Source organism: Nitrospira sp. (assembly GCA_029194665.1).
Classification (GTDB): Bacteria; Nitrospirota; Nitrospiria; order Nitrospirales; family Nitrospiraceae; genus Nitrospira_D.
In genome coordinates this window covers 607,672-721,912 of the sequence record JARFXO010000002.1, presented here as the reverse complement: position 1 = coordinate 721,912, position 114,241 = coordinate 607,672, and the positions used below count along the sequence as shown (strand labels likewise).

111 protein-coding genes and 2 tRNA genes (2 of these 113 running past the window's edge) are annotated in these 114,241 nt (G+C 57.8%); 81 read left to right on the top strand and 32 right to left on the bottom strand.

From position 1 onward, the window contains the following. The 5 genes from P0119_09005 to P0119_08985 form a co-directional block, all read right to left on the bottom strand. Window positions 1-168, bottom strand: partial view of a hypothetical protein gene (locus P0119_09005; protein ID MDF0666198.1) — the 5' portion only. Its footprint begins 141 nt before the window's first position; the window shows 168 of its 309 coding nt (coding positions 1-168); its start codon is at window positions 166-168; the stop codon falls past the left edge of the window. A 151-nt stretch (window positions 169-319) separates the two neighbouring features. Next, window positions 320-742 carry a hypothetical protein gene (locus P0119_09000; protein MDF0666197.1) on the bottom strand — a complete coding sequence of 141 codons (423 nt, stop codon included), beginning with the start codon at window positions 740-742 and terminating at the stop codon, window positions 320-322. Window positions 743-853: 111 nt separating this feature from the next. Continuing rightward, window positions 854-1,846, bottom strand: a complete 993-nt coding sequence (gene trpS, locus P0119_08995) for a tryptophan--tRNA ligase (GenBank protein ID MDF0666196.1) — start codon at window positions 1,844-1,846, stop codon at window positions 854-856. Then, window positions 1,843-2,583: a site-2 protease family protein gene (locus P0119_08990; GenBank protein MDF0666195.1), complete on the bottom strand. Its 741-nt coding sequence runs from the start codon at window positions 2,581-2,583 to the stop codon at window positions 1,843-1,845. The genes trpS and P0119_08990 overlap by 4 nt, the downstream gene beginning before the upstream one ends. 6 nt (window positions 2,584-2,589) lie before the next feature. Further along, window positions 2,590-4,515, bottom strand: coding sequence for a penicillin-binding protein activator (locus P0119_08985; GenBank protein ID MDF0666194.1), 1,926 nt, complete (start codon window positions 4,513-4,515; stop codon window positions 2,590-2,592). Window positions 4,516-4,691: 176 nt separating this feature from the next. Between P0119_08985 and xerD the strand changes: the two genes are divergently transcribed. The 19 genes from xerD to P0119_08890 all read left to right on the top strand — a co-directional run bounded on the left by xerD (window position 4,692) and on the right by P0119_08890 (window position 23,012). Continuing rightward, on the top strand, window positions 4,692-5,648 hold the full coding sequence (xerD, locus tag P0119_08980) for a site-specific tyrosine recombinase XerD (GenBank protein ID MDF0666193.1): 957 nt from the start codon (window positions 4,692-4,694) through the stop codon (window positions 5,646-5,648). 107 nt (window positions 5,649-5,755) lie between these two features. Next, window positions 5,756-5,831, top strand: a tRNA-Val gene (locus P0119_08975). 133 nt (window positions 5,832-5,964) lie between these two features. Beyond that, window positions 5,965-6,042, top strand: a tRNA-Asp gene (locus P0119_08970). Between the two features lie 73 nt (window positions 6,043-6,115). Next, window positions 6,116-6,817 (top strand): MotA/TolQ/ExbB proton channel family protein, encoded by a 702-nt coding sequence (locus P0119_08965; protein ID MDF0666192.1) that lies wholly within the window; start codon window positions 6,116-6,118, stop codon window positions 6,815-6,817. Then, window positions 6,814-7,257, top strand: coding sequence for a biopolymer transporter ExbD (locus P0119_08960; protein MDF0666191.1), 444 nt, complete (start codon window positions 6,814-6,816; stop codon window positions 7,255-7,257). Before P0119_08965 ends, P0119_08960 begins: the two co-directional genes overlap by 4 nt. A gap of 13 nt (window positions 7,258-7,270) precedes the next feature. Continuing rightward, entirely contained in the window at window positions 7,271-8,380 is a 1,110-nt protein-coding gene (locus P0119_08955) for a TonB family protein (GenBank protein ID MDF0666190.1), read from the top strand. Between the two features lie 3 nt (window positions 8,381-8,383). Beyond that, window positions 8,384-9,724: a Tol-Pal system beta propeller repeat protein TolB gene (gene tolB / locus P0119_08950; GenBank protein MDF0666189.1), complete on the top strand. Its 1,341-nt coding sequence runs from the start codon at window positions 8,384-8,386 to the stop codon at window positions 9,722-9,724. Window positions 9,725-9,802: 78 nt separating this feature from the next. Beyond that, window positions 9,803-10,528, top strand: coding sequence for a peptidoglycan-associated lipoprotein Pal (gene pal / locus P0119_08945; protein MDF0666188.1), 726 nt, complete (start codon window positions 9,803-9,805; stop codon window positions 10,526-10,528). A gap of 64 nt (window positions 10,529-10,592) precedes the next feature. Next, on the top strand, window positions 10,593-11,993 hold the full coding sequence (gene ybgF, locus P0119_08940) for a tol-pal system protein YbgF (protein MDF0666187.1): 1,401 nt from the start codon (window positions 10,593-10,595) through the stop codon (window positions 11,991-11,993). Between the two features lie 4 nt (window positions 11,994-11,997). Next, on the top strand, window positions 11,998-12,759 hold the full coding sequence (gene ybgF, locus P0119_08935) for a tol-pal system protein YbgF (GenBank protein ID MDF0666186.1): 762 nt from the start codon (window positions 11,998-12,000) through the stop codon (window positions 12,757-12,759). A 63-nt stretch (window positions 12,760-12,822) separates the two neighbouring features. Then, entirely contained in the window at window positions 12,823-14,595 is a 1,773-nt protein-coding gene (mutL, locus tag P0119_08930; protein ID MDF0666185.1) for a DNA mismatch repair endonuclease MutL, read from the top strand. 91 nt (window positions 14,596-14,686) lie between these two features. After that, a complete protein-coding gene (gene miaA / locus P0119_08925; protein MDF0666184.1) occupies window positions 14,687-15,688 on the top strand; it encodes a tRNA (adenosine(37)-N6)-dimethylallyltransferase MiaA in 1,002 nt (333 codons plus the stop codon). A gap of 12 nt (window positions 15,689-15,700) precedes the next feature. After that, window positions 15,701-16,600, top strand: coding sequence for an S-methyl-5'-thioadenosine phosphorylase (mtnP, locus tag P0119_08920; GenBank protein ID MDF0666183.1), 900 nt, complete (start codon window positions 15,701-15,703; stop codon window positions 16,598-16,600). Between the two features lie 2 nt (window positions 16,601-16,602). Continuing rightward, on the top strand, window positions 16,603-17,517 hold the full coding sequence (locus tag P0119_08915; protein MDF0666182.1) for a PfkB family carbohydrate kinase: 915 nt from the start codon (window positions 16,603-16,605) through the stop codon (window positions 17,515-17,517). Next, entirely contained in the window at window positions 17,514-18,194 is a 681-nt protein-coding gene (locus P0119_08910; GenBank protein MDF0666181.1) for a tetratricopeptide repeat protein, read from the top strand. The genes P0119_08915 and P0119_08910 overlap by 4 nt, the downstream gene beginning before the upstream one ends. A gap of 7 nt (window positions 18,195-18,201) precedes the next feature. Continuing rightward, the gene (locus P0119_08905; GenBank protein ID MDF0666180.1) at window positions 18,202-19,128 is read left to right on the top strand and encodes a DUF4115 domain-containing protein; all 927 of its coding nucleotides are present in this window, start codon (window positions 18,202-18,204) and stop codon (window positions 19,126-19,128) included. 354 nt (window positions 19,129-19,482) lie between these two features. Next, on the top strand, window positions 19,483-19,929 hold the full coding sequence (locus P0119_08900) for a c-type cytochrome (GenBank protein MDF0666179.1): 447 nt from the start codon (window positions 19,483-19,485) through the stop codon (window positions 19,927-19,929). Window positions 19,930-20,254: 325 nt separating this feature from the next. Next, window positions 20,255-22,093 carry a hypothetical protein gene (locus P0119_08895; protein MDF0666178.1) on the top strand — a complete coding sequence of 613 codons (1,839 nt, stop codon included), beginning with the start codon at window positions 20,255-20,257 and terminating at the stop codon, window positions 22,091-22,093. 325 nt (window positions 22,094-22,418) lie between these two features. Further along, window positions 22,419-23,012: a DUF2269 family protein gene (locus P0119_08890; GenBank protein MDF0666177.1), complete on the top strand. Its 594-nt coding sequence runs from the start codon at window positions 22,419-22,421 to the stop codon at window positions 23,010-23,012. A gap of 109 nt (window positions 23,013-23,121) precedes the next feature. On the opposite strand, the gene P0119_08885 is transcribed toward P0119_08890, so the two are convergent. After that, complete coding sequence (locus P0119_08885; protein ID MDF0666176.1) at window positions 23,122-23,304, bottom strand: type II toxin-antitoxin system RelE/ParE family toxin; 183 nt, start codon at window positions 23,302-23,304, stop codon at window positions 23,122-23,124. Between the two features lie 84 nt (window positions 23,305-23,388). Next, complete coding sequence (locus tag P0119_08880; protein ID MDF0666175.1) at window positions 23,389-23,643, bottom strand: type II toxin-antitoxin system Phd/YefM family antitoxin; 255 nt, start codon at window positions 23,641-23,643, stop codon at window positions 23,389-23,391. 406 nt (window positions 23,644-24,049) lie between these two features. Here P0119_08880 and P0119_08875 point away from each other — a divergent pair, with 406 nt between their 5' ends. Together P0119_08875 and P0119_08870 are read left to right on the top strand one after the other, a co-directional pair. After that, window positions 24,050-24,556, top strand: a complete 507-nt coding sequence (locus P0119_08875) for a toll/interleukin-1 receptor domain-containing protein (GenBank protein MDF0666174.1) — start codon at window positions 24,050-24,052, stop codon at window positions 24,554-24,556. 6 nt (window positions 24,557-24,562) lie between these two features. After that, window positions 24,563-25,177 (top strand): hypothetical protein, encoded by a 615-nt coding sequence (locus tag P0119_08870; protein MDF0666173.1) that lies wholly within the window; start codon window positions 24,563-24,565, stop codon window positions 25,175-25,177. Window positions 25,178-25,577: 400 nt separating this feature from the next. Here P0119_08870 and P0119_08865 read toward each other — a convergent pair whose 3' ends face one another. Further along, on the bottom strand, window positions 25,578-25,847 hold the full coding sequence (locus P0119_08865) for a hypothetical protein (GenBank protein ID MDF0666172.1): 270 nt from the start codon (window positions 25,845-25,847) through the stop codon (window positions 25,578-25,580). 56 nt (window positions 25,848-25,903) lie between these two features. Continuing rightward, window positions 25,904-27,769, bottom strand: coding sequence for a caspase family protein (locus P0119_08860; protein ID MDF0666171.1), 1,866 nt, complete (start codon window positions 27,767-27,769; stop codon window positions 25,904-25,906). Window positions 27,770-28,039: 270 nt separating this feature from the next. On the opposite strand from P0119_08860, the gene P0119_08855 reads away from it, so the two are divergent. The 12 genes from P0119_08855 to P0119_08800 all read left to right on the top strand — a co-directional run bounded on the left by P0119_08855 (window position 28,040) and on the right by P0119_08800 (window position 39,190). Beyond that, window positions 28,040-29,548 (top strand): Do family serine endopeptidase, encoded by a 1,509-nt coding sequence (locus P0119_08855; GenBank protein MDF0666170.1) that lies wholly within the window; start codon window positions 28,040-28,042, stop codon window positions 29,546-29,548. Window positions 29,549-29,622: 74 nt separating this feature from the next. Next, entirely contained in the window at window positions 29,623-30,564 is a 942-nt protein-coding gene (gene tatC, locus P0119_08850; protein MDF0666169.1) for a twin-arginine translocase subunit TatC, read from the top strand. 43 nt (window positions 30,565-30,607) lie between these two features. After that, the gene (locus P0119_08845; GenBank protein MDF0666168.1) at window positions 30,608-31,576 is read left to right on the top strand and encodes an Mrp/NBP35 family ATP-binding protein; all 969 of its coding nucleotides are present in this window, start codon (window positions 30,608-30,610) and stop codon (window positions 31,574-31,576) included. Then, window positions 31,573-32,871 carry a molybdopterin molybdotransferase MoeA gene (locus tag P0119_08840; protein ID MDF0666167.1) on the top strand — a complete coding sequence of 433 codons (1,299 nt, stop codon included), beginning with the start codon at window positions 31,573-31,575 and terminating at the stop codon, window positions 32,869-32,871. Before P0119_08845 ends, P0119_08840 begins: the two co-directional genes overlap by 4 nt. Window positions 32,872-33,023: 152 nt before the next feature. Next, window positions 33,024-33,542, top strand: a complete 519-nt coding sequence (gene mobB, locus P0119_08835; protein ID MDF0666166.1) for a molybdopterin-guanine dinucleotide biosynthesis protein B — start codon at window positions 33,024-33,026, stop codon at window positions 33,540-33,542. Next, window positions 33,526-34,236 (top strand): NapC/NirT family cytochrome c, encoded by a 711-nt coding sequence (locus tag P0119_08830; GenBank protein ID MDF0666165.1) that lies wholly within the window; start codon window positions 33,526-33,528, stop codon window positions 34,234-34,236. The genes mobB and P0119_08830 overlap by 17 nt, the downstream gene beginning before the upstream one ends. Before the next feature lie 15 nt (window positions 34,237-34,251). Continuing rightward, entirely contained in the window at window positions 34,252-34,995 is a 744-nt protein-coding gene (locus P0119_08825; protein MDF0666164.1) for an ABC transporter ATP-binding protein, read from the top strand. Further along, window positions 34,992-35,399, top strand: a complete 408-nt coding sequence (locus P0119_08820; GenBank protein ID MDF0666163.1) for a hypothetical protein — start codon at window positions 34,992-34,994, stop codon at window positions 35,397-35,399. The genes P0119_08825 and P0119_08820 overlap by 4 nt, the downstream gene beginning before the upstream one ends. 190 nt (window positions 35,400-35,589) lie before the next feature. Beyond that, on the top strand, window positions 35,590-36,381 hold the full coding sequence (locus tag P0119_08815; protein MDF0666162.1) for an ABC transporter permease: 792 nt from the start codon (window positions 35,590-35,592) through the stop codon (window positions 36,379-36,381). Window positions 36,382-36,492: 111 nt separating this feature from the next. Continuing rightward, on the top strand, window positions 36,493-37,770 hold the full coding sequence (locus tag P0119_08810) for an ISNCY family transposase (protein MDF0666161.1): 1,278 nt from the start codon (window positions 36,493-36,495) through the stop codon (window positions 37,768-37,770). 293 nt (window positions 37,771-38,063) lie between these two features. Further along, window positions 38,064-38,396: an RNA-binding protein gene (locus P0119_08805; protein ID MDF0666160.1), complete on the top strand. Its 333-nt coding sequence runs from the start codon at window positions 38,064-38,066 to the stop codon at window positions 38,394-38,396. Between the two features lie 131 nt (window positions 38,397-38,527). Next, a complete protein-coding gene (locus P0119_08800; GenBank protein ID MDF0666159.1) occupies window positions 38,528-39,190 on the top strand; it encodes a 2OG-Fe(II) oxygenase family protein in 663 nt (220 codons plus the stop codon). 15 nt (window positions 39,191-39,205) lie between these two features. Here the strand turns inward: P0119_08800 and P0119_08795 are convergent, their stop codons facing one another. Together P0119_08795 and P0119_08790 are read right to left on the bottom strand one after the other, a co-directional pair. Then, window positions 39,206-39,712 carry a response regulator gene (locus tag P0119_08795; GenBank protein MDF0666158.1) on the bottom strand — a complete coding sequence of 169 codons (507 nt, stop codon included), beginning with the start codon at window positions 39,710-39,712 and terminating at the stop codon, window positions 39,206-39,208. 88 nt (window positions 39,713-39,800) lie between these two features. Then, window positions 39,801-41,243: an NFACT family protein gene (locus P0119_08790; GenBank protein ID MDF0666157.1), complete on the bottom strand. Its 1,443-nt coding sequence runs from the start codon at window positions 41,241-41,243 to the stop codon at window positions 39,801-39,803. Between the two features lie 231 nt (window positions 41,244-41,474). Here P0119_08790 and P0119_08785 point away from each other — a divergent pair, with 231 nt between their 5' ends. The 3 genes from P0119_08785 to P0119_08775 all read left to right on the top strand — a co-directional run bounded on the left by P0119_08785 (window position 41,475) and on the right by P0119_08775 (window position 43,751). Beyond that, on the top strand, window positions 41,475-43,040 hold the full coding sequence (locus tag P0119_08785) for an HEXXH motif-containing putative peptide modification protein (GenBank protein ID MDF0666156.1): 1,566 nt from the start codon (window positions 41,475-41,477) through the stop codon (window positions 43,038-43,040). Between the two features lie 84 nt (window positions 43,041-43,124). Next, on the top strand, window positions 43,125-43,352 hold the full coding sequence (locus P0119_08780) for a hypothetical protein (protein MDF0666155.1): 228 nt from the start codon (window positions 43,125-43,127) through the stop codon (window positions 43,350-43,352). 3 nt (window positions 43,353-43,355) lie between these two features. Beyond that, complete coding sequence (locus P0119_08775; GenBank protein MDF0666154.1) at window positions 43,356-43,751, top strand: type II toxin-antitoxin system death-on-curing family toxin; 396 nt, start codon at window positions 43,356-43,358, stop codon at window positions 43,749-43,751. 156 nt (window positions 43,752-43,907) lie between these two features. Here the strand turns inward: P0119_08775 and P0119_08770 are convergent, their stop codons facing one another. Genes P0119_08770 through P0119_08760 form a run of 3 tightly spaced genes read right to left on the bottom strand, consistent with a single transcriptional unit; the run spans window position 43,908 to window position 45,895 of the window. Then, the gene (locus tag P0119_08770) at window positions 43,908-44,354 is read right to left on the bottom strand and encodes an FUN14 domain-containing protein (GenBank protein ID MDF0666153.1); all 447 of its coding nucleotides are present in this window, start codon (window positions 44,352-44,354) and stop codon (window positions 43,908-43,910) included. Further along, window positions 44,351-45,211, bottom strand: a complete 861-nt coding sequence (locus P0119_08765; protein MDF0666152.1) for a zinc metallopeptidase — start codon at window positions 45,209-45,211, stop codon at window positions 44,351-44,353. Before P0119_08765 ends, P0119_08770 begins: the two co-directional genes overlap by 4 nt. A gap of 27 nt (window positions 45,212-45,238) precedes the next feature. Beyond that, complete coding sequence (locus tag P0119_08760; protein MDF0666151.1) at window positions 45,239-45,895, bottom strand: DUF2959 domain-containing protein; 657 nt, start codon at window positions 45,893-45,895, stop codon at window positions 45,239-45,241. A 226-nt stretch (window positions 45,896-46,121) separates the two neighbouring features. Here P0119_08760 and P0119_08755 point away from each other — a divergent pair, with 226 nt between their 5' ends. The 6 genes from P0119_08755 to P0119_08730 all read left to right on the top strand — a co-directional run bounded on the left by P0119_08755 (window position 46,122) and on the right by P0119_08730 (window position 50,875). Then, window positions 46,122-46,355, top strand: coding sequence for a hypothetical protein (locus P0119_08755; protein ID MDF0666150.1), 234 nt, complete (start codon window positions 46,122-46,124; stop codon window positions 46,353-46,355). A gap of 78 nt (window positions 46,356-46,433) precedes the next feature. Continuing rightward, window positions 46,434-46,952: a signal peptidase II gene (gene lspA / locus P0119_08750; GenBank protein MDF0666149.1), complete on the top strand. Its 519-nt coding sequence runs from the start codon at window positions 46,434-46,436 to the stop codon at window positions 46,950-46,952. A gap of 226 nt (window positions 46,953-47,178) precedes the next feature. Next, the gene (locus tag P0119_08745; GenBank protein ID MDF0666148.1) at window positions 47,179-47,736 is read left to right on the top strand and encodes a DUF4136 domain-containing protein; all 558 of its coding nucleotides are present in this window, start codon (window positions 47,179-47,181) and stop codon (window positions 47,734-47,736) included. Window positions 47,737-47,940: 204 nt separating this feature from the next. Next, complete coding sequence (gene rnhA, locus P0119_08740; GenBank protein MDF0666147.1) at window positions 47,941-49,218, top strand: ribonuclease HI; 1,278 nt, start codon at window positions 47,941-47,943, stop codon at window positions 49,216-49,218. A gap of 221 nt (window positions 49,219-49,439) precedes the next feature. Continuing rightward, window positions 49,440-49,988 carry a DUF2059 domain-containing protein gene (locus P0119_08735; GenBank protein MDF0666146.1) on the top strand — a complete coding sequence of 183 codons (549 nt, stop codon included), beginning with the start codon at window positions 49,440-49,442 and terminating at the stop codon, window positions 49,986-49,988. Window positions 49,989-50,446: 458 nt separating this feature from the next. Continuing rightward, window positions 50,447-50,875 (top strand): DUF2780 domain-containing protein, encoded by a 429-nt coding sequence (locus P0119_08730; GenBank protein MDF0666145.1) that lies wholly within the window; start codon window positions 50,447-50,449, stop codon window positions 50,873-50,875. Here P0119_08730 and P0119_08725 read toward each other — a convergent pair. After that, on the bottom strand, window positions 50,872-51,171 hold the full coding sequence (locus P0119_08725) for a hypothetical protein (protein ID MDF0666144.1): 300 nt from the start codon (window positions 51,169-51,171) through the stop codon (window positions 50,872-50,874). The two genes, P0119_08730 and P0119_08725, sit on opposite strands and share 4 nt — an antisense overlap. 69 nt (window positions 51,172-51,240) lie before the next feature. Between P0119_08725 and P0119_08720 the strand changes: the two genes are divergently transcribed. Next, the gene (locus tag P0119_08720; GenBank protein MDF0666143.1) at window positions 51,241-51,735 is read left to right on the top strand and encodes an LEA type 2 family protein; all 495 of its coding nucleotides are present in this window, start codon (window positions 51,241-51,243) and stop codon (window positions 51,733-51,735) included. A 30-nt stretch (window positions 51,736-51,765) separates the two neighbouring features. Then, window positions 51,766-52,038: a hypothetical protein gene (locus tag P0119_08715; GenBank protein ID MDF0666142.1), complete on the top strand. Its 273-nt coding sequence runs from the start codon at window positions 51,766-51,768 to the stop codon at window positions 52,036-52,038. 55 nt (window positions 52,039-52,093) lie between these two features. On the opposite strand, the gene P0119_08710 is transcribed toward P0119_08715, so the two are convergent. From P0119_08710 to P0119_08700, 3 genes are read right to left on the bottom strand one after another with little or no spacing between them, the layout of a single operon-like run. After that, complete coding sequence (locus P0119_08710) at window positions 52,094-52,372, bottom strand: hypothetical protein (protein MDF0666141.1); 279 nt, start codon at window positions 52,370-52,372, stop codon at window positions 52,094-52,096. 12 nt (window positions 52,373-52,384) lie between these two features. Continuing rightward, window positions 52,385-52,834, bottom strand: coding sequence for a type II toxin-antitoxin system VapC family toxin (locus P0119_08705; protein MDF0666140.1), 450 nt, complete (start codon window positions 52,832-52,834; stop codon window positions 52,385-52,387). Next, window positions 52,831-53,097, bottom strand: a complete 267-nt coding sequence (locus tag P0119_08700) for a hypothetical protein (GenBank protein MDF0666139.1) — start codon at window positions 53,095-53,097, stop codon at window positions 52,831-52,833. The genes P0119_08705 and P0119_08700 overlap by 4 nt, the downstream gene beginning before the upstream one ends. Before the next feature lie 89 nt (window positions 53,098-53,186). Between P0119_08700 and P0119_08695 the strand changes: the two genes are divergently transcribed. The 3 genes from P0119_08695 to P0119_08685 all read left to right on the top strand — a co-directional run bounded on the left by P0119_08695 (window position 53,187) and on the right by P0119_08685 (window position 56,051). After that, window positions 53,187-53,651 (top strand): hypothetical protein, encoded by a 465-nt coding sequence (locus tag P0119_08695; GenBank protein ID MDF0666138.1) that lies wholly within the window; start codon window positions 53,187-53,189, stop codon window positions 53,649-53,651. Window positions 53,652-53,726: 75 nt separating this feature from the next. Further along, window positions 53,727-54,731, top strand: coding sequence for an HAD family hydrolase (locus P0119_08690; protein MDF0666137.1), 1,005 nt, complete (start codon window positions 53,727-53,729; stop codon window positions 54,729-54,731). Between the two features lie 9 nt (window positions 54,732-54,740). Then, entirely contained in the window at window positions 54,741-56,051 is a 1,311-nt protein-coding gene (locus tag P0119_08685; protein ID MDF0666136.1) for a hypothetical protein, read from the top strand. Window positions 56,052-56,200: 149 nt separating this feature from the next. Here P0119_08685 and P0119_08680 read toward each other — a convergent pair whose 3' ends face one another. Continuing rightward, window positions 56,201-56,626: a PIN domain-containing protein gene (locus tag P0119_08680; protein MDF0666135.1), complete on the bottom strand. Its 426-nt coding sequence runs from the start codon at window positions 56,624-56,626 to the stop codon at window positions 56,201-56,203. A 9-nt stretch (window positions 56,627-56,635) separates the two neighbouring features. After that, entirely contained in the window at window positions 56,636-56,863 is a 228-nt protein-coding gene (locus P0119_08675; protein MDF0666134.1) for a ribbon-helix-helix protein, CopG family, read from the bottom strand. Between the two features lie 513 nt (window positions 56,864-57,376). Between P0119_08675 and P0119_08670 the strand changes: the two genes are divergently transcribed. From P0119_08670 to P0119_08600, 15 genes are all read left to right on the top strand, one after another. After that, the gene (locus P0119_08670) at window positions 57,377-58,381 is read left to right on the top strand and encodes a hypothetical protein (GenBank protein ID MDF0666133.1); all 1,005 of its coding nucleotides are present in this window, start codon (window positions 57,377-57,379) and stop codon (window positions 58,379-58,381) included. A gap of 243 nt (window positions 58,382-58,624) precedes the next feature. Then, complete coding sequence (locus tag P0119_08665; protein ID MDF0666132.1) at window positions 58,625-58,900, top strand: SemiSWEET family transporter; 276 nt, start codon at window positions 58,625-58,627, stop codon at window positions 58,898-58,900. A 168-nt stretch (window positions 58,901-59,068) separates the two neighbouring features. Then, window positions 59,069-63,052 carry an AsmA family protein gene (locus P0119_08660; GenBank protein MDF0666131.1) on the top strand — a complete coding sequence of 1,328 codons (3,984 nt, stop codon included), beginning with the start codon at window positions 59,069-59,071 and terminating at the stop codon, window positions 63,050-63,052. 71 nt (window positions 63,053-63,123) lie between these two features. Then, on the top strand, window positions 63,124-64,023 hold the full coding sequence (locus tag P0119_08655; protein ID MDF0666130.1) for a hypothetical protein: 900 nt from the start codon (window positions 63,124-63,126) through the stop codon (window positions 64,021-64,023). A 203-nt stretch (window positions 64,024-64,226) separates the two neighbouring features. Continuing rightward, window positions 64,227-66,059, top strand: a complete 1,833-nt coding sequence (locus P0119_08650; GenBank protein MDF0666129.1) for a mechanosensitive ion channel family protein — start codon at window positions 64,227-64,229, stop codon at window positions 66,057-66,059. Window positions 66,060-66,312: 253 nt separating this feature from the next. Beyond that, window positions 66,313-66,903, top strand: a complete 591-nt coding sequence (locus P0119_08645; protein MDF0666128.1) for a hypothetical protein — start codon at window positions 66,313-66,315, stop codon at window positions 66,901-66,903. A 57-nt stretch (window positions 66,904-66,960) separates the two neighbouring features. Then, the gene (locus tag P0119_08640) at window positions 66,961-67,512 is read left to right on the top strand and encodes a hypothetical protein (protein ID MDF0666127.1); all 552 of its coding nucleotides are present in this window, start codon (window positions 66,961-66,963) and stop codon (window positions 67,510-67,512) included. Between the two features lie 286 nt (window positions 67,513-67,798). Then, complete coding sequence (locus P0119_08635) at window positions 67,799-68,566, top strand: lipid-binding SYLF domain-containing protein (protein ID MDF0666126.1); 768 nt, start codon at window positions 67,799-67,801, stop codon at window positions 68,564-68,566. Next, complete coding sequence (locus P0119_08630; GenBank protein ID MDF0666125.1) at window positions 68,563-69,783, top strand: endonuclease/exonuclease/phosphatase family protein; 1,221 nt, start codon at window positions 68,563-68,565, stop codon at window positions 69,781-69,783. The genes P0119_08635 and P0119_08630 overlap by 4 nt, the downstream gene beginning before the upstream one ends. 322 nt (window positions 69,784-70,105) lie before the next feature. After that, window positions 70,106-72,367, top strand: a complete 2,262-nt coding sequence (locus P0119_08625; protein ID MDF0666124.1) for a DUF3141 domain-containing protein — start codon at window positions 70,106-70,108, stop codon at window positions 72,365-72,367. A gap of 9 nt (window positions 72,368-72,376) precedes the next feature. Further along, window positions 72,377-73,345, top strand: a complete 969-nt coding sequence (locus P0119_08620; GenBank protein MDF0666123.1) for a phosphate acetyltransferase — start codon at window positions 72,377-72,379, stop codon at window positions 73,343-73,345. A gap of 5 nt (window positions 73,346-73,350) precedes the next feature. Beyond that, on the top strand, window positions 73,351-74,538 hold the full coding sequence (locus P0119_08615) for an acetate/propionate family kinase (protein MDF0666122.1): 1,188 nt from the start codon (window positions 73,351-73,353) through the stop codon (window positions 74,536-74,538). A 401-nt stretch (window positions 74,539-74,939) separates the two neighbouring features. Next, window positions 74,940-77,681 (top strand): glucosidase, encoded by a 2,742-nt coding sequence (locus P0119_08610; GenBank protein ID MDF0666121.1) that lies wholly within the window; start codon window positions 74,940-74,942, stop codon window positions 77,679-77,681. A gap of 181 nt (window positions 77,682-77,862) precedes the next feature. After that, window positions 77,863-79,842 (top strand): hypothetical protein, encoded by a 1,980-nt coding sequence (locus tag P0119_08605; GenBank protein MDF0666120.1) that lies wholly within the window; start codon window positions 77,863-77,865, stop codon window positions 79,840-79,842. Between the two features lie 23 nt (window positions 79,843-79,865). Beyond that, window positions 79,866-80,585 (top strand): tetratricopeptide repeat protein, encoded by a 720-nt coding sequence (locus P0119_08600; protein MDF0666119.1) that lies wholly within the window; start codon window positions 79,866-79,868, stop codon window positions 80,583-80,585. Between the two features lie 50 nt (window positions 80,586-80,635). Here P0119_08600 and P0119_08595 read toward each other — a convergent pair whose 3' ends face one another. After that, window positions 80,636-81,442 (bottom strand): hypothetical protein, encoded by an 807-nt coding sequence (locus P0119_08595; GenBank protein MDF0666118.1) that lies wholly within the window; start codon window positions 81,440-81,442, stop codon window positions 80,636-80,638. 312 nt (window positions 81,443-81,754) lie between these two features. Between P0119_08595 and P0119_08590 the strand changes: the two genes are divergently transcribed. Together P0119_08590 and P0119_08585 are read left to right on the top strand one after the other, a co-directional pair. Continuing rightward, on the top strand, window positions 81,755-82,543 hold the full coding sequence (locus P0119_08590) for a hypothetical protein (GenBank protein MDF0666117.1): 789 nt from the start codon (window positions 81,755-81,757) through the stop codon (window positions 82,541-82,543). A gap of 99 nt (window positions 82,544-82,642) precedes the next feature. After that, window positions 82,643-83,218, top strand: a complete 576-nt coding sequence (locus P0119_08585) for a DUF4136 domain-containing protein (GenBank protein MDF0666116.1) — start codon at window positions 82,643-82,645, stop codon at window positions 83,216-83,218. Window positions 83,219-83,328: 110 nt separating this feature from the next. Here P0119_08585 and P0119_08580 read toward each other — a convergent pair whose 3' ends face one another. After that, a complete protein-coding gene (locus P0119_08580; GenBank protein MDF0666115.1) occupies window positions 83,329-83,844 on the bottom strand; it encodes a transposase in 516 nt (171 codons plus the stop codon). A 90-nt stretch (window positions 83,845-83,934) separates the two neighbouring features. Continuing rightward, the gene (locus P0119_08575) at window positions 83,935-84,285 is read right to left on the bottom strand and encodes a transposase (GenBank protein ID MDF0666114.1); all 351 of its coding nucleotides are present in this window, start codon (window positions 84,283-84,285) and stop codon (window positions 83,935-83,937) included. 298 nt (window positions 84,286-84,583) lie between these two features. On the opposite strand from P0119_08575, the gene P0119_08570 reads away from it, so the two are divergent. The 4 genes from P0119_08570 (at window position 84,584) to P0119_08555 (ending at window position 86,805) form a co-directional block, all read left to right on the top strand. After that, a complete protein-coding gene (locus tag P0119_08570) occupies window positions 84,584-85,015 on the top strand; it encodes a hypothetical protein (GenBank protein MDF0666113.1) in 432 nt (143 codons plus the stop codon). Between the two features lie 177 nt (window positions 85,016-85,192). Then, on the top strand, window positions 85,193-86,209 hold the full coding sequence (locus P0119_08565; protein ID MDF0666112.1) for a molybdopterin-dependent oxidoreductase: 1,017 nt from the start codon (window positions 85,193-85,195) through the stop codon (window positions 86,207-86,209). 60 nt (window positions 86,210-86,269) lie between these two features. Then, a complete protein-coding gene (locus P0119_08560; GenBank protein ID MDF0666111.1) occupies window positions 86,270-86,563 on the top strand; it encodes a type II toxin-antitoxin system RelE/ParE family toxin in 294 nt (97 codons plus the stop codon). Beyond that, window positions 86,560-86,805, top strand: a complete 246-nt coding sequence (locus tag P0119_08555; protein MDF0666110.1) for a type II toxin-antitoxin system Phd/YefM family antitoxin — start codon at window positions 86,560-86,562, stop codon at window positions 86,803-86,805. The genes P0119_08560 and P0119_08555 overlap by 4 nt, the downstream gene beginning before the upstream one ends. 241 nt (window positions 86,806-87,046) lie before the next feature. Here P0119_08555 and P0119_08550 read toward each other — a convergent pair whose 3' ends face one another. Genes P0119_08550 through P0119_08535 form a run of 4 tightly spaced genes read right to left on the bottom strand, consistent with a single transcriptional unit; the run spans window position 87,047 to window position 93,854 of the window. After that, complete coding sequence (locus P0119_08550) at window positions 87,047-88,516, bottom strand: alpha-amylase family glycosyl hydrolase (protein ID MDF0666109.1); 1,470 nt, start codon at window positions 88,514-88,516, stop codon at window positions 87,047-87,049. A gap of 7 nt (window positions 88,517-88,523) precedes the next feature. Further along, window positions 88,524-91,382: a glucosidase gene (locus P0119_08545; protein MDF0666108.1), complete on the bottom strand. Its 2,859-nt coding sequence runs from the start codon at window positions 91,380-91,382 to the stop codon at window positions 88,524-88,526. 40 nt (window positions 91,383-91,422) lie between these two features. Then, complete coding sequence (locus tag P0119_08540) at window positions 91,423-92,139, bottom strand: lipid-binding SYLF domain-containing protein (GenBank protein MDF0666107.1); 717 nt, start codon at window positions 92,137-92,139, stop codon at window positions 91,423-91,425. A 26-nt stretch (window positions 92,140-92,165) separates the two neighbouring features. Next, complete coding sequence (locus P0119_08535; GenBank protein ID MDF0666106.1) at window positions 92,166-93,854, bottom strand: mechanosensitive ion channel family protein; 1,689 nt, start codon at window positions 93,852-93,854, stop codon at window positions 92,166-92,168. On the opposite strand from P0119_08535, the gene P0119_08530 reads away from it, so the two are divergent. After that, entirely contained in the window at window positions 93,849-94,232 is a 384-nt protein-coding gene (locus P0119_08530; GenBank protein MDF0666105.1) for a hypothetical protein, read from the top strand. The two genes, P0119_08535 and P0119_08530, sit on opposite strands and share 6 nt — an antisense overlap. Here the strand turns inward: P0119_08530 and P0119_08525 are convergent. Then, on the bottom strand, window positions 94,229-94,702 hold the full coding sequence (locus P0119_08525; GenBank protein ID MDF0666104.1) for a hypothetical protein: 474 nt from the start codon (window positions 94,700-94,702) through the stop codon (window positions 94,229-94,231). The two genes, P0119_08530 and P0119_08525, sit on opposite strands and share 4 nt — an antisense overlap. Window positions 94,703-94,963: 261 nt before the next feature. Next, on the bottom strand, window positions 94,964-95,836 hold the full coding sequence (locus P0119_08520; GenBank protein ID MDF0666103.1) for a universal stress protein: 873 nt from the start codon (window positions 95,834-95,836) through the stop codon (window positions 94,964-94,966). Between the two features lie 378 nt (window positions 95,837-96,214). Between P0119_08520 and P0119_08515 the strand changes: the two genes are divergently transcribed. The 4 genes from P0119_08515 to P0119_08500 all read left to right on the top strand — a co-directional run bounded on the left by P0119_08515 (window position 96,215) and on the right by P0119_08500 (window position 100,268). After that, window positions 96,215-97,648 (top strand): DUF4403 family protein, encoded by a 1,434-nt coding sequence (locus P0119_08515; protein ID MDF0666102.1) that lies wholly within the window; start codon window positions 96,215-96,217, stop codon window positions 97,646-97,648. 92 nt (window positions 97,649-97,740) lie between these two features. Beyond that, entirely contained in the window at window positions 97,741-97,992 is a 252-nt protein-coding gene (locus tag P0119_08510) for a hypothetical protein (GenBank protein MDF0666101.1), read from the top strand. Between the two features lie 41 nt (window positions 97,993-98,033). After that, the gene (locus P0119_08505) at window positions 98,034-99,449 is read left to right on the top strand and encodes a patatin-like phospholipase family protein (protein ID MDF0666100.1); all 1,416 of its coding nucleotides are present in this window, start codon (window positions 98,034-98,036) and stop codon (window positions 99,447-99,449) included. Window positions 99,450-99,641: 192 nt separating this feature from the next. Continuing rightward, window positions 99,642-100,268 (top strand): hypothetical protein, encoded by a 627-nt coding sequence (locus P0119_08500; protein MDF0666099.1) that lies wholly within the window; start codon window positions 99,642-99,644, stop codon window positions 100,266-100,268. A gap of 556 nt (window positions 100,269-100,824) precedes the next feature. Here P0119_08500 and P0119_08495 read toward each other — a convergent pair. Further along, complete coding sequence (locus P0119_08495) at window positions 100,825-102,324, bottom strand: M48 family metalloprotease (protein MDF0666098.1); 1,500 nt, start codon at window positions 102,322-102,324, stop codon at window positions 100,825-100,827. 194 nt (window positions 102,325-102,518) lie between these two features. Here P0119_08495 and P0119_08490 point away from each other — a divergent pair, with 194 nt between their 5' ends. Together P0119_08490 and P0119_08485 are read left to right on the top strand one after the other, a co-directional pair. Beyond that, window positions 102,519-102,890, top strand: coding sequence for a DUF3015 family protein (locus tag P0119_08490; protein MDF0666097.1), 372 nt, complete (start codon window positions 102,519-102,521; stop codon window positions 102,888-102,890). Between the two features lie 77 nt (window positions 102,891-102,967). After that, entirely contained in the window at window positions 102,968-103,588 is a 621-nt protein-coding gene (locus P0119_08485; protein MDF0666096.1) for a hypothetical protein, read from the top strand. A gap of 74 nt (window positions 103,589-103,662) precedes the next feature. Here P0119_08485 and P0119_08480 read toward each other — a convergent pair whose 3' ends face one another. Then, window positions 103,663-105,372 (bottom strand): mechanosensitive ion channel, encoded by a 1,710-nt coding sequence (locus P0119_08480; protein MDF0666095.1) that lies wholly within the window; start codon window positions 105,370-105,372, stop codon window positions 103,663-103,665. Between the two features lie 394 nt (window positions 105,373-105,766). Here P0119_08480 and P0119_08475 point away from each other — a divergent pair, with 394 nt between their 5' ends. Both P0119_08475 and P0119_08470 read left to right on the top strand, forming a co-directional pair. Beyond that, a complete protein-coding gene (locus tag P0119_08475) occupies window positions 105,767-106,825 on the top strand; it encodes a hypothetical protein (GenBank protein MDF0666094.1) in 1,059 nt (352 codons plus the stop codon). A gap of 266 nt (window positions 106,826-107,091) precedes the next feature. After that, a complete protein-coding gene (locus tag P0119_08470) occupies window positions 107,092-107,448 on the top strand; it encodes a hypothetical protein (GenBank protein MDF0666093.1) in 357 nt (118 codons plus the stop codon). Between the two features lie 159 nt (window positions 107,449-107,607). Here P0119_08470 and P0119_08465 read toward each other — a convergent pair whose 3' ends face one another. Next, window positions 107,608-108,615 (bottom strand): DUF4105 domain-containing protein, encoded by a 1,008-nt coding sequence (locus P0119_08465; protein ID MDF0666092.1) that lies wholly within the window; start codon window positions 108,613-108,615, stop codon window positions 107,608-107,610. Window positions 108,616-109,054: 439 nt separating this feature from the next. Between P0119_08465 and P0119_08460 the strand changes: the two genes are divergently transcribed. The 4 genes from P0119_08460 to P0119_08445 form a co-directional block, all read left to right on the top strand. Beyond that, on the top strand, window positions 109,055-110,824 hold the full coding sequence (locus tag P0119_08460) for an alpha/beta fold hydrolase (GenBank protein ID MDF0666091.1): 1,770 nt from the start codon (window positions 109,055-109,057) through the stop codon (window positions 110,822-110,824). Window positions 110,825-111,189: 365 nt separating this feature from the next. Then, window positions 111,190-111,903 carry a lipid-binding SYLF domain-containing protein gene (locus tag P0119_08455; GenBank protein ID MDF0666090.1) on the top strand — a complete coding sequence of 238 codons (714 nt, stop codon included), beginning with the start codon at window positions 111,190-111,192 and terminating at the stop codon, window positions 111,901-111,903. A 275-nt stretch (window positions 111,904-112,178) separates the two neighbouring features. Then, window positions 112,179-113,528, top strand: a complete 1,350-nt coding sequence (locus P0119_08450) for an outer membrane protein transport protein (GenBank protein ID MDF0666089.1) — start codon at window positions 112,179-112,181, stop codon at window positions 113,526-113,528. 194 nt (window positions 113,529-113,722) lie between these two features. Further along, window positions 113,723-114,241 carry the 5' portion of a lipid-binding SYLF domain-containing protein gene (locus P0119_08445; GenBank protein ID MDF0666088.1) on the top strand. The gene runs 192 nt beyond the window's last position, so the window shows 519 of its 711 coding nt (coding positions 1-519); its start codon is at window positions 113,723-113,725; the stop codon falls past the right edge of the window.

Sequence of the window (114,241 nt, the reverse complement as noted above, 5' to 3'; positions counted from 1 at the left end):
GGCGATAACCGGCCCGTCTTCCTGGTTGAGGTCTTTCCAGATCTCGGTACAGCGTGATTGCTTGGCCGGTGGATACTTGTCGCAGGGCGGATCGGCGGCCAACAAAACCGATGATGTGATGACCAGGCAGAAGACCAGAGCTGACCAGTATTGCCAAGACTGAATCATACGTCTCCACCGGAATGCCCATCTGCCGGTCGCAACACCATACCACAAGTCAAGAAATCGCGCAGACTCACCGAACCTATGAAAAACACGCACAGACCTTTCTCAAACATTGAGGGAAGCAGAAATACAGGTGACCACTTAAGTGGACTGGTTACTGATAGGGAGGCAATTTGGTGGTCTTCTGTTCCAACGTCACGTAGACCTTGTCGTCGAAGGTGTAGTAGCCACCGTCGTCTTTGTCGGTGGCAATGCAGGCCGATGAGAAAATGATGGCACAACCGAAGATATCGCCAAGGATCCACCAGGACCAGGTTCTCGTCAGAGTCATGGTCTTTGGTTCATAACCATCTTTGGTGACAACGGCTTGGTGGTCTTCTTTTCGGTTGAGAGAGACCGTGCCTGGTGCCAGCAAGTGGACGCGGTCGTCGACCACGACCTGTGCATCGAGTGGTGTCGTGAAGATCGTGACGGACTGATGATCGCCATGCCACCAGGTCCCACAGCCGGGGAGCGAGACAAGTCCCACGAGCAGAGCGATGTTCCCCAGTCGTAATTGGCCGGTCCAGTGCGTCATAGCGGCCCCTCCTCGCTGATAGCTATCCTGCGGGGCATTTTTTCACCGACCAGGTCGTTCTTCTAGCGGATTCGCAAATCTTGCAGGTGGGGCACGGGAGGCGGAATTGGGTCAGATTTTCATGGCCTCGTTCACTTCATGTAGGGTTGCACCGGCGACCGCAGCCGCTCGTTTGCTGCCGGCCTCCACGATTTCTTCAACGCGAGCCGGATGTTGAGTCAGCTTCGTGCGGGCGTCCCAGATCGGTATCAACTGCTCCACCATGCGGTCCGCCACGAGTTTTTTGCAGTCGATACAGCCGATCGCGGCGGTTCGGCAGTCCTTATTGACCTGGTCCTGAATCGCCTGTGGAGAATAGATCTTATGGAATTCGTAGACGGGACAGAGATCGGGGTTGCCCGGATCGGTCCGTCTGACGCGTGCCGGATCGGTGACCATGGTTTTGAGTTTTTGCCTGACGACCGGCTCGGTGTCCGACAGGTTGATCGTATTATTGTAACTCTTGCTCATTTTTCTGCCGTCGGTACCGACCACCTTGGGAAACTTGGTCAGATGTTCCTTCGGCTCGGGGAATACGGCTGTTTTGTAAATGTCATTGAATCGCCTGGCGAGCTCTCTCGTCAGCTCGAGATGCGGCAGTTGATCCTTTCCCACCGGAACGAAATCGGGTTTGTATAAGAGGATGTCGGACGCCTGCAGGACTGGGTATCCGAGAAACCCGTAAGTCGTGAGATCTTTCTCTTTGATTTCTTCTTGTTTCTCCTTATAGGTCGGGTTGCGTTCGAGCCACGAGATGGGAGTCATCATCGCGAGCAGGAGGTGGAGGATGGCATGTTCAGGAATGCGAGATTGGATGAAGATGGTGGATCGTTCCGGATCGATGCCGCCGGCCAGCCAATCGATCAGCATCTCACGCACGAACGTACGAATGCGGCTGGTGTCGGCATAATTCGTCGACAACGCGTGCCAATCGGCGACGAAGAAGTAGCAGTCATACTGTTCTTGCAATGTCTTCCAGTTTTCTAAGGCACCGAGGTAGTTTCCGAGATGCATGAGGCCGCTGGGTTGCATGCCGCTGAGGACTCGTCTGCGTGCTGTGGTCATTCTGCTACTCCTGGGCGAAGGCTGAGTGCGGTCGACAAGATCGTACCGGACAGACCCCTGGCGAAGGTTCCGGTGATCGTATGGATAACGCCCAGTTCTTTGTCGAACACGATGAGCCCCACCAGGATGAGCATGCCATAAGGCTCCAACCGCGCTAAGGCCATTGCTGGTTTCGGCGGCAGCACCGCCGTCAGGATTCGTCCGCCGTCGAGCGGTGGGATCGGAAGCAGGTTGAACAGTGCAAGCAACACATTGATCATCACGGAATACAGCGCCATGATGGCGATCGGGCGCAGAAACATGGCCGCAAAAAAGTCTGACGAAGCATCCGCTTCTGCAGTCTTACGGAGCGACAACGTTGGTTCGAACGTGAGGAGCAATGCCAAGAGCAAGGCACTCGCGACGGCGAGCAGTAGATTCATCCCGGGTCCGGCAGCCGCCGTGAGCGCCATGTCACGTCGAGGCTGATGCATATTCCGAGGATCAATCGGAACCGGCTTGGCCCATCCAAACAGAAAGCTCCCGGGCAACATCAAACAGATCAGCGGTAAGATGACGGTGCCGAACGGGTCGATATGGGCCAGTGGATTAATGGTGAGTCGTCCTTCACGCTTTGCGGTCGAATCGCCGCATTTCTCCGCCATCCATCCATGCGCATATTCATGGAGCACCATCGCGAACAACAAGGGAAGCCCCATATACGAGATTGTGTGCAGGATCTGTGAGAGAGAATTCATGAGTGATCAATCCAATTGCACAAACTTACCTTGTTTCACCTGCAGAAGAAAGAGCGGTCGGTGCAGGGTGCCGTCTGGTCCGAAATCGGCAGGCCCGGCGAGTGTCGGCAAGTTGTGCTGGGTCATGAGGAAGTCGTGAAGCGCTTCGCCGGAGGTTGCCCCTTGGCGGATTCCTTCGATGACGACTCTGGCTGCATCATAGCCCTGCATGGTGAAGAGCGACGGGGCTGATTGAAAGCGCTTATGGTACCGCTGCACGAACTCCTGCACGGCAGGATTCGGGCTGTCGACAAAAAAACCATCCACGAATGTTGCGCCGTCGACTGTCCGATCGGCGGTGCGGGCAAAGTCCTGAGAGTTCCAACCGTTAGTGCCCAGCAGCGGGACTTTGATGTCATGAAACGCCAGCTGTGCGGCGAGGAGACCGATCTCGTGTGAACGACTGGGGATGAAGATCGCGTCAAACCCCGGAGTATAAAGAACACGCTTTTCGTTTCGGCCGAGTGGTTTGCCGGGCTGTCGCGGCACGTCGACCGGAACCGCCAGTCCATACTTTTTCAGATCCTCTGCCTTGAGCCGTTGGATCTGCGGGCCAAAATCTGTTTCTCCTTCCTTGAACATTTCGATGGAGATGATCTCACCGTCCAGCCGGCGCACCTCCTGTGCGAAGAGTCGGGCAAGTTCTCGCCCATAGAGCGTGTCGGGGTGGAGAATGCAGAACCGTCGATAGCCCTGTTCTTTCGCTGCATAAGTCGCGATACGCTCGGCCTGCATGGCATACGTCAACGCCGTGCTGAAAAGATAGCTGCCCAACCGGCGGACATTGGGAAGTGTGGCCGTTGGTGTAATCAGCGGGATCCTGGTCTTTTGCGCCATTTCGGCCATGACGGGAAGGTTTTTTGACAGCATCGGCCCGATGACGACGAGCGGACGGTCGTCATTGAGCAGCGCCGAGAGATCGTCCAAAAAGCCCTGCCGGTCGGCATCATGATCCTTCACGACCAACCCAATGGATGGAGTTCCTGGCTGCTCGCGAGCCCGTTCCACCGCCAACTGAATTCCCTCCAGGACGTCGTTGGCGAAGCTGGACAATTGTCCCGACAACGGAAGGATGGCCGCGATAAAATACTGATTTGCCTTCAACCTCGACTTGATGAGTTCCAGCGTTTCGCTAGCCTTCGGGGCGGAGGGATGAGCGGGAAACGCAGCGAGAAAATGTCGGGTCTCCCGTTCTGCCAAGTGGTCTTCGTTTCGCCCGATGTAGTAATCGATCAGTCGAAGAGACGCGAGGTCGCCGGGATATGAACGGGGATAAGCATCCCGCATCCGGGTCAACCCTTTTTTGTCCAACTTTTCCGTGATGAATTGGCGAATCTGCTCCCGTGTCTCCGCCATCTGTGCATCGGAGCTGCCGGCCATTCCCTCCAGCAAGGTATGGATGGCCCGGACATAATCCTTTTTTTGAGCGAAGGCCTCGGCCGTCAGCTGCTGTGCCTCACGTTTGGTTGCGTCGTCCTGTGTCGTTGTCCGTACTTGCGCCAGCAACGGCAAGGCGAGGTCGATATTCCCCATAGCGGCATGGGTGCGGGCCATCATGAGCTTGCCTCGGTCCACGAGGTCGGATTCGGGAAACTCTGTCTGAAGTTGGTTCAGGTAGCGGAGCGCCTCTCCATAGTCCTTCATTCCGTAGAGCGCGGCACCCAGCAGCAGGTAGGTATCATCGAGGTGTTCAGGCGGGGGAGTGGTCGTCAGGAATCGACGCAGGATCGTGACGGCTGATTCCGGATCGCCCTTCTCGATCAGGTGTTTGGCCTGGTTCAAGACCGGCGGATTCGGAGGAAGGACTTTCGCGGGTTCTGCCGCTTCTGCCTGCTCCGATTGAGTCGGCATGAGGCCGGCACCGAGCATCAGTGCAAGAGCGATGGCGACCATCAGCGGCGACCATGGGGAGATGGAGGAAGGGTTATGAGCGTGGGCGAGCATTACGTCCGGCCGGTGGTAGGCCGTAGGCAGACTACTATCGGAAAGGATGCAACCTGTCAAGGAGAACTATGCCGGTGTCATTGTACGGATAACGGGAGTTCGCTATAGTTCCTCATCCGACGGCCATGGCTGAACCAACGGTAGCATTGCTGGACCCGCTTCTCGAACGGTATCTCAGCGAGCTGCGGATTGAAGGCGGGCTGGCGACCAATACGATCGAGTCCTATCGGCGCGACCTTTTTAGGTTGCAGCGATACTTGAGGAAGCATCAGCTCAGTATAGGAGACTCCGTTCCACCGCACACGATACGATCCTTTCTCGCATCGCTCAAGCAGGAGGCCCTCGCGGCCTCATCGATTGCCCGCCTAGTCTCGGCGATGCGAGGGTGGTATCGCTTTCTGGTTCGAGAAAACCTCCTGGAGACGAGCCCGCTCCGTGACATGACGGCGGTTCGTCGACCGGTCCGATTTCCGAAGACGCTGACGCATCAAGAAGTGACGGCGTTGCTGGAACTACCGGCTCGCGATCGCGCCGAGGATCAACGCGACCGTGTGATGCTGGAATTGCTGTATGCGGCTGGTCTTCGAGTGTCGGAGCTTGTCGGGCTTACCCTGTCGCAGATCGACGTGAATCTGGGCTGTGTACGAGTTGTGGGAAAAGGTGCCAAGGAGCGAATCGTCCCGATCGGACAGACTGCGGGCAAGATGTTGGTGGATTACTTGGAACGTGTAAGACCGACTCTACTCAAACAGCGATCATCCCGCGTCCTGTTCATCAGCCGGCGAGGACGAGGACTCACCAGACAGGGATTTTGGAAGCTGCTGCTGCACCGAGCACGACGTGCCGGTATTTCCAAGCCGATCTCGCCGCACATGTTGCGGCATTCTTTTGCCACGCATCTGCTGGAAGGCGGGGCCGATCTACGAGTCGTTCAATCCATGTTGGGGCATGCAGATATCGCGACGACTCAAATCTATACGCATGTGGAAAGCAGCCGACTGAAACAAATCCATCGCCGATATTTCCCACGGCAGCCCGGCCGGCGGCGGACCCGTGTGGAAAATTCGATGAAGCAGCCATAGCGTCCATAGTTAGGAACTGGGATATTGTGGAACCGGACGACAGCGCGCAAACACGTTGACAAGGAAGCACGGACTTGATAGGCTCCGCAGAGGTTGCTAAGAAAATCGGGCGGATAGCTCAGTTGGGAGAGCGCTGCCCTTACAAGGCAGAGGTCACAGGTTCAATCCCTGTTCCGCCTACCACTCGGAGATATTTGGTACGCAGAGACAGGAAGTGAGCTTGCCGGGCGGAGAGCCTGTTCCTACACGCGGGAATTGATCGGCGACCAACGATTTCGTCTTATCGTGCTGCTGTTCTGCCAGTGATAGGTTTTGCGGGGCCGTCGTTCAGCCTGGTTAGGACGCCAGATTGTCAATCTGGAGGTCGCGGGTTCAAATCCCGTCGGCCCCGCCATTATCTTCAGAGTTTGGTACACTCCACTTTGCCAAGAAATTATGCGCGCTGAGGAGGGAGAGTAAAGACTCGTATGTTTCAAACCGGCCCACTAGGAGTCGTTCTGTCGCTCGGGATCGTGTCCAAGGTGGTTCTCTTGCTCCTGGTCTGCTTTTCGATCACGTCATGGGCCATCATCTTCTACAAATTGGCCGTATTTCGCACCGCTGATGCAAAAGATCGTCATTTCATGACCCTGTTGCTGCGGGCCAGAGATGTGGAGGAAGTCACTCGGCATGCGCAGCAGACGATTGGGAGTCCCTGCGCGAAGATTTTTCATGCCGTGATTCAACGGATCGGCTACATTCCCACCGAGGTGAATGAAAACGGTTCCGTCGCGTATGATCGACATGTGATGGAGCGGACGGCGGCCCATCTTGCTCAAGGTCAGATCGCCAAGCTGGAATCGTTTCTCCCGTTTCTTGCGACGACCGGAAATATCTGTCCGTTCGTGGGCCTCTTGGGAACGGTGATGGGTATTATCGACTCATTCCGGGAAATCGGCACACAAGGCACAGCCAGCATTGCGGCTGTGGCTCCCGGCGTCTCCGAAGCCTTGATCGCGACCGCAGCCGGATTGTTTGCCGCGATTCCTGCCGTGGTCGCCTATAATTATTTTCTCGTACGTATCAGACGCGCCGCAATGCACATGGATTCGGTCGTGGTGGAGCTCCTCGCTTTGATTCCAGCCCAAACGAGACCTATCGCTCCGGTTCCCGTTGGAGTGAAGGGATGATCTTTGAGACGAGGCAGCGTCGATTTTTAGCGGAGATCAACGTGATTCCGCTCGTGGACGTTGTGCTGGTGCTCCTGGTGATTTTTATGGTCACGGCACCGATGCTCTATCGAGGCATGGACATCACGTTGCCGGCTTCAGCGTCGAACACGATCAAGCCCGAGATTCGGGCGGTGTTGACGATCGAAAAGGATCAACGTCTGTATCTCGACAAAGATCAGGTAAGCGTGGCTCAGCTGGAGCGAAGGCTGCGCGTGATGAAGGAAGAGCATGCCGATGTCTCATTGTATTTACGCGCCGACCGCGACGTGCCATATGGAATTGTGGTTCAGGTGATGGATGGAGTCAAAAAGGCAGGCATCGAAAAACTCGGTATGGTGACTGATCCCACCGGACCTGAACGCGTCAGTGAGGATACGCCATCCCAACCCAACCAGTAGGATAAGGTCCACAGTGCAGGCTTGGGCATCGGCCGGCATGGTCTCGGATGATGAATGGCAGGCGACGCTGACTCGCCGCTTAGGTTTTGCCGTCGTCGTCTCTCTGGTGCTGCATGTCGGCATGCTGGCGATGGTGGGCTGGGTTCGCCTGCCACGACATGGCGAACGACCCCTGGCGTCCATTGAGATTTCCCTCGCAAGTCTGCCGACGCTTCCTGAGAAGGCTGTTGAACCGCCGAAAAGTCAGACGAGTAAAAAAGAGGTTGAACCACCTAAGCCGGTACGACAGACTAAACCTAACGAGCAATCCAGAGCCGTCGCCAAAGCCATCGAGCAACCCAAGCCCATCGAGCACCCTAAACCTGTTGATAAACCCAAATCGGTTCCTCCCGTGAAAATGGCGCCTGTGTCTCCTCCTCCCGTGACGGCCGCACCCCCTCCTCCTCCGGTCGCTCCAGCAAAATCGTCGAATGATCTCATGCGCGATATCATGAAAGATATTGAGTTGCCTCCGGATGCCCCGAAGCGCGGCGACATCAGTCCGGAGGACAGGCCAAGGAAATCGCCGGTGATCAAGCTGCCCGATGTACCAGTCCTCACGGAAACCAAGGAAACACCCCCCAAGAGGCTGGTTGCCTCCGCTCAGCCCTCCTCTCTGACCGAAGATGTGGCGAAGGAACTGGATGAGGAACTGAAGAAAATCAAAAAACTTGAGGTGCCCAAAGCAGCGCCCCCGGTGGAAATATCGTCAAAACCTGCCCCTCAAGTCGAAGCAAAGGTCCAGAACGTCAAGGCCGTCGATACCACATTGAAGGTTTCAGGGATGACTCAGGGATCCAGCGCGTACCTTGCGCTTGTGCGGCAGCGAATCAGTAATTCCTGGAATGCTCCGCCGATGGATCTGACCGGCCAAGCCTACGTCGTTATCGTACAGTTCAGACTTCATAAGAACGGCTCGGTCACCGGTGTGATGATCGAGCAATCCTCAGGAAACGAGTACTATGATCTAGCCGGGAAACGAGCGGTTCTCAGTGCAAACCCATTGCCTATGTTTCCATCTGATATCGGTGATCCGTATTTGGACGCCCACTTCACTTTTACGGTCGGAGAGCCGCAAGGATAAACCATGACCTTCCGAGCTGTGGTGTTTGTGATTCTGTGTGTGTCCATCGGCGTCGCTTGGATCATTGAATCCGGTGCCGCCGACGTCTTTCTTGAAGCAACTAGACCGGATTTTCAGAAGATTCCACTAGGGATCGTCGCGATTGAAAACGTGGGTGGATTGGAATCACCCGAGGGACGTGTGAAGCTGGGTACGCGTATCGAAGAAGTACTCAAGGCGGATGTGCGACGCTCGCAGGTCTTCGCACTTGTCGATTTGCCGAGTCTTGGCGTCAAGGTCGCTCAGCTCGGGGCAGAGCCTGATGCTTCTTTCAAACAAGCCGCCGAGAACGGGGTATCAGTCATTGTCTGGGGTAAGGCGGGAATCAAGAATGGTAGCAAGGACGCCGATCTCAGTATGGATGGGTACGTGTATGATACGGGCAGCAACGAAGTCGTGGGAGGGAAGCGATATGTCGGCTCGACATCGGTGGTCCGCCTCATGGCCCATCGTTTTGCCGATGAGTTGGTCTTTCGCTATACGGGAGAACCGGGAATCGCCCGGACGAAGATCGCCTATGTCTCGGAGCTGGGAACGGCTCGCGAGTTATTCGTGATGGATTACGATGGATACGAGCCTCGTCAGTTGACTGCCGACGGGTTCTTGAACCTGATGCCTCGTTGGTCGCCGGACCGACGGTTTTTAGTTTTCACGACGTACCGTAATCGGAACACGCAGGATATCGACATGATCGAGCTTGCCACAGGAAAACGGTGGACACTCGTCGCGCAAGGAGGGTTGAACATCACTCCGGTTTTCTCTCCCGATGGGAATGCGCTGGCCTACGCCTCAAGCCATGAAGGAAACGCCGAGTTATATCGTTTGGATACCCGTACGAAAGCCGTTCAGAGACTCACCACGAATGCGGCCGGGGACTTATCTCCCTCGTGGTCTCCCTCGGGGCGCGAGATTGCATTTACGTCCGATCGAGGCGGCGGACCACAAATTTTCCTTATGAGCGCGGATGGATCCAACGTGCGTCGCTTGACGTTCGATGGAGACTACAACGCGGCGCCGGCCTGGTCTCCTCGAGGAAATTGGATCGCCTACGTGTGCAGGACTTCCAAGAAAGAGTACAAACTGTGTGTGATCACCCCCGATGGCCAGAAACATCTTCAATTAACCACAGGACTGGGAGTGGATGATTCTCCGTCCTGGTCTCCGGATGGTCGGCATCTAGTCTTCAGCTCGACGGTGGACGGGAAGAGTCAGATCTACATGATCAATGCGGACGGTAAAGATCTCGAGCGCATTACATTTATCGGAACTCACAATAGCGCACCGTCCTGGTCTCCGGCATCGTAAATATCCAGGAAGGCATTGACGGCAATCGTCCTTCGCTGTAAGAAAAAGGACGATATTTCATAGGAGGAAAGGAAGCTAATGAAAACGTCGCCAGCCAGCTGCTTGCCGTTGATTCTTGGTATCATCGTGCTGGGAATTCCAGCCTGCTCGAAGAAGGCGGTCCGATCAGGAGGAGATACCCAGGCTTTGCAGGAAGAGATGGCCAGAGGAGAGATGGCTAAGGGGGGGGCCAAAGAAGGAACCAGTTCAAGTTTTCCCGATACGTCGTTCTCTGGGCGTGAGGATGCGAATAGCCTACGAGGGTTGGATCGCAATCCTTCCGAAGAGCGGTTAGCGGGAAATGGCGGCAATGGAGGTAGTCAAGGCGGTGCCGGCCGCTCTAACGGGGTGATCGCAAAAGCAGATTCCGGCGCGGCCGCTCGCCAGTTGGCTGAAATTCGTGCGGAGCAGGTGGCGTCCGTGGCGGCTGGACTTCGGGATGTCTTTTTCGCGTACGATAGCTTTTCGATCACCGATGAGGGACGCCATGCCCTTTCCGGCAATGCGGAATGGGCCAGATCGAATCCGTACGCACAGCTGAAAATCGAAGGACATTGTGACGAGCGGGGCACCTCAGCCTATAATTTGGTGCTGGGTGAAAAGCGCGCGAAGGCTGTTCGGAATTATCTCGTTGAACTGGGGGTGGTCCCCACTCATTTGTCGGTCGTTTCCTACGGCAAAGAACGGCCGTTCTGCACGGAACATACGGAATCTTGCTACTCGCAGAATCGCCGTGGACATCTCGTTGTCAAGACAGGGAAGTAATGCGATGGCAGAGCCGTTCGCCTGAACGAGCCCCGATTGTCGGTGGTCGTTCGGAGCTCAGGACATGACGCCTCAACTACGAACAAGATATGGGATGCTTCTCGGCCTAGCTGTGGGCGGTCTCCTTTTGCCGGGGTGTGTCGCGCAGCAGTCCGATCTGAAAAAAGCCGAAAAAGATCTTCAGCAACAGCTGTCTCAGACCAGGGCCAGGCAGAACCAGGAAATTTCGACCTTACGCGAACATGAATTGCCGCAGCTGCGAGGGGAGCTCGACAAGGCTCTGCACCAGGCACGAGAGCTCCAGAGCAAACAGGAAGATTTTAAGCATCGGTCAGCCCAGTTGGAGCAGCAGACAAAAAAACTGGAACAGTTGGCAGCCAAGCTGGAATCCGACAGCAGCACGCGTTATCTGTGGATGCAGAAGAGCTTCGAGACGCAGGACGCGAAGGTATCGGCTCGGCTGGACGAGCTCTCGAAGGCCATGGAGACGTTGAAAAAAGAGGTCATTGACGTCGTCCAACGCACGAACGAGGGGTTGGCAAAACGCGTCGATGTCAAGCTGGAAGGGCACCAAAAGGAATTGACGGAGCACCAGAATAAGATCGAGCAGAGCTCCCAAAAGTTCACCCAGTTCAATCAGGCGCTGACGGGGTTTCGGGAGGCGCTGACCGGTCTGAATGATCGCGTGGGCGAGCACGAGCAAACCGCGAAGCAGCTCACATCGAGAATCGACGCCGATTCAAAAATAAGGGTGACCCATGCGGAGGAAGTCAACCGAAGCGTGATGTCCATCACGAAGGCGCTTGAAGCGGTCGGGAAAAAAGCTACGGCTCGCCTTGACGAGCAGGATAGTCGAATCGATGCCTTGGCGAAAAGTCTTGAGCAGGTATCAAATAGGTCCGCTCCTCTCCAACAGGTTCACAAACCGGTGCAACAGTCTGCTGTGGGGTCGAATGAGTCCATGCCGGATGGGGGGGAGGCCTCAAGGCTGTCCGTTGGGCCGGAGACGACGGGAGGCGCGACAACGATCGTTCCTCCCCAAGAATCACCGAAATTTGAACCGGTTCAGGCCAGTGCCGATCCGCCTGATCGGGTTCGCTATGAGCAGGTGTTAGGCTTGTTTCGAGACGGGGATTTGGAAGGCGCTCGGCAGGGATTTGCCGGATTTCTGGATGACTATCCAAACTCTACCCTCGCGCCGAATGCTCGCTTTTGGTTGGGGGAGTCGCACTTCGGTAAGAAAGAGTTCCAGAGAGCGATCGATGCCTACGATAAAGTGGAGATCGACTATCCCGGCAGCGAAAAGGTGCCTGCTGCAATCTTAAGAAAAGGATATGCGTACTTGGCGCTAAAAGATAGGAAGCGAGCGTCGTCCGCCTTTAAGCAAGTAGTCACCCTCTACCCGAAAACTGCTGAGGCAGGAAAAGCCTCGGACAAACTGGCTCAACTCAAGGAGGTGCGGTAACACTATGTGTGTCCGTACACTCGTGTCCGGTTCTGCAGTCTGGGGATTGTTGGCATCGACAATCCTGTTAGTTGGCTGTGCCAAGCATGCCGATTTTCTGGAAATGCGCCATCAGCTTTCGACTGTCTCGCGAACGCAAGACCAGGATCACCAACGGGTGGATGCCGCGATGCGACGATTGGATGCCGTAGAGCGGAGCAAGGATGCGGATTCTGCGAAACCGCGATTCGATGACCTGACGGCACGCTTTCAAAAACTTGAAAGCCGGTTGGCAAAGCTGGAAGAGGCTGCCGGTCAGGCATCCGCCAAGCCGGATTCGTCGATAGAGTCTCGTGCTTCGAGGCCTGTCAAACAGACTCAATCGGTAGAGCCGACGGTGGCGGTATCCGGGATCACGCCGACGTCCGCTTTCAATCTGGCATATAATGATTATCTCAGCGGGAAATACGAGCTTGCGGTCGCAGGGTTCCAACGGTTCATCAAGGATTTTCCCGGGACGTCTCTGACTCCGAACGCTCAATATTGGCTGGGAGAATCGTATTACAACTTGAAAGACTATGGGCGGGCCATCCAAACCTTCGACTCTCTCGTGACGGAATATCCAGGAAACGAAAAGGTCCCCGCGGCGCTGTATAAGCTTGGTCTGGCGACGGCCGAGACCGGCGATCTCGGTAGGTCGAGAAAGAATCTGAAGCGAGTGCTTGAAGAGTTCCCTTCATCGGACGAATCGAAGTTGGCAAGGTATAAGTTGGCCGAAATCCGATGATCGTCGCCTTGGCGCGACGCCCCGCCCCATCACCGCCTTCTCGCTCATGAGGAGCATCGTGCCGTGCTGAGAGCCGACGGCAGTGGCAAGATCTGTACTCTTCCGGAAGAGGTCATCGCCCGCATTGCAGCGGGAGAGGTGGTCGAACGTCCGGCGACGGTTGTCAAAGAGCTCATCGAGAACAGTCTCGATGCGGGGAGTCGGTGCATCACGATCGATGTGAGGGACGGAGGGCTTGTCTTGATTCGGGTGAGCGATGACGGGGAGGGCATGAGTCGGGAAGATGCCCCGTGCGCTTTTCAGCGGCATGCCACGAGCAAGCTCCGGTCCGATCTGGATCTCTGGTCTATCCGAACGATGGGTTTTCGTGGCGAAGCCTTGCCGAGCATCGCCGCTGTCGCCCATGTTCGGTTGATGACGGCGACTCGTTTCGCCGAAGTAGGGACCGAGCTGGAAGTCGTCGGGGGAGCGGTCGAGAGAATCGCCGAAGCTCCTCCGATCACGGGAACACGTATCGAGGTTGCAGAGCTGTTCCACAATCAGCCGGCCCGGAAGAAGTTCCTGAAGTCGACCCTCACGGAGTTCTTGCATGTCAGCCGGGTCGTACAGCAGACATCGCTCGCCTGGCCGTCAGTCCATTTTCGTTTGACGCACAATGGCGAGGAGATCTTCAATTACCCGTCTGCGCTGTCGGAGGATGATCGGATCGCCCAGGTCTATCGACGCACCTTTCTCGACCAATGTCTTCGGATCAAGGGCTCGCTCTCTGGAGCCTGTGTCAGGGGGTACATCGTCGATGCGGTTCATGCAAAATCCGCTCGCATACCGCAAGAGTTGTTCGTGAACCGTCGCCCTGTGCGCAACGCCGCAATCTCTCATGCCGTTGGGGAAGGGTATAGTTCATTCCTCGCCAAGGGGAGCCAACCGCGATTCGTGTTGTTTCTGGAAATTGATCCGGACCGCCTCGATGTCAATGTCCATCCGACCAAGCGGGAAGTGAGATTTTCGGACAATGAGCTGATCCACCAACTCGTACGGCGTGCGGTGCGCCAAGCCTTGAGTGGTGGGAAGGCGGATGAACCTGGAAAGACTCCGCTCATAGAACCTTCCGTGCAACGGACCTTGGATTCCCCCGTGACAACTCTTCCCGCGGCTGAATCCGTTGAAGCGGAATCGGCCACCCTACAGCCCGGTTCTAAAACTCAATTGCCGTTGGTGAGCGACGCGGCGGAGCCCTATGTTCAAGTGCCTTCAGCTGAGGTAACTGCGCTGGGGCAGATCAATCGGACATTCCTTATCGCTCAAGTCGGGGGAGATTTGACGGTGATTGATCAACACACGGCTCACGAGCGGGTCCTGTTTGAACGACTGTATCGAGCATGGACGACCCGTGGTATCCAGGCCCAGCCTCTGTTGATTCCCGATCCGGTGGAACTGTCGCCACCTCAGGCGGCCTTGCTTCAACGTTACCAAAATGATCTGCAGCAATTGGGGATGGAAATAGAACCATTTGGCTCCTCAACCGTCTTGATCAGAGCGATTCCGGTCGGTCTGGGCAAGATCGATCCGACCACGTTCTTGCAGGATCTCCTGGAGGACCTTACACAGTGGGACAGTGCGTCTAGTGTGGAGGCACGAGTGCGGTCGGTCCTGGCATCGTTGGCGTGTCATGGCGCGGTTCGGGCCGGCAGATCGATGAAACCGGATGAAATCAAAGCTCTGGTTGAGGAATGGCGCACCGAAGGGGAGATCACAACCTGTCCGCACGGGCGGAGAACGTCGTTCCGACTCGGCATCACAGACCTGGAGAAAATGTTCGGACGAGTCGGCTGGTAGCTGATGGTTCAGGTGGAGGCGATGGATATTCGATGGAGAGATGTGGTCTCGGCAGATAGGCAGAGTATCGGCTCGGCGGCGTTCGCGTGACATGCGATCAGATCAGTTACTCCACTACCGTCCCCTCGTCGCGCTGCTCGGTCCGACGGCCGTCGGTAAGAGTGGGATTGCAATACACGTGGCCAAATACTTTGAGACGGAGGTGCTGGCGGCGGATTCCCGTCAAGTGTATCGCGGGATGGACATTGGAACGGATAAGCCAACCACCGAGGAGCGTCAGGCGGTGCCGCACCGACTCATCGACTTGGTCGACCCCAGCGAAACGTTTAATGCGGGTTGGTATCGGCGGGTCGCGGTGGGGGAAATCGAACGCTTATACAGTGAAGGCCGGTTGCCTTTCGTGGTGGGGGGAACGGGGTTGTATATCCGAACCTTGCTGAGAGGGTTGTGTCCAGCGCCCCAGGCCGATCCCCACGTGAGGGCAGACCTCACGAAATCGAGAGACGAGTGGGGGCGAACTGGTCTCTACGCCGAGCTGATGCGCGTTGATCCTGAAACGGCAGCACGGTTACATCCGAATGATGAATCCAAGGTCATGCGGGCGTTAGAAGTCTTTCGGCTATCCGGGCGTCCACTGTCGACCATGCAAGCCGAACACGGGTTTCACGAGACTCCGTTTTCCGCTCTTCTGATAGGCCTTGAGCGAAGGAAAGAGACCCTGTATCGAAGGATTGAAGAACGAATCGATTGGCAGCTGACTCATGGGATGGTAGAAGAGACTCGATTATTGCTTGGCCGGGGATACGGGCGCGAGCTCGGTTCGATGAAAGGTCTCGGCTATCGCCAGATCGGAGCTCATTTGGCGAATGAGTGTGATTACGCCGAAATGGTGCGTCGGTTCAAGCGCGACACGAGACGTTTTGCGAAACGGCAGATGACTTGGTTTCGAAGTGAAGCGGGAGTTGTGTGGCTGTCGATCGAGGACAGCGAGCCGTACGAGCGGACGGCGGAACGAGTAATCACACTCATCGACCAATTTGTGGGGGATCTTGGACAACAGAAACAGCCTGCGGCGTTGCTGCCGGTCTCTTAGGAAAGGATCTGCATGAAGAGAAAAAGACAAGATGGGCGGGTGACCGTCGGGGTGATCGGGGGAAGCGGGCTGTATGATATTGAAGGGCTCACTTCCGCTCGGTCCATCCGAGTCCGTACACCCTTCGGGGCTCCTTCCGATGCGATCACCGTGGGCTTGCTCGATGGAATTCGAGTCGCATTTCTTTCGCGGCATGGGCGGGGGCATGGGTTGAATCCGAGCGGGATCAACTACCGCGCGAACATTTTTGCGCTCAAGTCTCTGGGAGTGTCTCATGTGATTTCGATCAGCGCGGTCGGCAGCATGAAGGAATCGATTCACCCGGGCGACGTCGTTGTCCCTGACCAGTTCATCGACCTCACAAAGCGGCGCGTCTCGACATTTTTTGACAACGGAGTCGTGGCGCATGTCGCCTTCGGCGAGCCGATTTGTGCCGAACTCGGACAGGCGCTTCTGGCGGCTGGAGAAAGGGTCGGCGCCAAATTGCATCGCAGCGGGACCTACCTCTGCATGGAGGGGCCGCAGTTTTCGACGAAAGCGGAATCACGACTCTACCGGCAATGGGGCGTCGATGTGATCGGCATGACCAACATGCCGGAAGCAAAGCTGGCGCGTGAGGCGGAGCTCTGTTACGCGACCTTGGCGCTGGTGACCGATTACGATTGCTGGCATGAAACGGAAGAGGCGGTCACGGTGGAAGCGGTATTGGGGACGCTTCATCGGAACGTGGCTCTAGCCAAACAGATACTCCGCCTGGTGGTGCCGTCCTTCGTCGATCCGAGAGACTGCCCCTGCCATCGGGCGTTGGACAATGCCATTCTGACGGTGCCGAACCGAATCCCTACAGCGGTTCGGAAGAAGCTCGCCGTGCTGATTGACCGTGCGCTGGCACTGAAGAAAGGAGTCCATTAGTCATGGGGAAACTGTTGGTCGTGGGATCGGTTGCACTCGATACGGTCAAAACTCCTTTCGGCGAAGGAACCGAGATTCTTGGAGGGTCGGCCACGTATTTCTCAACGGCGGCCAGCTTCTTCACGTCAGTCGCACTCATTGCCGTGGTTGGAGAGGATTTCCCCCACCAGCATATCGCGTTTCTCAAAAGCCGTGGGATTGATCTTACCGGTCTGGAACGCCGCCCAGGAGCGACCTTTCGCTGGAAGGGGGAATACACGCACCAGTTAAACGAAGCCCATACCTTGGATACGCAGCTCAATGTGTTCGAAACCTTTCGCCCTCAGATCCCGGAAGCCTATCGTGCCCCGGACGTGCTGTTCCTGGGCAACATCCATCCGGAGCTTCAGCTCGATGTCCTGTACAAGGTGGAACGGCCAGCATTGGTAGCCTGTGACACGATGAATTTCTGGATCAACGGCCAGCGCGAGGCGCTTTGGAAGGTGTTGGAGAAGGTGGATATTCTGATCATCAACGACGGCGAGGCGCGCGCACTCGGACAAGATTCTAATCTGGTGAAGGTGGCGAAACTCGTGCTTTCACGAGGACCCAAGCATCTCATCGTCAAGCGGGGCGAGTATGGCGTGCTCATGTTCAACGAAAAGCAGATTTTCGGCGCACCGGCTTTTCCGCTCGAAGACGTCCGCGATCCGACCGGTGCCGGAGATACTTTCGCCGGGGGATTTCTGGGCTACTTGGCGGCGACAGGTAACCGGTCTCCGGAGGCCATGAGACAGGCCATCATTTTTGGGAGCGTGATGGCGTCATTTACCGTAGAATCCTTTAGTCTTGACCGATTGCGCATCCTGGATTACAAAGAGATTCAGGCTCGGTTCGCCGAGTTTAAACGACTCACGCACTTTGAGGATGTTCAATGACCAGTCGCGATCAATGGTTCCATCGGCGGCGAGACCAGCGTCTCCTGGTGTGTTTAGGACTCATAAGTATGTTGGGAGGCTGTGCGAACGACAAGGAAGTGCTGCAAAAATCGCAAGGGCATTATCAGGAGGGTGTCGCCAGTCTCCCTGGAGATCGCCAAAAGGCTTTTGTCTCATTCCAGAAGTCAGTCCAGTTGAATCCGGCCAATAAGGAGGCACGATACGCACTGGGACATGTGTATGCGCTGCAGGGCAAGTTGTCCAGTGCAGAAGAGCAATTCCGCGCGGCGATCAAAATCGATGAAACCTATTCTGAAGCGCATACGTATTTGGGGCAAGTTCTAGCCAATCAGGATCGGTGGGACGAGGCGATCCAGTCCTATCGGCAGGCCCTGGCGAATCCCCTCTATCCGACGCCGGACTTGGCTCGATATCATCTCGGTCGCGCACTGGCACACCAGGGCGATCTTCACGGTTCCATGGAGGCGCTGGAAGATGCGGCGTCGGCAAGCCCTCCAAGTGTTCCGCCCGCAATGACTCATCTTGAGCTTGGTCGGGTGTATTATAAATTGGGTTATACGAACAGAGCGCGGGAAACGTTGAAGAAGGTGGCTACCTTGGATAAAGGTGGAGAGCTGGCGGGAGCGGCAGCGGAACTCTTGGCGCGATTGAAGTAGGAGACTTATGGAGTCGGTCGGCGAATTCTTCAGGCAAGTCCGAGAGACCAAAGGGTTGACCGTTGATGAGGTGGCGTCGAAAACCCGCATTCGCACGGATTTCGTTAAGGCGCTCGAGGATGGTAATTTTGCCAAGTTACCCGACCAAGTCTTCGCCAAGGGGTTTGTACGTTCCTATGCCCGATCGCTGGGTTTGGATGAGGAAGATGCGATTCACCGCTTTATCCAATCGGCGGGCTCCTTTTACGAGAAACAGGACGAGCGTGAACGACTCAAGGTGCGACAGATTGAAGAAGACCGCAAGCGTCAGTCCAATCGAAAAGCGGTGACGATTGCCATCAGTCTCGCCGTACTGACGCTGATCTTTCTTCTCAGTCGAGAGCAATCGTCAGTCTTTCGGCGTGGGACTCATGAACAAGGGCCTGCGACGAAACGCGCGACACAAGCGACGAAAGAGGTTCCAGCCTCGGCGGCCCGAGATCCTGAACGTACGGCAGAGGTTCCGAAGCCGACCGAAACACCCGCTGGATCGGCAAGGCCGACCGAGGCCTCACCGAGACAGGAATCTGGTACCCCTGTTGGCACAGCCTCTCGATCAGAGCCGGAAACGGTTTCTACAGCGACGCCGGCCTCTCCCGGCAGTGATGGCCCGTTAGCCGGTATCGGTCTGAACGCAACGGAGCGTTTTGGGGACGGTCAGCTGGTACTGGACTTGGAAGCGACAGAATTGAGCTGGGTCGTCGTGCAGATCGATAACGGGAGTCCTCAGGAGTCGTTGCTACGACCAGGCGAAAAAGCCCATTGGAAAGGACAGGACCAATTCATCTTAACCCTTGGAAACGCCGGAGGAGTGAAGGCCGAGTTAAACGGCAAACCTCAAAAGCCCTTCGGACCAAGTGGAAAAGTTGCCCGGGACATTGTGTTGAAACGATAGGACCACGCCCCTCCCATCACATTCGGTCAATCTGCTCGCCCCTACCTTCCGCTGCTAATCCGATCAAGCGCCGCCTCGTTGGTCCTTTGATTTTTAGATTGTATCGTTGGCAATATAAATGCCGACATTTTCTTGCGTCTTTTTGCGTCGGTGTTGGCATGAGGTTTGATCTCCATTTATTCATGTAGCAAGAAGACGAGATGAGTGATGGAGGCAGGGATGTTTTCTTGACAGGAATTCAGAGGCGTTGGTATAGTTCGTGCGTTTTACTTGGCTCTTGAAAATCATGAAGACAAGTCGGCGGCCTGGAGTGTCATTCAGGCTCAGTGTGTTCAATACAAAGGAGGATGTGTGATGGGGTATCTGTCCAAGCTTTTAGGAGTCACTGCAGCAGTTGTCTTTCTCTCGGTCGCAGTAGTTGGGGCTGAGGAAAAAGATCCTTTGAAGCCTCGTGTTCCGCCCGATCAAGCAGCGGACGCAAAAGCTCTGAAGAATCCGGTCGCTTCCAGCCCGGAGAGTATCGCCAAGGGTAAGGCGTTATACGAAGGAAAGGGCACCTGCTTCAATTGTCATGGCAAGGCCGGGGACGGCCAGGGCGAAGCCGGGAAGATCCTGAACCCAAGCCCGCGGGATTTCACCAATTGCAAGTTCCACAAGAAACGGAAGGACGGCGAGCTTTTCTGGGTTATTAAGAACGGCAGCGCCGGAACGGGCATGGTTTCCTTGATCCCCGCCGCGATCACGGAGGAAGAAGCCTGGACGATCATCAACTATGAACGGAGCTTCTGTAAGGCCGAGTAGTCTCTGAGAAGCTTTCGGTGAGCTGTAAGACAGGGTGGGGAGGCAACTCTCCACCCTCTTTTTTTTGCCGCCGGCACGTCTAGCCCTCTTGTTTGCTTGGATAACCCCGCATATTTCCTCATATCAAGGGGCAAGTGGGCTTTGGATCGCCTAATCCCCCAGTTGGGGGGATCATACAGATAATCGGCTAAATGATGCCTAGGGGGATTGCGCCACAGACATAAAAAAGGGTAGAGTCCGCGCGTCAATCGAGCGTCGCAAGGCAAACTCAAACGAGGTGGCAACCACCAAGAGCCGGCGGTTTTTATAATTAGGAGGAGTGATTATGTACAGCCTATGGCCGTGGGTGAAGTGCCGGGTAGGAGTGGCAACAGTAACGCTTGTGCTTGGGTCAACAGGAATCATTTCCAGTACTGCCACTGACAGAAGTTACGCCGGAGATACCGCCCCACCGCCAGGCGTCGCGGCAGCAGACATCGAATACAACGGTCGCATCACTGTCGGAGGGGAGCCGGTTACGGTAAAGATTGCCACTCCGAACAAGAAGGGTGTAATGACCTTTCCAGGTACGGCTGGCCAACGAATCAATCTTGGTTTCAGCGGTGTCACGCTCACACAGTTCCAGGTGTCGGTCTATGGGCCGGATGGCGGATTGATTGCCAGACAGCCTACTGCAGTCAGGAACTATTATGCGACCATGGGCAATCGGCCACTCTCCTCACAGACACAGGTCTTGACATCGATGACAGCGTACCAATTTACGGCTGATTCAGGGGCGACCATCTCTTCCAGCGAGATGAACGGCAGTAGCGTGGATCTCGTGGAATTGCCGACGACGGGGACCTACACGATTTTCTTCGACCCGCTCAGTACCTATACTGGGAGTTTCACGATCACGGTTTCAAGCGAGCTGGAGGGGAACATCGTCCCTCAGGGCTCGGCGGTGTCGATTGCCATCAGCCGAAGCGGACAGAATGCCCGTTACACGTTTTCGGGTACCAGCGGCCAAGCGGTCAGCTTACAATTGAGTGACGTGACAATCCGGAGCGGGTACGTCTCCATCCTCAAGCCGGATGGAAGTCTCTTGGGTCAGCCCACCTCCTTCGCGCACGCAGGTGCCGTGGCCGATGCGCAAGTCCTTCCGACTTCTGGAACCTATGCGATCCTGATCGATCCGGAACTGAGTTACACCGGCCATGTAAAGCTTGCGCTTTATAATGCTCCGGACCTCGCCGGCACCATCATGACCGATCAAGTGGCGGTGACGCCGACATTGACCGTACCGGGCCAGCGAGCGCTCTACACATTCAACGGGACGGCGGGTCAGTGGGTCAATCTCGGTATCACGGAAGTCTCGATTGCATCGAGCACCGTGTCGATGGTGAAACCGGATGGCAGCAAGTTGGCGTCCACGACGATTGGTCCCAGCGGCGGTAGCCTCGACCCTGCCACGGCATTGCCTGAAACTGGGACGTATACGATCGTGGTGGACCCGGTCAGCAACCACACCGGCAGCATGACACTGTCTCTGTCTTCTCCAGCCACAGGCACGATCGCGATCGATGGAGCACCAGTGCCGGTGAGTCTCAACAAGGCAGGCAAGACGGCTCGGTATACGTTCAACGGTAATGCCGGGCAATGGGTGAGTCTTGGGCTCACGTCCGTGGGGCTTACGTCGAGCTCTATTTCGCTCGTGAGTCCGGACGGCACCACTCTCACCTCCACGGCCGTGGGTACGGCGGGTGGGGCGCTCGAAATCCCAAACCCCTTGCCTACAACCGGTACCTATACCGTCCTCGTCCGTCCAGGCAGTACCTACACTGGTAACATGACGTTGACACTCTCAACGGAGGTATCAGATTCACTGAAGACGAATGCCGCCCCGAGGCAGATTATGATCAGCCGACCCGGCCAGAACGGTCGCTATACGTTTTCCGGCACGGCAAACCAACAGGTTACGATCAAGGTTACCAACAACAAGCTCGGCAACGTGACGGTGAACCTCTACACGCCGAGTGGCGTCTTGCAGGCTGGTGCAACGAGCTCAGCGGCGAGCTTCAACCTGAATTCTGTGACATTGGCCACATCGGACACCTACACGATTACCATCAATCCTGCCATGACTGATACGGGGAGTATTCATTTACAAGTAACCAACCCATAGGAGCGGCGCTTCAGCAGGGAAGAGGTATTGCCTCCGCTGAATGTGGCAGATTGAAAGAGGGTGGAGAGGCAACTCCCCACCCTCTTCTCTTGTCGAGACGCGGCGACGGTGCTGGCTTCAACGGCTTCACAGCCGTTGTTTTCTGCGTAGGGGGAATGAGGAGCGGTCAAGACGCAGGCTGTGTGAGAACCGTCTAGCAAGAAAAGCCGGAAGGCGTGGCGGCTTTTGGATGGTGGAAAGCGAGCCCCTATACGACTCTTGGGGTGCCTTCTTTTCTTGGATAGACGAGTGCATATTCTTAGGCTTGGAGAGAAGGAAGGAGCCTGTGACTTATTCGATCCTCCGGTTTGCACATTTAGTCGGCCTGATGCTCATTGGAGCAGGCCTGATTGGAGTGTGGATTGCTGATCTGCGGTCGCGGCAAATTCGAGACCTCGCGCTCTTCGCCGAGGCCGTGCGCAACATTGCCGTGTTCTATGATGGAGTTGTGGTACCCGGCGCTATCATTCTCCTGGTCTCAGGTGCGTGGATGACGGCTCAGGTCTGGGGCGGGTGGGGATTCGTGCAGCAGCCGTGGCTGGCGGGGATGATCTTTCTATTTGCGTTTGAATTCATCGAAGGCAATACGGTCACTCGACTCTATTTCATGCGGCTCCGTCGCCTGACGAATGAGGCACTAGTCCAGGGACGCGCCACGCCAGAGCTTACCCGTGCTCGGCAAGAACAGGTGCCAACCTTCACGCACTTCTTGGACATTCCCATACTGCTGGTCATCGTATCGCTTGGTGCCATTCGGCCCAACACCTGGACTCAATTCACCATCGGGACGACCGCTTCGCTTATCATCGCAATCGTCCTAACCCTATGGATTCCCCGCCTATATCCCTGGGTTCCGCCCACCGCCAGCAAAACGCGCTAGTCGGTCTGCCGCCATTCCACGGGCTGATGACAAACTCACGAGGCGGAGAGGCTGGAGGGCGTAGCATCTATTGGCGGGCGGAGGAGAAGCCTGTCCCGCCGGGCTCTTGTCAGCGGTACACTTCTTTGCGGTCGCCGATCTTGACGGCGAGGACAATGAGCTCCATGTCTTTAATCGTGTAAATGATTCGGTAATCAGCTTCTCGGGTTCGATGGAGGTCCGCTTCACCGGCCAGTTTCTTCACGCCCTGGGGTCGCGGGTTCTCACGGAGTGACTTGAGCCGTTTGACGATGCGTTTCTAAACCGAATCGGTCAGAGACGTGAGTTGCCGTTCGGCAGATGGGGTGAGGAGGATGGAGTAGGCCATTGGGAAGGACTAAAGGCCGAGGTCTTTCAGAATGACATCGAGTGATCTTGCCATCCTTTTCTTCGTCTCAGCCAGAGCGGCTCGCGCGTCGGCAAGGTCGATCCGATCTTCCAATTCTTCGAGTAACCGCAAATCATCAATTGGTACCACCGCAGCGATGTCTTTTCCCCTTCGCCGCACCACGACACGCTCTTTTCCGTATGCTGCCCGGTTGATCGTATCCGCAAATCCCTGCCTCGCTTTACTGGCAGGCAGATGAGGCATGGTTCTCTCCGTTATCAAGGGGCTCAGAAAACTCTAACTGAACAAATTGTACAAATAAGTACAGCAAACATTTTATGAGGTCAAGAGTGGGGAGGCAGGTTCCAGCTGCAGAAGAATAAGAAAGTGACCTGTCGATCGGTCAGCGGAGGACAAAGGGGAGCTGCGTCCGGAGGGACGTTGCCCTTTGCAGCTAACGCTGGATGACAAAATGGAATCGGTATTCCTGCGCCATGCACGATTCAAGATCTGACCCAAAAATGTGAATCACCGATCGATGTATTCACGTGGCCGGGTTACTCGAAGGCTCTGGGCTCACTGCGGCGCTTATTGACATCACGCACCTGGCGGCGCAGAATTTGTGCATGGGCAGTTTGAGCGCCACAAGAGTAATGTCTGAGGTTCAGTGATGAGACAAGCCAAAAAACTTTTTGTCTCCTACGCCGGGCGCGATGAGGCGGCGGCGCGGAGTTTAATTGATGCGTTGCGCCAGAATAACTTTTCAGTAGTGGGCGAATCGAAAGAATTAAAGACCGAACCGAACTGGCAAGAGGTGACAGAAGAGGCGATCCAGTCTGCAGACGCCGTGATCGTCCTGGTTGCTAGCGATGAAGCGCCAACGAAATATCAGGACCATGAGTGGAGCTACACGTTGGAGGCGTATTGGGCGGATCAAACGAAGTTGTTGATACCGGTTGTGATTGGCGACGCCGCGCTCCCGAGTTTCTTGGCTCGTTTTCACGCGCTGCGCTTGCCTGATGCGGCGAGGGGTTGGAGCGCCGTAATCCAGGCGCTTCAAAGTCAAGTCGTGACGCCTGAGACTGTAATGGCGAAGGATACGGCGAAACTGCGAGAGCGCTTGAAAACCGTCGAGGACCTCGCCCAGCGCATCAAAAAACGTGAGGCTGCCTGGTAACCTCACGTGGCGCATGCTAGTTCCCCAATCGATCCCAAGCTGTCGGTTTTCATAAACTGTCCCTACGATGCTGAATTCGCCCCTCTATTCGACGCCATCGTGTTCGCCACCGTGTGCTGCGGCTTCGTGCCGCGCAGCGCGCTTGAGTCTGGCAGTGTTGCCGAGCCGCGCATGGAAAGAATCACCAGAGCGATTTGTGCTTCCAAGTATTCCATCCATGATCTGTCGCGCTGCAAAGGCGAGGGCACCGAGCAGTTGGCGCGATTCAACATGCCGCTTGAACTGGGGATTGCGATTGCCCGCCGTTATACAGCAATCGACGAGGCGCAAAAGCATGACTGGTTGTTGCTAGTTCCGCAGGGTCATCAATACGCCAAGTTTGTTTCCGATCTCGCCGGCTTTGATCCAAAGTTCCACAACGGCACCGTCGACATGATCGTTACGCGGGTCATGTCTTGGCTCAAGACACGGCCGGACGCCGTCGACACACCGGACCCACGGGAAGTCTTGGCAGCTCTGCCAAACTTCGCACAAAAAAAGGACGCACTGGCTAAAACGTGGATTGACGACATTCCGTGGGCGGACATCTTATTGGCGGCAAAAGAGTGTGTGCCGATTTAGATTCAATTGCTCGTTAACCGCCTCATGCATTTCGCGGAATTGTTCTCGACCGTGGAGGTCGGGGCCGGATTGAGCTGGCCCGGAGTTGACAGACGCCTTGGAATGGAGACAGGATCTCCCCGAGAGGTGTTCGATGGGTGCGCGCAGGCAGTTCTCACCAGAGTTCAAACGCGAAGCCGTACAGTTGCTCGAGAGTGGCAATCGCCCCGCCTCGGAGCTCGCCCGAGAGTTGTGTATCGCACGAGAACAAAACTTTTTGTCGGATCTTGTATCGTGCATTGCGAGCCGGTTCCCGCTACTACCGGTCTAAACACGACGTGCTAAGTGTTGCCGCTTTTGCAACAGAAAAACCGCATGAATACTGTGTTTTATAGCCTATAATGCGGCGTTATTTGTGTCGCTATGTATGAGAGGAAGCCCGCCTGTTGCAGATGAGTTGTCGGCGTGCCCGCTCGACAGTCTCGCTCGTGAGTTGCTCGATCGGATGATCCGGCATCGCAATAAGAAACTGACCACGTTGCTTCAACTTGACGGGAAGCGATGCCGGTTCGATTTCAATCAGTCCTTGTCTCCAGCGGATCTCCAGCATCGCTGCCTGGATGCAGTCCTGCTTCCCGCACGACCGGCAGTATCGATGGTTGTTTTCATGGCATGAACGATACCATTGCATTTCCCGTCCTGCAAACATGACCTTGGCGGCCCGCGTATTGCCTTATTGGGAGAGGTTTAGGGCGATTCCGAAGAGGTGAGCGAAGGAAGTGCGGTCAGGACAAGCGATGCGGCAGTGTCGTCCGGTTTGAGCGGAGGAACCAACAAGGGCCGTTGTTCCTGGTTGAACTGAGACTTTGCCGCCCAGACGACTTTCTGGCGCACGTAGCCGGCGAGTTCTCCCAGCGTAACCGTTCCGCTCCGATTGGTATCGGCCTCTCCTCGGAGTCCCTTCAAGAGGTAGTAGGTGAAGAGGCCGTGGCGGTGCTGGTCGTCTTCCAGTCCCTTCATAAAGTCTTCGCCTCCGATCAGCCCGAGCGTATTTTCTCCCCCCAGGTCCCAGCGGGGTGAAGCGGTCTTGCTCTTGGCATTGTCCGGAAGTCTGGACACCAGGCCGTCAAACAAGAAGATGACATGTTTGGCCTTGAGCCTGGCGAAGGCCGACCGAAGGTCGTCGAGCGGATAAAGTCGCGCCGAGTCTGCAGCAGTGCCGTCATAGGAGGCCAGCAAGATGTCGCCGGTCGGCGTCACCATCGCCTGTCCAGAAAAATAGACGATCACGACGGCATCTATGGTCGCATGCGATGGGAGCCAGCCGAACAAGGCTTCGTTGATATCGCTATAGAGCGCCTTGTGGTTTTGTAACAGCCGCATGTTGGACGGGGGTATGCCGCCGAGCGACTGAAAATAGGCCGCGACCGTCTCTGCATCCGTCACGGCGTAGTGGCGGCGCGTGAGCTTGGAATCGCGATAGGCGCCGACCCCAATAGAGACGAGGAAGGTCTGAGGCTGGTGAAAGCCCAGCGTCGGCGCGGGAGTGGGGTTCACGTTGTCCGTACCGGTACGAGCCGGCTGAATGGTCAACGAGAGGGTTTGGGGTTGCGCTGCGGCTCCTCCAGCCTCGACCACGTTGACATGAATCTCGGCCTGTATTGCCTGGACGGTGACGGGCAACGTCGCCATGAATTCCAGAGATTTTGTTTGGCCGGGCGGCAGAGGCGGGATCTTCAAGCGGGCCGTGGGAAACCCTTCAATGACTGCGGGAGTTCCGGTGAGCGAGGCGGAAGCGTTCTCCACCAGCTGTCCTCCCGTATTGACGACATCCACACGCACCCGCACATGCTCGCCTGCTGCGAAAATCAGATCGCTGTTCTCGTCGAGGAGCGTTGCCTTGAATCGAAGGTTCGAAGCAGCTGAAGCAGGAGTAGGTGGGGTTGCTGAGGGTGCCGATTCCGAAGAGCCCACACCTACCAAGGGCAGGGGATTCGGTTCGACCGAAGATGAGGGAGACTGGCCGGCTACAACTTGCCTGGCATACAGAGAGACCTGTGTTGCAAAAACGATGGCGGCGTCGCGGATGAATGGTTCGATGATATAGTTGCAGTTCCTCGAGAGCTGTTCGAGTCGCAACCGTTCCTGACGGACAATCTTGATGTCTGTTTGACGGAGCAACGCTCTGGTCCGGTCGTGGATATGAGCGATTGCGTTGAGGTGTAGGACCGCAGGGGCTCGGTCATACAGTGCCTCCTTATTCAAGTCAAAGGACGAATCGACAAGGTCGACTTGAATGACATAATCGGGTGTGGCGGTGTCACCGGCTCCTTCGTCAAAGGTCGTCTTGAACGTTCGACGAATTCCTTCACGTAAAGCCTCCTCCAGGCGATCCCCCAGCGGAATTTCCTGGAGCTGCCCACAGGAATCGCTGTAGCGAATCGTCAGGGCTTTGATCGATGGGGGAATTTCCAGCTTGGCACTGGCGGGTAACGGCTCTCCCAGCGGGGGAAACGCAAGGTGTTTGACGCAAGCAGTCAGCAGGAGAAGCGCACATCCGATCCATGCCCCTGCCGCATGCCCACTGCGATTGATCGGGTTTCCTAGAAACAATGTCTTGCCCTGTGAAAAAGCTCCCTCGGACCGTCCGTCACCGTACTGGAAACATCAAGCGAAAGCAATCGGCCGGCAGAGGCAGAACAAGGACAAAATCGGCTGAGAGTTATTCATTGGTCTTCCTCATGGTGGAAGTCATGAGAGAGGAGGCCTTTTCCTCTTTGAAGCCTATTGAAAGAGTAGTGTAATATGGAGTGTTCGATCAGGTGAAGATGCTCGTTCCCAATAGCACTCTCGATGAGAGTCACATCCTGGAGGAATTCAGTTATGGCAAACTGGAGTCAGCAAGCGACGAAGATCCTTCTCGGCAGCGGACTAATTGTATGGGCTCTATCCGGCAGTGGATGCGTGTCATCGGCATCAGCTGCAGGGGTCCCTCCAGCATGGGCTCAAGGCTTTTCGGATATCGTGAAAAAGACCACGCCGGCCGTTGTGAATATCGCGGTGACGGGCGGAGGAGAAGGGAGCCGGAGGCGAGGAGGGGCTCCTCCCGGTCCATTCGGAGCCCCTCCCCCCGGGGATGAGCCTGGAGGAGGAGAATTGCCGACCCCTCCGCCGATTCCGCATGGTCCACCCACGCCGCACGGCCGCCCTGATCAGAGTGCGGGCTCGGGCGTTATCTTGGATTCCAACGGGTTCATCGTGACCAATAATCACGTCGTTGAGGGAGCCACTCAGATTACTGTGACCCTCAGCGATCGGCGCGAGTTTTCGGCGAAGGTGGTAGGCACAGATCCAAAGACGGATTTGGCGGTCGTCAAGATTGACGCCAAGGATCTGCCGTCGCTGCGGTGGGCTGAGTACGACAAATTACAGGTGGGGGATCTTGTGCTGGCGGTTGGAAGCCCGTTCGGCTTGAGTTCGACCGTCACGCTCGGCATCATCAGCGCCCTCGGGCGTGGGAATGTCGGAATCGCCGACTACGAAGATTTCATTCAGACCGACGCGGCGATCAATCCCGGAAATTCAGGCGGGGCTCTCGTCAACATGAATGGAGATCTCATCGGTATCAATACCGCGATCTTCTCGCGAACCGGGGGATCGGAAGGGATCGGGTTTGCGATTCCCAGCAGCATCGCGCTCGACATCGTGGAGAGTCTGCAGAAAACGGGCAAGGTCGTACGCGGATGGATGGGCGTCGCGATCCAGGAAATTACGCCGGCCTTAGCGAAATCGTTCAAGCTTCCAGAGCAGCGGAAAGGTGTGTTGATCAGTGATGTCAATGAAAACGGCCCGTCTCATGCCGCCGGCGTGAAGCGAGGCGATGTGGTCGTGGCATTTAACGGGAAGGACGTTCAAAGTGTCAGCCAGCTGCGCAACCTCGTCGCAAGAACGATGGTAGGAAAGGACGCCCAGATCAAAGTCTTGCGCGAAGGCAAGGAGCAGCTGCTCGTCGTGAAGGTGGCCGAACGCCCGTCGGATGAAATCCTGGCCAGGAAAGAACCGGCGCCGCCGAAGGAGTCGGGAGACACGATGAAGCTTCCGGACAATGTGCTCGCGTCATTGCGTGTCCAGACGCTGGACAACGCGTTGATGAGCCAGTTGAACATTTCCGCGAAGACGGCGGGAGTGGTCATCACGTCGGTCGAGTCTGGTGGACCGGCAGAGGCAGCCGGACTCCAGCGTGGTGACGTGATTCAAGAAGTCAATCACGAGTCGATCAAGACGCTCGGTGATTATCAAAAGGCCGCGGAAAAGATCAAGAAGGACGAAGTCGCCGTGCTGTTGGTCAATCGACAAGGAAACAGCCTGTTCGTGGCGATTAATCCGAGGTAGAAGGCGCAGGAGCATCTGTCGATCTGTTGATTGCCGGAAGGCCGATCGACGGATTCCGAAACGCACGAGGCTGTGTGCTGAATAAGCTGAACCGGTGGCTGCAAGATTCGGTCTTCAAGCCGCTGGAAGACAAGAAGATGCCGGTCATGGAGCACCTCGTGGAGTTCCAAGTCCGGCTCACACGTGCGGTGATCGCTCTGGCGGTCCTGTTCATGGGGACGTTTTTTTATGCCGATACATTGGTCAAGTGGTTGCGGGTTCCACTCCAGAGTATGTTCGTGCCGAGCAAATTAACCTGGGAACCGACCGATTTGCCGACGGTGCCGTTCGTGTTCCTCGCGCCGGCGGAGGCACTCTGGCAGAACGTCAAGGTAGCGGGCCTGTTCGCTATCGTGCTCGCCATGCCCTATCTTTTGTTTGAGATCTGGAGATTCGTCGTTCCGGGACTTCACGTGCAAGAGCGACGGTTTGTCGGGCCGTTCGTCTGTATAAGCGCGTTGGCGTTCTACGCGGGGGCCGGATTCTCATTTTTTTTCGTGCTTCCATTCGCGTTGAATTTTTTGATTTCGTACGGGGTGAACGCCGGATTCGTACCGCAAATCTCGATCGCCCAGTATGTCGGGTTTGCCCTGTGGTTTTTGATGGTCTTCGGGCTGATCTTTGAAGTACCGTTGGCCATCACGCTCATGGCAAAGTTGGGCTGGGTCGATGCTCCGTTTTTGATTCAGTATTGGAAGTGGGCGTTGTTGGGATCATTTGTCATTGCCGCGATCCTGACTCCGACACCGGACCCGTTCAATCAGACGCTTATGGCCGGCCCCATGTTTCTCCTGTACTGGGTCGGCATCTTCGGTGCAAAGTGCTTTGGCAAGAATACATCTGCTGAAAGTCATCAGGCCGGTATTCCGACGGTCGCCATGGCCGGCGCAGGGGTTGGAGGGACTGCTTCGGGCATGTCCACGCCGAAATCCTCCGGCGACGACTATGTCAGCGTACCCGGAGGACGACACGACTAACGACGAGAGCGATCGACGGCAATGGTCGCAGAAAAGAAACCTTATGGCACGTGAACTCAACGTTATCAATACTGGAAATGATGGAGATGCCTGCACCTATCTGTGGGCCTGCGCCATCTGCGACGAGAACGAACGGTGCCAAAAGGATAAAGAAGGCCATAGCAGATGGTTGGTCGCCAAACGGATGGAGCGCATCGAGCACAAAGTCCTCATCATGAGCAATAAAGGAGGTGTGGGGAAAACCACATGTACGACGAACATTGCGGTGAGCCTCGCCCTTAAGGGATGGCATGTCGGCATCTGCGATATGGATATTCACGGCCCCAACATTCCGAAAATGGTCGGCGCGGAAGGACAGAAGCTGAAGATCAGCACCTCCGGAGGGATTATTCCCTTTCAAGCGTACAATTTGAAGATTGCCTCGATGTCGTTTCTCCTGCAGAACTCAGACGATCCGATTATCTGGCGCGATGCCTATAAGTACGAGTTCATCAATCAGCTCCTCGGCGGTGTCGATTGGCAGGATTTGAATTTTCTCCTGATCGATCTCCCGCCGGGAACGGGGAACGAGTCGGTCACGACGATCGATCTGCTCGGCACGGTGAGCGGTGCCGTGATTATTACGACGCCACAAGAAGTGGCACTCCTTGATTCCAGAAAATCCGTCACGTTTTGCAAGGACAGCGAGGTACCGATCATCGGCATCGTGGAAAATATGAGCGGGCTCGAATGCCCGAACTGCCATACCCATATTGATGTCTTCCGGAAGGGCGGTGGTGAAGCGTCGGCGCTCGATATGGGAGTCCCGTTTTTGGGGCGGATTCCGCTCGATCCGGACGTGGTCACACAGTCGGACGCGGGTGAACCCTATGCGCTGTTCAACTCCGACCAGCCGACGGCCGAAGCCTATCATCGTATCGCCAATCAGGTTGAAGCCTTCTGTAAAAAAGGCGCATCGCTGGTGAAAATGGGGCGGACGGCCACAGGATTGCTGAAGGGGGGCAGCCAGTGAAAGCTGTGGATGCCATGACCGGATTGACCCAACTCCACGAGGCGCAACAAGTGGTGCTCGATGCTGCGCCGATGTTGGGTCTCGAAAAAATCTCGATTCTCGACGCCTTGGGCCGTGTCCTGGGTGAGGACATTGTCGCGGAGCGAGACAACCCGCCGTGGGATAACTCAGCGATGGATGGGTTTGCCGTCAGATGGGAGGATATCAAGCAGGAGCAAGCCATTCAGAAACCAGTCAGTCTCTCGGTCATTGAAGATGTCCCAGCAGGGATGATGCCGTCAAAAGCAGTTGGTTCTGGTCAGGCCATCCGGATCATGACGGGGGCCCCGATCCCCCAAGGGGCTGATACAGTCCTGAAGGTCGAAGACACGGAGCATGCAGCTGATTCGGTCCGCGTATTTAAGGTGGAACCAAAAGGAGCCAACATTAGACCGCAGGGGGAGGACGTCAAAAAAGGGGACCGCATTATCGCGAAAGGGAGCAGAATCCGTCCCAGCGAGGCAGGGATGTTGGCGATTCTTGCGAAGTCGTTCCTGTTCGCCTACCAGCGGCCGCGAGTAGCGATCCTTTCGACTGGTGACGAATTGGCTGACTTGGATGAACGGTTCAGCGAGGAGAAGATCATCAATTCCAACAGTTACGGAATGGCCGCGGCGGTGCAGGAAGCGGGGGGCATTCCGTTATTGCTCGGCATTGCGCGGGATACGCCGATGGCCCTTAAAGAAAAGATCTCACATGGGTTGAATGCCGACATGTTGGTGTTGTCCGGTGGAGTGTCGATGGGTGATTATGATTTCACCAAAGCGGTGTTCCGTGAACTCGGCGCCGAGATGAATTTTTGGAAACTCGCCATCCGACCCGGCCAGCCGTTGGCGTTCGGCAAGATTCAGGGAAAGCTTGCCTTCGGCCTTCCAGGGAATCCGGTCTCGTCGATGGTGACGTTTGAGCAATTGGTTCGGCCCGCATTACTAAAAATGAGTGGGTGTCGGAGCTATGGACGTCCGGTGGTTCAGGCCATATTCCAGGAACGATTTTCCAAGCGGACCGATCGGAGGCATTTCCTGCGAGGCATTCTCACGCAGGAAGAAGGTGTGTTCAAGGTTCGAACGACCGGAGACCAAGGATCTGGTATTCTCACATCTATGGTGAAAGCGAATTGTCTTATCGATGTGCCGGTGGCAGTTGAGCGTCTGAATCCCGGCGACGAGGTGGTCGTTCAATTATTGAGCGGTGAGGCATGGCCCGTTCATACCGAGCATGGCCATTCCGGAGGTAATCGGCTCTCCTGCTGCTAGCGTTGCGTCCCAGAAGTTCTTGTGAGGGTTCGTTCGCCCTGAGCTTGTCGAAGGGTGTGTGATATCAGGCAGTTCCGTTCATGGTTCGACAAGCTCACCACGAACGTGTTTCTGGTATGCTACACTAGGTTAAATCACGTAACGGTCACGATATGTCCATTCCAATTGTTTCCTTTATCGGCCGGTCGAACAGCGGTAAAACAACCTTGATCGAACGCCTCATCCCCGAGTTGGTCAAGGCCGGATACCGTGTGGCGACGGTGAAACATGCCGGCCACGGGTTTGATCTTGATACGGAAGGGAAGGATAGTTGGCGCCATAAGCGTGCCGGTGCCGGTACTGTTGTGGTGGTAGCGAAGGGCAGTCTCGCCTTGTTTGCCGATGTTTCCGAACAGCTGAAGGTGGAGGAAGTGCGCGATCGTTTCCTGGACGCCTCCTATGATCTCATTATCGCCGAAGGGTGGAAAAGCGAAGGGTATCCGAAGATCGTCATCGTTCGAGATCAGCCCGGTGAAATTGCGCACTCTTCCGACGGCCTTCTCGCGGTCGTCTCCGACAAGCCACTCGATCTACCAGTGCCCGTGCTGCATCTGGACGATGTGGCCGGGGTCGCCGACCTCTTGATCAAGCAGTTCCCTCGTAGACGCCGGGAGCATGAGCTGGAAGTCTAAGGCCACGCTCGTGGTGAGCCTTGGTGCCGGAGCCTTGGCTCTGGGTGGAATTGCGATTCCGCTCACGGATCAGCCGACATTCTGTGCCGGATGCCACACCATCGCCCCTGCCTATGAGAGCTGGACCAAGTCTTCCCATAAGGAAGTCACCTGTGTTGCCTGTCATGTAAGGCCTGGGATTCAAGGCTGGTTATCCGACAAGGTCTTGGCGGGAGCCAAAGATGCGACGATTTATGTACTTGGAACGCCGACCGATGCGCACAATCTCAAGGCAAGAGTGGATTCCGGAGTCTGTCTCGGTTGCCATCGTCACATCCTTCGTGTGTCTGAAACGGCGCCGCGCGATCTTCCGTCGCCGGTGAAAGAGGTGGGGTTGGTCATGAGCCATGGCCGGCATATGGAGGCTTTCGGAGCCCGTGGACAGGGTGAAGGGTGTACGACCTGTCATTCCGGTGTCGTGCATGATGAACCCATCAAGGGTTATCCCATCGTCATTCCACGCGGACATGTGTCGGCCGACAGCAAACCTTGGTATCCGCCTCATCCGGAAGGCTCTCACCTCCGCGCAAGGGCGCTCAACGACTGTTTTCGCTGCCATGATGGGAAGACACAGTATGGCGGGAAAACGTTGGACCGCAAATGCGAGACCTGCCATATTCCGGAGAAGATCAGCGGCGCTTTGCTCTTCAACTAATCGTTCGTCAACGTGATGGCTACTCCAGTATTGAAAGCGTCGGACCTGACCAAGCGGTTCGGCGATTTTACCGCGGTCGATAGAGTGTCCTTTGAGATCAGACCGGGAGAAATCCTGGGGCTGCTGGGGCCGAACGGAGCCGGGAAAACCACTACCATACAGATGTTGTTGGGACTCGTGACCCCTACGGCCGGCTCTATTCACATGTTCGATCTGGATCTCTCGACTCATCGTGAGGAGATCCTGCAGCAGGTCAACTTTTCGTCTACCTACATCTCCATGCCCCAGTCGCTTACGGTCGAAGAGAATTTATGGGTCGTGGCGCGGCTCTACGGGGTTTCGGATATCGCTCGGCGCGTCAACGACATCGTCAAGAAGCTGGAGATGGAGGAGTTCCGCGGCAAGATTACCCGCAAGTTGTCGTCTGGTCAGATGACGAGACTCACCTTGGCCAAAGCGTTTCTGACCGAACCGCGCATCCTCTTTCTTGATGAGCCGACGGCGAGTTTGGACCCCGATATCGCCGACAAGATCAGATCGTTGCTGAAAGAAGAGCGGCGATCATCCGGCTTGAGCATTCTCTACACGTCACATAACATGCGTGAAATGGAAGAAATGTCGGATCGCATCATCTTTCTTCAGCGGGGACGCATCGTGGCGGAGGGCACGGCGCAAGACATTGTCGACCGATTCGGGAAGGCGGACCTGGAAGAGGTATTCTTGAAGTTTGCACGGGAGCAAGGACAGGTCTCATCGTGACAGATGTCTTGATCGACGCGGTAGTCGGATTCCTTACGGGAGGGCTTGCACTCAGTGCAGCCTGGGGTCTCTTTTGGTCGGTGATCAGCCTGGTCGGTCTGAGCCGAGGAACTTGCGGCCGGCGTGTTCTCTTTATGAGTCTGGTGGGAGGATCTGTGCCGCTTGCCTTGGCAGTCGTTCTTGTGGCGTGGATGGGTCATCTTGAACGGATGAACGCAGTATTCGCAGTTGGACTGATGGGGATGCCGACTGTATTGGGGGTCCTTTGGTTACGCCGAATGCCCGACGGACAACGGGCAGGGACGCACCTGACTGCGGGGGTCCGGCACCTCATGGAGGACCTGCTTGGTGTCCATCGGGAATGCGGAGGCTGCCACGATGGACATGATCATATCCCGCATTAATCATGAACGCTTCTGCTGCAATCGCCGATCCGCTGTTCCGACGAGCCTGCGGCCGGCGGGCTCGCCCCTCGGACCCTCGACGTACTGCACGAGTACGCCTCAGGTCCTCCGAGCTCCGTGCGCCGGTCTCACGACGCGGCTTGGCGATTTCGCGACGAACTGTCATGAATAATGCGGGAAGGCCCTGCCGATGAAACTGCACCGCATCACGGCATTGATCGTCAGGCATTTGTACCTCTACCGACGCAGTTTGCCCCGCATCATGGAAATTTTTTACTGGCCTTTCCTGGATCTCGTGATCTGGGGGTTTATCACGCTCTATCTCGCTCGATACCAAAGCCAGGTCCCGGGATTCGTCACTTTTTTCTTGGGCGCGTTGATCCTATGGGACATGCTGTTTCGATCGCAACAGGGGATCACGATTTCCTTTCTCGAAGAGCTCTGGGCGCGTAACCTGATGAATCTGTTCGCCAGCCCGTTGAAACCGAGCGAGTTTTTGACAGCCACGATGGCGATGAGTGTGATGAAGGTGACGATCGTCTCGATTGTCATGGTGGGCTGTGCCCTCTTGTTTTATTCGTATAACATCCTGATCGTCGGGGTATGGCTAATGCCGTTCGTACTCAATTTGGTCATGACCGGCTGGATTATCGGCGTGTTTACGACTTCACTCATCATGAGGTTCGGACAAGAGGCTGAGGTGCTCGCCTGGAGCATGGTCTTTCTCTTCCAGCCGATCTCCTGTGTTTTCTATCCGATGGAAGTGTTGCCCACGTGGCTACAGATGATCGCCATGGTGAATCCAGCAGCACATGTCTTTGAGGGGATGCGGACTGTCTTAGGTGCAGGCGCACCACCAGTTGGGGACCTTGCCTGGGCGGTTTGCCTGAACGCGGCGTTGCTCGTCGGCGTCGTCGCATGGTTCTATCGGACGGTAGCCTATTGTAAGGACCAAGGGCTTCTGGTTCGAGTCGGGGAGTAACATCGGGGAGTCGGGGAGTATGGTGTAATCCCAACATGATAATGTCCGGTTTCACCACAGTAGAAATGTCCTCTTCATTGATAGACTGCCCGTTCTCACAAGGAGGACGGGATGGTCGGAGAGGACAGAGTACTTATGAGTGGGAAGGAACTGCGGCGGGTCCATGTGATCCGCCAAGCGTTGGAGAAGCAGATCACCCAGGAGAAGGCGGGGGAGCTATTGGGGCTGACGGAGCGTCAGATCCGGCGCCTCCTGCGACGAGTGGAGCAGGAAGGCGACCAGGGGCTCGTCCATCGCGGACGCGGGCAGCCGTCGAACCGGCGGATTCCCGAGCAGAGGAAGGCGAAGATCTTGAAGCTGTACGAAGAGCGGTATGGGGATTTTGGGCCGACGTTGGCGACGGAGAAGCTAGCGGAACGGCACCGACTCGAGGTCAGCGCCGAGACGCTGCGGGGCTGGCTGATGGCGAAGGGGGTGACGCACTTTCGGCGGCGGAAGCGCCCGCATCGGGCCTGGCGGGCGCGGAAGGCGCATGTTGGGGAACTGGTGCAACTGGATGGCTCCCATCATGATTGGTTGGAGGGGCGCGGCCCGCAGTGTGTCCTGATGGCGTACATCGACGATGCGAGCAGTCGCGTGTTTGCCCGGTTCTATGAGTACGAGGGCACGATCCCGGCGATGGACAGTTTTCAGCGCTACGGGCGGCGCTATGGGTTGCCACTGGCGCTCTATGCGGACAAGCATACGACCTACCAGTCGCCGGCTGAGCCCACGGTGGCGGAGCAACTGGCCGGGGAGGAACCTCTGAGTCAGTTCGGACGGGCGCTGGACGAGCTGGGGGTTGAGCTGATCGCGGCGCACTCCCCCCAGGCCAAGGGGAGGGTGGAACGGCTCTTCAAAACCTTTCAAGATCGACTGGTTAAAGAGCTGCGCCTGGCCGGGATCGCGACCATTGAGGACGCCAATCGCTTCGTGGAGGGGTATCTGCCCATCTACAACCGGCGCTTTGCCGTGGCACCGGCGCAGTCCGCCGATCTGCATCGACCGACGCCACCGGCCCGAGAGCTGGACGGGAGCGTGTGTCTCAAGACCACTCGATGTGTGCGCAAGGACTTCACGATTGCGCATGAGAGGCAACTCTATCAAATTCACGGCACGATTCGGGCGCGGCACGTCCTGGTGGAACAATGGCTCGATGGGACGATGCGGCTCACGCACCAGGGGCGGGCGCTCGATTTTCATGCGATCGCGGTGCGGCCCTCGGCCCCCGGAGTGGACGTCAACGCGGTTCGGCGACCCCGGCGCCCGGTCGCGCCGAAGCTGGACCATCCGTGGAGGAAGCGGCTGTTGCCGAAACGAGGAGAACACGCGGCGGTGGTCGGAACATAAACCGGACATTTCTACTTTGGGAAGAAGAGGACATTTCTAAATTGGGTTGACAGAGTCGGGGAGTATGGTTGTAATTGTCGAATCCCTGTGCTAGTCTAGCTTCGGCTCGTGTCGCCCTGGGTCTCGGCGATGCTGAGTTTCTATTCAGAAGAGACCCACAATGCCGATGTTGCCTTGTCCGGGAATCTTGTCGGAAGTCAGACCTAAGTCGCTGCATCGATCGCGTCTTCGGCCCGCTCCTTCCCCGTTCCTCGTGTTCAAGACAATGTCATTATCTTAAAGGAGGAACCCCGATGGGTTCGAAGATCTATGTCGGTGGGTTGCCCTATTCGGCGACCGAGCAGCAATTGAGTGACTTATTCGGAGCCCATGGCGCAGTGGCCTCGGCGCGAATCATCACGGACAAATTCACCGGCCAATCTCGTGGATTCGGCTTTGTGGAAATGTCGTCGGATTCCGAGGCGCAAGCAGCCATCACCGCCCTCAATGGGTCGGACATGGGTGGCCGGACTTTGACAGTCAATGAAGCACGTCCTCAAGAACCGCGCACAGGCGGCGGGGGGCGTGGTGGATTCGGTGGTGGTGGTGGTCGGAGCGGAGGTGGCGGGAAGCGCGATCGCTGGTAATTCTATCGACAGATGAGAAAGGGGCTGCCATTGTCATGATGGCAGCCCCTTCTTTTTTGCTCGATAGAACTGGAGGATAATAGACCGAGGCTGATAGCCGGCATGATTCATCCTAAAGATTGTGAAGAAGCATGAATGTTGCGCAAGCGGCAAGAGGACTGGCTGAATTATCCTCCTTCTCATTTCAGAGCAGCCCTGTGCTGGTCGTGGAGAACTTTTGGTCGTCAGAAGAGCGGCAATGTTTTCGATCAGCAATGAATCAGGCTGTCTGGAAAAGTCTTTCGGATCTCCCGAACGCTCGAGAAGACTTTCCGAATTCCGGGAACTGGGCAAAAGCTGAAATTAGCTCAGGTGAGGCTCAGCGATTTCTGTCGCGGCTACAGCTCTCCTGCATTCGAGACCATATCGAATCTTTTCCGGATATCATCGGGCGCCATGCGGGATTCAACTACTACTCGTATTCAGCCGGGGACTGCCTCTTGACCCATGACGACACGGACCAGGGTCGTTTCGTAAAGGGCCGTCGAGCCTTGCAGCGCCGGATTGCCGTCGTCACCTACTTTCATGAGGAATGGCAGCCCGATTGGGGTGGGGAATTGATCATCTATGAGCGGCGAGCAGATCAGGATGGAGGGCCTATTAGTCTGGCGCCGACCCACTGTATCGAACCTCGCCCTGGATCGCTGGTCATGTTTACCGTCCCTCGATACCATCGAGTCTGTCGCGTGGATCCCACGGCCGGTCAACATCGGCGGTTATCGATCGCCGGATGGTTCATGACGGAGCATGCGTAGCCTGTCGCATTGGGCTCAGCCGAACCAGTCGGTATCGTTGGCGGCGCATGGCCGCCTTTCTACTGCAAGGGTCGTCGCCGGCTGTGCGAGGACGTTGTGGACGAGGGTGATCAGGCGGTCACGCTCGAACGGCTTAGCCAAGAACGGAAGTGTTCCCCGCCTGATCCCATGACTGTTCAGCTCCTTATCAGGATTCCCCGACATTAGGATGATGTGGAGACCGCTGCGGATCATGGTCGCGCGAACCGCCAGCTCATGACCGTTGACGTGCGGGAATTGGTTGGAGGATGACGACAGTTGAAAGGCTGGAGGGGGTAAGACGAGGTCCGTCAAAAGTAAATCGATCGGCCCTTGATGCTGCGTACAGATCTTGAGAGCGTCGGAGCTGTTGTCGGCTTCGAGGACGGTAAACCCCGCTCCTTCAAGAAGAGCCTTGCAAAGTTTGATGATTGAGAGTTCGTCGTCGACGACGAGGATGGTCGGTGGAGCTTCTGGTGATGGGATATCCTGCTGACCGTGCATGGAAGTTCTCTCGCCAATCATAAGGCCGAAGCCAGTACAGGGCGAGAAAAACTTCCATTTCTACATGTCGCGTGACGATCTGGCTGCATCATGGTGCCCGGTTTTTGAGCGTCTCAAGGCGAGTCTTATCAAGACTGACGTGCAGCGATTTCTCCTGCGTCACGACAACCGCTCCATGCGCCTGGCCCTTCGCCTTTTTGACCCATTTGCGCCGCGTGTAGATCACATCGCCTTTGCCGCTTTTCTTGAGATCGCTGTAGAGAAGCGCCAACATGGCGGCGTCAATGAGAGTGTCGGGTGGGGGATCGGTTCCTTTGCTCAATCTCACGACGACGTGAGAGCCCGGCGTCCCACGGGCGTGCAGCCAGAGATCGTCGCTCTTGGCCAGACCGAACGTCAACTCGTCGTTCTCTCGGGCATTGCGTCCGACGAAGATCGGCAGTCCATCTGTCGAGGTGAAGCGGCGAAATGGGCCACGGCGTTGAGCGTCGGGCGATTGGTTCTTGTCCCTGGTTGATCGCGCGATGGTCCTCGCATTCAAAGGAGAAGGCGGGATGGCAGGCGTGATCCAGATTCCTTGCTCGATCTCCTTGATCTCTTGGCGAATTCTACACACATCCTGCTCGGCTCGCTCGATCCGTGGCGTGAGTTCACGTTCAGCGGCCAGAAATTTGCGATGCTTCCGAAAGTAGTCATCCATGTTGTCCTGGGCCGATTTCATAGGGTCGAGCGGAATCGTGATGGTGGGAAGCCTATCGTCGAAATAATCTGTCATCTCAACCTGAGTGACTCCCTTCGCGATCGCGCCGAGGTTGCTCTTGATCAATTCTCCATATCGGGCATAGTCGCGATAGGCGGTGGCTCTTGATAGGTCGTTCTGCCAGGCCTCGATCAATCGTACTTGTTTCTTGAGTGACTTCCTGAGGAATCGTATGCATAAGTCCTTAGCCTGGGCGACCTCCCGTGCCGCATCCTGGTGCTGGTAGAACGCCTCGATTTCCGCTGAAATAGGAAACAAGGAGCCGTCAATTCGCGAGAACCGAACCGGTGCTCTTTCTTGACCGATCTCACGAGTGGCCGGTGGTGCATAGAGTTGTCCGACAAGGGCTCGCTGACCGGCAAGGTCCCTCAGGACTCGTCGCTCGGCATCGAGGACCAAGACATTGGCCTTCTTTCCGGTCAGTTCACACAGGATCGTGCGCGACCCTTCCTTGCCGGTGATTTGAATTTCAACAATGCGATCATTCGCAACTTGGTGAATGTCGTCGATTCTCGCTCCCTGGAAATGGGCTCTCAGGAATTGACAGAACGGGGGAGGCGTCGGGGGATTAGGCGGTGAATGGCTCGCGATATGCAAGCGAGTGGTTTGCGGTTCGCAGGAGATCAAGAGCCGATGTGTCCGCCCCGGCACACGAACCTCGAACAACAAGGTACGGGCGGTCGGCTGATGAATTTTTTGGAACCATCCTCTACGCAGGATGGGAAAAATCTCATGAACCACCTGCATGAGTTCGTTAGCCTTCAACGCCATGGGTCAATTCCAACGTCGGTGCGACCGTCGCGACCTGCTCCGATTTTCTCCATGCGTCGCATCACGTCACAAGCTTCTTGACGCAAGGACGAGTGTTCAAGCCGCCACTCTACGATGTGCCGCAAGAACCCGCAAGCACGAGAGAGATCCGGCATCATCGTAGAGCCTGCTTGCGTCCTCTCCCCCGCTACGCTAGAGTCCTCCCGGCACTTCACGCCTAGTTGTTCCGCCATGCTCCTTCTCGATCCGCAGCGGCTCACGCAATTGCAGGATGAGTTTCGTCTCTCGATGCGGCGGTTGTTGATCGACCTGTGCCAAGAACTGCATGCCGACTATGCTGATCTGGCCAGTGAATTGGGACTCCAGACCGGATTCTTTGACAGCCTCCACTCAAACCTCAAACTGGAGGCCTATTCCAACTGGAAAGTTGTCGGATGGATCGAGACGCTGAATGACCTCGTGTATTTCTTGGATGTGCTCAGGCAGCTCAAGAAGGAACAGGATCGGCCTGAGTTTGCAGAACAGTTGTTGGACGAATGTCGGGAGAAGTTTTTTGAACATGGTTACCTGGAAGATCTTTTTCCGACGGGCCAACCTCAAGCAGGTGGATTGGAGAAGCGGCTGTTCGCGCTGTGCCGACGATTGGCGCAGGAATTGACCCAGGAGTCTCTCTGGTTTGATCCCGCGTCGTTGATCAAGAGGTGCGGTCAGAGGAAGATGAGATCATGGGATCTGTCGGGATTGCTGGTGGATAACTTCGAACGCAGCGAAGCAGCGGGAACGCTCTCCGTAGGCCTCGATGGAGCATGGTGCTCAGCGCCGCATGATGTACAGCGAGCATTGAGGCAGTCGTCAGGACGTGTCGCGTTTCGAATAGAGCCGACCGGGATCACAGCGAAGACCGGCAAGATAGTTTCCTCAATCTGGTTGAGATGGGGAGAAATGGGTCGATGGCAATGGGCCTACCATCCACCAATGGTTGCAGTTCAAACCGACAACAGTCCAATCACCGTCGGGCCGACCCTTGTCTATGGGAAGGATCGCCAGCCGAGAACGGTGAAGGCCACTGATCGGCAGCAAGTCGAACGCATTGGCCGCGCCTGGCAGACCATCCGGCTCGCATGGTCTGAAGGCCATGATGTGTTGGCACTCTTGACCTCCCGCATTGTCCCGTTGCAGGCGAAGGGGGTAGTCAGCTTCAGCTACCGGCATCGACCCGGACTCTCATTCATCAACTGTTTCGATCGTGACAATCTCGATCTGATTGATGACTTAATCCATGAAAACAGCCATCATCATTTGAACCTCTTATTAAGAAAGTATGTCATGTATCGTGGAGACCACAACCGGCAGATCTTCTACTCGCCGTGGCGGCGGAGCCTCCGGCCGTTGCGTGGCATTCTTCACGCGACCTTTACCTTCACCATGGGTGCACTCTTATTCCAGCGGCTTTCGTCCTGGGCTTCGGGACGGGACGGGTCGGCACGATGGAAGAAGGCCGGTCTTGCACAGCGAGACTTGCAGCGAGCGCGGTTTCGTTGTTTAGAGGAGGTCGCCTCCGTCCGCTACTCGCTACGAGACCTGCAGTACGCCGATCACCATCTCGGGTGGCTCACCGGTTCGGGTCGGCGCTTAGTCGGACAACTGACCGAATCGATCGAACAGGTCGAGCGTGAGAGTGAGCGATTTAAACGAGAAGTCGAACGTTCTATTTTAGGCCAGGCCCTGCGGAAGCATGTGAAAGAACTCCAACAGGCCCGTCAAACTCATGGACCGGTGAGACTGAGTGGAGCCTGACCCAGCACTGATTCCGCTTCTGTTGTCTCCATGCTGGACATCAATAATGCAGTGTATTAACATTGTAAGGACGTAAGGTAAGAAATGATCAAGAAATTGCAGAAGCATGGGAACAGCGCGGCGCTGATCATCGAAAAGCCTGTCATGCAGGCGCTTGGGATCACAGAGGAGACCCCTCTACAAGTAACCGTGAATGGGAACGCGCTCGTTGTCACGCCGGCTAATGTCGGTGTGGGTCCTGAGCGAATGAAAACGATCATCAAGGATCTTCGTAAACGGTACGGGCCGATGCTGAAGCGCCTGGCGGATTGATCCGTGCAGGATGCAGTCTTTCTCAGCGTGGCCGACGTCCTGTTGCTCCACGCAGATACCATTGAGATGGACGGCGGTTCCCATGGGGTGAGGGACCATGGCTTACTGGACGCTGCCGTCGCGATGCCTCGTCAACAGTTTGGTGGGACCTACCTTCATGAAGATCTCGCCGCGATGGCGGCGGCTTACCTGTTCCACATTGCTCAGAATCATCCTTTTCTGGACGGAAACAAACGTGCGGCAGTTCTGTCTGCTCTTGCTTTTCTCAAAGTGAACGGGTCCCAACCGCTTCCTGACCCCAAAGGCCTAGAGTTCGTTACGCTTCAGGTTGCTGCCGGTGAAATGGGGAAAGACGGCTTGATTCAGTGGATTCGGGAGCAGATCGGCCAAGGGATGTAGGTTTTCGGAAGCGTGCCAAAGAATTCGACAAACGCCCGGCAAACTCATGGACCGGGACGGTTAGGGAAGGTGTCGCATGAATGAACGAGATCAACCTCTAAGAAAGAAGCTCCATACAAAGCCCCGCATTCACATTTTTCCGAAGCCTGCTGGAAGTTACTTCTTTCGCAACCCAAAAATTGCTCCGGCGCCGGCGGCGCCGGCGGCGGGGAGGTAGCCGGCCATCACCTCCTTGAAACTCTGCGCTTTGCCTCGAGCCCAATCAAGCGTGCGAGCCGTATCCGCTTGGATCAAGGTCCAATCCAAGTGAATCCACCCGGTTGTCTTGAGGACGGCGATGAGCACCAGCAATGAGCCGGCGAGCAACAGAGCAAGTTTCACGGTTTTTCGGAATGCCCAGCCGATCAAGAATCCGCCGAGAAAGCTGGCCCCCCCACGGGCGAGGGCCGGCGACATCATGTCGGTGAGCCAAGCGCCGAGCCCGGCGGCGGTCGTCGCGCTGGCTGCGAGGAACGACTTGGCCGCCCAGGGAGGGTCGGACGCGAGTGATCCCAGAGCCTTGGCTAAGGCACCACTCTGAGTCTGAGCTGGTACGTCGCTCATAGTCGTTTCCCGTCGAATGTATTGCAGGCAGACGGATCACCGGACTCGAGCCCGCGCTTGAGCCAGGTCATCCGCTGTTCAGATGAGCCGTGGGTCCAGCTTTCCGGCTGAATATGGCCACGAGACATCTTTTGCAATCGATCATCACCAATGGCCGCTGCCGCCCGGAGTCCTTCCTCGAAATCCCCAGGTTCGATCAAATTTCGTTCACGATTGGCGTGATAGCCCCAGACACCGGCATAACAATCGGCTTGGAGTTCCATCCGGACCGAAAGCGCGTTTGCCTCCACTTCAGACACCTGCCGTCGGAGGCGATGCACTTTTTCGGCGACGCCGAGGAGATTTTGCACGTGATGGCCGACCTCATGGGCGATCACATAGGCCTGAGCAAAGTCACCCGCCGCCCCTAGACGATGCGCCATTTCGTCGAAGAACGCAAGGTCCAAATAGACCCGGTGATCGTTGGGGCAATAGAACGGTCCAACAGCCGACGACGTCGTGCCGCAGGCCGACTGCACGGCTCCTGAAAAGAGCACCATACGCGGCTCCTCGTACCGAGGACCGAGAAGACTCCGCCAGGTCGTTTCGGTGTCTGCAAGGACGACGGAGGCAAACTTGCCTAGTTGGTCTTGAGGGGCGCCGACCGGGCCGGATTCGGATGGCGCGGACAGCTCGGTCATACTCTGGACACCGCTGAGGAGATTCAGCACGGTCAGTGGATTGACGCCCGTGAAGTAACTGACTGCGAGCGCCAGCACAACGGTACCGATGCCGAGGCCGCCTCTCCCCATACGGGCCGGGCCCATGCCGCGACGATCTTCGATGTTGTCGCTTTCGCGTTGGTCGTCGATGCGCATAGGCGACCTCCCTCACGGAGTACACACTCAGTCCGCTTCCTTTTCCATTGTCTGAATGAACTTGTCGGCTTCGGCGATGGAACGGTTCATGTCCTTGACCAGCTGATCGACCTGCGCATCCACCTTGACGAGTTCTCCTTTGATGGCGGAGAGAGCGCGCGCGTTTAAATTGTGTTTCAGGTAGAGGACCTGATCGCGCAGGGGTTTGAGGACCGGTTCGATCCGCTGCTCCGCTCGCTTCATGGCCGCAAGCATCTCTCGGTAGCGGCCCTTTGTTTGAGTGAGTTTGGCCTGGCTTTTCCGGCGCAGGTCGGCGCTCGAGTATTGACCGAGCTCTTTCTCCCACTCCGAAAAGAGTGCATCGGCCACGCTTTCGACGTCCGCGATGCGCTTCCGGACCGCCTCGGCACTGTCTTCGCTTGTCTCCAGCTCACCGTTCAGTTTCTTATAGGTGGCTTCCAGATCTCCTCCTTCATAGGAGACCACCTTGCCGAATTGCTCAAGGGTGCTCTGAATCTCTTTCTTCGCGTCTTCTTGCGCATCCCTCGCCGATTTGACGCGACTGCTAAGAATGTCGCGTTTGGCATAGCCCATCTTTTCCATCGTCGCCAGATAGGCTTTGTCGCAGGAAGACAGGCTCAAGGGCATGAACATCAGCATGATGGCCAGAAAGAATCGCAACATGATCGCCTCGCTACGCGGAGTGGGGTCGAAAGGTCGGTGACCCAGGAAAGTCGCCTGGGGACTTCGCATCATACCTGATGAGCGTGCAGTGGGAAAGACCCTAGACTGGAATTCTACGGGCAAATGGCCGGACCGCAAAGTCCACTTGCGTGTATGGAATAGAGCATGATATGCAAGTATAAACAGCGAATGCGGGCATCAGCCACGTTGTGAAGGAGATGATCACATGAAACAGAAACGGCAGACCACGAAGCGAAAGGAAAGGGTCACGCTGTCTCTTTCTGCCGACATGGTCGAGCGGTTGCGAACCGTCGTCTACTGGAGCCCCAAGCTGACGCTCACCGGCGTCGTCGAGACGGCGATCCAATCCGCGCTCAAGACGCTGGAAAAAGGGAAACGGTTCAAGAAGAGAAAGGGAAAATTGCCTGTCGGCCGTCCCCGCAAGGTCGAGTCGTCTTGATGCTCGCTCGAACGGTCGGCAGTAGAGGGGAACGAGCGCTGGAGAAGAAATGGCTGAGCCACTTCCTTGAAACTTAGGATGAACGTCAGGCTCTCAACTGTGCGGTTCAAACGAGACCTGTTGATTCTTCTACTGCTCGTTGGCTGCGTCGGTTGCGACCAACTCACCAAAGATGTCGCTCAGCAATACTTAGCCCTCGAGTCCCCTCGATCATGGCTCCACGATACTGTTCGCCTGGAGTATGCCCAGAACAAGGGGGCCTTCTTGAGTCTCGGCAGCGGGTTTTCCGAGGGGCTACGAGTCATTCTCTTCCAAGTGTTCCCTGCGCTGTGTCTTGTCGGAATGGCAATCGTGCTCTTCGGCGCCAAGCAGATGTCGCCGTTCTCCGTCACTGCTTGGAGCCTCGTGCTCAGCGGAGGCATAGGCAATCTTTTGGATCGCCTGCTCCACGATGGACGCGTCATTGACTTCATGAATGTCGGCATCGGCAGCGTCCGCACCGGCATTTTCAACGTGGCCGATGTCTGCATTACGATCGGCGTATGGTTGCTTGTGCTCGAGCTGTCACGGAGTTCCCCACGGTGTGTAAGCCGCTGATAGTGGCTGACGGCCGGCTGAATTGTTCCTTGCGGAATGTCTCAAACATCTCTCCCGGCTTGCCGTTGACTCCTGAGCGATTCCAGCCTATACAGAGGGCACCATCGCGAGCGAGGGGTGCCGGAGTCGGCCTCTTCCTTGTGGCAGAGTGCGTTATAGGGTGGGGCAGGGAGCTCCCGGCACGTGCTCGACAGGAGCCATGCGAGTTCGAGAAAGGAGTTGCACTATGCAGGGATGGTGGAGCGGAGCGGCGGCTATGTTCGTGGCCTGTGCCGTAGGGTGTAGCGCGATTGATGTCAGGACCGACTTCGATTCGACCGTCGATTTCAGCCGGTTCAAGACATTTGCGTTTTCCGGAATGACGGACCTGAATCAAAGCGGGCGACTGGACAACTCCCTGGTTCGAGATCGACTCGAGAGCATGCTCGAGCGGGAACTTCGGCAGAAAGGGTTGACGCAGACCAGCCTCGATCAGCACCCGGATTTGTTGGTGCATTACTGGGTGGGTGTGAAAGACAAACAGCAAGTGCAAAGCAGGCCCAGCGCTCCGGCGTCCAGCTGGGGAGACGGATATGGCTGGGGCAGCGGCTACACCGGGGACTTGTCGTACGAGTATCGAGAAGGGACATTGATTACAGATTTGGTCGAGCCGGCCAACAAGGCACTGGTGTGGCGAGCCACCATGGTGGCCGAGCTGAGAGAAGGCGTGGAAGAGAACATCCAACTGACCGAGAAGGCGATTAAAAAAGCGTTCAAAAATTATCCGCCGCCCAGGACGAAATAGTGACGACTCTTTGCTGCCTGGGTTCAGCCACCTGCTCCTCTCGGACCTGTCGCCGGACGCGGTGAGCCTTGTCCCCTGAAAACGCGAACCCCAACTGTGGTTTACCGAATAGGGATTCTGAAACCGCTACTGCGATCATGGGGCAGGCCGTGCTGTGGGTGAGTACAATCCAGACACGAACGACGGAATCGAAAGAGGAACCGAATGATCGATATCTATACAGACGGCGCCTGCAGCGGAAACCCCGGTCCTGGAGGCTGGGGGGTCTTGGTGCGGAACGGCAATGCTGAAACGGAATTCTGCGGCGGTGAGCCAACGACCACCAACAACCGGATGGAGTTGGTCGCTGTCATTGAAGCGCTGCAGTCACTCACGCAGCCAGTGAGGGCACGAGTCTATACGGATTCGCAATATGTTCAGAAAGGCATGAGTGAATGGATTCTCGCCTGGAAGCAGCGTGGGTGGAAAACGGCAGGCAACGACCCGGTGAAAAATGAAGACTTGTGGCGGCGACTCGATGCGCTGGTTGCCAAGCATACAATCGACTGGCACTGGGTCAGAGGCCATAACGGACACCCAGAGAATGAGCGGGCGGATGTGTTGGCTCGCACTGGTCTTGAACGGGCTCGCCGTGCCGGGCAACCGGTCCGGCAACCGATCCAGAGTCCGATTGATAAAAAGTCAACCCGATCAGCCAGTTCCACCTCAATCCTTGAAATCGAACGTGCCACGGTCTATCGCGGCGACACCTGCGTCTTCTCGGATTTCTCCTTCGACCTGCGAGCGGGAGAACATGCGGCCATTCTTGGCCCCAATGGAGCGGGAAAATCGACGCTGCTCAAATTCTTGTCGGGTGAAATCCATGTGATGCCGAGAGCCGAAACGCGGATGACGCTCTTCGGTGATGAACGCTGGAATGTCTGGGATGTGCGCAAACACATCGGCATTGTGTCTCATGATCTCCAACGAGACTATCTGATCTGTGCCGAAGGGCTCAACGTGATCCTTTCCGGGTTCTATGCCAGTAACGGTACCTATGAATACCAAGAGTTCACTACAACGCAGGTGACCAGGGCGCATGAGGTGATGCGGGAATTGGGAATCGAGGCTTTGTCCGGCCGCCGCTTCGGCCATCTGTCCACCGGCGAGCAGCGACGATTTCTGCTGGGCCGAGCCTTGGTGCATGACCCGCTGGTGTTGATATTTGATGAGCCGACCAGCGGCCTCGATCCTAAGGCCTGCTTTCAGTATCTCGATTTTCTGCGCACTCAGATCAGAAAGGGGAAAACCGTTCTACTTGTGACGCATCATCTGCATGAAATTCCTCCCGAGATCGATCGAGTCGTTTTCTTGAAAGGCGGGAACGTCGTTGCCGATGGTGCCAAATCCGCGTTGATCACCAGCGATCAGCTCAGCCGGCTCTTCGACAGTCAGCTCACCCTCGTTCAGGCCAATGGCTGGTATCAGGCTTTGCCGGGGTAATCACCACCATTGCCGCGCGTGCCCGTGTGTCACCTCCGCCAAGGAGCCTTGGCCTTCTTGTCTGCGAACGACGTTGGGCTGACTACGGATCTGAGGGTTGAGTCACGCCTGGTGATCGAAGATTCTCTATTTCTTGACGATCGGTCCATACGATGTAGACTCGATCGCAAGAGGTGAGAACGATGCACAACTTGGAGAGCACACATTACAGAAGTATTGCGTTGACTGTTTTACGAGGTTGGTTCTGTTGCGTGACGCTGATTTCCGGTGTGGCTTCCGTCGAGGCGGCAACAATTGAGAACCCCAAGGCAATCAAGGTTGAGAAACTGCTTACTCTGATCCGAGTCTCAGAGCTGGAGTCGGAATACGACTCTCTTACTCAGAAATATATCAGCGAATACGAACAGCAAATAAGAAAAGCCGTAGGAAACACCTATGCCCATGTGGCTGGTGAGAAAAAGAAGGAAATCGAGCGACTTATTGAAGCATTCTTGGCGGACATCAGAAAATCGATAGGACAGGTCGAGACTCTTCATGACCATTTAAAGCACGCCTATTCGACGAGTTTCGGCGAAGACGAGCTCGATCGTCTCATTGCGCACTATTCCTCACCGCTTGGTGAAAAGGATGCGGGAATGAAGAAGAGTGCAGCGATTGAATATAACAAGATGTGGACGGCTCAATTCATGAACCAATACAAGGCTCGAGTCGAGAAACTTTTTCAGGTGATCGCCGTGGTTGCCAGAGGCAAGGGGAAGCAGGGGGCATAGCCGCAATGCGATGGTATTGATGCCGGACCCTGTCCGACATAGTCTGTACAAAATCAGAACATTGGTATCGAGGGCTGCGGGACGTTCGCCACGCGCGTGGTTTTCTACGAGGCCGGTTCCACGACTCGCCAGACGCTGTTCAGCTTGCTCCAAAACTGCGACGACCTGTTCCTCCGTGACGCCAGCAAACCGGTTCAGAAAGTCGTTCACGCGAGCCACACCCTCGGGGTTTTCAATTCACGCACCGGCACGCAGGTTCGTTAAGCAATCGACCGTTCCGGGAACGCGCTCGACTGCGCTGCCTTGACTCCAGCCCAACATTGCCGCCATCGTACTTCTCAATAACGGCCCGGCAGGCTTGGTTCAGGCCTGCCAATTTTCCCGTTCCCTAACGGTGACGAGATCGATATTATGGGGGCCGCCGCGCTCTCTCATGAAGACGAACAAGGAGGTGACGTATGTTTCGTGTATCACTCGCGTTGTTGCTGGTCGTAGCCGCATTTCTTCCCTTGGGCTGTGCGGAGATGCAATCGTCCGGTGTCACCAACGCGTTGACACAACTCGTGACCAATCAGCTCGGCGTGACGACGAATCAGGCGAACGGTGGTGTCGGATCCATTCTGAGTCTTGCGAAAGAGAAGCTTCCTTCAATGGACTTCACGACACTGGCGAAGTTCATTCCCGGCGCTGATTCTTTCATGAAGGCTGCCAAGGACCTCGGCGCTCTGACCGGCCCAATCGGGGATCAAGCTGGTTTGACTTCCGCCTTCTCCCGCCTAGGTATGGGCTCGGAGATGGTGCCGAAATTTTCCCAAACGATGTCGGACTTTGTCGGAATGGCGGGTGGGGATCAGGCGAAGAGCCTCTTGGCGAGCGTCATGAATTAGCGTAGCCGATCTACATACGTGTAATTGACGGCGAAGAGATCGGTCGTGGCCGTTGCGAAGAACCCGTCGCAGGTCGGTTCGACATCGACACTTTCGGCATCGGCGAGGACAGCGGCCAGCCGGTCACGCCCGACTATCAGCTGCCGTTCAAGTTCACGGGCAAGATCGAAAAAGTTACGATCGAGTTGATGCCGGTGAGTGCCGTCGCGCAGGCCGATGGCAATCGCGTCACTGAAAGGGTGCGGGTCATGCGCCGCGCGCGTGAGTGAAGGGGAGTGATCCGGTCGAATTGCCACGGGCCTGGAAGTCTCTGTGACCGCTCGTGTCGGTCGGATCGATCGGAGTTGAAAAGGAGGGGACTACTTATGCAAACTTTGCGGAATGCGACAAGATGTGGCGGGGTGGGGGCGGCGCTCATCCTGCTGATCATGACCGCCTGTTCCACTATGCCGCGAGACTTTGAGCAGCCGAAGGTGTCGATCACCAACATTGCGCCGAAAGACATGACGCTGATGGAACAACGCTTCGATGTGCAGCTCCGGATTCAAAACCCAAATAATTTCGACCTTGGGATCAACGGAGTCCGTTTCGACGTTGCGCTGAATGGGAAAGCATTCGGCAGCGGCATGTCAGGAGCGAAAGTCACCGTCCCACGGTTCGGCTCGGAGGTGATCAATGGGGAGGTCATTACGGGGCTGGGTAACATGCTTCGCCAGGCTCAAGGATTTACCTCGGGGGCTACCAACGTTCAGTACAGTCTCAAGGGGAAAGCCTTTGCGGAGTCTCCTTCCACCTTCACGATTCCATTCGAGGATACTGGGGAGATCGACCTGAATCTCGGACAGTCGGCTGAAAAGTAGGAGGAAACATTTACACAAGGAGGTTATGTCATGAACAAGCCATTCATCCTCGCCATCGGTTTCGGTGCGCTCTTGGGATTCGCGGATGCCTCGACGGCGGGAGAGACCTCTGCCGCGATAGAAAAGGCGAAGGGAGAAGTTAAGGCGACGACGGAAGAGGTCAAGGGGCAGGCCAAGGGGGCAGTCGAAGACGCGAAGGGTAACAAGGTCAGTGCGGAAATGGAACGAACAAAGGGGAAAGCGAAGGCTGAAATGGAGCGTGGGACCGCCAAAGTGAAGGAAATGACGGAAAAGGCGAAGTAAGCATCGACGGGCTCGTGCGTCGTTCGGCAAGATGCATCCACGTAGCGGTTGGAAATCAGTGCTTGATACCTACATCGCCGATCCGGTTCAGTGTTGAGGATCGCTCGGGGAGCATGTCGTTACACGAAGCGGTCGGTGAGCTCGCCTGCGAGGCGGATGATGCGATCGGAGGGACCTGCAAGTCCTGCAGCAACCTCGCGCGACGCAGATCCAGCAGCGGTCTGGCCCGATGGAGATACCTCGCGTTGGACCCATTGCCGGGAAATCCATCGCTCCATCCTTGCGATGGGCCGAATGCGAGGGGTCGCACGGCGGTTGCAGTAGAAACGGCCATGGTGAGCTGAACTCACGCCCGCCGGTGCGGCTTGCGGCCCATCGGATTCTCCCAGCGCAATCGCTTGAATCGGGCAAAGTCGTTGTCGCATGAGACGAGGACGGCGTCGTAACTGATGGCGAGCGCGGCCAGGTGGGCATCAGTCACCAGATTGGCGGCGGTGCCGGATTCGCTCAGTAGGGAACGAAGTATCTCCCAATGCTCGTCTTTTTCGTGCAAGAGACGAACCTGGTCGAGCGACAGCCAAGCGTGGACTTTGCCGATAGCCGTATCAGGATCCAGTGGTCGTGGAAATATGTCGCGGTTGGTTGAGATGCGGAGAAATCCGAGAAGGACGACCCAGGGCAGTCCCAAAGATTCGTCGCCATTGAGGGCTTCCTCCCACCATGCTCGTATGGTTCCGTGATGAGGAGAGTCTTCGTTGATGGCGTAGAGGAGGATGTTCAGGTCAATCAGCTTCACTTTCGGCCAAGCACTTTTCTGACAATCTCCTCATCTTCCAGTGCAGCGGCGAGAGCCAGCGCTTTGTCCAGTTTGATCCTCGGCTGACCCATGGTGTAGGTTGGCTCGCGGTGGCGTCGTTTCGGCCGAGATGGTTTGACCGACGCGCGCATGCCTGCACGGAGCGTTCGATTAAGTAGGAGGGTCAGGGGGGCGTCTTCCTTACGTGCCTGTTCCTTAAGCTTCCGGAGGAGTTCATCGTCGATGCGGATAGTGGTGCGCATAGGAGCATCATAGCATCACAGGTATTGATGTCAAGGCATCGCCGTACGATACGGGCATCGTGGCTTGCGCGGTGCAGATGGACGAGCGCATGTCGGTCTCGGGGGACGACAAGGAACGGGACCGGGGGGCAAACCACCGCTCAGTCATCGGCACAGTGGAGGCTGGCATGGATCGGACATCGGATTCCCTTGTCACCTGGACGCAGGTTGTGTACGCGCTGCACGCGTTCAGCCTACTCACCGGCATCCTCGGCACCGCGACCGTCGTCGGCGCGTTTCTCACCGGCTGGCCGTCGATCATCGCGGTCATTCTGAACTACGTCAAGCGAAGCGAGGCGCGCGGCACCTGGCTCGAATCGCATTTTCGCTGGCAGATCCGGACGTTCTGGTTCGGACTGCTCTGGATTTCGCTCTGCGTGGTCTTCATCATCGTGACCTTTGGGATCGGCATTCTCATCACGTGGCTGCCGATGATCGTGCTCGGGCTCTGGTTTGTGTACCGGATCGTGCGAGGCTGGGTCGCCCTTAGTGACAGGCGGCCGATGTACGTATAAGCCACCTGCGGATCATGAGGGGGGCGGTTGGGGGCGCCGATCCACCCCAGTGTTGAATCCAGAAAGTGAGGACGGATGAGGGCATCGCGAGGCAACAAGCTGTTCTATCTTCTTGTGCTGCTGATTGTCGTCACGCACGGCGTTGTGACGGCGGCGGACGATCCGCTTCCGTCTTGGAACGACGGGGCCGTCAAGACTCACATCGTCACGTTCGTCGAACGAGTGACCAACGAAGGTGGTCCCGATTTTGTCCCACCCACCGAGCGTATTGCGGTCTTCGATAACGACGGCACGCTGTGGGCGGAACAGCCGATGTACTTCCAGGTGCAATTTGCACTCGACCGTGTGAAGGCCCTGGCGCCACAGCATCCCGAGTGGAAGACGAAGCAGCCGTTCAAAGCGCTGCTGGAAGGCGATAAGCGAACCGTTGCCGCAGGAGGGGAGAGAGCGCTGCTGGATGTTCTGGCTGTGTCGCATAGCGGCATGACGACCGACGAGTTCGACGCCATCGTCAAGGACTGGCTGGCCACGACGAGACACCCACGCTTCAAACGGCCCTATCACGAGCTTGTGTATCAGCCGATGCTTGAATTGCTGGCGTACTTGCGCGCGAATGGATTCAAGACCTTCATCGTTTCAGGCGGTGGAGTGGAGTTCATGCGTGCCTGGGTTGAGCAGGTGTATGGCATCCCGCCGGAGCAGGTGGTCGGGAGCATGGGGAAGCAGAAGTTCGAGCTACGCGATGGTAAGCCGGTGATTGTGAAATTGCCCGCCGTCGATTTTGTGAACGACAAAGCCGGCAAGCCCGTAGGCATTCAGAAATTCATCGGCCGCCGGCCAATTTTTGCCTTCGGCAACTCCGACGGCGACCAGCAGATGTTGCAATGGACTTCCGCCGGGTCAAGGTTGCGGTTCATGGGATTGGTCCATCATACTGATGCCGAACGTGAGTGGGCCTACGACCGCACCTCCCATGTCGGAAAACTCGACAAGGCGCTCGATGAGGCGATTGCCAAAGGCTGGACCGTCGTGGATATGAAACGAGACTGGACGCGCATATTTCCGTTCGATGAGCGATGAGATCAGGTCATGCGTATTCCCTCCTGCCGACCTGCCCAAGCAACCAACGTTGACACAGGGAGACTGGCTCGGCCGACTTGCTCGACGCTCGTGATTCTCATCATTGGCCTGGTTAGTCTCACAGACTCATGGGGAGAGCCATACGAAGTGCCGGAAGAGGAACCGGCTGAACAGGTGCTGGGACCGGATCTCGTTGTGGGCCCACAGTACCGTGTCGAGGATCCGATCCTCCACGACGGGTACACAAATGTGTATTCCCTATCATCCCCGCATGGTCGGTTTGTCGCTCGCGGCAGCACCATGTTTGTTCGGTTGCGACGCGAGCTGACGGCCATTGCCGATTTGCATGAGCGCAACCTCGCCGGGCTGACGGCCGAAGCCGCGGTTCACGAATGGGTCACTCCGCTCAAAGCGCTTGGGCGCCTTGCTTCGAAGCCCAGGGAAACGCTTGTCGGAATCCCATTAGGAATCTCTCGGCTGATCGAATCATCCAAGGACAGCCTTTCGCATGAGCCGGGGCCCTATGAAGACAACACCGTTGAATCGTTTGCCCAAATGTCCGCGTATAAACGCCGTATCGCCGCCCATTACCACGTCGATCCCTACTCAACGAATCCAATCCTCCAACATGAATTGGATCGCGCCGCCTGGGCACAAGTGGCAGGCTATACGACCACCTTTGCCTTGGTGTTGGTTCCCGCACCTAACCCGCTGCCCCTGATGTTGACCTCGCTCACAACCGTACAGGTGCTGAATCAAGCTTTGGAGGAACAGGGGCCGTCGGATCTGATCAGCCTCAGCGAAAAAAAGTTGAAGGCCATGCAGATCGATGATGAACTGACCCGCCAGTTCCTGGCCCATCCGTCGTACAGCCCACGGCATAAAGCGGTTATTGCCTTCGCTCTAGAGAGCCTCGCGAAGGCGTCACACCGAGACCGCTTTCTCGGCGCGACCTTGAATGCCCTGTCGGAGGAAGAAGCATTGTTTTACCAGCAAGAGGCTGAACTTCTGCAGGCTTACAACCAGGAGAAAGCACCCATCGTGAATATCGACGTTGTCGGACGCATTCCTGTCGGCTTCACCGAAGCAGGAACGCTGTTTTGTCCACTCGCCGTGGACCATGGGATTTGGAGCGAGAGAACCGAGTCAGCCTATGCGCGTCTCGCCAAGCGGGCCGCTATGGCGGGGAATGACGCACACATCGAGATCTGGTTGAGTGGAACGTTGTCGCAAAGGGCCCGCTTTGAATTACTTCAGCGCGGTGTCACAGCTCGGGAAAATGTGGCCCGTGAGCTCCCGTTGATCGACTGGAAAGACTGATCGTCCGGCCCATTGTTCAGTTTTGGAGTAGGGCGAGCCTGCCTGGAATATCAACCGCTCGTTCTCCGCACTCGGCGGCCAAGACAGCAGGAGAGCGTCCGTGAACGAAGACCACATCGTCCGACCTTGGCCTGCGGTTGAGGCGGAGTTCAGAGCGGGTCAACGACTTCGAGAAAGGCAAAGCGATGGAAGTCTGTGTCGCGCGTGTAGATCCGGCGAATGCCATGCTCGCGCATGAGGATGGCCGTGTGCGCGTCGTGGAATAGATTGCCGGCAAGGGCCGGGAGGTCGGCGATAACCTCCTGGGCGACGTCGGCATGCTGCTGGGTCGCCACAAGAATCCCCAGGCCCGGCGAAGTGATCAGAACAGAGACAAACTCCCACGCATGCGACGCGCTCCACGGCCGGCGCATCACGCGTGGATGGGTGGTGACGCGCATAAATTCGTAGAGAATCGGCCACGTGGTGTACCACGCGTCCGGACGAGCGCGTTGCCGTTCTAGCCAGGCCCGCGCCTTGGCGTGGAACGGCGAATCCCTGTCCGCAGCGTAGACGAAAATGTTGGTATCGACCACCAACACCTGCTATCGCCCTTCCATCGCTTGGTAGAGCGCATCGCGATCCGCTACATCAACCAGTGTGCCGCCGCTTTGGAACAGGGGCAGCGGCGAAAGTTCCGCAGGTTTCTTCTGGGACCGGAACAGGTTCCGCAGCGCGGTCTCCACCAGCTCAGACATCGTCCTCCCCTGGCGTGCCGCTTCGCGCTTGAGCTGGGCCATCACTGTGTCATCAATATTGAGGGTGGTCTTCATATGGCAAACCATACCGTCAGGATGGCTGTATGTCAATTGTCGGTACATGAAGCGAGTTGGCCATGCGAAGGCAAACCGGGTTCTCCCCGTACGTGTTGACCGATGCTGGGCTGTCCGGCACCCCGACCTTTTCCCTGTTGCAGTGTCAACCCCGGCGCAAGTTTGGATCGCGGCCCTGAAGTTGTTATAGCTTCTCAATACGGCGGGGCAAGGGCTGGTTCAATCGATGAGGATCATCGAGCGTTATGGTCGTGCGTATGGGGAGATGCTGGACCACTCGCATCATGAGCATCAAGATGCCCGCACGGTGCCGGTGAGAGTAGCCGAGCACACCTGTCATGGTTGACAGTAGACGGGTCAGAGTTGGTGTTGGAAAGCCGCTTGCGCCGAAGATGTGAATAAGCTACAAAATTCTCTTTACTTCGCGTTGAGGCTTGGGCGCTTAGCCATAGAGCGACTCGGTTGGGAGTTTCTCCGGCATTTCCGATCGGTCGTTCTTCTCACATGTCTCACATGCTGAATAAGCGCCGCATATCGGGACGACTGCTCCTTCTCGTCTTGCTCCTGCTCGTGGCGGCGCCTGCGGCGCTAGCCGAGACGACGATCGAAGGACGGGCCTTCCTGTTTTACACCGACGATGTCGCGCTGTTCTCCGCCACGCGCCGTTTCAACCTCGATGGCGATCCGACCCAGCCTGCCCTGGATTCATCGTTGATCGGCAAGGGCTCGGATATGGTGTTCGAGCCGGAGATCAATGTCATGAAATCGGTGGCGTCCCGGTTGGGGCGGACCGAATTTTCGTTCCGAGGGCAGGGTTACATCTATGCTGTCGATCCGGGGTTCAATCACGGCACGTTTGGGCTGCAGATGCTCCACCACATCGACCAGAACACGAGAGTCCGCCTGCGTTATTACAGCGCACCGAACCTTCTCTTGGGTGACAATGAAAGCCGGCGATCGGACTCGATTCAAGAGGAGCGGGTGACGAGCCACATCGGATCCCTAAGGTTGGAGCATAATCTGTCCAAGGAATGGGAAGTCCGGCTGCTGGCGCGATACGGCGCCCGTCTGTACAACGACGAATGGGCGCAACGCGATACGACACTTTGGACGATCGGCTCGCACCTTGTCTGGCATTTCATGGAGCATTATGCGATTGTCGCCGGCTATCACTACGAGAGAGGGTTGGCGGATGGACGAAACCAACCGCAATTGGAGGACGACACGTCCTACGTCAATAATTACGTCACGCTCGGACTTGAAGCGGAAGTGACCGAGCGACTGTCGGCGCAAATCGGGCTGCATTTCGAGCGGAATGATTGGACCAGCGGGATCGAAGGGGACGAACGCAAGGGCGGCCATGAGACCGTCTGGCAGGGCGATTGTACGTTCCGCTACCGCGTGAGCGAGCGGGTGGGCGTCCTGGCCGGATTCCAGCGGTCACAGCGAAAGCAGAGTTTCGAGGGAGAAGTCGCGCGTGATATGAATGTCTTTCTTGGCGGGACCTATACGTTTTGACCCGAGAGCAGGCAACGTCTCGGCGCTGCCACTCAAAGCTTGCCGCAAAGTGATCGGGGTACCTTTCTGTCTTTATTCTTTGAATTCCACCCATCTATACTGGTTCGACTAGTGGTGTCCCATTCACACCGAGGAAGCATGTGGACTCCGTGACCGAGACCTCGCAGAGATTCGGGTGCATGCTGTTCGGGCTGGACGCACCTGAAAGGCGGATCGTGTCATATCGTAGAGACGGGGACCCATATGCCGCTGCATGAAATCATCGGCTTCGTGGCAGGATTCGGGACGACCTTCGCCGCCCTGCCGGACTTGATCGCGATGCTCAAGCGGCGGTCCAGTCAGGGCATGAATCCCACGATGGCCGGGATCATGGGCTCGTTTCAGGTTGTCTGGGTGTACTACGGATTCCTGATCGAGTCCAGACCGGTGATCGGATGGAACATGGTCGCGGTCATTATCAATTTCTTGATGGTGGGAGCCTACCTGCACTTCAAACGACTGGAAAGCGGCTTGCAGTAAGAATCGCGCGCGGCCGCCAGGGCTCACCGATCTCCACCAAGGTGAAGTCCTGGACGATTCTCCGACAGGCAAACAATTACAACCTGTGCCCGATCACGGTGAGGATCGGCGGCGGCATGGCGAAGCAGCGGCGACGAACGGATGGGCGAGGGTTTCCCACTGGAAGACGTGAAATCGATACGGCGGTCATCGGTTCGAATCACGCGATGGAGCGGTGCGCTTGCCCTTCTCGTAATCGTGGCAGCGGCAGCTCTGTTCTGGCTGAACGCGACGACATACGTACAGGATTGGCTGACAGAGACAGTCAGCGCGAGCATCGGCAAACGAATCACGATCAGCGGTCCGGTGACCTGGACCTTGTCGCCTGAGCCGACGATTGTCCTCAAGCAAGTCGCGGTCGCAGCTGAATCGGACAGCGGGTTCTCCGACCTCGCCACTGCGGACAGAATTGAGCTGTCGATCGATTTGCCGTTGTTGTTGCGCCGGTCGATCGTCATTCCCTCCCTCGCCGTCACCGATCTCAAGGTGGTCCTCGATAAAAACATTTTTGAACGAGAAGCAGGCGGGCGATCAACGACCTCGGACGATGCTCTGAGGTCGAGACCATCCCGCTTTGCAGTGCAGATCCACGCGATCCATCTTAGCCGTGCGACGGCCACATTCACCGGTGCATCCACTGCCGCAACGGAGCGGGTGACGCTCCATGAAGCGAATCTGGACATGGTTCCCGATCGGCCCGCACATCTTGTCGCAAGCGGAGAGTTCAGGGGGGTGCCTGTGACGATCGACGCAACAGGAGGCAGGTTCTTGGATCTGGCCAGCGGCGGGCAGGGGTGGTGGCCGTTGGCCATGGAGGCACACACCCCGGAGATGACGGTCTCGGTAAACGGTAATATCGGGCTTCCGGTGGGCTCGTCTCTGTTGGATGTTCAGCTTACCGCCGCTGGTTCTCACCTGGACGGACTCAATCAGTTACTGGCGCTGGACTGGCCTGCGCTTGGTGCCTACAGCGTTTCCGGTCGAGTGAAAGCAACCGGCGACCAGGTGACCATCGATGGTCTGAAGGCGACGTTGGGCACGAGCGATTTGGCGGCGGATGCCTCGCTCCGCTACCACCAGGGGCGGCCGCGCCTCTCCGCCACCGCTGCCTCCCGGAAAATCGATTTGAACGATTTTTCAACCGGACGCAGCGCTTCGCAGGATGCCCATTTCATCGAATGGTTGAAGGAGTGGGATATTGCTGTCGCGATGTCGTGCGATTCCGTCGTGCTCGGCGAGCGCGCATTCGGCTCGTTACAGGTCCAGGCAAATTTGGAAGCTGGCTTGCTCCAGATCAGGGTGCCGGCTGCCGACTTCTTGGGAACGATGATCGAGGGACGGACGGAGATCGATGTCCGTTCGGATGTTCCATCGCTTTCGCTCTCTGTGACCGGGCGGGGACTTGAACCGGTGAGGCTCAAGACTGAATTGTCAGGTGCTCTGATCGGCATGACCGATGTCGTGCTGAGTGCAACAGCTCGTGGAAAGACATGGGAGGCGCTCCTCAGGTCGTTGGCCGTCTCGCTTCGGACGGATCATTCGATCTTCTTGTTCCACGATCCCTTGTCGGGACGACCGATTGAGCTTTCGTTTGACAAGGGACAGGCGACCTTGGACGGGTCTGGTCCCGGGGGAATCGACCTGACCGGCCGCTACGGGCTGAAGCCATTCCGCATTCATGCGACGACCGGCTCGTTTTCCGCCTTGCTGGGCGATGGAACCTGGCCGATCAACGCGGCCCTCCAAATCGGTCAGGCCTGGTTGTTGGTGGATGCCACGGTGAGCCGGCCGATGAATCATGAGACCTGGTCCGTGCTGGTTCGAGCACAGAGCCGCAGGCTTGACGAGTTCGATTCTTCCCTGCCGGCCGGCGGCCCCTTTCGCTTGTCGTGCCATGTGGAGGGTGAGCGCGGCGGGCCCTGGAGCACCAGGTTCTCGTGGCAGATGGGAGAAAGCGATGGAGCAGGACGGCTTGATGTGGCCACGGAGAACGACCGACTGGCCGTCACGGCCGACCTCACGTCGCGCCGCCTGCGCGCAGACGATTTCATGGATCGTACGGCGGGCCATGACAAATGGGGGAACGTAATGTCCGGCCGTGGAAACCCGGTGGTGCCGGTGATTCCGTCGTGGCTTGTAGCGGACGTGAAATGGAAGATCGACCAACTCCATACCGGCCCTCTCCACCTACGCAGGTTGCTGCTGCATCTCACGGCAGATCGTGGCCGAGTGGATGTCTCTTCTTCGGCCACGCATCGATATGGAGACATGGAGGCCCTTCTTCTGTTCGACAGCGGCGAGGCCGTGCCCCGACTAAAACTTGGGGCTCGTTCGCGACAGTTCGACTATGGCGCACTGCTTCGCGAAACGAAGATGACCGATCGTGTGACGGGAACGACCGATCTCGCGCTCGACCTGACGAGCGAAGGGAACAGCGCTGAGGAGCTGGTGGACCACGTCGCGTTCAACGTGACTGCGACGCCGGGCGCCTTGCATATTGCCGAGACCGGCGGCCGTGAGGTGGGACCGGTCACGCTCTCAACGGCAGCCCTGTCTGGTCGAATCCACGCCCCGCTTATCCTCAGCCTCCAGGGTCGAGTGCGTGACGTTCCGCTCACGCTTATCGCGACGAGCGTTCCATTGAAACGGGTGCTCGATCTGCCGGCATACCTGCCCTGGACTTTGGTCCTGCGGGGACCGGATATCGAGCTGGAGTCGAAGGGGCAGGCTGGATTTCAAAGCAGGACAGGGACTGCTGATTTCCACGTCAACCTGAAGGGGAGTTCGTTGCTGCGTCTCGCTTCCTTGTTCGGGCACGACCTGCCTGAGGTGGGCTCGTATGAGCTGTCCTGTGATGTAGATTACGACGATCGGAGCGTGATTCTATCCGATCTCCAAGCGCGAGCCGGCAGGAGCGATGCCGCAGGAAGGATTGAGATCGCGTTTGGAGAATCTCAGCCACGAGTGATCGGGACATTCTGGTCCAAATTGGTCGACCTGGAGTTCCTGGGGCGACCTGCTTCGAAAGCGGTCACGATGGAGGGCGAGGAATCGTCGTCGAAAGCGACCACCGAGCCGGCCTCGGAATCGGCCGGCCTGAGAATCATCCCGGATTGGCGGCTGCCCGTTGAATCCCTCCGCTCAATGGAATTGGACTTGCTCTGGACGATCAAACGGCTTTCGGTTCAGCCGATGCAGGCGGATGAGGTCACCGCGTTGCTGACCCTGAAGGATGGCGTCTTGACCGTTGGTCCCCTGGCATTGGCCCACAATGGGTCGACGAAGACCGGGCGATTCACGATAGATAGTACCGGCAAGGTTCCGCATGTCGCGATGGAGATCACGGCAATCGATGTTGATTACGGCGGACTGTTCAAAGCGTTTAATATTACAGACAAGGCGGAAGGACGAGCCGATATCTACCTGACCGCCGAAGGACGGGGCCGAGCCTTGCGAGAGGTGATGGGAGCTGCGAACGGCCATCTTGAAATCGTCGCAGGGCCGGCGACATGGGAGAATCGGCTCATCCACCTATGGGCATCCAATCTGATGACGGCCATGCTGTCGCAAACGTGGCGCCTGGAGAGGTTCTCTCGATACAACTGCGGGGCCGCGTATTTCGACATTCGAAATGGAGAAGTGGAGACCGACGCGCTGTTGATCGACGCAAGCGACCACTCGGTCGCAGCCGCCGGGACATTGAACCTCGGCGCGGAAGACCTGGACGCGGTGCTGACACCCATGCCGAAAAGTTTGGCGCTCCTCAGTCTCGCCGTACCGGTTCGTTTGGCAGGACCTCTGGCTGCTCCCAAGGCCTCGGCCTCACCCACCTCGATTGCCGCCAGCAAGGCTTGGAAGGTTCTTGATATCGCGGTCCCCATCGGACTCACTTTGCAGGTGCCTCGTGTGATCCTTCAGGCCACGGTAGTCCGCTCTCCGCTCGAAAATCCTTGTACGGTTGCCTTGCGAAAGGGAGGCAAAGGAACACTGACGACTCGAAAGGTCGTCACCATCGGGTTTGGATGGGTGGTGGATCGCTTGCGGAGGGCCGGATCGGCAGGGGCGAGATTGTTCCGATCTCGGCCAGATGCATCCGCTGGTGAGGGGACATGAGATTCATGACCGAGTTCCTGTGCATGCTTGCTGCAGGGCCGCTTGGTTGATCGAGTAGATGGGAGGTGATCATGAGAGGATTGTTCGGACTAGCGGCACAGCGGGCGTGGGGTTCTTGGATGGCGTTGATGACGGCGATGGTGGTCGCCTTGGTGCTCTGCACACCCGGCATAATGCTGGCCGAGGAACCGAAAGAGGAACCAAAACAGGAGTTGCGCGACCGGCTCATGATCCGCGCCGGCTGGGCCTACGTCTTCGGAGTCAATGCAGACGTCACGGTTCGCGGCGAAAGAACAGGGATCGGTGCGAGCGTTGACTTTGCGAGGACCTTGGGCGGAGACGACAGCACGAGTGCGCTCAGAGTCGACAGCCTCTATCGATTCAACGAGCGCCATGCGGTTGGATTCTCGTGGTATCGGGTTGGGCTGGGGGGAGAAAATACCATTCTCGACCGGCAAATAGAGATCGGCGGCAACACCATCAGTGCCAACGCGAGCATCCAGTCGGACTTGAACGTGAATCTCTACCGGTTTCTTTATAACTGGTCGTTCTATCGCACCGACAAGGTGGAGCTGGCCCTGTCGCCTGGGTTCTATGTGGCGGCGACGAAATTCGATCTCACGGCACAGGGGAATATCCTCCTGCCCAACAACCAACCTTCCACTTCGACGAGGGTGAACGAGCATATAACTTTTCCGCTGCCGTCCTTCGGGATTCTATTGAACTACAACGTGACTCCACGCATCCAGGTGCAGGGCCGCACCGACTTTTTCTATCTCAAGATTGCCGATTACGAGGGTGTGATGTTTGAGTTCTATGCCGGCCTTGAGTACCGGCTATTCAAGAACTTTGCGGTCGGCGCCGCCTATGACCGGCTGGCCGCGGGCCTGCAAGATACCAGCAGAGGCGGGTTTGAGATCGATGTCGCCTACAATTTGGCCTACTTCTACGGCACCGTCTACGCCTTCTGACGATTCCGGGACGGGATCAAGGAGCGTACAGCTGTGATCAGTTTCGCAGCGTAACGCGCGTCGCTGGGCGCCGACAACCGAGCGACCAGCATGGGAGCTGGACCAGTTGCCCAAGTCGGACTGCTCAATGTCGATGACCTGAGCCTATCTTTCACCTTGAACACATCACCACCTCTCAGAGAGGCAGACCAGGAGGAATAACTATGCCCAGCCAACTGCTGACTCGACGGCTCGCCATGATGACCGGAACCATGATGGTCCTGCTCGGCGTGCTGTGGGCGTCACCCTCGTCGGCTAAGACCAATCCATCACAACCGTCCTTGAAAGAGCTGATCTCGAAAAGGACCAACGAAAGCCAATCCCCTGGACAAGCGCTATCCGACCGCGTGCAGCCTGGACTCTCCGATGACCGGCTGGGCAGGCAGGTTCCAAGATCCACTGTTCGTCGATTCCTGGCGGCAACGGGGGGACGCAACTATGCGCTGGCGGCCGAGTACCTGGACCTGAGCAAGCCGGCCGCCGAGGAGGCGACAACGCAAGGGCCCAAGCTCGCGCGGCAATTCAGAATCGTGCTCGACCGAGCGCTCTGGATCGACCCGGACCAATTGAGCGACGAACCGCAGGGCGACCAAGACGACCATCTTCACCCGGCCTACGACCGGATCGGAACCATCTCGGTGGGTGACAGAGTATTCGACATCTTCCTGCAGCGGGTAACGCCAGACGGCGGAGCGCCGATCTGGAAATTCGCCGGCGTGACGGTCGCGGAAATTCCCGAACTGTACCGGGAGTTCGGCTATGGATGGCTCGAGGGGATGCTTCCAACTTGGTTGTTCGATGTCTCCATCCTCGGCATTCACCTCTGGCTGTGGATCATGCTGGGTTGCCTCGGCTTGTTGCTCTATCCGGCGGCGATGTTGATCACGTGGGGCATGGCCGTCATCATCCGGCGATTCCATGGAGAGGTTGGTGGGGAGTTCGAACGATTGTTTACGGGGCCGGTGCGGCTCCTCATCTGGGCCATCCTAATACATTGGTGCACGGACCTGCTGGGGCAGTCGATCGCCTTGCACGTGCTGAGAGAGGCAAGAATCGTCCTATTCATCGCGTTGGCATGGCTTCTGGCGCGGACGGTGGATCTGGTCGCAGCGCGTGGCCAAGCGAAGCCTGATGGGCAAGGCTTTGGAGTCGGATTGTTGCACTTCAAGCCTGTGGTCAGAGTGCTCAAGATGCTGATGCTTATCATCGTGTCGTTTCTCTGGCTCGAGTACATGGGATTCAGCGTGGCCACGCTTGAGTTGGCGGGGCTCACGATCAGCGGGCTGGCGATCGCGCTGGCTTCGCAGAAGACCCTCGAAAATTTCCTTGGGGCCTTTACGCTGATGGCCACACAGCCCGTCCAGGTCGGGGATCTGTGCCGCTTCGGCACAACCGTGGGGACCGTAGAAGAGATCGGGCTTCGTGCCACCCGCATTCGCACGTTCGAACGAACCGTCCTCAAGATCGCCAATTCGGAGTTTCTCGGCATGCAGGTGCACAACCTCTCGAAACGCGACCGCTTCTGGTATCACCCGAGGCTCAGACTTCGCTATGAGACGACGCCGGACCAGATTCGGTACCTGATGGTTGAGGTTCGACGGATGCTCTACGGCCATCCGAAAGTCTTGGCCGACCCTCTGCATGTGCGGTTCAAGGGGTTTGCGGAACACTCTCTCGATCTGGAGATCTTCGCGTACGTCCAAGCGGCTGGTTACGCCGAATTTTACGACATCGCCAGCGATCTGAATCTCCGGGTCATGGAGCTCGTCGCGGCGGCTGGGACCGGATTCGGAGTCCCCACTCAAATCGAGTACGCGTTCCCGGGGAAGCCGCTCGACGAGCAGCGGGTGCAGGCGATCGAAACCGAAGTCGAGGAGTGGAAAGCGCAACGAGCTTTGTACCTTCCGGACTTTCCGGAAGAGACGATCGCCGGGCTCAAAGGATCGCTCGACTATCCTCCTGAGGGATCGCCTCACTACTCTCGTGGGAAACCATAGCCGGCAATCGAGGATTGGATCTAGGAGGAATTCCGATCAAGGAGGAATGATGGGTTGACAGGACGAGGAGGTTCCCACTATATTTCTGAGCGTTTTTGCGGTTGCGACCCTGTTCACGGGCAATGTTCTTGTGGGACTCATTAGTGGGCAAGATCACGAAAGGGCGTAGGAACGAGTCATCATTTGACCGGCCAGACCTCTCAGTTTCGATAGGTCCCCTCCGTCGTCAAATCTGATACAGCTTGTGGCGCCGATGCCGTGGGTCGGCCCGCCGTTCACCCTGCTCAACATGAGCCGGCATCGGCATCTGACCACGGGACCAACAACCTTCTCATTCTATAAGGCAAAGGAGATCGTACCCATGAAGTCATTGACGACCATCACCCTTATGGCGGCGCTAAGTCTGTTCCTTGTGGCCTCGGTCTCGCAGGCTCAAGGTACCTCGGACGCCAACCAGAAGATTCTGATGCAAAAGATCAAGGCAGACAAGAAGCTGCTGGTCGCAGAGAATATGGCGCTGACCGATGCGGAAAACAAGGTGTTCTGGCCTCAGTACGACGCCTATCAGAAGGAATTGGATCAGATCAATCATCGATTGATAAGTGTCATCAAAGAGTACGCCGATGCCTTCAATAAGGGACCGGTTCCCAACGACACGTCAACGAAACTCATGCATGACTTTCTGGCGACGGAAGAAGCGGAGGTCGATCTGAAGAGCGCCTACGCGAAGAAAATTGCGGCCGTCATGTCGCCGGCAAAAGCGGCGCGTTATATCCAGATCGAGAACAAGATCCGGGCGCTGCTCAAGGCAGAAATGGCTCAGCAGATTCCGTTGATTTACTAGCGGATAGGAAACCGTGCGGACCAGCGGAACAAGTATTGAACCATAAGGAGAATGACCATGAAATCAGCGCGACGAGTCAGTTCGATTGTCTTCGGCCTTTTCATCATGGCTGGATGCGCGTCACAGGAGACCGCTTCAAAGCCCGCCGCCGGCCCTTCCCAGGCTGCGGCCGGATCGACTTCCCGCCAGGCCCCGGCGTCGATGACGAACGAGCAGAATGCTCAGATCTTGCTGGATAAGATCAAGGCCGACAAGAAACTGCTAGTGGCCTCCAACATGGAGCTGACTGATGTGGAATCCAAGGTGTTCTGGCCTCTCTATGATTCCTATCAGGGCGAATTGATGCAGATCAACGAGCGGCTCGGAAAGACGATTACCGATTACGCGAATCTCATCAACAAGGGAGCCGTTCCGGACGATCAGGCCACGGCACTGCTCGATGAGGTGCTGGCGATCGAAAAGGGAGAAGTCGATCTGAAACATATTTATGCCGATAAGGTTGCGACAGTGTTGCCCGCCACCAAAGCGGCCAGATACATGCAGATTGAAACAAAAATCAGGTCGATCTTGAAGGGTGAGCTTGCCAAGCGGATCCCGCTGGTTTATTAAAGACACTTCGAAAAAGGTTCGTCAGGTCCCAAGAGAAGAACGTACCTCGATTGGGAGGCTGCGGAAAAATCATCCGGTCATCCTTCGAGAGCCTCAGGACGAACGGAGCGTTCGTTGAATTTGATGAGGTTTTCCGTTAATGCTGAGCATGGCGAAGCACGCAAATCGAGTTTTTCCGCAGCCTGTTGGGTGTGGCAAAGCATTTGAGCGCCGGCCGCCGATCCGGCGTCCGGCGTTGACGGACAGCCTGATGTGAAAACATGACCGGGCTAGAGACGCCTTCCGCATGATCGTCCCTCGTCTCGCCGCGCGAGCAGCGGTGCTTCGCCGCTTATCACGCAACATCCACAACAACAGATCCCGCCCGATTCTTTCGGCCTTCTTTGCTGCCATGATGTTGATGCTGTCTCCGACGACCGGGAAGGCCATGGATGTCAGCGACGCTCAGGAAATCGTCGACAATGCACGGCTGATCGTCGCGCGAATGCTCGCCCATCCGGACATGAGCTGGCTTCGACGGAATCTGCAGGAAGCCAAGGCCATCTTCATTGCTCCGGCTATCGTTCGAATCGGATACTTGGCCGGAGTGGCCAAAGGAGAGGGGATCTTGCTGGTGAAGGACGAACAGACTGGGCAATGGGGCGATCCGGCGTTCTTCAGTTTGATGGGAGTGAGCGCCGGTCTCCAAATAGGAATAGCTCGTACGGAAGTCGTCGCCCTCATTATGGGCCGCCCCGAGACCGACTCGTTCCTGCGAGGGCGGTTCGTCTTCGGACCGGGCGCGGCCTTGGCGATCGGTCCCGTGGGCGCCTCAGCAAAGGCGGCGACGACACCGACCCTGCGCCATGGAATCGTATCCTTTGCCAAGGCCGGAGGCGCCTATGCCGGCGTGACCCTCCAAGGCCTCATTGCGATGTCCGATGCATCCGCCAATGAGGCCTATTATGGCTCGGCGATGCGCTCGGATGACATTCTTGCCCATCCGCAGACCCTCCACCATTGGTATTCGGCCCGCATACGCAACACCTTGGACAGAGCGGGAGAGGATCCATGACGAGGCTGTTCCTCATGATTGCGGTCGTCGCGCTGAGCCTTGTGTCGCTGTCCTGCCGAACAGGGGGCCCTCCGGATCAGCAGTCCCCCATCGCCGAAGCCTCGGAACGGATGCCGAAGACGTTTAAGGTCCTCACCTACAACGCCTTGCACGGATTGCTGACCGGGACATTCGGAGTCGCTCCAGGAGAAACGCCGGAGCAGAACGAGACCAGATTCCGTTTGCTGATCGCTCAACTGGCCAGAGTGCAACCCGATATCGCGTTTCTGCAGGAAGTCAATCCCTTGCCCCTCCGATCGGAGGCGTACGTCGGTGCCCTCGAGGAACTGGGATTGGCCTATGATGAGGTGCACCAGGTGGATGCATGCGGAATCCGCACCGCCGAGAAACGGGCGCTGTTCGCCGATCTGAACAACGGGCTGGTCATCCTGGCAAAGAAGCCGCTCCAGCTCCGCAAACTCGCAGGGCTGAAACTAAGCGGTGAAAAAGGCGAGTGTCACACGGATCGTGGCTTCCAACTCGAAGAGTTGCGCTATGCGCTCATCGCAGAGATCACGATCCCGGGAAGCAGCCGGAGGCATCTGGTCGCCACAACCCACCTGCATTCGGGCTTTGAAACGGGCCGGTCATTTTTGGCCTATTTAGCCTCCTTGCATTCGCAAGGCAAGCTTTCCAAGTACCGGTCGTTGCGGTGGAGCGTCGAGCAGTCTCGGCTGCGGCGGATCGGAGAAATCGACCGGTTGAGCCGCACGTTGCAGAAGCTCAAGCGTGATGAGGATTACGCTGGTATTCTCTTCGGCGGAGACTTGAATTTCGAGTCGGATGACCCAGAATACGAGGAGCTTCAGCTTCTCCGGTATGTCGATACGACTCGTGTGAACGGGCAGAATGCCGGTTTTTATACCGCCGATCCCCCCAGGAACCGGCTGATACCGGACGCCATGACCTCACCGCTTCCGTCCCTTCTGACTGGTATGATCAAGGGCGAGGGCGACGACCTGCAGGCCGAGATCACTCGCGCGTACCGGACCGAGATGCAACGTCCAAGACAGATCGACTACTTGATCGAGGACTCCTTTCTCCCCGGCTACTGTCTGACACAATCGATGTTCGGGCTGGAGACGGACGAGGCCGGACTCCCAGCGTCCGATCATTACGGGCTCTTGAACTCCTACGCCGTCTCGCCCGACGGCTGTGCCAGACCGGGAACTCTGTAATATGCTTGCTGCTCGCGTGAAGCCTCGCACAAGAACGGCACAACTCCTCATCCTGCACCGGTTGTTGGCGCGAAAAAGAGAGGGCGGATCTGTCTGGACAGCCGTCCTATGTATATGATACCCCCTTACGGCTCTGCCGGATGAAACATCCTGGCTATGTGGCTTAGCAGGCTGCGGAAAAACCCTCCGTTCATCCTTCGAGAGCCTCAGGACCAACGGAGCGGTCATTGAATTTGCTGAGGTTTTTCGTTCGTGCTGAGCATGTCGAAGCGCGGAAATCTAGTTTTTCCGCAGCCTGTTAGGGAAGAAAGAGAGGACGATTATGCAGACCCAGACGCCGACAGACGGCCGCAAGCGATCCGAAGTCTCCAGTGACCGTCACCAGACAAAGACTCAGACCCAGGGCGTATCCGATCGGAAGCCGCTCGATCCTCCATTCTCGGCCATGCCCAACCCTTGGCTGACCGCCTGGGACTATTGGGTGGACGCCTGGCAGCGCACGATCCTGTTCTGGGATGTGCTGCGGCAGCGCAGCGACCAATACTATGAGCAGAAAGCGAAGGCGGTCCCGCACGTGCTCATTTTCGGCCACGAAACGGTGCTGGACGGACGGACCTTCGACCGGCCGGTCAATTATGGGCTGGTGAGGATCAAGCCGCCGGAAGGGGTAGTCATCGACCAAAAGAAACGCCCGTTCGTGGTCGTGGACCCGCGCGCCGGACATGGGCCCGGCATCGGGGGGTTCAAGGCCGAGAGCGAACTGGGCGTGGCGATGCGTGCCGGTCATCCTTGCTACTTCGTCGGCTTCTCTCCCGAGCCGATGCCGGGTCAAACCATCGAAGACATCATGCGCGCCGAAGCGATGTTCTTGGAGAAGGTGATCGCTCTCCACCCAGATGCAGACGGCAAGCCCTGCGTCATCGGCAACTGCCAGGCCGGTTGGGCGGTGATGATGCTGGCCGCGACGCGACCTGAGCTGTTCGGGCCGATCATCATCGCCGGCTCGCCTCTGTCCTACTGGGCCGGAACCGTGGGCCGGAACCCGATGCGATATACAGGCGGACTCATGGGCGGGAGCTGGCTGACCGCGCTGACCAGCGACCTCGGCGCCGGCAAATTCGACGGCGCGAATATCGTCATCAACTTCGAAAACCTCAACCCCGCCAACACTCTCTGGACGAAAAATTACAACGTCTGGGCCAAGGTCGACACAGAGGGAGCGCGCTTCTTGGAATTCGAAAAATGGTGGGGCGGCCACGTCAACCTCACCGCCGAGGAAATACAATGGATCGTCGATCAACTGTTCATTGGTAACAGGCTGGCGACCGCTGAACTCGTCACCAGTGATGGGATGAGGATCGACCTGCGGAATATCCGTTCGCCCATCGTCTGTTTCTGCTCCAAGGGGGACAACATCACTCCGCCGCCGCAGGCCCTCGGCTGGATCTGCGACCTGTATCAGAAGGACGAGGATATTCTCGCCCAGGGCCAGACCATCGTCTATGCCGTCCACGAGAGCGTCGGCCATCTCGGCATCTTCGTTTCCGGCGGCGTGGCCCGCAAGGAGCACGAAGAATTCGCTTCCAATATCGATTTGATCGACGTGCTGCCCCCCGGCCTGTACGAGGCGGTGATGACCCGCAAGACCGAGGACTCGGCCCATCCGGAACTGGTCGGGAGCGACTGGATCGTCCGTTTCGAGCGACGCAGCCTGAATGACATCCGGGCCATTGTCTCACCCGACCCAGAGGATGAGCGCCGGTTCGCGACCGTGCGGCGCCTGTCGCAGATCAATCTCGGCCTGTACCGCACCATGCTGCAACCGTTTGTTCGGACGTTCGCGAACGAGCAGACCGCCCAATGGCTCCATACACTCAATCCCTCCGAGCTGCCCTTCGAGCTGTTTTCAAATCGTAACCCTGTCATGCGTCACGTCGCCCAACTCGCCGAACAGGTCCGGAAACAACGCCGGCCGGCCTCACCCGACAATCCCTTGCTCCAGGCCCAGACCAGATTCTCAGAGGGGATCATCGCGGCGCTCGACGGCTGGCGCGATCTGCGGGATCGCAGTCTCGAACAGATGTTCCTGGCGATCTACAGCACCCCGCTGCTACAGGCCCTCGTGGGGCTGAGTGCCTCGGATGAAAGTCCTCGTCGACGGCCGGGGATCGAACCGGAACGAACGGCCTTCATCCAGGCGCGGATCGCCGAGCTCAAGGCGAGGGTTGCCGAAGGCGGGTGGCGCGAAGCGGCGTTCCGCGGCATGCTCTACATCGGTATGGCGGGACCGGGAGTAGAAGAGCGCGCGTTCAACCAGTTGCGTCAGATGCGTGCCAAACAGGGCGGCCTGACGCTGGAGGAGTTCAAACGGGTGCTGCGCGAGCAGTTCCTGGCCTTGGTGCTCGACCAGGATGGCGCGGTCGATGCGATCCCCAAGATGTTGCACGACGATCCAGACGGCAGGACAACGGCGCTGGCGGCGATCCGCGCTGTCGCGTCGGCAACCGGCGAGATGAGTGGTGAACGGGCAGCGCGACTGGCGCGGATCGAGGCGATGTTGCGGGAGCCGGCGCCGAAATCATAGGAGGAACCGATGGCGATAGGAACGACTGAGAACACCGAGCACCGGGGCACCGGCAAGTATGAAGCGCTCCTGGCTCGCTGCAAGGGCATGGCGACGGTCCCGACGGCCGTCGCCCACCCATGCGACGACGCCTCGCTCGGCGCCGTGGTCGAGGCGGCTGAGGCGGGGATCATCACTCCGATTCTCGTGGGCCCGTCCGAGAAGATCCGCCGGGTGGCGAAGGAGTCAGCGCTCGACATCACGCCCTACGAGGTTGTTGATGCTCCCCATAGCCACGCTGCTGCGGCGACGGCGGTCGAGCTGGTCCGGCTGGGCCGGGCGAAACTTCTCATGAAGGGGAGCCTTCACACCGACGAGCTGATGGGCGAGGTGGTCAAGCGTGAGACGGGCCTGCGGACCGCTCGGCGGGTCAGCCATGTCTTTGTGATGGACGTGCCTACCTACCACAAGGTGTTTGCCGTTACGGATGCCGCCATCAACATTTTCCCCAGCCTCGAGGACAAGGCGGATATCCTGCAAAATGCCATCGACTTCTTTGTCGCGTTGGGCTGGAAGCAACCCAAGGTGGCCATCCTCTCGGCCGTGGAGACCATCAATCCGAAGATCCCCTCCACCATCGAGGCGGCGGCCCTCTGCAAGATGGCCGAGCGGGGGCAGATCCACGGCGGCATCCTGGATGGCCCGCTGGCCTTCGACAACGCCATCAGCGCCGAGGCGGCCAGGATCAAGAAGATCGACTCGCCCGTAGCCGGCAACCCGGATATTATGCTGGTGCCGGACCTGGAGGCAGGGAACATGCTGGTGAAGAACCTGATGTTCCTCTCGCGGGCCGATGGGGCCGCCGTCGTGTTGGGTGCGAAGGTCCCCATTATCCTCACCAGTCGAGCTGATAACCAACGGACCAGGATGGCCTCATGCGCGGTCGCCGCGCTCTATGCGCACGCGCTGGCCGCCAGGGCCGGGGTGGGAAAAGGGTAGGGGCCATGGCCGATACGATTCTCGTCGTCAACGCCGGTTCCTCCAGCATCAAGTTCTCCGTTTACGGCATCGGAGGGCAGTCCCAACTCTCGCTGACGTTGAAGGGTCAAGTGAGCGGGGTCGGTACTCGTCCGAGTCTGCGGGCAAGAGACGCCGGCGGCAGCCCCTTGGTGGATCAGACGTTCCCGGTTGCGGAGATCCCCGACGTAGCGGTCGCAATGGGACGCGTCGGCGCTTGGCTTCGCGAGCATTTGGCCGGGGAGGTGCCGGTGGCCATCGGACATCGGGTGGCTCACGGTGGTCCAGCTTACCGTGCGCCGGTATCGGTGGACAATGATACCCTGGCGGCGCTGGAGCGGCTCATCCCGCTCGCCCCGATGCACCAACCTTACAACCTCCGCCCCATCCGCACGATCCAAGAGCGCTTCCCCGGCATGGTGCAAGTTGCCTGCTTCGACACCGGTTTCCACCAGGGGCATCCTGACGTGGCAGACCGATTTGCTATCCCAGAGGCCCTCTACCAGGAAGGGGTCCGCCGCTACGGGTTCCACGGCCTGTCCTACGAATACATCGCGCGTGCCCTGCCTCGCGTGGCTCCCGAGATCGCTCAGGGATCGGTGGTCGTCGCCCACCTGGGCAGTGGCGCCAGCATGTGCGCCATCAAGGGAGGGCGGAGTATGGACAGCACCATGGCCTTCACGGGACTGGATGGCTTGCCCATGGGCACCCGTTGCGGCCAGATCGACCCCGGTGTCCTCCTGTATCTCGTGTCCGAAAAGGGGTACGGCGCAAAGGAGCTGGAACGATTCCTCTACCATGAGACGGGACTGCGCGGGCTCTCTGGCATCAGCAACGACGTGCGCGACCTCCTGGCAAGCGAGGATCTGCAAGCCAGGCTCGCCCTGGACTACTTCGTCTACCGCGTGGAGCGTGAATTGGGTGCTCTGGCGGCCGCAATGCAGGGCTTGGATGCAGTCGTCCTCACGGCCGGCATCAGTGAGAATTCTCCTGAGATGCGAGCCCGTATCTGCATAGGCGCCGCGTGGCTGGGCCTCAAGCTGGATGAGGCAGCCAACCGAGCTGGTGGGCCGCGCATCTCGACGCGGGACTCCAAGGTCTCGGCCTGGGTTATTCCGACGGACGAGGAACGGATGATCGCCGAGCATACGTTGAAGGTCTGGCGGGAGCAGTGAACCTGCTCAGCTCCTTCTGATACTCCTTCCGTTTCAACTTAGACTGTGACCCACCTCGCTAGGTTTCACGAATTTTCGCAGACATCTCAAAATAGACAGTATCCGCGAAAGGGCTGACTGGGTTATCCTCTTCCCCGTAGAGAGAAGACTCGACAACGGAATGTGGTGTGGTATGCCGAGGAGCTGTGGGCGGGAGCGCAATTGAAGGCCTTTCTTCTCCTTCGCCCAATACCCCGTAGCTCGCTACGGGGATGAAGGCGTGGAGAACCCTCCGGTAGCCTTGGCGCAGGAGGGTCGCGGCTTCGGAGAACTTCGCAAGATACCCCGCAGCTTGCTGCGGGGAGCTTCATCGCCGTGAAAAAGAGATGGTGTGAACGATTCTGCTACATGGAGGTATGACCATGGCACAGACGTCAGAACATCGCCGGTTGGAGGAAGCCAAAGCGAAAGCCGCTGCTTGGAAAGAATGGGGTCCGTATCTGAGCGAACGGCAGTGGGGGACTGTCCGGGAAGATTACAGTACGGACGGCAATGCCTGGGACTATTTCACCCATGAGCAGTCGCGATCGCGGGCCTATCGTTGGGGAGAAGACGGATTGGCGGGGATTTCTGATGACCACCAAGTCCTCTGTTTCGCGCTGGCGCTCTGGAACGGCAAGGACCCTATCCTCAAGGAACGGGTCTTTGGCCTGACGAACAGCGAGGGCAATCATGGCGAGGACGTGAAGGACTACTATTTCTACCTCGACAGCACTCCGACGCACTCCTACATGAAGTACCTGTACAAATATCCGCAGGCAGCCTTTCCCTATGAAGACTTGGTCTCGACGAATCGGCGCAGAAATCGCCATGACATGGAGTATGAACTCCTCGATACAGGCATTTTCAACGACGACCGGTATTTCGACGTGTTTGTCGAGTATGCGAAGGCGGCGCCGAACGATATCCTCATCAAGATCACGATTCATAATCGTGGCCCGGAGAAGGCCGGCCTCCATGTCCTACCCACGCTCTGGTTTCGGAATACCTGGTCCTGGGCCTATGGAGGAAGCAAGCCGGTGCTGCGCAGGGTGAAACGAGCGAAAGGCTCCGTTGTTCATGCCCATCACACGGATCCTCTGTTCCAGGAGTCCCTCACCGACTACCATCTGTATTGCGATGGCGAGATCCCGTTGCTGTTCACGGACAACGAAACCAACCATGCCAAGCTCTTCGGCGGCTCCAACTCCGGCCCCTACGTCAAGGATGGAATCAACGACTATGTCGTGCAAGGGAAACGGGATGCGGTCAACCCTGAGGCGATAGGAACAAAAGTCTCCGCTCACCACCAACTCACCGTCAACCCACGCGGTGAACAGACGATTCGCCTTCGTCTCGCCGAGGCCGCTCCCGGTGAGTTGCGGGACCCGTTTGGAGAATTCGACGCGCAATTCAAGGTGCGACACAGGGAGGCGGATGAGTTCTATGATGCCGTGACCCCCGCCGCTGTCAAAGCCGATCCGGATCGCTCCAACGTCATGCGCCAAGGGCTCGCAGGCATGCTCTGGAGCAAGCAATACTATTATTACGACGTCGACCGCTGGCTTGAAGAACGGCAGGCTCATCCGCTCCACAAAGGAACCAATGTCGTCCGGAACCGGGAGTGGTTCCACATGGTGAACGACGACATTATTTCGATGCCGGACAAGTGGGAGTATCCCTGGTACGCCGCATGGGACTTGGCGTTCCATACGACGGCTTTATCCGTCGTCGATCCCGACTTCGCGCGGCACCAGTTGGAGCTCATGCTGACCGGCCATTACCTGCATCCGAACGGACAGGTGCCGGCCTACGAATGGAATTTCAGCGATGTGAATCCACCGGTCCATGCCTGGGCCACGCTCTTTCTTCATCGAATGGATGTCGGACGCCGCGGCGAGGCAGATATCGAGTTTCTCAAGGCGGCATTCTCCAAACTGACGCTCAATTTTACCTGGTGGGTGAACCGCAAGGACCGGAACGGCAAGAACGTGTTTGAAGGCGGCTTTCTCGGCCTCGACAACATCGGCGTGTTCGACCGTAGTGCTCCGTTGCCGACGGGCGGCTATTTGGAGCAAGCCGACGGGACGGCATGGATGGCTCTGTTCAGCCAGAATATGGCGGAGCTGGCTGTGGAGCTTGCATCTCAGGACCCCATGTACGATGACTTGGCCGCGAAGTTCTTCGAACATTTCGTATGGATCGCGGCCGGTATGAACGGCTCTGCGGCCGACGGGATCGGGATGTGGGATGAGAAAGACGGGTTCTACTATGATCTCCTCCGACTCCCGGACGGAAGCGCGACCCATCTGAAAGTCCGGTCGATGGTCGGTCTGTTACCTCTCTGTGCGACGACAGTCATTGAGCCATGGCAACGCGAACTGGTGCCGCAGGCGAAACGGGTCATTGCAGAGCGATTCACAAGGATGCCGGAGCTGTTTCATTGGATTCATGCTACCGGGGAAGGGCATCGTGGGGTAGACGAGCGCGGAATCATGGCTTTGGTCACTCAGGAGCGCCTGCGGCGCATCCTGGCGATCATGCTGAGCGAAGACGAGTTTCTCGGTCCCCACGGGCTGCGGTCGATTTCGAAGTTCCACGAGCGGAATCCCTACGTATTTTACGTGAACGGCCAGGAGTATCGGGTCGGGTATCTGCCGGCTGAATCGGACACGGGCATGTTCGGCGGTAATTCCAACTGGCGTGGACCGGTCTGGGTGCCGGTCAACGTGCTCATCATTCGAGCCCTCGTCCAGTTCTATCTCTATTATGGGGATACCTTTAAGGTCGAATGTCCGACCGGATCCGGACGGCTGATGAATCTATACGAGGTGGCCAGGGAAATTGTCGAACGGCTCACGCGGATCTTTCTGCGAGACAACAGCGGACGCCGTCCGGTATTCGGCGGGGCGGAGAAATTCCAAACCGACCGTCATTGGCGGGATAATCTGTTGTTCTATGAGTATTTTCATGGCGACAACGGGGCCGGTTTGGGCGCGAGCCATCAGACGGGATGGACCGGTTGCGTCGCGGCGCTCATCGAACTGTTCGGCAGGGTCGATCCAAAGAAGCTCTTAGAGGGAGGAAAGAAGGCGGCCCACAGTCGGGACGCCCAGACCCGCTGAAGGGATGCTGCCATGAAGAACCGGTCTCGACATCCAGGCATCTCCGAAATCAGCGTGACGGTATGGCTCGGCTGGCTGAGCCTGGACCGGATTGTGAAGAGATGAGGGTGATCTCCTTTTTATCGCGATCGAACAGCCGCTCCGCGATTGATCCTACTGGCAAGCAACTATCGACAGACCGATGATCGGGATACCTCTTGCCATCGTATCGTTGACGATCGCGTCCCTGAGCGGCTGGATCTTCGCCGCCCCGGCCTTGGCCTGGGTCTATCCGGAGCACCGCGATATCTCAATCCTGGCGGTGCAGAACCTTGACCCGGCGCGCAGAGCCATCTTCGACGACTTGTGGCGGGAGGCTCGACTGACCCATGAACCACGCCTCTGCGAGCAGGGTGCCGATGCCGAGCAAGGTCTCAAGCCGGCTTGCATCGACTGGGCCGCGCTGGCGGCGATTGCCGGAGATCACTCCTGTTCGAGTCAGGACATGACCGGCATTGTGCTCGAATCGAAATGGGTCCTCGCGGTTGCCGCCGTCGCGGCAAAGCTCAAGGTCGACCTCGCACGCATCGAAGTCCTCCCGTCCCCCGAACAGCTCCCTGGCGATCAGAGCCCGATCGTTGATTTTCACCGCCAGCTGGAAAGCGAGACCGCCAGGGCCGCTCGCATCAACTCGCTTCGCGCTGCAGACCTTGGGCTACAACGTGCCGATCGCGAGTATGCGACCAGGGCACAGTCCAACAACGCTCACTTTCTGCTTGCTCGCCCGCACAGTGATATTTCGCCGGAGGAATATGGGGAGCTGGCCTTGCGCGCCGGGTCTGATATCAACGCGATGGGAGTCTGGGAATGGTATCACTTGAGAGCGCTACAGAAGGCGACTCGCCTTGCGAAGGACAGACTGGCGCCGGAGGAGCGCCAGGCGCTCGCGCGCTCCATGCTGTTCGACGAGGGCTTTGCGCTGCATTTCTTGCAGGATATCTTTTCCGCCGGCCATATCGCCGGCACCTGGGGCAATGCCTCTCAGCGCAAGGGTACCCATGATCTCTACAACGAGGGTGGCCTCGAGGTCTTTCTCTGGCTGAAGAACAGGAAGTCGATCGTGGTGATGGGCGACGCGCACATGCGCCCGGAGGATGCCGAGCGGACTGCGGTGGCGATCCGCACCAGCCTCGAGCAAGTGCTTGACACGGCCGCCGGTCGTCCGCGGGCCGTCGATATGCCCTACACAGCGGCTGCGCCGATCGAGGCCGACGCCTTCGATGTGTGCAGAAACGACACGCTCAAGCAAGAGCCGGAAGGATTGCGCGCGCCACCCCAGGCACGGCAATTGGCAGTTGAAGTGCTGAGGTGGACCCCCATGCCGGGTCTCGGGCCGGGGCTCGGCGCGATGCCGCGATTCCGTAGCGAACTTGGACGCTTCGTCGGGCTGGCCGGCATGATCGACGGCAGATCCGTCTCCAGCGGATTCGCCGGCTCGGAAGGTGGGGGTGTCATAGGAGGACTCGATCTCTCCGCACGAGTCGGCATGGGCCTGGAAGGAGTGCTCGACGACTCGGGTGACGGGCTGATCTTCCTCGCGGTCGGACTGCGCGCCGATACTTCGTCAACGAATCGATACTCGTCGCAAGGCGGCAGCCTAACTGCTGCGATCCCATCGCACACAGGAATTTCGACCCGCCTGCGGATGCCGTTCTTCCTCATCCCGGGCGATCTCCTCCTGCTCTCGCCTCTCTACCTCTTCGCGCCGGATCGGTACATGCAAATGGCCGTGGCCGCGAGCAATGGAGGTCTCATTCCTTGGCAGTCCGGATGGGCCACCCCGATCGGCCGTTTTCAGTTCGTAGTCGGCCGGGAGCTCGGTGTGACTCTGTTCGGCCTTGACGGATCGGATCGGCTGTTCGTGCCGAGCGCGACGTCGGACGGCAGTGGCCAACTGGTCGGGTACAAGTCCTTGTATTTTGATATACCGGTCCTGGAGTACAGGCCATTCCGGAGGTTTTCCACCAACCAGAGCGCGACATTGCTGATGCAGCTGTTCACCGGCGTGACGGTTCCCTATTCCACGGCGGTTGTCCTACCTGCTGGCGGTCCCGAGGCGGATCTTAACCCGGTCTGGTCCGTGGGTCTGCGACTGATCCTTGATTGGAGATACTATCCATGAGGACATTCAGAAACGGGATGAGGATGACGACATCGATCGCGGCAAGCCTCCTCGTGGTCGTCGCCCTCATCGCATCAGATCGTGCCTCAGCGCAGCGCAACGAGATGCCGCCGGGATATCCGCAATCGCTTGAAAAGGATCTGCAGGCGCTGCTCGACCGAGTGGACGAAGGCAACCCCTCACCGGAATTGCTCGTTCAACTTGCAGAAACCTATTTCGATCTTGCCGACGACTTGCTGACCGACAAGGCAAAACGGCTGGCTGCCTACGAAGCGGGAGCGAAGGCGGCCAAACAGTCCTTCGAGCTCGACGAGACCAATGCCGACGCTCATTATTTCTATGCCCTGAATATCGGCAACGCGGCGCGCCTCCAGGGGGTCACGAACGCCGCGTTGACGGTGAGTACGATCAGACATGGCGCGATGCGCGCGATCGAATTGAACCCCAATCATTCCCTCGCGTTACAGATGATGGGCGGTCTGATGATGGAGCTCCCCCGGATCCTCGGCGGAAGCAAGAAGAAAGCCCAAGTGTACCTGGAACGGGCGATCGCCGCCGACGGGAACTATGCGAATGCGCGCATGATGCTGGCGACCGTCTACAAAAAACAGGGCAGGGTCGAAGAGGCGAGAAAACAGTTGATCGCGGTGGTCGAATTCGAACACCCGCACTATCGCTATGCCTGGGAACGGAAACACAAGCCGGAGGCCGAACGGATGTTACGAGAGCTGCGCAAACGGTGACGGTCTCGCAGCCCTCGTGCACGTCGATCCATGCCCTCACATGAATTGGGCTAGGTCGGTTTGCCGGGACTCGATTTGCCAGGCTTGGGTTCCTTCTCCGGCGGGGAGGTCTGGAGCAAATCGTCAAGCAGTTTATAGATCGGAGTGTACTTCGCGCCGGTCCTGTCGTTGACGAAATCGGTAATGATGCTTCCCAGGATGACCCGCACGATATCTTTGAAGTAGACCGGATCCTGGGATATCGCTTCACCCTGCATGGTCCCTTCGGCGATCGAGGACCAGAGCAGCGCCCCGGTTTCGGAATCCCACAATTGCAACGAGAGCCGCATGACGGTGGCGCGAGTTTGAGAGAGCCTCACGCCGAAGAGGGGTGTCGACATGCGATCGGTCATGTGTTGTGTGAACAACATCAAGCGGGGTTGAAAGATGTAGCGCGCACCCACGGCAACTCCGATTTTGTGCAGCGGCTCATGATCCAGAATATTCGCCTGCTCCGCAATGCTTCTCATCCTCGCATAGTCTCCCGTCAGGCCCTGTCTATTGATGCGCGTAAACATTTCCCTCGGCTCGACGACCATGATTTTTGGAGCAACTCTGCTCAATACGCCGACCAGAAATGTCTCCATTCCTACTTCGTTCCCCAAGATTGGTATGGGTGCCGGAGCCCCGAATATCGCGACGCGTTCTTTTTCGAGCAGGGTGTGATCAAACGACGGCAATTGCGGCGTCGAAACCGTTTGTACCTGCCAGCCATGGAGTGCACTTGTGCAGCCCGCGACCAGGCTAGGCATGAGCGCCAGAGCCGCGTATAGAGCCGTGCTTTGCAGCAACCGACGAATCGTCTCTCTGTCTTCCATTCTTCTCTCCCTCCGCTCAGGCACGCTCCGCTCATCGTGAGGTTGTGAAAACCTGCAATTGTTGGAATCGGTGAGACGCCGGCTGACTGGTTCCTGAATGTGTCGAGGCGACAGCGTATCGGTTGAATCGCTCTAAGACAAGTGACAGGTGTACTCGCCGTTGTCAATGTGTTGTCGGGCGGGAGCGTCACGGCCGAGTCACTCCGTTGAGTTCCGACGTCGATCTGGGTATAAGGAACGACAATACGCGTATGGATCATGCCTGCCTTGCATCGTCGTAGCAGCTGGTGCGCGGTTGCAGCGGAACTGTCCATGAATAATGAAGGTCGAGGGTGGGGGATTGAGATGAAGTCATGGGTTGCGGCATCCGCCCTGTGTGCAAGCGTGCTGTCGGCTTGTTTCATCCTGAGCGGCTGCGCGAGTTCGATCTATGGGTGGCAGGTGCGAACCACTTCGACTCCCTTCTCTGCATCGGGTGAGCCTGCCATCTTTCAGCAGGAACCGGTCGCGCTGCTCTCGGCCGTGACCGTCGCGGGCTTGCGGGGGAACGAGGTTGCGTTGGTCTATTATCTCCATGAGATTCTGCGCAAGGTCACGCCCGAATGGAAGGTCGTGTCTCCGCAAGAGACTGTGGCACGCATCAACGGGGCAGGGTTGGCCGCGGAGTATATGCGCATGAGAGCGGGTTATGAGGAGAGCAACATCCTTGATCGTGATTCCCTGCGCAGGATCGGTGCCGCGATCGGCGCGCGATACGTGTTCCAGCTGCGCTTGGCCTCCTTCACGCAAACCATGACCGAACGTTGGAAGGCCCTTGACGTACGGCTCACGCAGACTCGTTGGGGCGATATGCGGCTCGTGTTGCAGCTGTGGGATGCGAATATCGGGGAGTTGGTCTGGGTCTCCGCAGCTGAAACGAGCATGCAGGGCGAAGGGGTCTCCCAAGATCCGGTGTATCTGGAGGACATCGCCCGCGCCACCTTGGGCGGCATGATGGCGGATTTCCTGAACAGAAAAACGGCGTCTATGTATACGCCGGTTAATAAATTCCTCGACGATTTGATTAAGGAGGCGATGCCGCAGGAACAGAATGGAAAATAGGCCGGCAGGGACTCGGAAGTTGGTCTGCCTGTCTGCGTGGATAGGACAACCGATCGGCGGTAATTTTACGCCGGGGCCGGAAAAGGAGGAGTATCGTTCATGGACACGCGGATGAATCGACGACGATCAGTATGGCCACTCATCCTATTAATGCTCGGCCTGAGCGCCTGCACGACGTTCGACGTGAAGACCGACCATGATCCTACTGCTGATTTCACCACCTTCAGAACATTTACGTTTGTGGGACTGGCGGAGGCCGAAAAAGGTGGGATCTACGACAATTCGTTGAAGCACAAGCGGATTGAATCAGCCGTCGCACGGGAGCTGATCGAGAAAGGGCTTCAGCAAGTCGATCTGAATCAACAACCCGACCTCCTGGTCTACTATTGGTTCAGTACAAAGGAGAAGCAGCAAATCCAGAGCACCGGGCCGACCGCCGGTGCCTATCGCGGCCGATACGGATATGGGTGGGGTGCGGGCTACGGGGGCACTGTCACCACGTATGATTATACGGAAGGAACCTTGACTCTTGATCTGGTCGAACCAACCAAGAAAGAACTGGTCTGGCGTGCGACGATTGTCGGCACGTTGAAGGATACTGCGAAGGACAATATCGAGCTCGGGAATAAGGCCATCGCGAAAGCGTTTGAAAGCTATCCACCTAAAAGGAGTTAGCCTCTAACAGGCTGCGGAAAAACCCTCCATTCATCCTTCGAGAGCCTCAGGACGAACGGAGCGGTCATTGAATTTGCTGAGGCTTTTCGTTCGTGCTGAGATTCTATGGTTCATGTCAAGCATTTTGTTATTCGCTCTGGATTAAATGTTGTCCGGTAATGATGAATAGACCACGCGGTCCGGGCGATTTTGCGAGCGATGATCACCAACGAGGCGGTCGTACTCCAGCCTTGCGTGCGGTACGATTCGTAGATCGGTTTCCAGACGGTAGTTTTGACGGCCGACATCGCAGCGTTAAACAGCAAGCGGCGCAACTCGGCCGGGCCGCGTTTGGACAAGCGGCGGCGACCGGCTTTCTGTCCCGAGTCATTCGCCCGCGGATCCAACCCGGTGAAAGCGACGAAGGCATCCGCCTTGCGAAACGGTACGCGCTCCAACGTATTGGTCAAGCTGAGGCCTACCAGGGGACCGACGCCCACAATGGTTTGCAACCGATGTTGGGCCTCCTGGTGTTGGGGCGAACCAGCCGCAATCGCAGCCATGGCCGTATCAATCTTGGCAATCAACGCCTCCAATTTGCTCATCACGGCCTTGAGTTCGGCGGCAAAGCCGCCCAGATTGCGCATCGTCAGCTTGAGCGTGCCTTGGAGACGGACAATCGTGGCACGCCGTCGAATCAGCTGATCCAGCTTGCGTTGATTCGCCGTGGGAGGCGTCTAGGCACGCAAGTGCGTGTGCTCTTGCGCGATGAGTCGGGCAATCAATTCCGCATCCACCCGGTCGGTTTTGGCCCGGTTGCCCATGGCCTTGGCGTAGTGCCGAGTATCCAACGGGTTCAGCAGGAAGACGGTATACCCGTGGGCCTGCGCCAGGGCCGCCAGCAATTCATGATAGGTGCTGGTGGATTCCAAGCCGATGCGGCTGCCGGCTGGGAGAGATTTCAGCCATGTCCGCAAGGGGGCCCGCTGATTGGGAATACGCTGGACCGGAAAACTGTGCTCGGCACATGCGACCACAACGGCGTCTTTGGCCACATCCACGCCGACATTCAGAACGGGTTGCATCATCGTCGCCTCCTTGAAAGCAGAAATGAATGACGCTGGGGTGGCACACACCAACGTGAGCTTGCAGACAAATCGGCGGTCAGGGGTCCTGCCGCGAGATTCTTCATCGACGTTTGTGGTGTGGGTGGGAGAGTTCTCAGACAGTCTGTCCGCTGTGCGGCAGATGCTAGTCGATGTCCCTCCACCCCAGCTCCTCGTAGCTTCTCAAGAATGAACGGTAAAACACCATACAAGCATGTCGAAGCGCGCAAATCGAGTTTTTCCGCAGCCTGCTACCACTCAACGCTGATAGGGAGGCCACATGAGATCAACAGTCGTCACGGTTGGTATGGCTCCGATGTGCGTGCTCGCGGTCGGCTTGGTCACTGCTTGTTCCAGCGGTCCCGGTCATGGCGATCCGTCCTGGACCTCGGTTCCGCTTACCCAGGTCAGCCAGGTGGTGGGTGAATGGGAAGGCCCCGTCAAGAAGAATCGGGCCGTGATGCCGTCCGGATCAGTCCGCTTAATGATCCGGGAGAATGGATCCTACCTCTTCGTCGGAGAGACCTTTTCCAAAGTCTCGGTTGGAGCCGGCATGCTTGAGCCTGACGACGGACACCTGGTCAGTACATCGGACCGGCGGGCCGTCAGGCTGTCGCTCTACGACCACAAGGGTGTTTCGGTTCTCCTGGTGGAGGCGACCAATCACGAGACAGGGGATCGGTATCACGGCGAATTTAAGAGGGTTCCGTGATGACCTCCATACCGCTGCTCTGTGTGAGGTGAGGCCGCATCTGATCACACGACTCCGCTTCTAGTTGGTCCGTGGCTACCGAGCCCGACTTGAGCAGCATAGCCTCTCGCCGGACGCTGTCGTTGAGTTAGGTTCCGTCCTTGTATGATAATGAATCACACGATCGGAAGGAGGGAAATGCCTTTCTCACGACGAACCATCTTGAAAGCAACCGGTCTCGGAGCCCTGGCCGCCGCGACCGGTGGCTGCGATGCCGTCGGAGGCGTATTCGGACGCATGTTCGCCGTCCCTCCCCGTGACACGACCTACTTCACGCCAAACTCGAAATTCTACGTGGTCAATTATGCTGATGGAGCCGTTTCCGTATCCCGCGATTTGAACATCGAGCAGTGGAAGCTCCATGTCAAAGGCTCGGTGAACCGCCCGATGTCGCTTGGCTGGCGCGATATTCTGAACCGCGATTCCTACGATCAGATCTCCACCTTGATGTGCATCGACACGCTCCCCGGCGGCGACAGTATCGGCACGGCGACCTGGCGCGGGATCTCACTCAAGCAACTGCTCATCGACTGCGGAGCGGACAGTGAGGTCGCTCGCGACGTGGTTTTTCGCGGCATCGACGGCTATGACGACAGCATTCCCTTCACCCGCGCGATGCAGGACGACGTGATGCTCGCCTTCCTGATGAACGGCGAAAAACTTCCCAGGGAACATGGCTTCCCGCTCCGACTGTTGGTACCGGGCCTCTACGGCATCAAGAACGTCAAATGGATCGTCGAGATCGAAGTCTATCCCGGCGACTACAAGGGCTACTGGCAGCGCAAGGGCTGGACCGATGACGGCACGATCAAGATTTTCTCACGTATCGATTCGCCCGGACATTACCAACCTTTACGCGGGCCGGAACACACATTTCGAGGCATCGCCTTCGGCGGACCGAACAGCATCAGCAAAGTCGAAATAAGCTTCGATGCAGGCCGTACGTGGAACGACTGCCGGATCGAACCGCCCATGTCGCCCTATTCCTGGGTCATCTGGAGCTACACGTGGCGGCCGCCGAAGCCGGGAAAGTTTCAAACCGTCGTGCGGGCCATCGACACGAAGGGACAGCTTCAGATCGCCGAAATCGTCCGCCCCCAGCCGGCCGGCGCGAGCGGGTATCACACGATCATTTCGGAAGTGGAGAAGATTTAGCCCCTTGTTTCGAATGACCAACTTGCCTCACACAGGAATTCTGGCTAGAATCTGGCCGGAATGCGCCATGAGATTATCCTTGCGCCTGAAGCAATCGAGCAGTTTCAGCGACTACGGGCCCAGGTCCGAGCCTCGGTTCGCGACGCGATAGAAACGCACCTCCGACGTGAGCCGACAAAAGGCAGCAAGAGTCGAATCAAGAGACTCCGTGGAATGAAGCGGCCACAGTACCGACTTCGCATCGATGAAATACGAGTCTATTACGACGTCACTGAAGACACAGTTGAGGTGCTGGCGATCATCGACAAATCAGAGGCCTCATCGTGGCTCGAAGGAACAGGGAAACGGTCATGAAAAAGATTGCGCTGTCCGACGTGAAGGATGATTTATCGAAATATCTGCGGCTTGCCGCCAAGGAAGAGGTCGTGATTACTCGTCACGGCAAGCCAGCCGGGATTCTGATCGGCTTTGAGTCCGAGGACGATTGGTTCGATTTTCGACTAGAAAACGACCCCAGATTCCACGAACGAATCGCCAAGGCTCGCGAACATCTACGCGCCGGTCGAGGAATTCGTTTAGAAGATGTAAAGAAGTAACCCGCCCCGACAAATCAGCCTTGAAGCAGCAGCTGCCGGCGCGAAAGGCCTCTGATCTCACTCGCCCGACCCCGGCGCGCCAAGACGCGCCTCTCCGCAGGCAAGGCCGCAGCGAGTGAAGGGGCGAGGCGTAGTCATTTCACCCACCCCGCCCCGAGCTGCTCTGGCAGCTCCTGCCCGGCGGTACGTTGAGCCTCTGAGCGATGCGAGAACGCCGCTGGCGGACTTTTTCAGCATCCTGTTAGAATTTCAAGAGGTGATACCCCCAAGGACCGAGATCCACATAGAGACCGGCATCCCGCATCTGCGTCCCGCCGCGCTCGTAGACCTGGCCGGTGAACGCGTCGGTGAGCGTCCAGGACCGCCCTCGGACATCGTCCCAGGGGAGCCGGACCTGTGCTTGCGACTGTTTGTCGGAGAGGTTGACCACGACAAGATGACGCAGGTCATCCTTCCGCCAGCACCAGGCCGCTACATTCAGGAAGCTCTGGTTATCCGACCATCCGGTCCGTTCGCACAACTTCCACTCGCCTTCCTTAAAATCTCTCTCGCGCAGCGACTTGAGGAGAGTCTTGTAGAATTGTTGCAGCTCGGGGTCCGAACGTTCATCGGGTCGACGGCGCAAGAAGACGGGCGGTCGCACACGACGTCCCTCGAACTGTCCCTCGTGAAACAGCCTGGCGCCCAGTAGGGTGAAGGTCGTCACGGCTGCGGTGCGGGCCTTCGCCGGGTTAAATGTCGCAGCAGCCCTCGGCTCGTCATGATTTTCGATGAACCGCACCAGCTTCTCCTGGTAGGCCGGCGCGGCGCAGAGATGGAGCCTCACGCTCTCAGCCGAATCGTGTTCGAGGCGATCGTACAGCCGCTTGTCGTAGCAGTAGTCGAACCCCTGCTGTTGCAGCTCCCACTCCAGATCCCAGTAGGCCTCGGCCATGAACAGCACGTTGGGATGCCGCTTCCTGACTCCGGGGATCACTTCAGGCCAGTAGTCCATTCGAGGTCTGGTTCCCGCCCTCGACCCCCAGGTCCGTTCGAAGATGTCATTGATGAGCAGCATCGCCATATCGCAGCGCATGCCGTCGCACTGGTTTGCGATCGAGGTGACAGTCTCAATCACCGCCCGCCGCAATCCGGGATTGAAGGCATTCAGTTGGAGAACATCCTGCCAGGGAGGAAAGTAGGGATCGCGGCCGCAAGCCAACACCTTGTCGCCGGCACGGATAAAGTCCGCCGGCTTTTGCGCCAGATCTTCCTCGCTGCCCTGAATGAAGTATTCAGGATGCTCCGTCACCCAGGGATGGTCCGGTGCGACGTGATTGGGAACGAAGTCCAGCATCAGCTTCATGTCGCGGTCGGCCAGTTGCCTTCGTGCCCGAGCCAGTCCTTCCGACCCTCCCAGCTGCTCGTCCACCACATAGCGACGCACGCAATAGGGGGAGCCGACATTGTCATCCGGACCAAAATCAGGGAGCGCCCGTCGGAAATCAGTCAGGAGGCCCTCATTCTTCATCGAAATCGCGAGGCCGGCAGGGCTGCGCTCCCACACACCCATGAACCAGACTGCGTCGAACCCGTATGAGGCGATCGCGTCCCATTCCTTATCTGGCACCGTGCCGAGCGTCACCTGCTTCCGATACCGCCCGCTCAGTTCATGTAACCAGACCCAGGTGTTGATCTCATAGATCAGGGGATGCTTCGGCCATGGTTTCATGTCGACCTCACTTCTCATTCGCTCCAGACTTGAACGCGCCGCCTTTTCCCGCCTTCAGGAATTCTTGCGGATCGAGCCTGCCGTACAGCTCGATCAGCTTCGCAACCAGGCCGGTCCAGCCGGTCTGATGACTGGCCCCGAGGCCCGCCCCGTTGTCGCCATGAAAGTATTCATAGAACAGGATGTGGTCGCGCCAATGCTGGTCTTCCTGGAACTTCTTGGCGCCGCCGTACACCGGCCTACTCCCCACCTGCCCTGAGCCTGTCGAAGGGTCACGCAGAAAGATGCGCGTCAGCCGGTCGGCGATTTCCTTGCTGACTTCGAACAGGTTCATCAGCCGACCGGACCCAGTGGGGCACTCGATTTTGAAGTTGTCCCCGTAATAAAGGTAGTAGGCCAGCAGGGCCCGGATGATCAGGGCGTTCACCGGCATCCAGATCGGTCCACGCCAGTTCGAGTTCCCGCCGAACATGCCGTTGTTCGATTCAGCCGGCAGGTAATCCACCCGGTAGACCTGCTCACCGACGTGAAAGACATAGGGGTGCTCTCCGTGATATTTCGACAGAGAGCGAATACCGTAGGGGCTCAGGAATTCGTTCTCGTCCAGCATCTTGGAGAGAATCTTCCGCAGTCGTTCCTCGTTGACTAAGGCGAGAATGCCTCGATCGGCCACGCCGAAATGACCAGGCCCGGTCTTATGAACGTAGTCGAGCAACTCCGGCATCTGACGAATGCGCTCTTGAAATGACGCGGAAGTTTCAGGCACCCGGTCGCGCTGCCAAGCTTCGACGATCGTCGTCGCGCATAGCGGTAGGAGTCCCACCATGGAGCGGACCTTGAGCCTGCTCGCGCTTCCGTCCGGTAACCGAAGGACGTCGTAATAGAACCCGTCCTCCTCGTCCCACATCCCGCCTGCCCCCTGTTTGTTCATGGCAGCGGCGATATAGAGGAAATGTTCGACGAATTTTCCGACCATGTCTTCGTAGGTATGGTCGCGGGAGGTGATTTCGACCGCGAGCTCGCACATGTTCTGCGTGAACAGCGCCATCCAGGCCGTGCCGTCCGCCTGCTCCAGATGCCCGCCGGTGGGTAGGGGGGCGCTCCGATCGAACACGCCGATATTGTCGAGGCCGAGGAAGCCGCCCTCGAACACGTTTTTCCCGAACCGGTCCTTCCGATTCACCCACCAGGTGAAATTGAGCAACAGTTTGTTGAACGCCGACTTGAGAAAATCGAGGTCCCCTTCGCCGCGCATGGCCTGTTCGACACGATGGAGGAAGAGCGTCGCCCAGGCGTGGACCGGTGGGTTCACGTCGCTGAAGTTCCACTCATAGGCGGGGATCTGCCCGCTTGGGTGTAGATACACTCTCTGAAACATGAGTTGCATCTGCTTCTTAGCAAAGTCTGGATCGACGATCGAGAGCGGCAAGGTGTGGAACGCGAGATCCCAGGCTGCGTACCAGGGATATTCCCACTTGTCCGGCATCGAGATGATGTCCCGATTGACCATGTGAAACCAGTCGCGATTGCGGAAATCGCGACTCTCTGGATGAAGGGGATGGGCATGGTGTTCATCGAGCCACTGATCCGCATCCAGGAAGTAGAATTGCTTGCTCCAGAGCATGCCGGCAAGGGCCTGGCGCATGACCTTCGCCTCATCCGGGGAGATCGAGGGCGGCGTCACGGCTTGGTAGAACTCATCGGCCTCGCTCGTGCGAGCGCTCAGGATCTCATCGAAGGCCGCCCCAAACGGGGCTGCCTCGCCCTTTCCTTTCGCGCCGGTGGGGATCGACGTCTTCGCGCATAGGCGGAGATGAACGGTTTCCGACTTGCCTGGACCGACTGTGAACCGGTAATGAGGCGAGACTTTCGTTCCGGTCTTGTTCGGGTTTACGGCGTTCTGGCGTCCATGCACGACATACTCGTTAATGCCGTCTTTCACATAGGGGCTGGCGTTTGGATGGTCGGGGAATAACCGATCGTTGTTCGTATCATTTTCGGTGAAGAGAAACGGCACGTCGCCCTCGCAATACAGCACGTACTCGCCCAGTTCAGCGTGCGAGGCCTCGACCGCTCCGATCCCCTTTCCTACCTTGACCTGCTTGAGCATCGGTTTCTTCGCAGGGCTCGTGACCCAGGTGGCCCAGTCGTTCCTGAACCACAGGGTAGGCAGCAGGTGCAATTCGGCCTCTTGCGGTCCTCGGTTGGCGACTGTGATCTGGATGAGAATGTCTTCGGGCGAGGCTTTGGCGTATTCGACGAATACGTCGAAGTACCGGTCTTCGTTGAAGACACCGGTATCGAGCAGCTCATACTCTACGACCTCTCTGCTTCGGCTCCTGTTCTGGTGGACCAGGTCGTTATAGGGAAACGCCGCCTGCGGGTACTTATAGAGATACTTCATGTAGGAATGAGTCGGCGTGCTGTCGAGGTAAAAATAGTATTCTTTGACATCCTCGCCGTGGTTGCCCTCGCTGTTGGTCAGGCCGAACAATCGCTCCTTGAGGATGGGATCCTTCCCGTTCCAGAGGGCCAGCGCGAAGCAGAGCCGCTGCTGTTCATCGGAGATCCCACCCAGTCCGTCCTCGCCCCACCGGTAAGCCCGGGAGCGAGCATGGTCGTGGGTAAAATAATTCCACGCATCGCCTCCCTCGCTGTAATCCTCGCGGACCGTCCCCCACTGGCGTTCGCTCAAGTAGGGTCCCCAACGTTTCCATGCCGGTCCGTCCGTCAGCAACCTGGTCTGTTCGACCGTCGGTCCTTTTCGTTCGGCACCGATGACCTGCTCACTAACCTGCTTATTCTGTTTGGGCTTACTCGTGCGTTTCACTTTTTCACCGCTTGTTTTCGATGGGCCTGTTGCCATGCGCATCCTCTCGACCAGTGATACCACTGATCCGATGGTTCTACTTCAGTAACTTCTCCGCCGCCTCTCGAAGTTCGATCGATTTCGGGTTACCGACTTCCTTTGTCACGATGATGTCCGTCGGCCGCACGTCTTTGCCGTAGTAGGCTTTGTTGCTGTCGTTGGAGACGGTCACCATCGATCCATCCAGAGCAATCCCGGCAAAGGCCCCTTTCTTTTTCGCGTAGGACACGACATCAGCCGTAATACCTTTCGCCGATGTGCCGGCGCCGACCGGACCGACGGCCACTCCGACGTTGGCCCCCAGCTTGAAATCGTTGGTGTAGAACTGTTCCAGCCCTTTCTTGGTCCTCACCACCAGGACCATTTCGGAAACATCGGCTCCGACCTGCAGGCCAAAGCTCGCCGATCCGATGTTGTAGAAAACCGGATCGGACCAGTGCCCGGTCTTCTCATCCCGCGCGATCAGGATGCCGCTGCCGCCCGCGCCACCGAACATGAAGGCGCCACGCATGAATTGCGGGATGATGAACAGCCCTTTGGCATCTTCGCCGAGTTGTTTGAGCGATCCTTTCAACCCGGGCTCGGCCGTGAACGCCTCCAACGTCATCTTCGCCCGGTCCACCAGCTGTTGTTGCTGGGAGAAATCCTCAGAGCGGGCGGTGACGGGCATGAGCGAAACGAAGACGGTCAGGACCGCCGCTACCAACGTCCCTCCCGTTCGACTCTTCAGATGCTTGTGGATTGAAACAAACATGGAACCTCCTCTGTTAGGGTTGCGTGTTAAGGTTGCGACACACCATTGCGGTGTGTCAGCGCCTCCGGCGATCCAGCCGGTGGATATTGTAAGGTGCCCTTCAAGTCCGTGATCTTATCAGTTGGAAAATTCGGCAGATACAGCGACTGCTGAGCCCGCCATTCCTTGACCCTGTCCTCGGCCTGTCGTGTGCGGCTCTGGTCCATCGGTCGGCCTGGAAGTTCATACTGAATTTGCGACGGGAGCGCCAGTTCCGTTCCAGCCTCCGCGACGATGTCCATGATCCGTAAATTGAGATCCTCGGCGACCTCCAGCGATTCACTGTAGTCGGTGACTCCTGTGTACGCAAACACGTCGAGATTCAGAGAGGCGTCATCACCGAATTCCGTGAACCTCACCCAAAGCGGATCGGGAAGCACCTTGGGATGGGCGTAGAGCATCTTCCTGACCTCCACCAACAGGAACCGGATTTGGTCCGCAGTGGTTTCCGGGCGGAGCTTGAGACGAGGATGGTACCAGAAGCGGTCGCGCCGAGAAAGATTGTCCAGATGCATGTAGGCAAACTCGGCGTTGGGCACGCTGATGAGACTGCGGTCCAGCGTACGAATCAGCGTGGCCCGCAGACCGATCTCCTCGACCGTCCCGAGCTGGTCGCCGAACCGGCAGAAATCTCCCACGCGGACCGGCTGCGCCGTATAGAGCGTCACGGCGCCGAAGACGTTTTCCAGCGTTTTCTGGGAGGCCAGCGCGACGGCCACTCCGCTGATGCTGAGCCCTGCCAGCAGGGTGGTGACTTCATATCCGAGGTTCTCAAGCCAGAGCAGCAACGCTCCGACCAGCGTCGCGAGCTTCGCCAGTCTGCCGATCGGACGGAGGAAGAGCTTCGCGCCACCCAGTCCGGCGGTCTGAAGCCGGTCGGCGATTCGCTGCGCCGCGAGATCCAAAGTCCGGAGGACCATCCAGGCAAGCGCCACGACGAGCACCGTCTTCGCTTCCGCGAGCGCCCTGAGGATGACCGGCGTGTGGAGTGCCTGCATCAGGGAGCGGACCAACAGCGCCCACAACAACAAACGAATCGGTCCCGTGAAAAACTGTTCCAGCTCGGAAGGCGCATCGGGACGGATCCGGCGCAGCAGCCACAGCACAGCGGGCGCGAGCAGCATCGCGATCGGAAAGGCCGCGGCGCTGATGATCACCCATGCCACCCACCACAGAATTTCGATTCCTATGATCCGGTAATCGAAGAACCACGGAGGCAGGATCGTCTCCAGCCGGCCATATCCGAATTCTGCATGGAGCTTTGGAATTTGGGCTACGGTCGAAGAGGCCACTTTCCAGATGTAGGCCCCGTCTTCACGAAGGACCCGCTCCATGAGAATGTCATAAATTTTGGTCTCACCGGTGATCCGCCCGATGCGGTCGCGCCCTTCCGCCAATCCGTCGTTTGGATCGCCCTTGGGATTCACACTGAGCGATTCGAGATCCGGAAACAGCTCCCGTCCCAACACCATCCTGAATTGGCGAGCCAAGGCAGGTCCGTCCGGTCGCATCTCGGAGGGGAGATCGAGATACTGGGCTGCCCGCTCGAAATCTCGGTCCCTCGTCGCCTGGATGAATCCTATGAAGCTCGTGCGCGGCGTGCCGCGGCTCAACTCGTCTTCCGGCGCGTCGGCAATCTCCGCTGCCGGTCCGACGACCTGCGCCCTGGTTTGCAACGCCTTTTTTACCGTGGGCTCGGACTGGGCCGTTTCAGCGACTATACTGTCAGTCCATCCGAGGAAGCAGACCAGCGCGAAAAAGAGGATGGCGCCGCGCGATTTTTTAGCCGTGTGCAGGGCCTGTTCTCCTTGCGGGAGCGGTCAAAGAAGCAGCCGGCCGACCGCGCGCTGACGTTCCAGCGCGCCGAACAGCCAACCATGTTGCTGATCACCGAACATGCACCGAATGTGAGGCTGCGTATCGTCCATCGAGACGGTTCGAACGAAGGTCCAGAAGAGCTGCGATTCAACCAACAAGGAGCCGGGCGCAATCTGCCGCGCCCGGCTCTTCACCTCATGCAGTCCGGACGCGCAGGACGCCGTCCACTCTGCTAGTAAGTTAAGGGAATTGCTTTGGCCAACTCCATGTTCACGATCGACCGAACCTTGGTTTCGAGCTGAATGTAGCGTGCCGCTTTGGACCAGGACAGCACCTTGCTGACCTTGCCGGCATAGGTGCGTCTCAGTTTCACCTCGGATTCCTGGATCGTCAGGGCCTCGTTCAAGAGCTTCTTCGCCGTATTGTTCTCGACCGGACCCTTGTTGAAGGCATCTGCATATTCTTTGATCGTGTTCCCCAGCTTCTGATTGAGCTTATCGAGTTCCTTCTGGTATTGCTCGTACAGAGGCCAGAAGGCTTTCTCCTCCGCTTCGGTGAGATCCATGTTCGTAGCGACGAGCAACTTTTTGTCCGCCTTCAGCTTCTCCATCAGGATTTCCATGTTGGTGTCGGCTGCGGTTTGGGCAAACGCCGGCGTGGCAATGAAAACGGCAAGGGTCAGCACGATCGGTGTGACGACGCTCATGCGAAACTCTCCTTTGAAATAGAGGTTGTTGGGAATAATACGGGAAGGACTCCTGACAGGAATCTCTAAACCGGTCGGCTACCTAACATCGAGATGATGGTACGGAACAGCATCCAGCCGGAATCGGATATCATGGTCAGTCCCGGCCTGATGGAAGAGCCGACAGAACACTTATACTGAATGTGCGAGTGCTGGTCAACGTAGAAAAACACATGTCCATGAGTTCATGTTCGAACCGGCTGAGGGTCTGTGAGACCACGGCTACAGGACCGAGGTCATGAACCCGCTCGCCGGAATCGCGAGAACGGGGCAGCGAGACTCCCGTAACACCCGCTCGCTGTGACTTCCGCGCAACGCATCGAGAAACCCGTTGCGTCCGTCCGTGGTCATCACGATGAGATCCGCATCTGTCTCCCGCGCAGCCTGATCGATGGCCTCAATCACCTCGCCGCTCTTGGTCATTCGGTTCCAGCGCCACCCGGCAACCTCCGGACAAGTCAACTCCGGCATGGCCCCTTCCTCACCGACGTGCAGGAGGGTAAACAGGCCGGACTCGCAGTGGAGCCTGGAAACTATCCTAGCGACCGCCTGAACGGCAGGTTGCGCCGAGGGAACCGGCGCCACGGGAATCAGGATGTTCTTCAGGGTGATCGACCCGTCACCGGGGGACACGAAACCCTCCACGCCCTTGGGAATAAAGAGCGTCATCACCCGTGACTTGCGGGCGACGCCGGTCGCGACGGATCTGTTGAACCACTGGACCCCGCTTTTGCTCTGGTCGGTCGCCAGCACGACGAGATCCGTGCCATGCTGATCGAGATAGGCCGAGACGGATTCGACCGGGTCGCTGTGAACCATCTGCACCTTTTGGACCTTGATCCCCAGTTTCGACACATCCGCTCGCTCGCTGTTCTTCGGGAGCAGACCCCAACGCTCCAGAGTCTCGCGGACTCCGGGAAAGTCTGTCCACGAATCGTCTCGACGGCCCGACACATGCAGAATAGTCAGCGTGGCCTTGGCGGTCAGTGCTGCGACCAGCGCGTGGGTAAACGCCGCCTGGCCGTTTTCGGAAAGGTCGGATGGATGAACAATGCGTTGGAGAACGGGACCCTCGGGCGAATTGCTTGGAGCCATAGATCTCCTCGAACGGTTACCTAGTGGAGTGTTCCAGAAATACGTTCGTGGTGAGCCCTTCGATTGACTCAGGACAGGCTTGTCGAACCCTGTGGTGAGTCAGGTCGAACCACATGAACGAAACTGTCTAAAATCACACGCCCTTCGACGAGCTCAGGGCGAACGGGTTATGAAAAACGCTTTCGGGTCGCAATACTATAGACGATGGAATGGCGACTCTAACCGAACATCGCGCGGTTTTTCAAGGCACACAGGAGACAGCCGTCGTCCGTTGCCCGCCATGCCGTAGCCTGCAACCGTGCCGAGGCAGTCTTGAAAATCCTGCTGTTCTCCGATAGAGTCCCGCCGCCCCATCCGATGTTCCCGATGTTCCAACGTATGACTAACGGCTTACCCAAGCGCCTCGATTCGGCTCTGCGAGCGACAGGACTGATCTTCTTGATCGGCACTTCGAGCGCGTGGGGCGGCTCCAGCGTGCATATCCCGAAACCGAACGAGAGACTACTACCGCCTCCCCCGCCTCCCAGCCTGGAGCGCTCCGTGGTCAATATGGAGGTCAGTCTCTCGGCAGAGGAACTGGCTGTCCTCGTGGATCAAACGTTTCCTCCCGTCCTCGCCCGTGAAGATGGGTGGAACGATCCTGCCCTGTTGCCGGGGAGTGATGATCTACGCTTCCTCTACCGGCTGCTGCGGGGCGGCTTTCGGTATCAAATGCAGCAGGATCGGCTCGAGCTGACGTTCAACGACATCCGATACAGAATCTGGGCCCGCCGGCCCGGAGCGGAGCAGGTGGAAGAGGGGGCCTGCGGACATGGGGATGATCCGCCGAAACGCATCCAGGTCGTCGCTCATACGGCAGTCAGCTGGTCGGATGCCTGGCAACTCAACCCGCAGACGAGCTTTGATCCTCCGGTCTTTGTCGATGCCTGCCGGCTCCAACCGTTGAATATCGACGCCACCCCGATGTTGCAGTCCCTTGTGCAGTCCAGGCTGTCGGTGCTCGCAGAAAAGATCGATCGGACAATCGACGAGCACAGCGCCGGAAAACAGCGAGCATCGGTCATCTGGAAAAAACTACAAGAGCCGGTCGAACTGACGTCGAACCGATGGCTCGCGCTCAACCCTGTCGATGCGCGGGTCGGTCCGGTTGGGTCCGACGGAGGCTTGATGGTCAAGACGTCGGTCAACCTGATCATGGAACCGAAGATCCTCGACCGCAAGCCCCCCGCCGATGACCGGCCGCTTCCCTCACTGCAGTTGGCGCCCGCGATTATGGGCGGCTCTCGACTCCTGTACCCGCTGTTTGTGGATTACGCGAAAATCAACAGTCGGCTCGAGCGCATGCTCGTCGGCCAGACCATCGACAACCCGCTTGGGGAGCCGATCACGATCACCGGCGTGGAACTCTACGGCAGCGGCGGCAAATTGATCGTGGCGATCAAGGTGAAGGACGGAGTCAACGGCACACTCTATTTGACCGGCGTTCCGCGGTTCGACGAGCCAAGTCGATCGATCAAATTCAAGGACCTGGATTTCACGCTGGATACCAAGAATACGCTGGTGCGCAAAGCGGCAGGTTTCTGGCGCGATAGGCTGATTGAGAAAATGGAATCGGATATCTTCATGGATCTTGACGAGCCCCTGACGCTCATGCAGACTCGCCTCAACGAGGCGCTGACGCGGGAGCTGGCTCCCGGCGCCAGGCTGGAGGGGAGATTTACGAAGCTGCTTCCAGCCGGCATCTATCCCGTCACCGGAGGCGTTGAGGTCCGGATGATCGCTCAGGGCACAGTGCGGCTGCTGTTGCAATGAGCGGAAGGGGCGGTTGGAAACGACCGGTGGCGGGCTCGGTGAGGAACAGGCCTGACCTGGCTGTACCAACAATTCACAACAGGAGGATGATCATGCGCATGTCTCGTCTGGGGATTTTCACAGTCTGTGGATTCATGATGATCGCGGCCGGCTGCACGACCTACTATCGGGTCACCGATACCCTCACTGGAAAGGACTATTACACGACCAAAGTCGAAGACGTGGGGAAGGAGGGAACGGTCAAGATCAAGGACGACAAGAGCGGGAGCACGGTTAGGATCAAGGCTTCCGAAGTCAAAGAGATCTCAAAGGACGAGTACAAGACAGCAATCGGCAAGCAGTAATCGACGTCAGTTCGCACAGTCTCCTAGAATGTTGGACTACGATGCGTAGAGTCGTTCATCTCCTCTTTGTCACAGCTCTCTCCGTCGGCCTCCTCGGCTGCGAATACGTCCGTCCAACACTGAATGCGCCGCTGGCCCAGTGGGACCCTCACTACGGGTATCGCTTCGCCAACCTTGCCCCTCCGGAGGAAGGCAACTCCGACAGTCTGTTGGTCGTGGCGTCCTTTTCCGGGGGTGGCACGCGAGCCTCCACGCTCGCGTTCGGGGCCTTGCGCGTCCTGGCCCGGCAACCCATTACCTGGGAAGGGAAGGGCAAGCGACTGCTTGACGAACTGGACGTGATTTATGCCCTGTCCGGAGGCACCTTCACCGGCGCCTACTACGCGCTCTTCGGAGAGCGCATCTTCCATGACTTCGAATACCGGTTCTTGCGGAAGGACTGGGAGAGCGAGCTGAGACATCGCATCATGCGCTCGCCGAGTAACTGGCTTCGCCTCTGGTCCCCCTACTTCGGTCGCATCCATATCATGTCAGAATTGCTGGACGAGGCGCTCTATGACGGCAAGACCTACGGCGATCTCCTGAACCAGAAGACCAAGCCTGGCCTGCTGATCCATGCGTCCGATATGGCCACATTGTCGCGGTTTGAATTTCTCCAAACTCAGTTCGACATACTGTGCTCCGACCTCAGCCGGCTGCCGATCGCCTATGCCTCGGCCGCCTCGGCGGCGCTGCCTCTGGTGCTGAGCCCGATCACGCTCAAGAATTATGCGGGAAGCTGCGGCTACCAGCCGCCGGACTGGCTGGAAACCGCCGCTGGGTCGTCCAGACCGGCGCAGCGCCAGCGGGCGAAGGAGCTGCTCTCCTACCTGGATGTCGAGAAACGACCACAGGTCCATCTCCTCGACGGAGGCCTCTCGGACAACATGGCCCTCAGGGGCATCCTGGAGACCTCCGCGCTGGCGGGAGGGTTGGACCGCATGATCAAAAACGCCGAGGTTAATGAGAAGATCAAGAAGCTCGTCTTCATCGCGGTGAACGCCGAAACGAGTCCCGACGTGAGGGAGTACCGCAGCGATCACATCCCCAGCATCTCACGGGTGTTCAATGCCCTGGTGGACATTCCAATCAATCGCTACTCGGCGGATACGCTGATGATCATGCGACTAGGTGTGGAGAAGTGGCGAGAACAGCTGCGCGCCCGTAAGCTCGCCTCGGCCGGCGGAAGTCCCCAAGCCGACGACAGCCCGTTTGCGGAAGACGCGGATGTGTACTTCATCGATGTCAGTCTGGGCGCCGTGGCCGACGCGGATGAGCAGCAGTATCTCATGAAGATTCCCACGACCCTGTACCTGACCGACGAACAGATCGAACGTCTACTCTCCGCCGCGACAAAACTGATTTATCGCGACCCGGAATTTCAGCGGTTGATGCGTGATTTGCAACAGAAGAACTAGTGTAGTGCCCCATAAGTTCCTTAACCTTCCGTTCGTGGTGAGCCTGTCGAACCATGAACGGAATCAGTTGAAAACGCTTGCCCTTCGACAAGCTCAGGGCGAACGGTCAATGCCAATGAATTAATGAAACACTACACCAGAATAGATGGCGCCATGGACCAACCGGTCACAGGGGTCGCCAAGGAGGATACCATGATGCGGAAGATGCAATGGAAGAATAGCGTGCTGGTGACGGTTGCGACGGCGTTTAGCCTGCTCACCTTGACAGGTTTTTTGGGGGCGAAGGGAGATAGTCCGAAAGAGAAGCGCGAGAACATTCGCAGCATGCAGCGTCAGACCCTCGCCGACCTGTACAAGGAAAAGCCAAGCGTGAAGGCCAGGCTGGAGAACGCCGCCGGCTATGCGGTGTTCAGCAATATGAACGTCAAGATCTTGATGCTCGGCAGCGGCAACGGATACGGCGTGGCCGTGGACAATGCTACCAAGAAGGAAATCTTCATGAAGATGATTGAGGTAGGAGGAGGCCTGGGCTTTGGCGTCTCGGATCTTCGCGCCGTCATGATCTTTCATGAAAAGGAAGACTTTAAGAAGTTCCTCGATCAGGGAATCGAGTTCTCGGGCAAGGCCGGAGCTGAGGCTCAATCAGGCGACCAGGGGATGGCGATGCGCCAGGAGCAGAAGCTCGCGGCGGCCGGAGAAAAAGATGTGCAACTCTTCCAGGGGGTGGAAGTGTATCAGATGACCAAGAACGGCCTCATGGGACAGGCGATGCTGTATGGAACGAAGTACTGGAAGGACGACGAGCTGAACAAGCCCTGATGTCAGGTTGGGACTCAAGGTCAAAGAATGTCGAGCGTTTACCTTCCGCGAACAGACGCGCCAGTGTTGTTTTACCGCACTGGCGAGGGCCGATGAGCGATGTAATCGGAGAACGTTTAACGGCTCGGGCGAGCTGTTTGAGAAACGAAGCTCTGGTAATCATGGCGGGGATTGTACCATGAATATTCGGAATGGAAATCCGAGTATTCATTACCTTGAAATGCTCACGCATACGGTGAACGCGAGGAGAAGAACGACGAACTAGTGCGCGGTGTGAGAAACGAGATGCGAGTTCCAGGATGCGAGATGCGCAATATCTTCAATCCCGAATCAGGCATTGAAAGTCCCGCATTTCCTCCCGCAGACGCGCCTCTTTACCGATGCTCTCGCTTCAGCCAGGCTTTGAGAAATCTAAAGTGACAGTTTAGAATTCTCATGCATGCGCTACATTCGACGCAAGCTGGAAAGCCAGGTTCAAGTCACGCCGTGGCTCATTGTCAGCCCGATTCTCCAACACATTCGACGCGGGGCTCTCGCCAGTCCGATGACGAATTCTCTACTCTTTCTTTCCCTCGTACGGCTCCGATACGACGATCTTGATGACGTGGCCCTTGGGCAGCGGTTCGTAGTCGGTCAGATTGTTGGCGACCGCGACCTGTTCTGGTTTCCAGACGCTATTGGATCGAGCCGCGATGGCCCGCACGGTCTCCCCTTGCCGCGCTTTCACCAGCCTGATGCGGTCTTCGGTGATGGCGGCCCGTTCTTCCGGCGACAGAGGCCGGAAGCTCTCTGTCACTTGGCGAAAGACTGGCTCTATGCCTTGAAATTCTCTCGTGGGCGCGACTGCGGCGATCAGGTAGACCATTCCGCCATGCGCAATCCAGGTCAGATCCACGGTGAGGTTGGATTCGGTAAACCTGGTCGTAGCGGCCGGCAACCCGTTCACGTTCGTCGGACGGGTCTTGAGCTGCGTCTTGCTCGCGTTCTCCATGGCCCGCACTCCCTCGCGTGGATCGTGACCCTCAGCCACCGCCTGGAACACCACCGCTCTCTGCCCGTCCTTCGGCGCCGAGGCGATTTTGGTGGGCGTATTCTCAACGCGCCAGCCATCCGGGAATTGGATGAAGAAGTTCAGATCAGGATGACGGAAGGTAGATTCTTCGACGATGCCGTTGGCCGCCCGTTGTCCCACGACCATCCCGTCGAGTCGTTCCAGGAAAGCCTCCCGTGAGGACGAGATCGGCTCGCGAGGCGCTCGTGTGAGCTGTTTCGCATGTTCGCTGGTATTTTTTACTCGGTCGGGCGTTGCGGGATGCGAATCGAAAAAACTGGTCCGGCGCGGCTTATTACTGGAGAGATCTTCCTCCCGGCTCAACGTATTCAGAAACACGGAAAGTCCCTCCGGGTCCCAGCCGGCCTTGGCCGCCATCTCCTGTCCGATCTTATCCGCCTCGGACTCCTGCGACCGGCTGTAGGGGGAGAACACGAGACTCTGCGCCACATTGCCGACGCCCCCGATGAGATGTCCTACGAGTGGACTGACGATCCCGGTTAGCCCAGATGCAATCCCGAACAGGACCGCGAAGGGACCCTGTTTGGAAACCGTTTGGACTGAGTGTCGTGCCGCCACATGGCCGATCTCGTGGCCGACCACGCCGGCCAGTTCATCTTCCGACGTGACCAGTGCCAGCAAACCACGGGTGACATAGACATAGCCGCCGGGAAGCGCGAACGCATTGGGTTCCGGCATGTCGGCTACGTAGAAGCGATAGGTCACGTTCTGTCGGGGGGACTCCGTTGTCAGCCTCTGACCCAGTACGGTGAGATAGTCCGTGAGCGCCGGATCATCCAACAACCCCATCTGCTGTTCGACCTTCTCAGCCTCCTCTGCGCCGATCTTCTTCTCCTGCTCCACCGTCATCAAGGTCAGTTCCGGCCTGTGGCTCACGGGGTTCACCGAGCAAGCCGTCACTCCGAGGAGCAGGGGTAACAGAAACGAGAAACCGCGCAGAGTCCTTCGAACGGAAACCGGAATCATCGACAAGGTTTTCACCATGTTGCCTCACGAGCTGGTGGTTCAGGAACGGCACAGGCCCCTATCAGCGCACACTCTAGCATGGGCGGTGCTCTAAAATAGAAGGTTTATTACCAAATCCCACCCCCAGGCATTGCATGAAATGAGGGGGCTCTGATATCGTCCACATCGCTTTTCGGGAAGCCGTCTGCAACATGAGGAAGGAGGTTGGAACCATGACTATCCGTTCTGCAACCGGTTTGCTCATATTCCTTGCGTTGTGTGGCAGTTTGCTGCTCTCGACGGCCTGCACTGTAACAGACAGCATCAAGAACACCTTGTCCAGCACGACGCCGAACGATTGGTATCGCGACGATGGCTTGCTGAAGGAGGAGTATAAGGCCCTCGCGTTCGCGACCGTGAACACCGAGAACCTGCTGCAGGACATGGCCAAGGGGCGCGGTGAGTATTTGGAATCGATGGGAAAACTCCTTGGGGTGCCTCCGTCTCACGAGCAGGAGTTTTTCGAGCGCGCACAGCGCCGCATGGCCGACGGAGAGCTATCTCCCCGACCAAGACCAGAAGAGCTTGTCGCGGCCCTTCGATAGGACTCATCGGCTGCCAAGGCGGTGGGCAAGAAGGTGAGATGGAGAGGATCTGAGTGAACGGATAGAAGGTCGCCGCCGTGACCGATGATGCCCGCAATCTTCGAAAGGCAAGGCCGATGATTATGAGCGTGATCGCCGGAAAGCACCGCTGTTCGCGCAGGTCGTTCCTCTGGACGTTCTGCCTGCTGCTTCTGGTCGTCACGACGACAGGCTGTCCCCGCATCATCTCGCTGAAGTACGAACCGACCAATCCTCTGAAAGGACAGGGATCTGTCGGCACGGTGCCCTTTCGCTACCAACCGTCGGTTGAGCATCGGGTGCGTCCGCATCAGGTCGAAACCGATCCTACATCGAAAAGCAAGTTGTACCTCGCGCAGGAAATCGGCTCCTTCTTCGCAGATGCTCTCCGCAAGGAGCTGGACCGGTCGGGGTACCGAACAACGGAGCCGAGCGACCGTGTCGTGTCCGGCACCATCACACGATTCTATGTTGACTGGAAAAGCGGACAGGAACGATCGTTCGACCTGGTGGCCGACTTTACCGTCCGGTCGGGCGAGCGCACGCTTTTTACCTGGAACTGCACGTCGGCGCAGAGGGGGCCGAACATGCTGGCGCAGGATGGAATCTTGATTCGCGAGGGGATCACCGATTGCACACACAGGTTTCTAGCGGCCGCACAGGACGCGGGTGCTTTCTAACAGGCTGCGGAAAACCCCTCGGTTTATCTTTCGAAAGCCTCGGGACGAATGGAGTGGTCAGGCCGGGTGCGCGCTCATGTCGCGGGCGGCGTGGCGGGTGGCGCGAACCACTGGTCCTTCGGCACGATCTTGGGCTTTACGGGATCGTCCTGGTACGCCGGAGTCATGATCTGCACGCCGTGCTCGTTGAAGAGATCCAGGATGTTGTGGTGCAGCGCGGCATAGAGTTGGGGGCTTTCTTGGGGACGATCTGAATGGACGTTCAATTCATATTGCACCGCGAAGTCGCCCAGCGAGGGCAGCAGGACGACCGGCGGAGGGTTCTGTAACACCCCCTCCGTACGCCTTGCCGCCTCGAGCAACAGGGCTTCCACCTGTCGCCAGGAGGTTTCGTAACCGACTCCCACGATCGCATGAAGGATCAGCCCTCGCTCCTGCGCGAGCGAGCTGAAATTCGTGACGCTGCTGTTCAGAATCATGGAATTCGGGATCGTGATTTCTTCGTTCTTGAGGGAGCGCAGGTGCGTCACTTGCAGCCGCATGGCGGTCACATCTCCGACCAATTGGTCGATCATGACTCGGTCGCCGACTTTGAAGGCGCGGCGGTAAATCATTGTGTACCCCGCGATGGTGTTGGCGACGACCGAGGATGATCCGAGCGAAAAAATGACGCCCAGCAGAATCGATATCCCTTTGAACGCTTCCGAGTCGGATCCCGGCACGTACGGATACGCGACGACCAATGCGAAGGCGATGGTCACCGTTCGCAGAATGCGGTAGGTCGGCATCGCCCAGTCGGCATCGAATCCACTGAGGAAGAACGTGCCCTGTTGAATGGCGGTGAAATACATCTTCAGCAGCTTGAGCGTGTACCGAATGACGACCGCGAGGATGACGAGGAAGATCAGCCTCGGCACCGCATCGATGACGGCCAGTCCCATAGTCTGGAGTGGATCGAGCACGAGCGACAGGAGTCTCGCTGAGAGCGCTTTCGTCCAGGGAAACAGGCCGAGGACGAACTGGCTATGGATGAACAACAGAAAGAGGATGAGCATCGTGCGCACGAGCTGTCCCGACGATCGGATGCCGTTCCAGATCAGTTCTGATTCTACGAACCGGAAGATCTTGCCGCGCAGGCTCTCCACCTTCGTCTGGTATCGTTTTTCCAGCAACCGGTCAGCGCGCCTGAACCCCAGGACTAAGAGATACACGGACAGCAAGAACGCCGTGGTCGCACCCACCGCATAGATCGTATGAGTGAGGAGGATCTCCGGATTCCTGTCGTGCCGGTAGACGGCGAGCTCGGTCTTGATACGGCGTTGATAGGCCTCGGCTAGAAGATGGCGTGACACCCCTTCGATCTCCGCATCAGCATCGTAGACCGTCATCACGAGCTCGTCCGAGAACTTGAGGAGAGAGCGGTCTCTTCGTTCCTCTACATGGAGGGAGTCCAGCGGGAGGCTTTCGTTCGAGGCGATGTCGCGCAGGCGTTGTTCGGTGAGGCCGGCCCGTTGCTCAGCCGGAAAGGCGCTGACCCCGCGCACTTTGAACAGAACTCGACCATCCAGCCTTACTGGGGCCATCGGGATCAACTCCGACGCGGCGGTGGGCGTCGGGATCGCTCGCTGTTCGGCCGCGAACGACCTGTCTATTGCCGCGCCGACGAGCAACAGCACGAGGACGCAGAGGCGGAAGGGTCGGCAACCGATGGTGGAACGAGCACGGAGCCCTGAGCGAGGGAACGCTATGTGTGTAGGCGCACGAAAGGACATGCTCGACAGCATACTCCGGCTGCTCTGCTGCGGAACGGCGTGGTGCAGAAGATAGCAAAGGCCGGAGCGCCTTGCAATGTGCCGCTCGTCGGCCTGCGTCTCCGATAATTCCCAGCATCTCTCCCGCCTGCAGTTGACTCTCAGGCGATCCCACCCTATACAAATACAAAGGGTCCCTACGCGGACTGAGCGGTGCCCAAGTCGGTCCGTCGGTGTCGGCCGCGCAGAGACCAGCAGACAGTTTCGATCCCAGCGAACCAGGCGCGCAAACCCAAGTGCATAAGGACGGCTCCTTCCTCTGCACCGACCAGTATTGCGCGCGCTCTATTGCAGGCGGGCGAAGAAAAAGCGAACCGGATACAGAGACGAACCATTTGGGAATCCGATTGGTGCGTAATGTTCGGCAATGACGAATCCCCAAAGGTCGATCACGCTCGAACCCTCGACGGTGAGCGCCGAAGAGAAGCGACTGCTTCAGGCCATGGGCCGGCGGAGCAACATTTCCTGGGCGGCGCTCTCTCTGACTGCGTGGCTGGTATCGGGCTGCATATCGCCGGTATGGGGGCAAGAGCAGCCGATGGCTCAAGAGAAAGCCGATGCGAAAACAACGCCTGAGGAAAGGTCGGCATTGGACGAGTTGCACAGCACTCTGGAGACTGATCAAGGAGGGCCGCCTCGCGACCCTCGGTTCCTGCCGCCCAGGTTGAGGCCCAGGCTGTTGAGCGAGGAAGAAAGCGCGGAAGCCGAGCGTCTAAAGCGACTTGCTGCGAAATTCGGGATCGATCCGACGGCGATCGTGGGCCGAGTGCAGATGACGGCACAATATCAGAACCTGCAGCAGGGGGCCCATGCAACCGACGCCGTCTTTCGCGTGGATCTTCCATTTCGCGAGAACTGGTTGCTGCGCATGGAGCTGCCGTATCTCAAGTGGGTCGATCCGAATAGTCCCGGCGCCGCCAATCTCCGAGGCCTGTCGGACATGGTCGTCGGGGCGGGTTGGCGTGTGTACAACACTCCGGAGTACGCCGTATTCCTTGGTGCGATTTCCACGTTTCCAACGGCAGCGGAGACGGATCTGGGTTTCGGCAAATATAACGTAGGCCCGGTCCTGGCGACGGCCCGATTCCTTCCGGACTGGAATTCCTTGCTCTTTGGAACATTACAACATTTGACCACGGTGGGTGGAGATCCGGCACGGAAAGATGTTTCACTCACAAAGTATACGCTGCAGCTTGACACCCTTTTGATCGAGCGATGGTGGACGATCGTCCAGGGAGTCTGGCAGGTGGACTGGGAACGGGGAGCGAAAACCAGCATGACGCTTGAATTCGAGGTCGGCAGGAATGTCATAGGTCGATGGGGGGCATTCGTGCGCCCTGGAGTCGGTATCTGGGGACGAGATGTGCTGGGAGCGTATGATTGGCAGGTCGAAGCGGGCGTGCGGTACGTATTTCCGTCGTTCTGATCGAGACGGGACGGGAAGGTGAGTCCGCTCGTGGCACATGTGCGGTAAGGTAAAGGGGGCTGCAAGTTAAAGGGGTTTGACCCTCTTTGAAATCTCGTAGCCCACTCGCGCTCACTGACTATCGTGACGATGTATCGTTCATGTTCACGGGCAAGCTCAACGAGCTGCCCCTCAACCTCGTGTCGGTACAGTACGGGAAAGCCGATAGTCGGTAGCATTCGCTATCGCCGACCGGGTTACTCGCTTGAAAGCCTAGGGAGGTCGCGATGAAAAAGGTGCTTGTTCTTGCTGCTGCCGGCGAAGCCGTCACCGGTGTGGCATTGCTGGCGGTCCCATCGCTCGTTGGACGGTTGTTGCTCGGTCAAGAGCTGAACGGCGTGGGCATACCGGTCGCTCGCGTGACCGGCATCGCTCTGATCGCCTTAGGCGTCGCCTGTTGGCCGGACAGCGATACGAACAGCGCCTTTCAGCCGGTCCTGGGCATGCTGTGTTACAGGCTGTTCGCCACGCTGTACCTTGCCTACCTTGGCGTCGGTGGCGAATGGGTCGGGAGTCTGTTATGGCCGGCGGTGGCGGTTCACGCCATATTCACGATTCTTCTGGGCCGCATGTTGGTGCAATAAGATTTCGCGGTCGGGAGCGATTGGCACGGTTGGATATTCGCAGGATGGCGCCGGCGGTAAGGTCATGCTCATTGAAGATACGCGGGATGACCACTTCATAATAGCGATTCCCGTTCGACACTTCTCGCCTGGCTCAAAGCTGGTCCATCCGGTTCAAGGTTAGGACGGGTCCGGCAGGCCCTCGCGAATCAAGCGGGAAAAGTCGGGCGACAAGCCGGCTGCCTTCGCCTTCTCGGTGATCTCACTCCGTTTTTTCAGCTCCGGGAAGGGTAAGCTGGTATCGAGCCGTCCCCGCTCATACCCCAGCTCATCGAGCCGACCGTTCAACAATATCCGCGAGTCCCAGGGCCGCCCTTCCCCGATATGCTGACCGTGCACGCGGATCGAGGTCGTGCAGTTATGGATCAGGGCGTTGTACCACTCAGGCTGCTCCGCCAGACGATTGATCTCTTCCAGATAATCCAGCAATAGCGCTCGGGCGCGCTCCTGGGGCACCCGGAGCCGGTAGAGGTACATGCGTTCGCCCCGCTGGTTCGCCCGCACACCGATCACATCGCGCTCGTCCGCCACCACGTAGTACAGCTCGAACTGCCGGAAAAATCCACGGAGCGCGTCGTAGGACTCGCCCTTCTCCTTCCGCGTCTCAATCGAGATAGCGAGCGGCGGCGTGTCGTCGAACTCCCAGCTCGCGATCGTGTGAGCGATGAGCGTGGGCCCCCAGAACGAGAGAAACATGTCGAATCCTCGGAGTCGGTCGAGATCGTACGTGCGTGTCTCCCACTTGTCCGTAAAGTCTGTCTCGCTCCGATACTCGAAGTTGCGCACATTCTCGATCGTTACTCGGCTTCCCTCGATCGTGGCGCGGGAAAGCCGGGCTACATCGGGGGTCCAGTTTCGGTCTTGACGCGGCGCAATCTGACTCCACCAGGCGACGACCAACACCAGCCCCATCGCTGACACGAGCACCGCACGGGTGAACGGGCGGAACAGGATCAGAAGCGCGATGCAGCCGACCGCGAACGTGATGGAGAAAATCGCGCTCAGCGTGGGATTCGACGGGCCGTCGATCCACAGCGCGAGCGATGCCCAGGCGATGCCTATCAGAAGCAGCGGCCACACCAGCAGCTTGATGATCAAACTTTCGCGCCAGGTTCTCGTCTTAGTCACGGTCTCCTCTTCTCCCTCCCGCGTCCACTGCAAGCTGAGATCATTCTCAGAGCTGCCGGCCAGGATGGTTCGATCGACAGGGGATGGGAGTCTACTCGGAGGGTGTTGACTCGTCAATCAAGATCGGGCACCATGCCGCGTCTACCTAGTGTAGTGCCTCTAACGCGTATTGACTTTTCCGTTGGCCCTGAGCTTGTCGAAGGGCTCAGGACGAGCGCTGTATAAAGCAATTTTTGACGCACGACACTAATTCGCACGAGGTGCCAAAATCCTGTCCACTCGTCCTCGGTCATGCGAACTGGAGGAGTACTTACCCCTAGCGATCATGTCTCCTCCTGAACGCATGGCCGTGTCAACTCCGAGGCGTGCATCGATAGATTGCCGCAGACCACTCCTGCTCGGTGCCCTGTGTCTGCTCCTCACAGCATGCGCCGGGCAGGTGTCAGCGGTTCGCGGCGACCCCAAGGACGTCCGCTACGATCTCGCCCGAAGTGCCGTCACCACTGGCGACCCAAGCTGGCCGACGCGCAACGTGCTCTTCGAGCAGGGTCTGTTCGACAAATTCGACGAATACCCAGCCGCCTCTATCACGGCCTTGCATCGGACCATGGTGCAGGAGCGTGGAGATCCCGACCTCCTGTTTGCCTTGGCCGAGCTTTCCTTCCTGCAGGGGCAGAAGACGAAAAGGTCCGATTACAGTCTCGCGGCAGCAGTCTACGCCTACGCCTTCCTATTCCCGGAGGAGACGGGTCTGGCCCCAGGGCGTTTTGACCCGCGCCTCCGGATTGCCGCCGACCTGTACAAGTGGGCACTCACCAGCGCGTTCGCTTCGGAGGACAGGTCAGAAGTCATCCTCAAGGGAGGCAAGTTCGCCCTGCCCTTCGGAGAGATGGACGTGGCCTTCGACTCGGCCGCCCTACGCGCGGGAGATCGCGCCCTGTATCAGTTGATTCCGAGCTCCGAGCTGAAGGTTGAAGGTCTCGCGATGCGGTATCATATCCCGGGGTTGGGAGTCCCGCTTGCTGCCTCTACGCGACCCATCGATGAGTCACGGCCTGGCCGGGATATGGTGGCCCCGCGCCTGAAGGTGCCGCTGACCGTTCTGCTCCGGATTCCTCACGCGAGGCAAAATCTCGTGCAGGGACGCCCATTGACGAGTACGCTTGAAGTTCATCTCCCCTGGGACGAGGAAGCGGTCTCGATCGCCGGCGAGGAGATCCCACTCGAGAACGAACCGACAGCCGCTTTGGCGCTCACGTTTAACAATCTGCCGATCCTGAACCTCGAAGTGTCCAGGTTCTTAGGTCGGCTCACCGGAAAGGATCAGCCGCCTCCACTTGTTTCCGGCACTCCGTATCATCCCGGGCTCATCCCAGTGGTCTTCGTGCACGGCACGACGTCCAGCGCTTACCGTTGGATGGAAATGTACAACCGGCTCCTCGGCGACCACGAGATACGAAGCCGCTATCAGTGCTGGTTCTTCCAGTACGATTCCGGCAATCCCATCGCCCTGTCCGCGCTCCATCTGCGCGAGGCCCTGACCGAGGCGGTGGCGCGGCTCGACCCCGAAGGCAAAGACCAGGCTTTGCGCCGGATGGTGCTGATCGGGCACAGTCAGGGAGGCCTGTTGGTCAAAATGCAGGCGATCAGCACCGGGGATCGGCTCTGGAACGCCGTGAGTCGCAAACCGCTCCAGGAGCTGGAGCTAAAGGACTCGACCCGTGCGCTACTGCAGAAGGGGTTCTTCCTCGAACCGCAACCGGATGTGTCTCGCGTCATCTTCATCTCCACTCCGCATCGCGGCAGCTTCGTGGCGGGGAGGAAATTCATCGGCAACCTCGTTCAACGGCTCTTGACCCCGTCCCCCGTCACCACTGAGGTTTCTGAGGACGTCTTCAGGAATCGGGACGCTCTCGTGGGCCTTCCTGTCGCCCCGACTGCCGTCGACAACATGGCGCCGAGCCATCCCTTTATTCAGGGTCTTCAGAAAATTCCTGTCGCTCCGTCGATCAAGGCCCATTCGATTATTTCAGTCGAAGGGGATGGGCCGGTTGAACAGGGCAACGACGGCGTGGTGGAGTATTCGAGCGCCCACATCGACGGGGTTGAGTCCGAACTGGTTGTGCGGTCGAGCCATTCCACGCAGGGAAAGCCTGAAACCATCGAAGAGGTACGCCGGATTCTCCTGCTCCATGCCGGCACGAAGTGACAGGTGCGTGAAACACCTGCTCCGAGCCCTGTGCCCAATTCATTTGGTTGTTCAGATGGCTGATGGCTTTATGACCATCAATGACCGCTTGCAAGACAGAGGTGCACCCTGTGACCGGCCGGGAACCAGAACAACAGGGAATTCTCTCGCATCGAGGCAAGTGAACGAGAGCGTTCTGTCCAGCCCTCTTCCGGCGAATGAAGAATGGGGATCGGAAGGCGACCGGCCGGCTGTGAGGGGTAGACAACGTTCTAGCACTTTATACATTGACTCGTCTTGTATTGTTGGCTATGGTCCGTCCCGTTTTGCATAAACGAACACAACGCAAACACAACAGAGCGGACAGTCAACCACAAGGGGGTACCATGATTCGATTGTTTGATCGGCAGCAATTCGGCACGTCCATTCGACTTCTCCTCGCAGCAGTTCTTACCGGAACAGTGGCTTTGGGTGGAACCCTGTCCGCCCTAGCCGAGGATGCTGTGGAGCAGCAGCAGCTCGTGGACAAGGCCAAGATGACGCTGGAAAGCTTTTTGGCAGATCCCAGCATGGGACCGGCGCTCCGTGATCTGAAACAGGACACCAAAGCCATCTACATCGTGCCGCAAATCCTCCGTGGCGCCTTCATCTTCGGCGGGGCAGGGGGGAGCGGGGTGTTGCTCGTCCGTGACGAGGCAACGAAGAAATGGTCCGAGCCAGCTTTTTACAACATCGGGTCTGCGAGCTTCGGCCTGCAGGCCGGAGGCGACGTATCGGAGACCATCTTTATCGTGCGGAACCAGAGAGGGTTGGAACAGTTCTATCGCCATGATTTCAAGCTCGGGCTTGACGCGAGCATGGCGCTAGGCCCGGTCGGTGAAGGAGGGTCCATGAAAGGAATCACCGCGGACCTCATCGGCTATGCAAGAAAGAAAGGGGCCTTCGTCGGAATGTCGGTGAATGGCTCTATCATTGCGGTCTCCGATGATTCCAACGAAGCCTACTATGGGAAACCGGTGCGGCCGACGGACATCATCGTGAAGCACGCAGTCAGTAATCCCAAATCCGCCGACCTCCGCAACGCGGCCGCCAAGTTCTGATCGCGGCTGCGAGTCTGATTGGTCCGGTTCGGCCCCTGCGACATCGATCGGCAGGGGCCGGAGCACCAGACGGCGGTGGCGGATCCCTGTTTTCGCTTTTCTTCCGTCTGTCTAACGCGATAGCAGGCTGCGAAACCCCCTCCGTTCATCCTTCGAGAGCCTCAGGACGAACGGAGTGCTCGTTGAATTTACTGAGGTTTTCCGTTCGTGCTGAGCTCGTCGAAGCACACAAATCGAGTTTTTCCGCAGCCTGATAGCAAAATAGGAGGTGAGTCGTGACGATTCGTAAACGCCGTCTCACGATCACGGTCATGGCCGTTGCAGCGTTGCTTCCGACTTTTGCACAGGCCGGCGGTGGCCTTTCGCTCTACGAGATCGCCACCTCGGATGTCGGCCTGGCGAGCGCGGGATGGGCCGCGCGCGCGCAGGACCCGGCCACGCTCTTGAAGAACCCCGCCGGAATGAGCCGGCTGGAAGGGAACCAGTTCCAAGGCGGCGCCCAGCTCCTCTATGCCAGCATAGGATTCAGTCCAGGCCCTGGCACCACCGTGTCCGGCAACGACGGGGGCAATCCGGTCGGCCTCCTGCCAAACCTGAGCGGGTTCTACGCGCATGGACTGGGCAAGGATGTCAAAGTGGGCCTGGGCCTCTTTTCGAATTTCGGGTCCGCGCTGAACTATGACTCCGGGTGGGTCGGTCGCTACTACGCACTTGAGAACACATTGATCGGCGTCAGCGTCATGCCGGGGGCAAGCTATCGCCTCAACGAGCAATGGTCGATCGGGGCTGCGGCCAACATCATGATCGGGTACCTGAACTACAGCGCCGCCATCAATAACAATGTGCTCGCCGTCACCAATCGTCCCGATGGGGAGCTCCAAGCACGGGACACGACCGTCGGAGCAGGCGGGAATTTCGGCTTGCTCTATGAGCCGAGGCAGGGCACCAGGATCGGCGTGACCTACTACTCCCAGATCAGCCTCAATTTCGGCACCGTCCCTGCTTTCACCGGCCTGTCCAATCCGGTCTTCGCGGCCATCCAAAATCGGGGCCTGTTGGGCAACGAAATCGATCTCGGGATGACCGTCCCCCAATCCGTGGTGCTCAGCTCCTACCACGAATTCACGGACCGGTGGGCCATGATGCTGGATTTCGGATGGCAGCAATGGAGCCGGTTCGGCAAGGTGGATGTCGGGATCACCGGAGGCAATGTGAATCCGAGCCTCACGACCGACATCAACTATCAGGATACCTACCATGTCGCGTTGGGAAACCGGTATCAGCTGAATGACAAGTGGCTGGTCAACACCGGTTTTGCGTGGGACAGTTCCATGGTGAAGAATCAGGACCGCACGGTCACGCTCCCGGTGGGACAGGTCTTTCGGTTCGGGTTGGGGGCGGAATGGCAGGCCCGTCCCACCCTCAACGTCGCGTTCAGTTACGAGCTGGCCTACACCGGCGACATGCCGGCGGCTCAGAACCGAGGGCCGTTGGCCGGAGCGGTTGTCGGATCGTTCCCCGGAACCTACCTTAATTTCTTTCAGGTGAGTTTTATCTGGGGCAAGGGGGCGGGCGGATGGAGCAAGGGGGCGGATGGCGCGGGATCGGCGAAGGAGGCGAGTTGATTGATCGAGGGCCAGAACGGGAAACAGAGCGGGCCGCGTGAGATGAGTTCCAACGCGAGCGCGTAGCTACCAAGAGCTTCACCATGTCCTAACATTTTATATATTGACTCGTTTTTTATTATTGGCTATGGTCCGTCGCGTTTTGCACGAAGGAAAACAACCGAGCAGCCAGTCAACCATAAGGAGGTTCCAAGATGCGGTTTTGTGAGCAACAGCGATTCGGCATATTCACCCGAGCTCTCCTCGCAGCGGTTCTTGCCGGAACAGTGGTTGCGGGTGGCGCCGTGCCGGCCCTAGCAGAGGGCTCAGTAGAACAGCAGCAGCTCGTGGACAAATCCAAGCTGACGTTGGAAGGTCTCCTCGCAGATCCCAGCACGGGACCGGCGCTCCGTGATCTGAGAAAGGAAACCAAAGCCATCTACATCGTGCCGCAATTCGTCCGTGGCGCCTTCGTCTTCGGCGGGGCCGGGGGGAGCGGGGTGTTGCTCGTCCGTGATGAGGCTACGAAGAAATGGTCCGAGCCGGCTTTTTACAACATCGGCAGTGCCAGCTTCGGCCTGCAGGCCGGAGGCGACGTATCGGAGATGATCATTGTCGTGGTGACCCAGAGAGGGCTGGAACAGTTCTATCGCAACGAATTCAAACTCGGGCTTGACGCCGGCATGGCGATCGGCCCGGTCGGTGAAGGAGGGGGCGTCAAAGGGATCACCGCG

Excerpts from the sequence above, each read along its gene's own strand:
- P0119_08595 (MDF0666118.1), bottom strand. The coding sequence starts at position 81,442 with ATGGAAGACAGAGAGACGATTCGTCGGTTGCTGCAAAGCACGGCTCTA.
- pal (MDF0666188.1), top strand. The coding sequence starts at position 9,803 with ATGAAAACGTCGCCAGCCAGCTGCTTGCCGTTGATTCTTGGTATCATC.
- P0119_08475 (MDF0666094.1), top strand. The coding sequence starts at position 105,767 with ATGACGAATCCCCAAAGGTCGATCACGCTCGAACCCTCGACGGTGAGC.
- P0119_08690 (MDF0666137.1), top strand. The coding sequence starts at position 53,727 with ATGAGGGCATCGCGAGGCAACAAGCTGTTCTATCTTCTTGTGCTGCTG.
- P0119_08640 (MDF0666127.1), top strand. The coding sequence starts at position 66,961 with ATGAAATCAGCGCGACGAGTCAGTTCGATTGTCTTCGGCCTTTTCATC.
- P0119_08495 (MDF0666098.1), bottom strand. The coding sequence starts at position 102,324 with ATGGTGAAAACCTTGTCGATGATTCCGGTTTCCGTTCGAAGGACTCTG.
- P0119_08490 (MDF0666097.1), top strand. The coding sequence starts at position 102,519 with ATGACTATCCGTTCTGCAACCGGTTTGCTCATATTCCTTGCGTTGTGT.
- P0119_08620 (MDF0666123.1), top strand. The coding sequence starts at position 72,377 with ATGGCGATAGGAACGACTGAGAACACCGAGCACCGGGGCACCGGCAAG.
- xerD (MDF0666193.1), top strand. The coding sequence starts at position 4,692 with ATGGCTGAACCAACGGTAGCATTGCTGGACCCGCTTCTCGAACGGTAT.
- P0119_08780 (MDF0666155.1), top strand. The coding sequence starts at position 43,125 with ATGATCAAGAAATTGCAGAAGCATGGGAACAGCGCGGCGCTGATCATC.
- P0119_08550 (MDF0666109.1), bottom strand. The coding sequence starts at position 88,516 with ATGAAACCATGGCCGAAGCATCCCCTGATCTATGAGATCAACACCTGG.
- P0119_08965 (MDF0666192.1), top strand. The coding sequence starts at position 6,116 with ATGTTTCAAACCGGCCCACTAGGAGTCGTTCTGTCGCTCGGGATCGTG.
- P0119_08785 (MDF0666156.1), top strand. The coding sequence starts at position 41,475 with ATGCTCCTTCTCGATCCGCAGCGGCTCACGCAATTGCAGGATGAGTTT.
- P0119_08600 (MDF0666119.1), top strand. The coding sequence starts at position 79,866 with ATGACGACATCGATCGCGGCAAGCCTCCTCGTGGTCGTCGCCCTCATC.
- P0119_08755 (MDF0666150.1), top strand. The coding sequence starts at position 46,122 with ATGAAACAGAAACGGCAGACCACGAAGCGAAAGGAAAGGGTCACGCTG.
- mtnP (MDF0666183.1), top strand. The coding sequence starts at position 15,701 with ATGAAGAGAAAAAGACAAGATGGGCGGGTGACCGTCGGGGTGATCGGG.
- P0119_08795 (MDF0666158.1), bottom strand. The coding sequence starts at position 39,712 with ATGCACGGTCAGCAGGATATCCCATCACCAGAAGCTCCACCGACCATC.
- trpS (MDF0666196.1), bottom strand. The coding sequence starts at position 1,846 with ATGACCACAGCACGCAGACGAGTCCTCAGCGGCATGCAACCCAGCGGC.
- P0119_08880 (MDF0666175.1), bottom strand. The coding sequence starts at position 23,643 with ATGCCTCATCTGCCTGCCAGTAAAGCGAGGCAGGGATTTGCGGATACG.
- P0119_08675 (MDF0666134.1), bottom strand. The coding sequence starts at position 56,863 with ATGAAGACCACCCTCAATATTGATGACACAGTGATGGCCCAGCTCAAG.
- P0119_08685 (MDF0666136.1), top strand. The coding sequence starts at position 54,741 with ATGCGTATTCCCTCCTGCCGACCTGCCCAAGCAACCAACGTTGACACA.
- P0119_08510 (MDF0666101.1), top strand. The coding sequence starts at position 97,741 with ATGCGCATGTCTCGTCTGGGGATTTTCACAGTCTGTGGATTCATGATG.
- P0119_08765 (MDF0666152.1), bottom strand. The coding sequence starts at position 45,211 with ATGCGCATCGACGACCAACGCGAAAGCGACAACATCGAAGATCGTCGC.
- P0119_08665 (MDF0666132.1), top strand. The coding sequence starts at position 58,625 with ATGCCGCTGCATGAAATCATCGGCTTCGTGGCAGGATTCGGGACGACC.
- P0119_08895 (MDF0666178.1), top strand. The coding sequence starts at position 20,255 with ATGTACAGCCTATGGCCGTGGGTGAAGTGCCGGGTAGGAGTGGCAACA.
- P0119_08815 (MDF0666162.1), top strand. The coding sequence starts at position 35,590 with ATGAAACTGCACCGCATCACGGCATTGATCGTCAGGCATTTGTACCTC.
- P0119_08565 (MDF0666112.1), top strand. The coding sequence starts at position 85,193 with ATGCCTTTCTCACGACGAACCATCTTGAAAGCAACCGGTCTCGGAGCC.
- P0119_08770 (MDF0666153.1), bottom strand. The coding sequence starts at position 44,354 with ATGAGCGACGTACCAGCTCAGACTCAGAGTGGTGCCTTAGCCAAGGCT.
- P0119_08575 (MDF0666114.1), bottom strand. The coding sequence starts at position 84,285 with ATGATGCAACCCGTTCTGAATGTCGGCGTGGATGTGGCCAAAGACGCC.
- P0119_08585 (MDF0666116.1), top strand. The coding sequence starts at position 82,643 with ATGGACACGCGGATGAATCGACGACGATCAGTATGGCCACTCATCCTA.
- P0119_08655 (MDF0666130.1), top strand. The coding sequence starts at position 63,124 with ATGAGAGGATTGTTCGGACTAGCGGCACAGCGGGCGTGGGGTTCTTGG.
- P0119_08645 (MDF0666128.1), top strand. The coding sequence starts at position 66,313 with ATGCCGTGGGTCGGCCCGCCGTTCACCCTGCTCAACATGAGCCGGCAT.
- P0119_08570 (MDF0666113.1), top strand. The coding sequence starts at position 84,584 with ATGAGATCAACAGTCGTCACGGTTGGTATGGCTCCGATGTGCGTGCTC.
- ybgF (MDF0666187.1), top strand. The coding sequence starts at position 10,593 with ATGACGCCTCAACTACGAACAAGATATGGGATGCTTCTCGGCCTAGCT.
- P0119_08900 (MDF0666179.1), top strand. The coding sequence starts at position 19,483 with ATGGGGTATCTGTCCAAGCTTTTAGGAGTCACTGCAGCAGTTGTCTTT.
- P0119_08455 (MDF0666090.1), top strand. The coding sequence starts at position 111,190 with ATGATTCGATTGTTTGATCGGCAGCAATTCGGCACGTCCATTCGACTT.
- P0119_08715 (MDF0666142.1), top strand. The coding sequence starts at position 51,766 with ATGAACAAGCCATTCATCCTCGCCATCGGTTTCGGTGCGCTCTTGGGA.
- P0119_08560 (MDF0666111.1), top strand. The coding sequence starts at position 86,270 with ATGCGCCATGAGATTATCCTTGCGCCTGAAGCAATCGAGCAGTTTCAG.
- P0119_08960 (MDF0666191.1), top strand. The coding sequence starts at position 6,814 with ATGATCTTTGAGACGAGGCAGCGTCGATTTTTAGCGGAGATCAACGTG.
- P0119_08700 (MDF0666139.1), bottom strand. The coding sequence starts at position 53,097 with ATGCGCACCACTATCCGCATCGACGATGAACTCCTCCGGAAGCTTAAG.
- P0119_08545 (MDF0666108.1), bottom strand. The coding sequence starts at position 91,382 with ATGGCAACAGGCCCATCGAAAACAAGCGGTGAAAAAGTGAAACGCACG.
- rnhA (MDF0666147.1), top strand. The coding sequence starts at position 47,941 with ATGATCGATATCTATACAGACGGCGCCTGCAGCGGAAACCCCGGTCCT.
- P0119_08635 (MDF0666126.1), top strand. The coding sequence starts at position 67,799 with ATGATCGTCCCTCGTCTCGCCGCGCGAGCAGCGGTGCTTCGCCGCTTA.
- P0119_08720 (MDF0666143.1), top strand. The coding sequence starts at position 51,241 with ATGCAAACTTTGCGGAATGCGACAAGATGTGGCGGGGTGGGGGCGGCG.
- P0119_08515 (MDF0666102.1), top strand. The coding sequence starts at position 96,215 with ATGACTAACGGCTTACCCAAGCGCCTCGATTCGGCTCTGCGAGCGACA.
- P0119_08470 (MDF0666093.1), top strand. The coding sequence starts at position 107,092 with ATGAAAAAGGTGCTTGTTCTTGCTGCTGCCGGCGAAGCCGTCACCGGT.
- P0119_08555 (MDF0666110.1), top strand. The coding sequence starts at position 86,560 with ATGAAAAAGATTGCGCTGTCCGACGTGAAGGATGATTTATCGAAATAT.
- P0119_08855 (MDF0666170.1), top strand. The coding sequence starts at position 28,040 with ATGGCAAACTGGAGTCAGCAAGCGACGAAGATCCTTCTCGGCAGCGGA.
- P0119_08805 (MDF0666160.1), top strand. The coding sequence starts at position 38,064 with ATGGGTTCGAAGATCTATGTCGGTGGGTTGCCCTATTCGGCGACCGAG.
- P0119_08790 (MDF0666157.1), bottom strand. The coding sequence starts at position 41,243 with ATGGCGTTGAAGGCTAACGAACTCATGCAGGTGGTTCATGAGATTTTT.
- P0119_08710 (MDF0666141.1), bottom strand. The coding sequence starts at position 52,372 with ATGGCCGTTTCTACTGCAACCGCCGTGCGACCCCTCGCATTCGGCCCA.
- miaA (MDF0666184.1), top strand. The coding sequence starts at position 14,687 with ATGCGATCAGATCAGTTACTCCACTACCGTCCCCTCGTCGCGCTGCTC.
- P0119_08825 (MDF0666164.1), top strand. The coding sequence starts at position 34,252 with ATGGCTACTCCAGTATTGAAAGCGTCGGACCTGACCAAGCGGTTCGGC.
- P0119_08580 (MDF0666115.1), bottom strand. The coding sequence starts at position 83,844 with ATGCGCAATCTGGGCGGCTTTGCCGCCGAACTCAAGGCCGTGATGAGC.
- P0119_08910 (MDF0666181.1), top strand. The coding sequence starts at position 17,514 with ATGACCAGTCGCGATCAATGGTTCCATCGGCGGCGAGACCAGCGTCTC.
- P0119_08525 (MDF0666104.1), bottom strand. The coding sequence starts at position 94,702 with ATGAGCGTCGTCACACCGATCGTGCTGACCCTTGCCGTTTTCATTGCC.
- P0119_08610 (MDF0666121.1), top strand. The coding sequence starts at position 74,940 with ATGGCACAGACGTCAGAACATCGCCGGTTGGAGGAAGCCAAAGCGAAA.
- P0119_08865 (MDF0666172.1), bottom strand. The coding sequence starts at position 25,847 with ATGCAATGGTATCGTTCATGCCATGAAAACAACCATCGATACTGCCGG.
- P0119_08670 (MDF0666133.1), top strand. The coding sequence starts at position 57,377 with ATGCTGAATAAGCGCCGCATATCGGGACGACTGCTCCTTCTCGTCTTG.
- lspA (MDF0666149.1), top strand. The coding sequence starts at position 46,434 with ATGAACGTCAGGCTCTCAACTGTGCGGTTCAAACGAGACCTGTTGATT.
- P0119_08875 (MDF0666174.1), top strand. The coding sequence starts at position 24,050 with ATGAGACAAGCCAAAAAACTTTTTGTCTCCTACGCCGGGCGCGATGAG.
- P0119_08810 (MDF0666161.1), top strand. The coding sequence starts at position 36,493 with ATGGTCGGAGAGGACAGAGTACTTATGAGTGGGAAGGAACTGCGGCGG.
- P0119_08695 (MDF0666138.1), top strand. The coding sequence starts at position 53,187 with ATGTCGGTCTCGGGGGACGACAAGGAACGGGACCGGGGGGCAAACCAC.
- P0119_08760 (MDF0666151.1), bottom strand. The coding sequence starts at position 45,895 with ATGTTGCGATTCTTTCTGGCCATCATGCTGATGTTCATGCCCTTGAGC.
- tolB (MDF0666189.1), top strand. The coding sequence starts at position 8,384 with ATGACCTTCCGAGCTGTGGTGTTTGTGATTCTGTGTGTGTCCATCGGC.
- P0119_08915 (MDF0666182.1), top strand. The coding sequence starts at position 16,603 with ATGGGGAAACTGTTGGTCGTGGGATCGGTTGCACTCGATACGGTCAAA.
- P0119_08985 (MDF0666194.1), bottom strand. The coding sequence starts at position 4,515 with ATGGTCGCCATCGCTCTTGCACTGATGCTCGGTGCCGGCCTCATGCCG.
- P0119_08605 (MDF0666120.1), top strand. The coding sequence starts at position 77,863 with ATGATCGGGATACCTCTTGCCATCGTATCGTTGACGATCGCGTCCCTG.
- P0119_08800 (MDF0666159.1), top strand. The coding sequence starts at position 38,528 with ATGAATGTTGCGCAAGCGGCAAGAGGACTGGCTGAATTATCCTCCTTC.
- P0119_08905 (MDF0666180.1), top strand. The coding sequence starts at position 18,202 with ATGGAGTCGGTCGGCGAATTCTTCAGGCAAGTCCGAGAGACCAAAGGG.
- P0119_08625 (MDF0666124.1), top strand. The coding sequence starts at position 70,106 with ATGCAGACCCAGACGCCGACAGACGGCCGCAAGCGATCCGAAGTCTCC.
- mobB (MDF0666166.1), top strand. The coding sequence starts at position 33,024 with ATGTCCATTCCAATTGTTTCCTTTATCGGCCGGTCGAACAGCGGTAAA.
- P0119_08745 (MDF0666148.1), top strand. The coding sequence starts at position 47,179 with ATGCAGGGATGGTGGAGCGGAGCGGCGGCTATGTTCGTGGCCTGTGCC.
- P0119_08830 (MDF0666165.1), top strand. The coding sequence starts at position 33,526 with ATGAGCTGGAAGTCTAAGGCCACGCTCGTGGTGAGCCTTGGTGCCGGA.
- ybgF (MDF0666186.1), top strand. The coding sequence starts at position 11,998 with ATGTGTGTCCGTACACTCGTGTCCGGTTCTGCAGTCTGGGGATTGTTG.
- P0119_08650 (MDF0666129.1), top strand. The coding sequence starts at position 64,227 with ATGCCCAGCCAACTGCTGACTCGACGGCTCGCCATGATGACCGGAACC.
- P0119_08730 (MDF0666145.1), top strand. The coding sequence starts at position 50,447 with ATGTTTCGTGTATCACTCGCGTTGTTGCTGGTCGTAGCCGCATTTCTT.
- P0119_08480 (MDF0666095.1), bottom strand. The coding sequence starts at position 105,372 with ATGCTGTCGAGCATGTCCTTTCGTGCGCCTACACACATAGCGTTCCCT.
- P0119_08990 (MDF0666195.1), bottom strand. The coding sequence starts at position 2,583 with ATGAATTCTCTCTCACAGATCCTGCACACAATCTCGTATATGGGGCTT.
- P0119_08590 (MDF0666117.1), top strand. The coding sequence starts at position 81,755 with ATGAATAATGAAGGTCGAGGGTGGGGGATTGAGATGAAGTCATGGGTT.
- P0119_08520 (MDF0666103.1), bottom strand. The coding sequence starts at position 95,836 with ATGGCTCCAAGCAATTCGCCCGAGGGTCCCGTTCTCCAACGCATTGTT.
- P0119_08540 (MDF0666107.1), bottom strand. The coding sequence starts at position 92,139 with ATGTTTGTTTCAATCCACAAGCATCTGAAGAGTCGAACGGGAGGGACG.
- P0119_08845 (MDF0666168.1), top strand. The coding sequence starts at position 30,608 with ATGGCACGTGAACTCAACGTTATCAATACTGGAAATGATGGAGATGCC.
- P0119_08505 (MDF0666100.1), top strand. The coding sequence starts at position 98,034 with ATGCGTAGAGTCGTTCATCTCCTCTTTGTCACAGCTCTCTCCGTCGGC.
- P0119_09000 (MDF0666197.1), bottom strand. The coding sequence starts at position 742 with ATGACGCACTGGACCGGCCAATTACGACTGGGGAACATCGCTCTGCTC.
- P0119_08630 (MDF0666125.1), top strand. The coding sequence starts at position 68,563 with ATGACGAGGCTGTTCCTCATGATTGCGGTCGTCGCGCTGAGCCTTGTG.
- P0119_08500 (MDF0666099.1), top strand. The coding sequence starts at position 99,642 with ATGATGCGGAAGATGCAATGGAAGAATAGCGTGCTGGTGACGGTTGCG.
- P0119_08615 (MDF0666122.1), top strand. The coding sequence starts at position 73,351 with ATGGCCGATACGATTCTCGTCGTCAACGCCGGTTCCTCCAGCATCAAG.